General features: G+C 74.7%; 97 protein-coding genes and 2 pseudogenes (1 of these 99 running past the window's edge). 49 read left to right on the plus strand and 50 right to left on the minus strand.

Annotated features, from left to right (window positions below):
* Window positions 1-182 precede the first annotated feature (182 nt).
* Window positions 183-1,094, plus strand: a complete 912-nt coding sequence (locus ACIP82_RS21660) for a LysR family transcriptional regulator (RefSeq protein WP_363611522.1) — start codon at window positions 183-185, stop codon at window positions 1,092-1,094.
* A 266-nt stretch (window positions 1,095-1,360) separates the two neighbouring features.
* On the opposite strand, the gene ACIP82_RS21665 is transcribed toward ACIP82_RS21660, so the two are convergent.
* Complete coding sequence (locus ACIP82_RS21665) at window positions 1,361-1,960, minus strand: TetR/AcrR family transcriptional regulator (protein ID WP_363611573.1); 600 nt, start codon at window positions 1,958-1,960, stop codon at window positions 1,361-1,363.
* 53 nt (window positions 1,961-2,013) lie between these two features.
* Here ACIP82_RS21665 and ACIP82_RS21670 point away from each other — a divergent pair, with 53 nt between their 5' ends.
* The 3 genes from ACIP82_RS21670 (at window position 2,014) to ACIP82_RS21680 (ending at window position 4,952) form a co-directional block, all read left to right on the plus strand.
* Window positions 2,014-2,877 carry an alpha/beta fold hydrolase gene (locus ACIP82_RS21670; protein WP_363611524.1) on the plus strand — a complete coding sequence of 288 codons (864 nt, stop codon included), beginning with the start codon at window positions 2,014-2,016 and terminating at the stop codon, window positions 2,875-2,877.
* Window positions 2,878-3,047: 170 nt separating this feature from the next.
* On the plus strand, window positions 3,048-3,734 hold the full coding sequence (locus tag ACIP82_RS21675) for a ribonuclease H (RefSeq protein ID WP_363611526.1): 687 nt from the start codon (window positions 3,048-3,050) through the stop codon (window positions 3,732-3,734).
* Window positions 3,735-3,995: 261 nt separating this feature from the next.
* The gene (locus ACIP82_RS21680; protein WP_363611528.1) at window positions 3,996-4,952 is read left to right on the plus strand and encodes a rhomboid family intramembrane serine protease; all 957 of its coding nucleotides are present in this window, start codon (window positions 3,996-3,998) and stop codon (window positions 4,950-4,952) included.
* A 188-nt stretch (window positions 4,953-5,140) separates the two neighbouring features.
* Here ACIP82_RS21680 and ACIP82_RS21685 read toward each other — a convergent pair whose 3' ends face one another.
* The 3 genes and pseudogenes from ACIP82_RS21685 to ACIP82_RS21695 all read right to left on the minus strand — a co-directional run.
* Window positions 5,141-6,538 (minus strand): FAD-dependent oxidoreductase, encoded by a 1,398-nt coding sequence (locus tag ACIP82_RS21685; protein WP_363611530.1) that lies wholly within the window; start codon window positions 6,536-6,538, stop codon window positions 5,141-5,143.
* A 96-nt stretch (window positions 6,539-6,634) separates the two neighbouring features.
* A complete protein-coding gene (locus ACIP82_RS21690) occupies window positions 6,635-6,802 on the minus strand; it encodes a PaaX family transcriptional regulator C-terminal domain-containing protein (RefSeq protein ID WP_400655511.1) in 168 nt (55 codons plus the stop codon).
* A gap of 197 nt (window positions 6,803-6,999) precedes the next feature.
* Window positions 7,000-7,143, minus strand: a pseudogene (locus tag ACIP82_RS21695) (PaaX family transcriptional regulator); the annotation flags it as partial.
* Window positions 7,144-7,150: 7 nt separating this feature from the next.
* On the opposite strand from ACIP82_RS21695, the gene ACIP82_RS21700 reads away from it, so the two are divergent.
* Both ACIP82_RS21700 and ACIP82_RS21705 read left to right on the plus strand, forming a co-directional pair.
* Complete coding sequence (locus tag ACIP82_RS21700) at window positions 7,151-7,510, plus strand: amidohydrolase family protein (RefSeq protein ID WP_400655271.1); 360 nt, start codon at window positions 7,151-7,153, stop codon at window positions 7,508-7,510.
* Between the two features lie 22 nt (window positions 7,511-7,532).
* Entirely contained in the window at window positions 7,533-7,874 is a 342-nt protein-coding gene (locus tag ACIP82_RS21705) for an IclR family transcriptional regulator C-terminal domain-containing protein (protein ID WP_400655514.1), read from the plus strand.
* 59 nt (window positions 7,875-7,933) lie between these two features.
* On the opposite strand, the gene ACIP82_RS21710 is transcribed toward ACIP82_RS21705, so the two are convergent.
* Complete coding sequence (locus ACIP82_RS21710; RefSeq protein ID WP_400655273.1) at window positions 7,934-8,704, minus strand: TetR/AcrR family transcriptional regulator; 771 nt, start codon at window positions 8,702-8,704, stop codon at window positions 7,934-7,936.
* Between the two features lie 523 nt (window positions 8,705-9,227).
* Between ACIP82_RS21710 and ACIP82_RS21715 the strand changes: the two genes are divergently transcribed.
* The 4 genes from ACIP82_RS21715 (at window position 9,228) to ACIP82_RS21730 (ending at window position 15,449) form a co-directional block, all read left to right on the plus strand.
* Window positions 9,228-10,676: a carboxylesterase/lipase family protein gene (locus ACIP82_RS21715; RefSeq protein WP_400655275.1), complete on the plus strand. Its 1,449-nt coding sequence runs from the start codon at window positions 9,228-9,230 to the stop codon at window positions 10,674-10,676.
* A 391-nt stretch (window positions 10,677-11,067) separates the two neighbouring features.
* Window positions 11,068-12,651 (plus strand): APC family permease, encoded by a 1,584-nt coding sequence (locus ACIP82_RS21720; protein ID WP_400655277.1) that lies wholly within the window; start codon window positions 11,068-11,070, stop codon window positions 12,649-12,651.
* Between the two features lie 89 nt (window positions 12,652-12,740).
* Complete coding sequence (locus ACIP82_RS21725) at window positions 12,741-14,378, plus strand: amidohydrolase (RefSeq protein ID WP_400655279.1); 1,638 nt, start codon at window positions 12,741-12,743, stop codon at window positions 14,376-14,378.
* A gap of 171 nt (window positions 14,379-14,549) precedes the next feature.
* Complete coding sequence (locus ACIP82_RS21730; protein ID WP_363611577.1) at window positions 14,550-15,449, plus strand: Gfo/Idh/MocA family oxidoreductase; 900 nt, start codon at window positions 14,550-14,552, stop codon at window positions 15,447-15,449.
* Between the two features lie 112 nt (window positions 15,450-15,561).
* Here the strand turns inward: ACIP82_RS21730 and ACIP82_RS21735 are convergent, their stop codons facing one another.
* The 3 genes from ACIP82_RS21735 to ACIP82_RS21745 form a co-directional block, all read right to left on the minus strand.
* On the minus strand, window positions 15,562-15,798 hold the full coding sequence (locus tag ACIP82_RS21735; RefSeq protein ID WP_363611544.1) for a DUF5302 domain-containing protein: 237 nt from the start codon (window positions 15,796-15,798) through the stop codon (window positions 15,562-15,564).
* A gap of 150 nt (window positions 15,799-15,948) precedes the next feature.
* Window positions 15,949-17,244: a lanthionine synthetase LanC family protein gene (locus ACIP82_RS21740; protein ID WP_400655283.1), complete on the minus strand. Its 1,296-nt coding sequence runs from the start codon at window positions 17,242-17,244 to the stop codon at window positions 15,949-15,951.
* Entirely contained in the window at window positions 17,241-20,588 is a 3,348-nt protein-coding gene (locus ACIP82_RS21745; RefSeq protein ID WP_400655285.1) for a lantibiotic dehydratase, read from the minus strand. Before ACIP82_RS21745 ends, ACIP82_RS21740 begins: the two co-directional genes overlap by 4 nt.
* Before the next feature lie 248 nt (window positions 20,589-20,836).
* Here ACIP82_RS21745 and ACIP82_RS21750 point away from each other — a divergent pair, with 248 nt between their 5' ends.
* On the plus strand, window positions 20,837-20,968 hold the full coding sequence (locus ACIP82_RS21750) for a hypothetical protein (protein WP_363611550.1): 132 nt from the start codon (window positions 20,837-20,839) through the stop codon (window positions 20,966-20,968).
* A gap of 152 nt (window positions 20,969-21,120) precedes the next feature.
* On the opposite strand, the gene ACIP82_RS21755 is transcribed toward ACIP82_RS21750, so the two are convergent.
* The 5 genes from ACIP82_RS21755 to ACIP82_RS21775 all read right to left on the minus strand — a co-directional run bounded on the left by ACIP82_RS21755 (window position 21,121) and on the right by ACIP82_RS21775 (window position 26,127).
* Window positions 21,121-22,053 (minus strand): JmjC domain-containing protein, encoded by a 933-nt coding sequence (locus ACIP82_RS21755; protein WP_400655288.1) that lies wholly within the window; start codon window positions 22,051-22,053, stop codon window positions 21,121-21,123.
* A 582-nt stretch (window positions 22,054-22,635) separates the two neighbouring features.
* Window positions 22,636-23,187: a DUF2087 domain-containing protein gene (locus tag ACIP82_RS21760; RefSeq protein WP_363611554.1), complete on the minus strand. Its 552-nt coding sequence runs from the start codon at window positions 23,185-23,187 to the stop codon at window positions 22,636-22,638.
* Window positions 23,188-23,251: 64 nt separating this feature from the next.
* Window positions 23,252-23,584 (minus strand): DUF6204 family protein, encoded by a 333-nt coding sequence (locus ACIP82_RS21765; RefSeq protein WP_400655291.1) that lies wholly within the window; start codon window positions 23,582-23,584, stop codon window positions 23,252-23,254.
* 124 nt (window positions 23,585-23,708) lie between these two features.
* Window positions 23,709-25,382 carry an MFS transporter gene (locus tag ACIP82_RS21770; protein WP_400655294.1) on the minus strand — a complete coding sequence of 558 codons (1,674 nt, stop codon included), beginning with the start codon at window positions 25,380-25,382 and terminating at the stop codon, window positions 23,709-23,711.
* 79 nt (window positions 25,383-25,461) lie between these two features.
* Window positions 25,462-26,127 (minus strand): TetR/AcrR family transcriptional regulator, encoded by a 666-nt coding sequence (locus tag ACIP82_RS21775; RefSeq protein WP_400655296.1) that lies wholly within the window; start codon window positions 26,125-26,127, stop codon window positions 25,462-25,464.
* A gap of 495 nt (window positions 26,128-26,622) precedes the next feature.
* On the opposite strand from ACIP82_RS21775, the gene ACIP82_RS21780 reads away from it, so the two are divergent.
* On the plus strand, window positions 26,623-28,257 hold the full coding sequence (locus ACIP82_RS21780; protein WP_363611562.1) for an ABC-F family ATP-binding cassette domain-containing protein: 1,635 nt from the start codon (window positions 26,623-26,625) through the stop codon (window positions 28,255-28,257).
* 315 nt (window positions 28,258-28,572) lie between these two features.
* Entirely contained in the window at window positions 28,573-29,085 is a 513-nt protein-coding gene (locus ACIP82_RS21785) for an ATP-binding protein (RefSeq protein ID WP_400655299.1), read from the plus strand.
* Here ACIP82_RS21785 and ACIP82_RS21790 read toward each other — a convergent pair.
* The 3 genes from ACIP82_RS21790 to ACIP82_RS21800 form a co-directional block, all read right to left on the minus strand.
* Window positions 29,061-29,555: a hypothetical protein gene (locus ACIP82_RS21790; RefSeq protein ID WP_400655517.1), complete on the minus strand. Its 495-nt coding sequence runs from the start codon at window positions 29,553-29,555 to the stop codon at window positions 29,061-29,063. The two genes, ACIP82_RS21785 and ACIP82_RS21790, sit on opposite strands and share 25 nt — an antisense overlap.
* Before the next feature lie 498 nt (window positions 29,556-30,053).
* Complete coding sequence (locus tag ACIP82_RS21795) at window positions 30,054-30,215, minus strand: hypothetical protein (RefSeq protein WP_400655302.1); 162 nt, start codon at window positions 30,213-30,215, stop codon at window positions 30,054-30,056.
* 27 nt (window positions 30,216-30,242) lie between these two features.
* Window positions 30,243-30,683 carry a hypothetical protein gene (locus ACIP82_RS21800; protein ID WP_400655304.1) on the minus strand — a complete coding sequence of 147 codons (441 nt, stop codon included), beginning with the start codon at window positions 30,681-30,683 and terminating at the stop codon, window positions 30,243-30,245.
* A 62-nt stretch (window positions 30,684-30,745) separates the two neighbouring features.
* Between ACIP82_RS21800 and ACIP82_RS21805 the strand changes: the two genes are divergently transcribed.
* From ACIP82_RS21805 to ACIP82_RS21840, 8 genes are all read left to right on the plus strand, one after another.
* Window positions 30,746-31,195, plus strand: coding sequence for a hypothetical protein (locus ACIP82_RS21805; protein ID WP_400655307.1), 450 nt, complete (start codon window positions 30,746-30,748; stop codon window positions 31,193-31,195).
* Window positions 31,196-32,242: 1,047 nt separating this feature from the next.
* Window positions 32,243-33,892: an acyclic terpene utilization AtuA family protein gene (locus tag ACIP82_RS21810; protein WP_400655519.1), complete on the plus strand. Its 1,650-nt coding sequence runs from the start codon at window positions 32,243-32,245 to the stop codon at window positions 33,890-33,892.
* Complete coding sequence (locus ACIP82_RS21815) at window positions 33,889-35,487, plus strand: acyl-CoA carboxylase subunit beta (RefSeq protein ID WP_400655309.1); 1,599 nt, start codon at window positions 33,889-33,891, stop codon at window positions 35,485-35,487. The genes ACIP82_RS21810 and ACIP82_RS21815 overlap by 4 nt, the downstream gene beginning before the upstream one ends.
* A gap of 14 nt (window positions 35,488-35,501) precedes the next feature.
* Window positions 35,502-37,439 carry a biotin carboxylase N-terminal domain-containing protein gene (locus ACIP82_RS21820; protein ID WP_400655521.1) on the plus strand — a complete coding sequence of 646 codons (1,938 nt, stop codon included), beginning with the start codon at window positions 35,502-35,504 and terminating at the stop codon, window positions 37,437-37,439.
* Window positions 37,440-37,537: 98 nt separating this feature from the next.
* Window positions 37,538-38,725 carry an acyl-CoA dehydrogenase family protein gene (locus tag ACIP82_RS21825; protein WP_400655311.1) on the plus strand — a complete coding sequence of 396 codons (1,188 nt, stop codon included), beginning with the start codon at window positions 37,538-37,540 and terminating at the stop codon, window positions 38,723-38,725.
* A 343-nt stretch (window positions 38,726-39,068) separates the two neighbouring features.
* The gene (locus ACIP82_RS21830) at window positions 39,069-40,652 is read left to right on the plus strand and encodes a 4-coumarate--CoA ligase family protein (protein WP_400655524.1); all 1,584 of its coding nucleotides are present in this window, start codon (window positions 39,069-39,071) and stop codon (window positions 40,650-40,652) included.
* 153 nt (window positions 40,653-40,805) lie between these two features.
* Entirely contained in the window at window positions 40,806-41,456 is a 651-nt protein-coding gene (locus ACIP82_RS21835) for a TetR/AcrR family transcriptional regulator (RefSeq protein WP_363609835.1), read from the plus strand.
* Window positions 41,457-41,608: 152 nt separating this feature from the next.
* Window positions 41,609-44,074 carry a SpoIIE family protein phosphatase gene (locus ACIP82_RS21840; protein WP_363609837.1) on the plus strand — a complete coding sequence of 822 codons (2,466 nt, stop codon included), beginning with the start codon at window positions 41,609-41,611 and terminating at the stop codon, window positions 44,072-44,074.
* A 25-nt stretch (window positions 44,075-44,099) separates the two neighbouring features.
* Here the strand turns inward: ACIP82_RS21840 and ACIP82_RS21845 are convergent, their stop codons facing one another.
* From ACIP82_RS21845 to ACIP82_RS21890, 10 genes are all read right to left on the minus strand, one after another.
* Entirely contained in the window at window positions 44,100-45,689 is a 1,590-nt protein-coding gene (locus ACIP82_RS21845; RefSeq protein WP_363609839.1) for an MFS transporter, read from the minus strand.
* Window positions 45,690-45,727: 38 nt separating this feature from the next.
* Entirely contained in the window at window positions 45,728-46,285 is a 558-nt protein-coding gene (locus tag ACIP82_RS21850) for a TetR/AcrR family transcriptional regulator (protein WP_400655314.1), read from the minus strand.
* A 148-nt stretch (window positions 46,286-46,433) separates the two neighbouring features.
* Complete coding sequence (locus ACIP82_RS21855) at window positions 46,434-46,826, minus strand: cell division protein SepF (RefSeq protein WP_400655316.1); 393 nt, start codon at window positions 46,824-46,826, stop codon at window positions 46,434-46,436.
* 270 nt (window positions 46,827-47,096) lie between these two features.
* Window positions 47,097-47,612 carry a DinB family protein gene (locus ACIP82_RS21860; RefSeq protein WP_363609845.1) on the minus strand — a complete coding sequence of 172 codons (516 nt, stop codon included), beginning with the start codon at window positions 47,610-47,612 and terminating at the stop codon, window positions 47,097-47,099.
* Between the two features lie 114 nt (window positions 47,613-47,726).
* On the minus strand, window positions 47,727-48,440 hold the full coding sequence (locus tag ACIP82_RS21865; protein ID WP_400655320.1) for a VTT domain-containing protein: 714 nt from the start codon (window positions 48,438-48,440) through the stop codon (window positions 47,727-47,729).
* A gap of 54 nt (window positions 48,441-48,494) precedes the next feature.
* The gene (locus ACIP82_RS21870) at window positions 48,495-49,055 is read right to left on the minus strand and encodes an RICIN domain-containing protein (RefSeq protein ID WP_400655322.1); all 561 of its coding nucleotides are present in this window, start codon (window positions 49,053-49,055) and stop codon (window positions 48,495-48,497) included.
* Window positions 49,056-49,119: 64 nt separating this feature from the next.
* The gene (locus ACIP82_RS21875) at window positions 49,120-49,662 is read right to left on the minus strand and encodes an RICIN domain-containing protein (RefSeq protein ID WP_400655324.1); all 543 of its coding nucleotides are present in this window, start codon (window positions 49,660-49,662) and stop codon (window positions 49,120-49,122) included.
* A 49-nt stretch (window positions 49,663-49,711) separates the two neighbouring features.
* Complete coding sequence (locus tag ACIP82_RS21880) at window positions 49,712-50,254, minus strand: RICIN domain-containing protein (protein WP_400655326.1); 543 nt, start codon at window positions 50,252-50,254, stop codon at window positions 49,712-49,714.
* 46 nt (window positions 50,255-50,300) lie between these two features.
* Window positions 50,301-51,086 (minus strand): dienelactone hydrolase family protein, encoded by a 786-nt coding sequence (locus ACIP82_RS21885; protein ID WP_400655329.1) that lies wholly within the window; start codon window positions 51,084-51,086, stop codon window positions 50,301-50,303.
* Between the two features lie 90 nt (window positions 51,087-51,176).
* Entirely contained in the window at window positions 51,177-52,493 is a 1,317-nt protein-coding gene (locus ACIP82_RS21890; RefSeq protein ID WP_400655331.1) for an MFS transporter, read from the minus strand.
* Window positions 52,494-52,652: 159 nt separating this feature from the next.
* On the opposite strand from ACIP82_RS21890, the gene ACIP82_RS21895 reads away from it, so the two are divergent.
* The 6 genes from ACIP82_RS21895 (at window position 52,653) to ACIP82_RS21920 (ending at window position 57,623) form a co-directional block, all read left to right on the plus strand.
* Window positions 52,653-53,915: an ROK family transcriptional regulator gene (locus tag ACIP82_RS21895; protein WP_363609859.1), complete on the plus strand. Its 1,263-nt coding sequence runs from the start codon at window positions 52,653-52,655 to the stop codon at window positions 53,913-53,915.
* 127 nt (window positions 53,916-54,042) lie between these two features.
* A complete protein-coding gene (locus ACIP82_RS21900; protein WP_363609861.1) occupies window positions 54,043-54,459 on the plus strand; it encodes a TOBE domain-containing protein in 417 nt (138 codons plus the stop codon).
* 55 nt (window positions 54,460-54,514) lie between these two features.
* On the plus strand, window positions 54,515-54,955 hold the full coding sequence (locus ACIP82_RS21905; protein ID WP_400655334.1) for a hypothetical protein: 441 nt from the start codon (window positions 54,515-54,517) through the stop codon (window positions 54,953-54,955).
* Window positions 54,952-55,674: a glycerophosphodiester phosphodiesterase gene (locus tag ACIP82_RS21910; RefSeq protein WP_400655337.1), complete on the plus strand. Its 723-nt coding sequence runs from the start codon at window positions 54,952-54,954 to the stop codon at window positions 55,672-55,674. The genes ACIP82_RS21905 and ACIP82_RS21910 overlap by 4 nt, the downstream gene beginning before the upstream one ends.
* Before the next feature lie 225 nt (window positions 55,675-55,899).
* Entirely contained in the window at window positions 55,900-56,331 is a 432-nt protein-coding gene (locus ACIP82_RS21915) for a hypothetical protein (RefSeq protein ID WP_400655340.1), read from the plus strand.
* Window positions 56,332-56,480: 149 nt separating this feature from the next.
* Window positions 56,481-57,623, plus strand: coding sequence for an AI-2E family transporter (locus tag ACIP82_RS21920; protein WP_400655343.1), 1,143 nt, complete (start codon window positions 56,481-56,483; stop codon window positions 57,621-57,623).
* Window positions 57,624-57,684: 61 nt separating this feature from the next.
* Here ACIP82_RS21920 and gap read toward each other — a convergent pair whose 3' ends face one another.
* Together gap and ACIP82_RS21930 are read right to left on the minus strand one after the other, a co-directional pair.
* Window positions 57,685-58,683 carry a type I glyceraldehyde-3-phosphate dehydrogenase gene (gene gap / locus ACIP82_RS21925; RefSeq protein ID WP_400655346.1) on the minus strand — a complete coding sequence of 333 codons (999 nt, stop codon included), beginning with the start codon at window positions 58,681-58,683 and terminating at the stop codon, window positions 57,685-57,687.
* Between the two features lie 106 nt (window positions 58,684-58,789).
* Window positions 58,790-59,746 carry a GlxA family transcriptional regulator gene (locus ACIP82_RS21930; RefSeq protein WP_400655349.1) on the minus strand — a complete coding sequence of 319 codons (957 nt, stop codon included), beginning with the start codon at window positions 59,744-59,746 and terminating at the stop codon, window positions 58,790-58,792.
* Between the two features lie 146 nt (window positions 59,747-59,892).
* On the opposite strand from ACIP82_RS21930, the gene ACIP82_RS21935 reads away from it, so the two are divergent.
* From ACIP82_RS21935 to ACIP82_RS21955, 5 genes are all read left to right on the plus strand, one after another.
* Complete coding sequence (locus ACIP82_RS21935) at window positions 59,893-60,780, plus strand: virginiamycin B lyase (RefSeq protein WP_400655352.1); 888 nt, start codon at window positions 59,893-59,895, stop codon at window positions 60,778-60,780.
* A gap of 172 nt (window positions 60,781-60,952) precedes the next feature.
* Complete coding sequence (locus ACIP82_RS21940) at window positions 60,953-62,038, plus strand: hypothetical protein (RefSeq protein ID WP_400655355.1); 1,086 nt, start codon at window positions 60,953-60,955, stop codon at window positions 62,036-62,038.
* Window positions 62,038-62,700 (plus strand): hypothetical protein, encoded by a 663-nt coding sequence (locus ACIP82_RS21945; protein WP_400655358.1) that lies wholly within the window; start codon window positions 62,038-62,040, stop codon window positions 62,698-62,700. Before ACIP82_RS21940 ends, ACIP82_RS21945 begins: the two co-directional genes overlap by 1 nt.
* Window positions 62,701-62,704: 4 nt before the next feature.
* Window positions 62,705-63,373 (plus strand): RES family NAD+ phosphorylase, encoded by a 669-nt coding sequence (locus tag ACIP82_RS21950; RefSeq protein WP_363609881.1) that lies wholly within the window; start codon window positions 62,705-62,707, stop codon window positions 63,371-63,373.
* A complete protein-coding gene (locus ACIP82_RS21955; protein ID WP_400655361.1) occupies window positions 63,370-67,173 on the plus strand; it encodes a CHAT domain-containing protein in 3,804 nt (1,267 codons plus the stop codon). The genes ACIP82_RS21950 and ACIP82_RS21955 overlap by 4 nt, the downstream gene beginning before the upstream one ends.
* A gap of 64 nt (window positions 67,174-67,237) precedes the next feature.
* On the opposite strand, the gene ACIP82_RS21960 is transcribed toward ACIP82_RS21955, so the two are convergent.
* A complete protein-coding gene (locus tag ACIP82_RS21960) occupies window positions 67,238-69,184 on the minus strand; it encodes a caspase domain-containing protein (protein WP_400655364.1) in 1,947 nt (648 codons plus the stop codon).
* Between the two features lie 213 nt (window positions 69,185-69,397).
* Between ACIP82_RS21960 and ACIP82_RS21965 the strand changes: the two genes are divergently transcribed.
* From ACIP82_RS21965 to ACIP82_RS21985, 5 genes are all read left to right on the plus strand, one after another.
* On the plus strand, window positions 69,398-69,868 hold the full coding sequence (locus ACIP82_RS21965; protein WP_363609887.1) for a hypothetical protein: 471 nt from the start codon (window positions 69,398-69,400) through the stop codon (window positions 69,866-69,868).
* A 175-nt stretch (window positions 69,869-70,043) separates the two neighbouring features.
* Window positions 70,044-71,843, plus strand: coding sequence for a hypothetical protein (locus ACIP82_RS21970; protein WP_400655368.1), 1,800 nt, complete (start codon window positions 70,044-70,046; stop codon window positions 71,841-71,843).
* Complete coding sequence (locus tag ACIP82_RS21975; RefSeq protein WP_363609890.1) at window positions 71,840-72,040, plus strand: hypothetical protein; 201 nt, start codon at window positions 71,840-71,842, stop codon at window positions 72,038-72,040. Before ACIP82_RS21970 ends, ACIP82_RS21975 begins: the two co-directional genes overlap by 4 nt.
* On the plus strand, window positions 72,037-72,642 hold the full coding sequence (locus ACIP82_RS21980) for a hypothetical protein (RefSeq protein ID WP_363609892.1): 606 nt from the start codon (window positions 72,037-72,039) through the stop codon (window positions 72,640-72,642). Before ACIP82_RS21975 ends, ACIP82_RS21980 begins: the two co-directional genes overlap by 4 nt.
* Window positions 72,643-72,649: 7 nt before the next feature.
* The gene (locus tag ACIP82_RS21985; RefSeq protein WP_363609894.1) at window positions 72,650-74,215 is read left to right on the plus strand and encodes an AAA family ATPase; all 1,566 of its coding nucleotides are present in this window, start codon (window positions 72,650-72,652) and stop codon (window positions 74,213-74,215) included.
* Between the two features lie 63 nt (window positions 74,216-74,278).
* Here ACIP82_RS21985 and ACIP82_RS21990 read toward each other — a convergent pair whose 3' ends face one another.
* From ACIP82_RS21990 to ACIP82_RS22000, 3 genes are all read right to left on the minus strand, one after another.
* A complete protein-coding gene (locus ACIP82_RS21990) occupies window positions 74,279-77,239 on the minus strand; it encodes an AAA family ATPase (RefSeq protein ID WP_400655373.1) in 2,961 nt (986 codons plus the stop codon).
* 251 nt (window positions 77,240-77,490) lie between these two features.
* Window positions 77,491-77,682, minus strand: coding sequence for a hypothetical protein (locus ACIP82_RS21995; RefSeq protein WP_400655376.1), 192 nt, complete (start codon window positions 77,680-77,682; stop codon window positions 77,491-77,493).
* A gap of 306 nt (window positions 77,683-77,988) precedes the next feature.
* Window positions 77,989-81,132 carry a type 2 lanthipeptide synthetase LanM family protein gene (locus ACIP82_RS22000; protein ID WP_400655379.1) on the minus strand — a complete coding sequence of 1,048 codons (3,144 nt, stop codon included), beginning with the start codon at window positions 81,130-81,132 and terminating at the stop codon, window positions 77,989-77,991.
* Between the two features lie 546 nt (window positions 81,133-81,678).
* On the opposite strand from ACIP82_RS22000, the gene ACIP82_RS22005 reads away from it, so the two are divergent.
* The 6 genes from ACIP82_RS22005 to ACIP82_RS22030 all read left to right on the plus strand — a co-directional run bounded on the left by ACIP82_RS22005 (window position 81,679) and on the right by ACIP82_RS22030 (window position 87,415).
* Window positions 81,679-82,500 carry a sigma 54 modulation/S30EA ribosomal C-terminal domain-containing protein gene (locus ACIP82_RS22005; RefSeq protein WP_400655382.1) on the plus strand — a complete coding sequence of 274 codons (822 nt, stop codon included), beginning with the start codon at window positions 81,679-81,681 and terminating at the stop codon, window positions 82,498-82,500.
* A 32-nt stretch (window positions 82,501-82,532) separates the two neighbouring features.
* On the plus strand, window positions 82,533-83,015 hold the full coding sequence (locus ACIP82_RS22010) for a pyridoxamine 5'-phosphate oxidase family protein (RefSeq protein WP_400655527.1): 483 nt from the start codon (window positions 82,533-82,535) through the stop codon (window positions 83,013-83,015).
* A 321-nt stretch (window positions 83,016-83,336) separates the two neighbouring features.
* The gene (ctaD, locus tag ACIP82_RS22015) at window positions 83,337-85,079 is read left to right on the plus strand and encodes a cytochrome c oxidase subunit I (protein ID WP_400655529.1); all 1,743 of its coding nucleotides are present in this window, start codon (window positions 83,337-83,339) and stop codon (window positions 85,077-85,079) included.
* A 253-nt stretch (window positions 85,080-85,332) separates the two neighbouring features.
* Entirely contained in the window at window positions 85,333-85,866 is a 534-nt protein-coding gene (locus ACIP82_RS22020) for a hypothetical protein (RefSeq protein WP_400655384.1), read from the plus strand.
* Between the two features lie 141 nt (window positions 85,867-86,007).
* Complete coding sequence (locus tag ACIP82_RS22025) at window positions 86,008-86,739, plus strand: response regulator transcription factor (RefSeq protein WP_363609905.1); 732 nt, start codon at window positions 86,008-86,010, stop codon at window positions 86,737-86,739.
* 247 nt (window positions 86,740-86,986) lie between these two features.
* Window positions 86,987-87,415: a pyridoxamine 5'-phosphate oxidase family protein gene (locus ACIP82_RS22030; RefSeq protein ID WP_400655387.1), complete on the plus strand. Its 429-nt coding sequence runs from the start codon at window positions 86,987-86,989 to the stop codon at window positions 87,413-87,415.
* Between the two features lie 121 nt (window positions 87,416-87,536).
* On the opposite strand, the gene ACIP82_RS22035 is transcribed toward ACIP82_RS22030, so the two are convergent.
* Window positions 87,537-89,234 carry a GAF domain-containing protein gene (locus ACIP82_RS22035; RefSeq protein ID WP_400655390.1) on the minus strand — a complete coding sequence of 566 codons (1,698 nt, stop codon included), beginning with the start codon at window positions 89,232-89,234 and terminating at the stop codon, window positions 87,537-87,539.
* A 486-nt stretch (window positions 89,235-89,720) separates the two neighbouring features.
* On the opposite strand from ACIP82_RS22035, the gene ACIP82_RS22040 reads away from it, so the two are divergent.
* Window positions 89,721-90,617 carry a universal stress protein gene (locus ACIP82_RS22040; protein ID WP_363609911.1) on the plus strand — a complete coding sequence of 299 codons (897 nt, stop codon included), beginning with the start codon at window positions 89,721-89,723 and terminating at the stop codon, window positions 90,615-90,617.
* A gap of 265 nt (window positions 90,618-90,882) precedes the next feature.
* Complete coding sequence (locus ACIP82_RS22045; RefSeq protein WP_363609913.1) at window positions 90,883-91,881, plus strand: Acg family FMN-binding oxidoreductase; 999 nt, start codon at window positions 90,883-90,885, stop codon at window positions 91,879-91,881.
* Window positions 91,882-92,005: 124 nt separating this feature from the next.
* Here the strand turns inward: ACIP82_RS22045 and ACIP82_RS22050 are convergent, their stop codons facing one another.
* The 3 genes from ACIP82_RS22050 to ACIP82_RS22060 all read right to left on the minus strand — a co-directional run bounded on the left by ACIP82_RS22050 (window position 92,006) and on the right by ACIP82_RS22060 (window position 97,436).
* Complete coding sequence (locus ACIP82_RS22050; RefSeq protein WP_363609915.1) at window positions 92,006-92,509, minus strand: copper chaperone PCu(A)C; 504 nt, start codon at window positions 92,507-92,509, stop codon at window positions 92,006-92,008.
* 59 nt (window positions 92,510-92,568) lie between these two features.
* Complete coding sequence (locus ACIP82_RS22055) at window positions 92,569-94,986, minus strand: heavy metal translocating P-type ATPase (RefSeq protein WP_363609917.1); 2,418 nt, start codon at window positions 94,984-94,986, stop codon at window positions 92,569-92,571.
* A gap of 368 nt (window positions 94,987-95,354) precedes the next feature.
* Window positions 95,355-97,436 carry a TerD family protein gene (locus ACIP82_RS22060; RefSeq protein ID WP_400655531.1) on the minus strand — a complete coding sequence of 694 codons (2,082 nt, stop codon included), beginning with the start codon at window positions 97,434-97,436 and terminating at the stop codon, window positions 95,355-95,357.
* A 326-nt stretch (window positions 97,437-97,762) separates the two neighbouring features.
* Here ACIP82_RS22060 and ACIP82_RS22065 point away from each other — a divergent pair, with 326 nt between their 5' ends.
* Window positions 97,763-98,419, plus strand: a complete 657-nt coding sequence (locus ACIP82_RS22065; RefSeq protein ID WP_363609919.1) for a hypothetical protein — start codon at window positions 97,763-97,765, stop codon at window positions 98,417-98,419.
* A gap of 144 nt (window positions 98,420-98,563) precedes the next feature.
* Window positions 98,564-99,430, plus strand: coding sequence for an S-methyl-5'-thioadenosine phosphorylase (locus ACIP82_RS22070; protein ID WP_400655396.1), 867 nt, complete (start codon window positions 98,564-98,566; stop codon window positions 99,428-99,430).
* Here the strand turns inward: ACIP82_RS22070 and ACIP82_RS22075 are convergent.
* Entirely contained in the window at window positions 99,396-99,836 is a 441-nt protein-coding gene (locus ACIP82_RS22075; protein WP_400655399.1) for a hypothetical protein, read from the minus strand. The two genes, ACIP82_RS22070 and ACIP82_RS22075, sit on opposite strands and share 35 nt — an antisense overlap.
* The gene (locus ACIP82_RS22080; RefSeq protein WP_400655533.1) at window positions 99,833-100,966 is read right to left on the minus strand and encodes a molybdopterin-dependent oxidoreductase; all 1,134 of its coding nucleotides are present in this window, start codon (window positions 100,964-100,966) and stop codon (window positions 99,833-99,835) included. Before ACIP82_RS22080 ends, ACIP82_RS22075 begins: the two co-directional genes overlap by 4 nt.
* A 158-nt stretch (window positions 100,967-101,124) precedes the next feature.
* On the opposite strand from ACIP82_RS22080, the gene ACIP82_RS22085 reads away from it, so the two are divergent.
* Complete coding sequence (locus ACIP82_RS22085) at window positions 101,125-102,474, plus strand: hypothetical protein (RefSeq protein ID WP_400655401.1); 1,350 nt, start codon at window positions 101,125-101,127, stop codon at window positions 102,472-102,474.
* 15 nt (window positions 102,475-102,489) lie between these two features.
* On the opposite strand, the gene ACIP82_RS22090 is transcribed toward ACIP82_RS22085, so the two are convergent.
* The 5 genes and pseudogenes from ACIP82_RS22090 to ACIP82_RS22110 all read right to left on the minus strand — a co-directional run bounded on the left by ACIP82_RS22090 (window position 102,490) and on the right by ACIP82_RS22110 (window position 106,532).
* Window positions 102,490-103,152, minus strand: a complete 663-nt coding sequence (locus ACIP82_RS22090) for an SAM-dependent methyltransferase (RefSeq protein WP_400655404.1) — start codon at window positions 103,150-103,152, stop codon at window positions 102,490-102,492.
* Window positions 103,149-103,799 carry a DUF2064 domain-containing protein gene (locus ACIP82_RS22095; protein WP_400655534.1) on the minus strand — a complete coding sequence of 217 codons (651 nt, stop codon included), beginning with the start codon at window positions 103,797-103,799 and terminating at the stop codon, window positions 103,149-103,151. The genes ACIP82_RS22090 and ACIP82_RS22095 overlap by 4 nt, the downstream gene beginning before the upstream one ends.
* Window positions 103,779-104,492, minus strand: a pseudogene (locus tag ACIP82_RS22100) (glycosyltransferase family 2 protein); the annotation flags it as partial. The pseudogene ACIP82_RS22100 and the gene ACIP82_RS22095, both read right to left, overlap by 21 nt.
* 216 nt (window positions 104,493-104,708) lie before the next feature.
* On the minus strand, window positions 104,709-105,764 hold the full coding sequence (locus tag ACIP82_RS22105) for an NAD-dependent epimerase/dehydratase family protein (RefSeq protein WP_400655406.1): 1,056 nt from the start codon (window positions 105,762-105,764) through the stop codon (window positions 104,709-104,711).
* A 297-nt stretch (window positions 105,765-106,061) separates the two neighbouring features.
* Complete coding sequence (locus tag ACIP82_RS22110; RefSeq protein ID WP_400655408.1) at window positions 106,062-106,532, minus strand: hypothetical protein; 471 nt, start codon at window positions 106,530-106,532, stop codon at window positions 106,062-106,064.
* 352 nt (window positions 106,533-106,884) lie between these two features.
* Between ACIP82_RS22110 and ACIP82_RS22115 the strand changes: the two genes are divergently transcribed.
* Entirely contained in the window at window positions 106,885-107,706 is an 822-nt protein-coding gene (locus ACIP82_RS22115) for a lipase family protein (protein ID WP_400655410.1), read from the plus strand.
* Between the two features lie 84 nt (window positions 107,707-107,790).
* On the opposite strand, the gene ACIP82_RS22120 is transcribed toward ACIP82_RS22115, so the two are convergent.
* From ACIP82_RS22120 to ACIP82_RS22150, 7 genes are all read right to left on the minus strand, one after another.
* Window positions 107,791-107,994: a hypothetical protein gene (locus ACIP82_RS22120; protein ID WP_363609931.1), complete on the minus strand. Its 204-nt coding sequence runs from the start codon at window positions 107,992-107,994 to the stop codon at window positions 107,791-107,793.
* Between the two features lie 185 nt (window positions 107,995-108,179).
* Window positions 108,180-109,400, minus strand: coding sequence for a saccharopine dehydrogenase family protein (locus tag ACIP82_RS22125; protein ID WP_400655412.1), 1,221 nt, complete (start codon window positions 109,398-109,400; stop codon window positions 108,180-108,182).
* Between the two features lie 163 nt (window positions 109,401-109,563).
* Window positions 109,564-110,157 (minus strand): DUF6461 domain-containing protein, encoded by a 594-nt coding sequence (locus ACIP82_RS22130; protein ID WP_400655414.1) that lies wholly within the window; start codon window positions 110,155-110,157, stop codon window positions 109,564-109,566.
* Between the two features lie 73 nt (window positions 110,158-110,230).
* Complete coding sequence (locus ACIP82_RS22135) at window positions 110,231-111,862, minus strand: ISL3 family transposase (RefSeq protein WP_400655416.1); 1,632 nt, start codon at window positions 111,860-111,862, stop codon at window positions 110,231-110,233.
* A complete protein-coding gene (locus ACIP82_RS22140) occupies window positions 111,825-112,184 on the minus strand; it encodes a hypothetical protein (protein WP_400655418.1) in 360 nt (119 codons plus the stop codon). Before ACIP82_RS22140 ends, ACIP82_RS22135 begins: the two co-directional genes overlap by 38 nt.
* A gap of 196 nt (window positions 112,185-112,380) precedes the next feature.
* Complete coding sequence (locus tag ACIP82_RS22145) at window positions 112,381-112,893, minus strand: DUF1877 domain-containing protein (protein WP_400655420.1); 513 nt, start codon at window positions 112,891-112,893, stop codon at window positions 112,381-112,383.
* 184 nt (window positions 112,894-113,077) lie between these two features.
* Window positions 113,078-113,333, minus strand: the 3' end of a protein-coding gene (locus ACIP82_RS22150; RefSeq protein ID WP_400655423.1) for a GNAT family N-acetyltransferase. 293 nt of this gene lie beyond the right edge of the window; only the last 256 of its 549 coding nucleotides appear in the window; the start codon falls outside the window, past its right edge — the gene reads right to left on this strand; the stop codon is at window positions 113,078-113,080.

The raw sequence follows: 113,333 nt of genomic DNA on the forward strand, positions 1-113,333 counted from the left end.
CTCGCGCCCGGTCAAGTGCCCGCCCCCGGCGGGCCGGGGGGGGCCCGGGGGGGGCGGGCCCCCCCCCCCCCCCCCCCCCCCCCCCCCCCCCCCCCCCCCCCCCCGCCGCGGGCCCCCCCCCCCCCCCCCCCGCCCCCCCACTCCGGGGAGGGCGGGCCGCGCCGCACTGGCAGAATTGGCCCGTGATCGACGCACGACGGCTGCGGACCCTGCGGGCCGTGGCGGACCACCGCACCGTGACCGCCGCGGCGGCCGCCCTCTACCTCACCCCCTCCGCCGTCTCCCAGCAGCTGACCGCCCTGGAACAGGAGACCGGCCACCACCTGCTCGCCCGCGAGGGACGGGGCGTCCGGCTCACCGCCGCCGGGGAGATCCTGCTCGGTCACGCCGACGCCGTCCTCGCCCAGCTCGAACGCGCCGAGGCCGACCTCGCCGCCTACAGCGCGGGCGTCGCGGGCGAGGTCACCGTCGCCTCCTTCGCCACCGGCATCGCCCTCGTCCTCGCACCCGCCATCGGCACCCTGGTGACCCGTGCGCCCGGCGTCCGCCTCAAGGTGCTGGACGCCGAGGGGGACGCCAGCCTTCCGATGGTCCTCGACGGGCGGGCCGACCTCGCCGTGGCCGTCGAGTACCGGGGCGCGCCGCGCGCCGACGACGCCCGGCTCACCCGCGTGCCGCTGTACGCCGAACCGTTCGAGGCGGTGCTGCCGCTCGCCCACCCGCTGGCGGCCGGCCGGGGCCCGATCGCCGTCGCCGACCTCGCCGCCGAACCCTGGATCGGCCCCTACCCCGGCAACCCCTGCCACGACGTGGTCCTGCTGGCCTGCGAGCACGCGGGTTTCCAGCCACGCCTGGTGCACTCCTCGGACGACTTCCGCGCGGTGGTCGCGCTGGCGTCGGCCGGTGCCGGTGTCGCCCTGGTGCCGCGCTCCGCGCTGCGCGGGGTGGACCTCGGCCAGGTCGCGGTGCGGCCGGTGGACAGCGCCCTCGCGACCCGCCGGGTCTTCGCCGCGGTCCGGGCCGGGGCGGACGGACACCCGCTGATCCGTCCGGTGCTGGACGCCCTGGCCGAGGCGGCGGCGGCCACCGGGTGAACGACGGGACCCTCGCTGACATCGAGGAATGCGCCTACCTCTGGGACGGGTCGGAGCCCGGCCGGGTTCTCCGCCGGGGCGGGATCGTCGACATCCCGACGATCTTCAACCGGATCACCCGCATGGTCCTGCTGATGGAGGACGGCGATGAACGGCGTGCGGTGACGGAGCGGATGCTGGACCACGGCGTTCCGCTGCCGGACGGCATCGGCCGAGGAACAGCCGGAAGGGGCGGGCCCAGTGGGCGGGTGGTCGGCTGTCCCGGCTCAGGGCGATCGGAACAGCTCGTCCAGGTGATGGGTGAGGATCGCCAGCGCGGCGTCGCCGGTGCGCTGGCCGCCGAGCACGCTTGAGCCCAGGCCGTTGACCAGGGCCAGCAGTCCGGCGGCGGTCATCTCGGGGTCCTTGCCGGGGTCGATCTCCCCGGCCTGCCGGGCGGCGCGGATCTGCTTGGCGAGGAAGCCCTCCAGCAGGTCGGGCTGGGCCGTCCCGTGCTTCTCCAGCACTTCGGGATCGCTGAGCACCAGCGTGTAGTACGCGGCGTAGGTCCTGGTGATCCGGCGGCTCTCCGGATCGGTCGGCAGGATGCTCGACAGGACCGCGGTCACCAGGCCGCGCGGTGTGGGCGGGGAGCCCGCCGCGCCGATCCACTGCGCCATCCGGGCCTGGATCTGGGCGCCGAGCCGGTCCAGCGCGTCCAGCAGCAGCCCTTCCTTGGTCGCGAAGTAGTACTGCACCAGCCGCAGGGAGACGCCGGCCTCGGCGGCGACCGCCCGCATGCTGGCCGACTGCAGACCCTGGGTGTCGGCGATGCGCAACAGCGCCTCGGCGATCTGCCGTCTGCGTTCCTCGTGATCGACCCGCACGTTCATGTGCACCTCCCTGGTACACCCGTATCATGTCGTGATACACACGTATCATGCGAATCAGCCAGTTCAGGAACGACCAGGCCAGGGACCGATTTCGGGCCGCCTACGAGCGGACTCTGGCGGACCTGTGGCCCGGGCCCCGGACGGCGCTGGACCTTCCGACCACGTTCGGGACCACCCGCGTCTACCGAACCGGCCCGCAGAGCGGCGAGCCGATCGTGCTGCTGCCCGGCTCGGGCGGAAACGCGCTGATGTGGTACCGGTACATCGACGTGCTGGCTCGGCACCGCCCGGTCATCGCCGTCGACGCGATCGGCGAGCCGGGCGCGAGCGTGCAGACCGCCCCGATCGGCGACGGCCGGGACGGAGCCGACTGGCTGGACGAACTCCTGGCCGCACTGGAGGTGACGGCCGCCCAGGTCGTCGGCTGCTCCTACGGCGGCTGGCTGGCGCTCAACCACCAGATCCACCGCCCCGGCCGGGTCGCCTCCCTCACCCTGCTGGACCCCGCGGGCTTCGCCGGCACCGGCCCCCGGTTCTACGCCTGGCTGGTCGCCGGCGGACTCGCCGCGGCCGCGCCGCGCCCGCTCCGCCCCCGGCTGGCCCGCCTGGTCGGCAACAGCGCCATCCTGGAGAGCGAACTGATGAGCCTGCTGCGGGCGTCGATGGGATTCCGCCGCGCACTCCCGGTGCCCCCGGTCTTCTCCGACGAGGAACTGCGCCGCCTGCGTGTCCCCGCGCTGTTCCTGCTCGGGGCGCGCAGCGCCATGCACGACGCGCGCGAGGTCGCCGACCGCCTCGGCCGGCTCGTCCCCTCCGCCCGGGTGGAGATCGTGCCCGGCGCCGGCCACGCCTTGCCGACCGACCGGCCGGACCTGGTGGCCGACCGCATCCTCCACACCGCCGGACGGTAGTGCCACCGGGCCGGTCCCGGCGGGCCGCCGCCGATGAGCCGCGGCCGGCCGGGAGCCCCCGTCGCGGCAGTGCCGCCCGGATCGGGCTTTCGGCCGCGGTCCTCGGGTGCGCGGGCGGGGTCGGTGGCCCCTGTTTTCGAGGCGGGTGCCGGGCCTGGCATGATCGGTGCATGGTCGAACGAGTCATCGCAGCCTGTGACGGAGCCGCCAAGGGCAACCCCGGCCCGGCGGCCTGGGCCTATGTGGTTGCGGACAGTGCCGGGGCTCCCCAGCGCTGGCAGTCCGGTCCGCTGGGGCACAGCACCAACAACGTCGGTGAGCTGACCGCGCTGGAGCGACTGCTGGCCGCGACGGATCCCGCCGCGCCGCTGGAGGTCCGTCTCGACAGCACGTACACCCGCGACGCGGCGACGAAGTGGCTGGCGGCGTGGAAGCGCAACGGCTGGAAGACCGCGGCCGGCAAGCCGGTGGCCAACCGCGAGCTGATCCAGCGCATCGACGCGCTCCTGGAGGGGCGCGACGTCACCTTCGTCTACGTCCCCGCCCACCAGGTGAACGGCGACCCGCTGAACGCGGTCGCCGACAAGGCCGCCAGCGATGCCGCCCGTACCCAGGAGGGTGCCGGTGGCACCGCTGCCGACCTCCCGGTACCGGATCCCGTTCCGGCCCCGGCGCCGCGGGGCGGGCGCCGCGCCTCCTCGCCCGCGGCGAAGAGGACGTCCTCGGGCGCTCCGAGGACGCTGTCCGCGCGATACCCCGGGACGTGCGCGTGCACCCGCCCCTACGCCAAGGGCGACACGATCACCAAGGTCGGCACCGGCTGGGGACACCCGCAGTGTGCGGGTGCGCAGGCCTGAGCCCCGGCCCGCGGCCGTACCCGGGGCGTCGTCACCGGCATGACGGCAGGTAGGGGGACCTGAGCACCTGAGCCCGTCGTACCCCGGCGGGCCGACGCCGCCCGAGGGCCCGCCGGCGGATCGTGACGGCCCCTGCTCCGCCGTCACCTGCGCGGTTTCGCTATCTTGTTCGCTGCATCGCCGCGAAGCCGTGGCCATCGGGTCGCGGTCGCCACGTCGCGGCCGCGCAACCCGCCGTCAGGATCCCGGAGCCCACTTTCCATGGACGCCGTACCCGTCGCCGAGGGGCCGCAGGCCCCCGAGACGCCGCCCACCACCTGTTTCCGGCATCCCCGCCGGGAGTCGTACATCCGGTGCACCCGGTGCGAGCGCTACATATGCCCCGACTGCATGCGGGACGCGCCGATCGGCCACCAGTGCCCGGAGTGCGTGAGGGAGGGGCAGCGCAGCGTCCGGCAGGCCCGGACGGTCTTCGGCGGACGGCTCGTCAGCACGCCGGTGCTGACGTACCTGCTGATCGGCGTGAACGTCCTGGTGTACCTGCTGGAGCTGGTCCGGCCCTGGGTGGTCGAGCGCTTCGAGAACCTCGGCCAGGGAGTGCTGGGGCCGGACGGCCACCTGTACGTCGTCGAGGGCGGGGTGCTGCCGCCCGGCTTCCACGAGGCCGGGGTCGCGCACGGCGAGTGGTACCGGCTGATCACCTCGGCCTTCATGCACCTGCCCGCCACCGAGGGGCGGTTCGGCATCGCGCACATCCTGCTGAACATGTACTCGCTCTGGCTGTTCGGCCGGGTGATCGAGCATCAGCTCGGCCGCACCCGCTTCCTGGCGCTCTACCTGACCGCCGCTCTCGGCGGCTCCGTCCTCGGGTACGTGGTCGCGCCCGAGCAGGCCTCGCTGGGCGCGTCCGGGGCGATCTTCGGCCTGGTCGGGGCGTACTTCCTGATGACCCGGCGGATGCACCACGATCCGCTCGGCGGCGGACGCCAGCTGGTGGGCTCGCTGCTCTGGCTGGTGCTCTCGGCCGGCTACACCTCCTGGCAGGGCCACCTCGGCGGACTGCTGGCCGGCGGCGCGCTGGGGGCCGCCCTGGTCTTCGCGCCCCGTACCGGCCGGGCGGCGGTGCAGACGGCCGGGGTCCTGGTGGTGCTCGCCGTGCTGGTACTGCTGGTGGTCGGCAAGACCTCCGAGCTGTCCGCCGCCTCCCCCTGGGGCTGACGGGCCGTACGGGCGGTCCGTCAGCGGGCGGGGTCGGCCGGTGGCCGGACCCGAACGCCTCCCGGGCGGGGTCGACAGATCGCGTCGAGAAACCACGATCGGTCGCCCGGCGGGTCGGGAACCGCCGGGCGACGCTCAGGAACGTCCGTGCTGTCAGCTGTCAGCTGTCAGCTGTCAGCTGTCAGCTGTCAGCTGTCGAAGCCGAGGCCGAAGCGGTCGAGGGTGCGCAGCCAGAGGTTGCGCCGGCCGTTGTCGGCGTCGGCGCGGGTGAGCGCCCACTGGGTGATGCCGATGCCGATCGAGCGGGCCGGCTCGGGCGGGAAGGGCACCGGCTTGCGCCGGACCATCTCCAGAGCGGTGCGCTCGGTGCGCTCGCCGGCCAGCAGATCGAGCATCACCTCGGCGCCGAAGCGGGTGGCGCCGACGCCGAGGCCGGTGAAGCCGGCGGCGTAGGCGACCCGGCCGCCGTGCGAGAGGTCGAAGAAGGCGCTGAACCGGGTGCAGGTGTCGATCGCACCGCCCCAGGCGTGGCTGAACCGGACGTCGGCCAGCTGGGGGAAGGTCTGGAAGAAGTGCCCCGCGAGTGTCGCGAAGGTCTCCGGCCGCTGGTCGCGCTCCGCCCGGACCCGGCTGCGGAACTGGTGGACCACGTCGTACCCGCCCCACAGGATGCGGTTGTCGGCGGAGAGCCGGACGTAGTGGAAGTGGTTGGCGCTGTCGGCGAAGCCCTGGCGGTTGCGCCAGCCGACGGAGGCGAGCTGTTCCTCGCTGAGCGGCTCGGTCATCAGCGCGTAGTCGTAGACCGGCACGGTGTAGAGCCGGTGGCGGCGCAGCAGCGAGGGGAAGGCGTTGGTGGCGAGGGCGACGCGCCGGGCGCCGACCCGGCCGTACGGGGTGCGGACGGTGATCCCGCGCGGGGAGTCGGTCAGCGCGGTGGCCCGGGTGTGCTCGTGGATGCGGACGCCCAGGTCCAGGCAGGCCTGCTTGAGGCCCCAGGCGAGGCGGGCGGGGTTGACCATGGCCACGCCCTCGCGGTCCCACAGGGCGCCGAGGAAGGCGGGGGAGTCGATCTCGGCGCGGACGGCCTGGCGGTCGAGGAAGTCGAGTGTGCCGCCGTAGCGGGCGGCGAGTTCGGCGAACTCGTGCAGGCCGTCGACCTGGTAGGGCTCGGTGGCGACGACGAGTGAGCCGGTGCGCTCCCAGTCGCAGTCGATGCCGTACCGCTTGACGGTGTCCTCCATGGCCTGCAGGTTGGCGGCGCCGAGCCGCTCCAGCGTGGCGAGTTCGCCCGGCCAGCGCTGGTGCCCGTTGGCGAGGCCGTGGGTGAGGCTCGCCTCGCAGAACCCGCCGTTGCGCCCGGAGGCGGCCCAGCCGATCTCCTGCCCCTCGATCAGCACCACGTCGAGTGAGGGGTCGCGTTCCTTGGCGATCAGCGCCGTCCACAGCCCGCTGTAGCCGCCGCCGACCACCAGCAGGTCGCACCGGACGTCACCGACCAGGGCGGAGGCGGCCGTGGGACGGCCGGGGTCGTCGAGCCAGAACGGTACGGGCTGGGTGTCCTGGAGGGCGCGGACGGGGTCGGCCATGGCGGTGGCTCCTTCGGTGCATGGAGGGTCAGGGCCTCTGGATACGGTCATCAGACCGCCGGGCCGCTTTCAACGTCAATGGTGTTGACATAAGCCTCACGCCGCCGGGACCTCGATCCGGTCCAGGATCTCGGCGGCGATCGCCTCGGCCCCCGGCTCGTAGCGGTGCGCCGGGTCGCGGAACAGCCGCTCGGCGGCCTCGGCCGGCCAGTCGGCGGGCAGATGCCCGGCCGGCAGGTGCGGATCGCCCCGGACGAGGTCCAGTCAGTCGGTGTGCAGCAGGAGCCGGCGGGCCAGGTCGTCCTCGGCCGGGCGCCGGGCTCGGCGCCGCCCCAGCGGGCCAGGAAGGCGCGGTAGCCGACGGCGGTCGAGGCGAGGTCGAAGGCGGCCGGCAGGCCGGCGGCCTCGGTGGGGGCGGCGGCCCGGCCGTGGAAGATCCGCAGGTGGCCCTCCAGCCCGAGCCCCTCGACCAGGGCGGCCACGTCCACCTCGCCGGGTGCCGTCCACAGGCCACTCTGAAGCGGGGCGAGCCCGCCCCGGACCAGCCGGGAGCGCAGGTCGTGCCGTTCGCGGCGCCAGGCCCCGGGGAGGGAGAAACCGACCACCGTCCAGGTGCCGTCCCACTCCCGGTTGACGGCGCCGGTGCGCCAGATCCGGCCCCTGGTCGAGGAGTTCGGGGTGAAGGGCTTCAAGTTCCACCCCAGTATCCAGGCCTTCCACCCCAATGACCGGCTCTCCTACCCGCTGTACGAGGCCATCGAGGAGGCCGGTGCGATCGCCGTCTTCCACACCGGCCAGACCGGGATCGGCGCGGGCGCGTCCGGGGGCGGCGGCATCCGGCTCGAGTACTCCAACCCGATGGACGTGGACGACGTCGCCGCCGACTTCGCCGCGCCGCCGATCAAGGACGAGGTCCGCCCGAAGATCCTCAAGGAGAACGCGGCCCGGCTGCTCGGCCTCGACGGGAGGTGAGGAGGCCCATGCGCAACCAGGGCTGACCGAATCCGAACGCGCCTCCCGGCTCGGCGACATGACGACCCATCAGTTCACCTCCGCCACCGTGGCCGACCCCGCCGCCCTCGCCGCCACCATCACCTCCGCCGCCCGCGACGGTCGCGCCCTGGTCGACCAGGAACTGGAAGAAGGCCTGCGCTCGCTCGCCGTCCCCGTCCACGACGGCCACGTCGTCGCCGCCGTCAACGTCGCCCTCCACGCGGGCCGTGGCACCCCCGCCGAAACCCGCGCGATCCTCCTCCCGCCGCTGCGCGAAACCGCCGCCGCCATCACCGCCGACCTCGCCACCGTCCGCCGCTGGTCCGGACCGCCGATCCCCTGACTCGCCGTAGGGCGGTCTCCGTGCCGCGGATGGCACGGTCGGCAGCGTCGGCGACGCGATCAGGGTCCTGTTCGGCGGGCCTCCTGGCTGCCGGACGGCCCCGGTGCTTCGAGTCGGCTCCGCCGCGTGCCCGCCGCAGGGAGGCGGGCCGCGGCGGCGTCGAGGAGGAGGTCGAGGGCGTAGGGGTAGCCGCTGCGGCGCATGTCGGTGGCGAGGAGGTGGGCCGTGGCGGCGATGTGGGGGTGGGTGGTGGCGTCGAGGCGGGCGTAGGAGGCCTGCCAGACCTCGAGGTCCGCTGTCTGGGCGGCGACGGGCAGGGCGAGGGCGGCGGCGTCGAGGGCGGCGAAGCCGAGGCTCTGGTCGACGAAGGCGTGGTAGATCCGGACGGCCTCGGGGTCGGGGAAGCCCGCCGCGCGCAGGATTCCGAGGAGGGTTTCGACGGCGGCGATCTCGTGGGTGCGGCCGGTGGTGCGGTGGGCGGCGAGCAGGGCGGCCTGCGGGTGGGCCTGGTAGGCGGAGTGGATGCGCAGGCCGAGGGAGCGCAGATCGGCGCGCCAGTCGCCGGTGGGCTGCCAGCCGGCCCGGGCGCGGCCGATGAGTTCGTCGGCGACGGCGAGCAGCAGGTCGTCGGTGCTGCGGAAGTAGCGGTAGACGGCGCTGGGGTCGGCGCCGAGCGCGGCGCCGAGCCGCCGTACGGTGAGCGCTTCGGCGCCGTGCTGGCCGATCAGCCGGAGCGCGGTGTCGACGATCAGCTGCGCGGAGAGGACGACACCCTGCTTGGTGGGCCGCCTGCGCCGCCGCTGGGGCTCGGGGACTACGCGTTCGCTCATGCCGGGAAGGCTATGTCAACGTCCTTGACGTAGGAAGGGCCGGACGGAGGAGGGCCGGATCTCCAGCAGGGTGGGGACGAGCGCGCCGGTCGGTTCCCGGCTGCCGCTCTCCAGGGCGGCCATCAGCAGCTCGATGCCCTTCTCCGCGACGAGGGCGGGCTGGAGGCTGAGCGTGCTGACCGGGGGGGGTGTCGGCGGCGGAGGCGTCCTCGCTGGCGCGGACCAGCAGCAGGTCGTGCGGGACGGCCCGGCCGGCTCTCCGGCAGCCCAGCGGATCCGACAGCTTCGACATCACGCTCGGCGTCTGCGAGCACCGAGACCGCCCCGGGCGCCGACGCCACCGCCCTGCTGCGGGACGGCCGCATCTCCGTCACCCCCGTCACCGCCGATCGCACCTATGGTGTCCGCACGGTTGACCCCCAGGAGCTCAACCGGCTCCGGCACTACATCGAGCACGAGGCCCCGCGCCCGTGACCCCAACGCGGGGCCCCGAGCCCGTGACCCCCAGCGGAAAGAGCAGAGCATGACCACCGCAGGACCGCAGGACCACCCGGTCGTCCCGACCCGCCAGGGCCCGGTGCGCGGCGAGCGCCGCGCCGGCGGCAGCGTCCGCTTCCTCGGCGTCCCGTACGCCCAGCCGCCCGTCGGCGACCTGCGGTTCGCCGCGCCCGTACCGCCCCGGCCGTGGACCGGGGTGCTGGACGCGACCGCCTACGGGCCGACCGCCCAGCGCCGCCCGTTCGGCGAGGTCACCACCATCCCCGAGCCGACCATCCCCGGCGGGTCCATCCTCAACCTCAACGTCTTCACCCCGGATCCCGCCCCGGCCGCCGGCCTGCCGGTGCTGGTCTGGATCCACGGCGGCGGCTTCGTCGCCGGCTGCTCCGCCAGCCCCTGGTACGACGGCGCGGCCTTCAACCGGGACGGCGTGGTCGTGGTCTCGATCGGCTACCGACTCGGCATCGAGGGCTTCCTGCACCTGCCGGACGCCCCCGACAACCGGGGCGTGCGGGACTGGATCGCCGCGCTGGAGTGGGTCCGCGACAACATCACGTCCTTCGGCGGCGACCCGGCGAAGGTCACCGTCGCCGGGCAGTCGGCGGGCGGCGGCGCCGTCCAGACGCTGCTCGCGACCCCGGCCGCCCGGGGGCTGTTCCGCGCGGCGATCTCGGCCTCCGGCGCGGTGATGCGGCCGCAGGACCGCGCCTGCGCGGAGTCCGCCACCCAGCTGTTCGCCGACCGCACGGGGGTGCCCGCCACGGCGGCCGCCCTGCGGGACGCCACCGACGCGGAGCTGCTGGCCTTCCAGGACGCGCTGGACGCCCCCGGTGAGGGACGGGACGGGCTGCCTGCGCTGCTCCTCGCGCCCTTCGCCGATGGCGAGCTGGTCCCGGTGCCGGTGCAGGAGGCGCTGGCCGACGTGGACGTGCCGCTGCTGCTCGGCTTCACCGCGCACGAGTTCGCGGCCCCGGCGGAGCAGGGCGCTTCCCCGACGGAGGCCGAACTGATCAGCCTGCTCGCCGAGTTGGGACTGGACGACAGCCGTGCCGCGCGCTTCCTCACCGAGCGCCCGGGAGCGGGCGGCGGCGAGGCGATCACCGACTGGCTGTTCCGCGCCCCCGCCCTGGCGGCCGCCGACGCCCGGTCCGAGGGCGAACGCCCCACCTGGCTCTACCAGTTCGACTGGTCGGGCACCGCTCCCGGTCGCACCGGGCAGGCCTACCACTGCATCGACCTGCCCTTCGCCTTCGACCTGCTGGACGCCGAGGGAGCCGAGGCGGCCCTCGGCGCCCACCCGCCGCAGGCGCTGGCCGACGCCGTCCACGGCGCCTGGGTCGCCTTCGTCCGCGACCTCGACCCGGGGGCGGCCTGGCCGTCGTACCGGGACGGGCGCGCCACCATGCGATGGGGTGTCGAACCCCGGGTGGAGCGCGACCCGTTGCGCGCCGTCCGGGAGATCTGGCTCCTCTGACGCGGGGAACCGGGGGAGTCTACGTGCGGCCCGGAGTTCGGGACCTGCCTCCCGCCCGGGCCGCCCGGTCTGCTGCTCGCCCTGATCGCGAGGAGAGGCCGGGGCCGGCACAGTCGACCGCCCCACCTGAGGCAACCGGAGCGGGACGGGCGACCGCGCCCGCCGACACCGTCGGCGGGCGCGGTCGTGTCTTCCCGGCCTCGGTCCACCGGCCCGTCGGCGCCTGCGCGTCGGCTCGGTCTTCTCCGTCGCCGCCGCGGTTCGGGAGTCACCCGCTCGGCCACGGGCGCGCTTATGACAACAGCATTGACCTGTGAAGGGCTTGCGGGTTGCATGGCCTGCCACCGGCCCGTTCGGCCGAACCCCCCCCCACGAAGACGGCGGTGACCCGTTGGCAAACTTGCTCAACGACGCGGGCCCAGACCCGAGAACCCGGACCACCCGGCCCGCACTGCGCAGGTCGCTGGGCGTCGGCGGCGCCGTGGCGCTCGCCGCATCGAGTACGGCGGCCACCAGCAGTATCGGCATCGGACTCGGTCTGATGGCAGGCATCGTCGGTCTGCACCTGCCGGCGATCATGGGACTGGCCTTCCTGCCCGTCCTCGCCATCGCGGGCGGCTACGGACGGCTCAACCGGGTCGACCCCGACGCCGGGAGCAGCTACCGGTGGGTGGGCGCGGCCCTCAACCCCTGGCTGGGCTTCCTGACCGGCTGGGTCAACATCCTCGGCACGGTCGTGTTCATGGCCTACACCACCACGGTGACCGGATCCGCGCTGATCCAGCTGCTCGGTGCGGCCGACGTGCACAGTGTCGCGGGCCTGTCCCTGAGCCCGGACTCCACCCTTCAGTGCACCGCCCTCGGCATGGTCGTGCTGATCGCGTCGGCGCTGGTCGCGGTGCGCGGGCTCGACCTCGCCGCCCGGCTGCAGAAGTACCTGCTGATCTTCGAGTACGTCGTGCTGCTCGGCTTCTGCGGATACGGCCTGTTCGCCGGCGACCAGCCCTTCTCGCTCGACTGGTTCAATCCGCTGGCCATCCCCTCGTTCCACGCCCTCGCCCAGGGCATGGTGCTCGCGGTGTTCTGCTACTGGGGCTTCGAGTCGGTCTTCAGCGTGGGCGAGGAGGTCCGCGACCCGCGCGACGCCTCGCGCGGCGGCTTCATCGCCCTCACCGTGATGATGCTGCTCTTCGTGCTCGCCGGCACCGCCTTTCAGCGCGTTCTCCCCATCGACGAGTTGGTCGGCAACGGGGCGCAGGGCCTGACGTACTTCGGTAACCGGCTCGCCGACCAGCCGCTCGCCGCACTGCCGCTGATCGCCCTGACCTTCTCGGCCATGGCCTCGCTGCAGGCCTCCGTCGTGCCCACCGCGCGCGGAATGTTCGCGATGGGACGCGACGGCACCCTCGGACCCGTCTGGACGCGCCTGCACCCCCGCCACGGGACCCCCGCCGCGGGCACCCTGCTGGTCACGGCGATCGCCACCGCCCTCGCCCTGCTGTCGCTGGTCATTCCCACCGTCAGCTCGCTGATCTCCGCCACGGTCAACGCGATCGGCATCGTCGTCGCCCTCTACTACGCCCTGACCGCCGTCGCCGCCGCCGTCCGCTTCCGGTCCCTGCTGCGCACCTCGCCCGTCGAGGCGCTGCGGGCGGTCGTCGCCCCGCTGCTCGGCGCGGCCACCCTGCTCGGCGTCGGCGGATACCTCGCCTGGAGCTTCTACGACTCGGCCGACCACTTCGAACTCTCCGCGGAAAACGGCTGGTTCGAGCTGCTGATCCCGGTGCTGATGGTCGGCTCCGGCCTGCTGGCCGCCGCCTGGGCCCGCTGGCACCGCCGATCGCCGTACTTCACCGCCGGGTTCGGAGCGGGCAATGCCGACAGCCGGGCCGGTGCCGACAGCCGGGCCGGCGACGACGGCCCGCTCGCCGCCGACATCCCGGCCGGCAGCGGCAGTTCGGCCCGCACCGTCTGACGGACGCTGCGCGGTCCCGTCCGCGCGCTGCGCCGCCCTTTCCCACCGCGGTCCCCCCGAAGACCGCCGACCCCAGTTGGAGCACGTCCATGCACCAGGCAGACCTGGTATTCACCCACGGTCCCGTCCACACCGGGGACTCCGCCCGGACCCGGGCGAGCAGCCTCGCCGTGACCGGGGAGCGGATCACGGCCGTCGGCCACGACGAGGTACGGGAGCTGATCGGCCCGAAGACCGAAGTGATCGACCTGCGAGGCAAGTTGCTGCTCCCGGGCTTCCAGGACTCGCACATCCACGCCGTCTACGGCGGCGTGGAGCTCGCCCAGTGCGACCTCACCGGCACCACCGGTGTCGACGAGTACCTCCGGCGCGTCCGCGAGTTCGCCGATACCCACCCCGAGCGGGCGTGGATCACCGGCGGCGGCTGGTCGATGGAGAGCTTCGACGGCGGCCTGCCGACCCGGCAACTGCTCGACTCCGTGGTCCCCGACCGCCCGGTCTACCTGCTGAACCGCGACCACCACGGCGCCTGGGCCAACACCCGCGCGCTCGAACTCGCCGGTCTCACCCGGCAGAGCCCGGACCCGGCCGACGGCCGGATCGAGCGGGAGCAGGACGGCACGCCCAGCGGCGTCCTCCAGGAGGGCGCCACCGGCCTGGTCGCCCGGCTCGTCCCGCCGACGAGCGCGGCCGAACGGCTGGCCGGGCTGCTGCGGGCCCAGGCGCTGCTGCACTCGCTCGGCATCACCGGCTGGCAGGACGCCCTGCTCGGCGAGTTCAACGGCCAGCCCGACCCCTCGGACGCCTATCTCGCCGCCGCCCGGGACGGCTCCCTCACCGCCCGGGTCACCGGCGCCCTCTGGTGGGACCGCGATCGGGGCGCGGAGCAGATCCCGGAGCTGGTCGCCCGGCGGGCGGCGCTGCGCCACGGCCGCTTCCGGGCGGACTCGGTCAAGATCATGCAGGACGGCATCGCGGAGAACTTCACCGCGGCCCTGGGCAGCCCGTACCTGGACGCCTGCGGCTGCGCCACGGCCAACTCCGGTCTGAGCTTCGTCGATCCGGTGGCCTTGCGGTCCTACGTCACCGAGCTGGACGGGCTCGACTTCCAGGTGCACTTCCACGCGCTGGGCGACCGCGCGGTGCGCGAAGCGCTGGACGCCGTCGAGGCCGCTCGGGCCGCCAACGGCCGCCGCGCGACCCGGCACCACCTCGCCCATCTGCAGGTGGTCCACCCCGACGACGTGCCACGCTTCGCCCGGCTCGGCGCGATCGCCAACATCCAGCCGCTGTGGGCCGCCCATGAGCCGCAGATGGACGAGCTGACCATCCCCTTCCTCGGTCCCGAACGCGCGGCCTGGCAGTACCCGTTCGGTTCCCTGCTGCGGGCCGGTGCCACGCTCGCGGCCGGCAGCGACTGGCCCGTCAGCAGCCCCGACCCGATCGCCGGCCTGCACGTCGCGGTCAACCGGATGGAGCCCGAAGCCACCGACGGCCGGGTCTTCCTTCCCGAGCAGCGCCTCGACCTGGCGAGCGCCATCGCCGCGTACACGGCGGGCTCGGCCCACGTCAACGGCCTGGACGACACCGGGATTCTGCGGGTCGGCCGGCTGGCGGACCTGGTGGTGCTCGACCGCGACGTCTTCGCCGCGCCGGCGGAGGAGATCTGCGAGGCCAGGGTCCTCCGGACCTATACGGGGGGCGCGTTGGTGCACTCGGCCGAGTGAGGTCCGGCGTCCTGGCCGTGGCCCCTCGTCCGCCCCGTCCTCCGCACGTGACACGTGCGGAGGACGGCCCCGGCTGTCGCCGCTGCCCGACGCGTAGGGTGGATCCGCCTGATGACCGTCCGTCCCGTAGCAGGAGCTTCCATGAGTGAGACCGCCGTTCCCGATGCCGTGCTGCCGGTCGGGGTGATCGGCCTCGGCGACATCGCGCAGAAGGCCTACCTGCCGGTCCTCACCGCCCTGCCCGGACTGGACCTGCGGCTGATGACCCGGGACCGGGCCAAGCTCGACCGCCTCGGCGAGACCTACCGGATCGCCGCCGGGCACCGCTTCACCGACCTCGGTGAGCTGATCGGCTCCGGCATCCGGGCCGCCTTCGTGCACGCCGCCACCGACCAGCACGTCCCGATCGTCGAGCAGCTGCTCACCGCGGGCGTGGACGTCTACGTGGACAAGCCGCTCGACTACACCCTGGACGGCGCCCGCCGGCTGGTGGACCTCGCCGAGCGCACCGGCCGCTCGCTCATGGTGGGCTTCAACCGCCGCCACGCCCCGGGCTACCTGCTCGCCAAGGAGCGCCCGCGGGACCTGATCGTCCTGCAGAAGAACCGCGAGGGCCTGCCCGAGGCGGCCCGGTCCCTGGTCTTCGACGACTTCATCCACGTGGTGGACACCCTGCGGTTCCTGGTGCCCGGCGAGATCGAGCACGTGGACGTCCGCTCCCGCACCCGCAACGGTCTGGTGGAGCACGTCGTCCTCACCCTCGCCGGTGAGGGCTTCACGGCGCTGGGCATCATGAACCGCGTCTCCGGTTCGACCGAGGAGATCCTCCAGGTCTCCGGCGCGGATTCCAAGCGCGAGGTGGTCAACCTCGCCGAGGTGATCGACCACCGCGGCCAGCCCACCGTCCGCCGCCGTGGCGACTGGGTCCCGGTGGCCCGCCAACGCGGCATCGAGCAGGTGGTGCAGTCCTTCCTGGAGGCCCTCCGGGCCGGAAAGACCCTCACCGCCCGCGACGCGCTGCGCACCCACGAGCTGTGCGAGCTGATCGTCGAGCGGATCGAGTCCGCCTGACACCGGCGGCGGCCCGGCCCCGCCGGGCCGCGACCCGCGCCGGGCGCCCCGCTACGAGCGAGGGGCGGGCGGTCTCGTCCGAGACCGCCCGCCCTGTTCACCCCGGTGAGGCTCAGCCGCCGCTCTTGCGGCGGAAGTTGCGCTTGCCGCCGGCCGCGCTGTGCGCACCGTGGATCTTGCCGTCGGCGCCCGGGCCGCCGCCCGCGCCGTCCGTGCGGACGCCGTGCTTGCGCTCCAAGGCGGCGAGGAACTTCGCCTTGACGTCGTCCTGGGCGGGCGCGGCGGCCTCGCCGGCCGCGGGTGCCTCGGAAACGTCGGTTGCCGCTATGTCATGCGTATCGCTGCTCATGCAGGACCTCCTGGACGGGGTGGAGCCGGATCACGCGCTCACCGCACACAATGCCACGTCCCGGGGGGTGCGCCGGCCGCGCGGCCACCGGCCGGCCCCTCAGGTCCGTCGACGTGAGGGGCCCGGCCGGTGCGGCGGACCGGCAGATCATCAGCAGATCAGCAGGAAAGCGTCCCATTCCTGGCCGGTGTCGCCGGCACGGGCGTGGGCGTGCAGGGCGAGGGCCGCGCCCGCCGTCCCCTCCAGCAGGCCGGACGGCCCGTCGGCACCGAGCGCGGTGTCGAGCCCGGCCGCGACCGCGGCGGCGAGCGCGGGCAGGTGCGCGGCCAGCTCGGCGGATCCGGACTCCTCGGCCATGCGCTGCGCGATCCGCAGCAGGCCGCCGGTGCCGTGGCAGAGGCCGGGACCGTCGAGATTCCAGCCGGACGGGTCGCGCAGCGTGTCGGCCAGGGCCGCGACGGCGGTGGCCCGCCAGTCGGAGCGGCCCAGGGCGGTGCCCGCCAGGAAGAGCGCGCGGGCCGCACCGGGGGTTCCGTAGCACCAGGCCGCCCGGGTCGGCGGGTCGGCGGGCAGCCGGCCGGCCTCCTCGTCCTCGACGCGCACGGTCATCGGCCAGGAACCGCCGGTGCCGGGGTGGGCGGTGTCGGCGTGGGCGGTACCGGGGCCGCCGGTGCCGGGGCGGGCGGGGACCCGCCGGGCGGCGAGCCAGCCCGCCAGCGCCTCGATCGCCTCGTCCTGGCCGGGCACGCGTGCGCCGTGCAGCCGGGCCAGCGCCAGCAGCGCGAGCGGTCCCGGAACCCCGTGTGCCAGACCGAGGTTGAGATGGCCCCGGGGGTGCTCCGGATCCGCGCCGGGCAGCCCCGGTCCGCCGGCGGTCCACCAGCGCGGCAGCACGCCGTCGCCCGGCCCGGCCAGTTCGACCAGCGCGGTGAGCAGGTCGGCCAGCGCCGGTCCGTGCGGCTCCAGTGCGAGCAGCAGCCGGCCGAGGCCCGCCGAGCCCGAGACGGTGTCGAAGGTGTGCGCGCGCAGGCCCGCGCCGGCGGCCAGGTCGGCGCGGAGCCCCGCGGTGCGGCCGGCGGCGGCCTGCCGGACCCGGGGCACCAGCCCGTCGAGCAGCGTGCGGTACTCGTCGGGGCGCCGGGCCATGGTGCGGGCGGCGAAGGCGATCGCGGCGGCACCGGAGTAGAGCCCGCCGCCCCGCATCGCCCCGGGGGACCGCACGGCGGCGGCGAGGTGCCCGTGTGCGGCGCGGCGCAGCCCGGCGTCGTCCTCGCCCAGGACGGCGAGCGCGAGCGCGGCACCGCTGCGACCGGAGCCGAGCGCGTGCGCCGCGCCCTGCGGCGAGCCGCCGGGCCCGCCGTCGGCGGCCGGGCCGCCCGGCGGCTCGGCCGCGTCGGGCCTGCTGAGCAGCTCGGTCACCGCGCGCACGGTCTCCGTCGCATTCATCGTGCCTCCCTCGGGCTCGACCGGCGGGCCCGGTGGGCCTCGACGGCTCCTCTGGCCAGCGCGTAGGCCCGGCGCTCGGCCTCGCGGTCGATCCCGACCAGCCGGTTGTGGCCCATGTGCAGCAGCGAGGCCAGCACCGGGTCGACCGACGGCGGGTCCAACCGGGCCGCGTACCGCGCGAGTTCGGCCGCCCGCTGCTGCCAGGCCGCGAGCAGCGCGGGATCGGCGGGCAGCAGGCCTCCGGCCGGGGCGGTCGGCCCGTCGGGGCCGATCGCCCGCAACGCGGCCGCGCGCAGGGCCCGGAACGCCTGGTGGTGCTCGTGCGACTTCGGGTACACCGCGGCCAGCCACGCGCCGGCCGACGGTCCGCCGGGTGCGCCTGCCAGGGGCCGGGGTCCGGCTCCGGGACCACGTGACCCGGCGACGGTGTCGGTGTCGGCGGCAGGACGGTCCGCCGGCGGCCCACCGCGGCCGGCCAGGAAGGACTGCGCGGTGCCGGCGATGTTCACGGCGGCCAGCAGCTCCCGGGAGAGCCCGCGTTCGGCCCGGGCCAGCCGCAGCGCGGCGAGCGCGACCAGACTGTCGGCGTGGAAGACCCGTTCGGCGTCCGCGAGCACCTCGGCGCCGCCGTAGCGGTCGGTCTCCGGGGCGTAGCTCTCCAGGCGCAGGTCGGCGGCGAGCCCGGCCCGGCGCAGTTCCAGCGCCCAGTCGTGCAGCGCGGGCAGCAGGTCCCCGGCGAGGGCCTGCGGTGCGCCGTGGAAGCGCAGTCGCAGATGCGGTGCCGGGTCCTGGTAGCGGATGAAGAACCAGCGGTCCACCTCGCCCGGCAGCGTGCCGACCAGCCGGGGCAGGTGGTCGGCCAGGATCTCGTCCTGACGTGCCTCGGTGGCCACCAGCCGGGCGAACAGCCAGGAGCCGCCGGGCAGTTCGACGGTCCGGTGGTGCCGGGCGGGCAGCGGGCGGCGGGGCCGGGCCGCCGCCGGCGGGGTCGCCCTGCGGCGCAGCGGGACCACCAGCTCGGCGGTCCGCGCGCCGTCCGGCCCGCGCAGCCAGCCGCCGTCGCCGACGGGGGCGAGTTCCTCCTGGAGCACGGTGGGCCCGGCGGAGCGCGCCTGGCTGTGCAGCAGCTGCTGGTGCCACGGGAGGTCGAGGTCCAGGCTGATCCGCTGGTCGCCGCTGACCAGCCGGACGGCGGCCGGCACCCCCCAGCGGCGGCGCCAGCGGGCCAGCCCCTCGGCCCACTGCTCGAACGGGGCCGAGGCGGCGGGGACGGGCGCGGTCAGCCGCCAGGCGGCCGGGGCCAGCACCACCCGGCCCCGGCGGACCCGGGGCAGCGCGGGCGTGCTGCTCGCCGCGCCCCAGTCCCAGGGCTGCCAGGGCCGCTGCCCGGTCAGCGTCACCTCCTGAAGGAAGCGGGCCGCGTTGGGCGCGCCGCTGCGCAGGTTGAGCGCGTGATGGGTGGTGGCCCTGACCTCCCGGCCGAGGCGGCGGGAGTACACCGCGAGCCGCTCGGGATCGGCCAGCACGACCAGGTCGTCCAGCGGCAGCACGGCGGGGCCGCCCGGGTCGGCGAAGGCGCTGACCACCACCCGGTGGTCGAGCCAGCGCGGGGTCAGCGCGATGTTGGCGTGGCGCGGACGGTACGGGGTGAACTCCAGGTGCGCTTCGAGCGCGTCGTCGTCGCCGGCCCCGGCGGCCTCGGCCAGCAGCGCCGCACCGGCGAGGGCCGGGTCGTCCGCCGGCGCACCCGCACCCGGCGCACCCGCGACCAGGGTGGCGAAGCGGCCGAAGGTGGCCCCGGCGCGGTCGCTGCCGGCCACCGGGGAGAGCACGAGTCGGAAGTCCCCGGCGTCCAGCGCCTCGACGGAGTCCGCCGCCAGTTCGGCGTACAGCTCCAGGGAGGCGGGAGGGGTGTCGGCGGCGCCGTCCGTCCCGTCGCGCGGCGGCGTCAGCCGGGCCAGCAGGTCGTCGTCCAGGACCACTTCGGGCAGCAGGCCGTCCGGCCCCCGGTCGGCGAGGGCGCCCGCCGCCAGTTCGGCCAGCAGCCGGTCGCGGGCCGCGTCGGCGTCGGTACGGGCGCGGGACGGCTGCGGGTTGGCCGAGCCGCGCCCGCCGGCCGGGCGCCGGTAGCCGGCCGGCGGCCCCAGGCCGGTGTCGGGGTCGAGCAGTTCGGCCAGCGGGACGGGGCTGTCCGTCCCGTACCGCTCGATGAACTCCACGTGGTACGAGCGCAGATGCTCGGGTGCGGTGGTCGGCGGCGACAGCCGCCAGAGGACCGCGGCGGCCTGCTCCAGCTCGGTGCGGACCTGGTTCGGCAGGACCACCTCGGCGTCCAGCGCGAGGTCCGCGTGGAGCGGGCGGTCCGCCGGGGCGAGCCGGGTCATCCGGGCCCGGGCCTCGCGCAGCAGGCCGGTGGCCCGTCCGCGCGGCAGGGCGGCGGCTCGCGTCAGCACGTCCCGGACGGCGGCGAGTTCGGCGTGCACCGGGTGGCCGGCGGGCAGCCGGTCGAGGACATGGCCCAGCAGGTCGGTGCTGTCCGGCGGGGGCGTCAGGTCGGTGAGCAGGAAGCCCTGTCCGACCAGCGAGCGGACCAGCGCCGCGACCGCCTCGGCCGGGGCCGCCGGGAACTCGGCGGCCAGCGCGGCGAGCAGTTCGGCGTGCCGGACCGGTTCTGCGGCGGCCTCGACCGCGGCCCGGACCACGGCGGTGGCCCGGACGGTCCGCTCGGCGACCGGCTGCGCCTCGGCGCCGGCGCGGGGCCGGCCCTCGGGCAGGTAGGGCAGGACCAGCCGGTCACCGCGCAGGCGGGCCTGCTGGTCCACGGCCAGCCGCAGCCCGGGCAGCACCGCCGGGTCGGTCCGCAGCCGGTCCAGCAGGGGGAGCAGCCAGCCGAGGTCGGGCCGGAAGGCGCGGCGGTCCGCCCCGTCCCAGCGGACCTTGGCCGCCGCGTCGAACCGGGCCGGTGCGACGGCGGCCATCAGTCCGAACGGGGTCGGCCGGGTGGCCATCCGCAGCCGGTAGCGGCTGACCGCCTCGGCCGCCCGGCGCAGGGCGGCGGGGCGGGGCGTGGCGCCGGCGGCGGTCTGGTCGAGCAGGTCGGCCAGGGAGGGGCTGGAGACCTCGATGGCCTCCCGCAGGGCCGGGTCGGCGGCGGCCCCGGCGAGAAGGGCCCGCAGCGCGGCGCCGTCGGGCCCCGGCGTCGGCGAGTGTGCCGGGCCGGCCGGGTGCTCGGGGCCGGCCGGGACCGTGCGGCGCTGCGAGCGCGGCAGCGCCGGTGTCCGCAGCAGGACCGGGCCGGTCGCGGTGAAGGGTCCGTCCTGCCGCGTTCCGTGCGTCTCGCCCACCGTGCTCCTCGTGCCGCGTGCCGATGCCGTCACCGCCGTGGTGCGGGCGTGGGTCGCGCCCCTGACGACGGGTCGGGTCGTGTCTATCCCGGAGATCGAAAGCTGTCTACTGTTGATCGAGGGCTGTCAATAGTTGGCTGAATTTGTCTATTCATCTGTGCGCAGTCATTGTCGGACCCATGCACGAGTGCCTAGCGTCCGCATCAGTTCGCCGCGGTCAGTCGCGGCACTGACGAAGGGAGGCCCCCATGGCCACCGACATGCAGGAGCTGTTCGACCTCGACGTGCAGGACCTGGTCTCGGCCGAGATCGGCGAGCAGGAGGAGGCTGTCATCAGCATCTCCTGTGAGGGGTCCTGCACCCGCCCGTACTGCATCTGATCCAGAGGCAGCACCGGTACCGGAGGGCGCGGTTGCCCGGACCGTTCATTCGGTCCGGGCGGCCGCGCCCTTGCGCGTCCAGGCAGGCCAGAGGGCACCGGCGGATCGCCGGTGCCCTCTGCCGTTCCGCTCCGCCGTTCCCGGCCGTCCGCTCAGCCGCCGGCGGCCAGCGGTCCCCGGCCCGACGCGGCCGGACCGTCGTCCGCCACCGGCCCGGGCAGCGGCCCGGGCAGCGGTCCCCGGGCCAGCCGCAGCAGTTCCTCCGGGGTCAGCCCGGCCAGCCGGGCGCGGCCCAGCCGGAGCACCTCGGCGGCCGTGGCCAGCAGCTCCGCCGTGGTCGCCGGGCGCTCCGGCAGTCCGTCCGCCCAGCCGCCGCCGGCCAGCCACTCGCCGACGGCGCCGCGCAGCTGTCCGGTGCCCACCTCCCGGACGGTGAACGAGAGGTGCACCGACAGCCCCTGACGGCCCGTCGCGCTGTGCGGGGCACCTCGCGGCACGTACAGCACCTCACCGGGCCGGAGCACCGTGCTGAGCGCCACCGCCCCGGGCTCCGGGGCCAGCCCCGGGCGCCAGCGCCCGTCGGCGGGGGACTCGTGGACCGTCCACTCCTTCTCCCCGGCGAGCTGCACGACCAGCACGTCCGCGTCGTCCCGGTGCACGTCCAGCCCGCGTTGGCCGGCACCCGTGGCGAAGCAGAACGCCTCGGTCCTGCGGCCCAGTTCGACCGCGATGTCGGCGGCCAGCGCGCGCACGGGCGCGTGCCACTGGTCCAGCTGCGGCAGCAGCAGCGAGGCGCCCTCGGCCAGCAGGGCGGCGATCCGGACCGGATCGGCGAAGCCGTCCTCCCGGCGCCCGGCCACCGTCCGGACCGTGCAGAACTCCGCGGCCGGGACGACCGCGCCGGCCTTGACCATCTCGACGTACGGCACCCGCAGCAGGCCGCCCCACAGCACGGCGTCCAACTCGCTCGGCCGGGGCAGCCCGGGCGGCCACTCGGCGGTGCGGAACACCTCCGGCCGGCGTTCCTCCAGCATCCTGGCGAAGGCCGCCGTGTCCCCCACCAGACCGGCCAGTACTCGTGTCATCGTCCATTCCCTCCATTCGGCGGCCCACCACCTGCTGACCGCTGGATAACCTACGGGTGAACACCGGGAATCGGTTCACCGACCGGTTCGCCGCCCGACCGGGACCGGTCGGCTTCACGCCACATCGGGACGGTCGGCGCGCACCACCCGCCGAACCCGCCCTCAGGACGGATCGCCGCCCCGACCGGGCGGCCGGCGGTCACGCCGTCGACGGCCACCGGCACCCCCGGCCGCCGGCCGGATCCCGGTCCTCGCTGGTCAGCGCGGTCCGGAAGGGCGGACCTGGCCCGCTCCCGGCGCGGGCCCGCACCGGCCGCCGCCCCCGGCGCCACCCCCGACCGGCCGGCCGGCGCCGGCGCCGCCCCGAACGCACGCTCCGGTCGATCCGGGCACGCGTGGGGAACATCACATCCGCGGGGACCGGCCTTGGCGTGGACCGGGTGGTCCACCGGTTGCCGGGAGGAACGGCCGGCCGCGACGGCCCGGCGCGGCCTGAGCGGAGTCGGCGGCGGAGTCGGCGGGAGACTTCGGAGGGGTGACGACGGGTCCTGCGTGCGGGGGGTTCACGCAGGACCCGTTGGCTCATGGCTGGGTACCGTCCACCGGCGTGGCGAGCCGGTAGCGGCCGGCGTCGCGCTGAAGGGCCCCGGCGTCGACGAGGCTGCGCCGCAGGGAGACGGCATCCGGCGCGCCGTCCGCGCACCACGGCTCCAGCCGGTCGGTCACCGTGCGCTCGTCGTACTCCTCCGCGCGCTCGAAGGCCGTCTCCGCCACGTGCCGCAGCACCGCCGGGCGGGCCTCGTCGCCCTCCTCCGGCAGCCTGACCAGGACATCGCCGCGCACGAAGCCGCGCAGGCGCGGGTCGGGCTGCTCGGCGGCGGCCTGCTCCTCCTGCCGGGCCGCCGCGGTCGCGGCCGCCGTGGCGAGGGCGTCGCCGTCCAGGGTGAGCCGGCCGCGCCCCTGGGTGAGCACTCCGGCCCGGACGAGCTGCCCGATGGCCTTGGCGGCCTCCGGAGTGGCGAGCCCCGAGGCGCCGAGGATCTCCGAGGAGGTCTCCGAGCCCAGGGCGACCGCGGCGAACACGCGCCGCAGGGTGGGGTCGGACAGGACAAGGGTGAGTTCTTCAGGTGTCATCAGTCTGTTCGCTTCCTGCTGCCGGGTGCCGGCGGCCTGGACGGCCCGGCACCCGGCGGCCGGATCAGCGTCCCTTCCGCTTGATCTTGATGCTGTCGAGGTCGGTCGACCTCGATTTGAGGTCGCGGAAGCCGGCCCCCAGCCTGCGGACGGCCTCGGCGGTGAGCTTCTCCGCCTTCTCCAGGACGATCTCGGGCTTGTCCTCGGGGGTGGCCGGGACGAGGACGCGGAAGGTGAACGTCAGCAGGGCCCGGTCGTAGGTGACGGTGCCCTCCTCGGTGAACCTGGCCTTCATCAGGTCGTGTTCGTCGGCCTGGGCGAGCAGGGCGGCGCGCTGCTCGTCGTCGAGCGGGGCGAACTTGCCCTGGGTGATGACCTGGTAGGTCTTTCGGCTCATGAGCGCGGATCTCCAGACAGGGATTCGAGCGGCACCCGGCGCCACGGCGGTCGCCGGTGGCGTGAACCAATCGGGCGCTGCCGGGCGGAAGTTGGGGCGGTGGCGGCAGTCGGGCTGCCGTGGATCACGCCTCGGCCGGTCGGTGGGGCCGGTGCGGCAGCAGGAACAGCAGACAGGTGACCACGGCCAGACCGCCGGCCGCCCAGTACAGCGCCTCGCTGTAGGTGGCGACGAAGGTCCTGGCACGGATCTCGTCGAGCGCGCCGCCGATCGCGTCCTGGCTGCCCCGGTCGCTGGTCGCGGCGAGCGCGGTGCAACTGGCCGGAACCGCCGTGAGGTCGTCCTGGCCGAGCGAGTCGGTCGCGCAGGCCCGGATGCCGTCGGCCTGCTGGACGGAGACCGCCTGGACGGTCGGCACGACGCGGTCGGCCTGCGCCCCGACGTTGCCCGCCAGGGCGGAGAAGAAGATCCCGCCGATGACGGCGACACCCAGCGCGGCGCCGAGCTGGCCGGTGGCGTTGATGATGCCGGACGCGGCGCCCGCCTCCTGCGGCTTGACCTCACGGAGGATCAGGCCGGTGAGCGGGGCCATCAGCAGGCCCATGCCCGAGCCGAGCAGCAGCATGGACGGCGCGGCGTTCCAGGAGGTGATGCCCGTGCCCAGATGCTGCGCCACCCAGGCGTACGAGGCGACGCCGGCCGTCATCATCAGCGAGCCGGCCATCAGGCAGTACCGCCCGTACCGGGGGAACAGCGTGCGCACGGCGATGGTGCCGACGATCGGGACGCCGAGCGAGAACGGGATCGCGGTCAGGCCGGTGTGCAGCGCGGACCAGCCGAGGCCGCCCTGCAGATACAGCGTCCAGCTGAGGAAGAACCCCGCCGGTACGCAGCTGAAGAGCAGTTGGGTGCCGATGCCGGCGCCGAACGCGCGGACCTTGAACAGCGAGAGGATGACCAGCGGCGAGCCGTCCTTGCGGGTCTTGTGGCGCTCGTAGCAGACGAACAGCACGATGACCGGAACGGCGGCGACGAGCGAGACGACGCTCCACACGGGCCAGTCGAGCTCGCGCCCGAGCATGAGCGGCAGCATCAGCAGCAGCAGCCCGATGATCGCCAGCACCATGCCGACGGGATCCAGCCGCATCGCGTGCGGTGACTTCGATTCGCGCATCCACGCCCAGGCGCCGGCCAGCGCGGCCAGGCCGACCGGGAGGTTGACCACGAAGATGCTCCGCCAGCCGAGGCCCAGCGGGCTCCAGTCGACCAGGACACCGCCCAGGATCGGGCCGGCGACGATGGCCAGGCCGATCATGCCGGCGTAGAGGCTGACGACCCGGCCGATCTCCTGGGGCGCGAAGGTGACGTGGATGATCGCCAGCACCTGCGGCACCATGATCGCGGCGGCGAACCCCTGCAGGATCCGGGAGCCGACGAGCATCTCCGAGTTCTGGGCGACCGTGCACAGCGCGGACGCCGCGATGAACCCGGCGACGCCGGTCAGGAACATCCGCTTCCGGCCGAAGATGTCACCGAGCCGCCCGCCGGTGATCAGGATGACGGCGAAGCTCAGCGTGTAGCCGGCGGTCATCGCCTGGAGGGCCACGGCGGAGGCGCCGAGGTCCTGCTGGATGCTCGGGATCGCCACGGTGACGATGTTGACGTCGAGCAGGTCCATGAAGGTCGCGACCAGCAGGACGGTGAGCGCGAGCCACCGCCTGGGGTCGGGCGCGGGAGCGTCGGGTGAGACGGGTCGGCCGGTCTGGACCGGGCGCTCCGCTTGCCCTGCCTCGCTCATGGGTCTTCTCCGGTTTCCTGGTCGGTCGGGAGGCGGCCGGGTGCGGCCGGACCTCGGACGGGTGCGTCGGGCGCCCCGGTCACGGTGCCGGGGTGGAGTCCGGGGTGGAGTCCGGGGCGGCGGTCGCGGCGTTCCGGGCGAGGGAGGTCCACGACCGCATCAGGAGGTCCACCACGTCGACGACCGTGTCGGTACCGGTGTCGGCGGGGGAGAGCACGCGCTGGATGGACAGTCCGTCGTCCAGGGAGTGCAGGATGAGGGCCAGGAGTTCGACCGGCGCGGGCGGCGTCACCGAGCGGGCCGCGAAGCCCTGCTCCAGCGCCTGGGCGAACGCCGCGCGGGAGCGCCGCTCCCGGTCCGCCAGCACCGGCAGCAGCTCCGGGTCGCGCAGGCCGTAGAGCCAGAGCTCGGTGCGCAGGGCGAGCCAGCCGGCGAGGTTCCGGTCGCGCTCGCGGTGCCAGGCCCGCAGGTGCTCGATCGTCTCGTCGAAGGAGTCGGCCCGGAGGGTCATGGCCTGGACCTCCTCCAGCTCGTGCTGGGTCCGCTGTTCGAGCAGGGCCAGGACGAGTTCGTGCTTGCCCTCGAAGTTGCCGTAGAACGCGCCGCGGGTGTAGCCGGCGCGCTCGACGATCTGCTCGACCGACGTCCCGCTGACCCCGACCTCGGCGAACAATGCGGTTGCGGCACGCAGGAGCTGCTCGCGGGTGAGTTCCCGGCTCTCCTGCCGGGTGAGTCGTTTGGACATGGTGGGCGCCTCCTCTTACGGCCTGTCAGATACAGAACCGTATCTCAATACAGAGATGTATCTGAAACGCATTTCCCCGGTGGCCGACCACCTCCCGGGCGACCGGCCATACCGGCCATCCGCCCGAACGAGCGTGCCCACGCCCCTCCGCTTCGACTTCCCGCCGTGGTCCGTGCGCTCCCCGGACTGTCAACGAGGACCCGAAGAGGTTGCGCGGAGCGGGCAGTTGTCGATCGACGTCCCGTCATGCGCCTGCCCGTCCGACCTCCCGACGGCACGCTGTGCCTGCTACGCTGGACGTGACCTGCAGTCGTGTGATCGAGGAGTGGCAGACGTGGCGGGTGACGACGACATCTCCGGGTGAGATCCGGATCTGACGGCCACCGCCGGTGCTTCAGGAGCGCCGCCGAGGTGGTCCGTTTCGTCGTACCCCTTTCCCATGTCTGCCCGGGGCAGAAGTTCACGCCTGCCCTCAGTCCCTTCGAGGTCACTTCCATGTCCGACGCTGCCGTCGTCTGCTCGAACGTCTCCTTCGCCTGGCCCGACGACACCCCGGTCTTCCGCGACCTGTCCTTCACCGTGCCCGTCGGCCGGACCGGGCTGGTCGCCCCCAACGGCTCCGGCAAGAGCACCCTGCTCAAGCTGATCGCCGGCGAACTCAAGCCCGCCAGCGGCTCGTTGGCGGTCACCGGCAGGCTCGGTCACCTCCGCCAGAGCCTCCCCCTGACCACGGACCTCACCGTCGCCGAGGTGCTCGACATCGCCGGGATCGTCCGGGCCATCGACGCCGTGGAGTCGGGGGACGTCGACGAGCGGCACTTCACCACCATCGGCGACGACTGGGACATCGAGGAGCGCACCCGGGCCCAGCTCGACCGTCTCGGCCTGGCCGGCCTCGCCCTGGACCGCAGCCTGAGCACGCTCAGCGGCGGCCAGATCGTCTCCCTCGGCCTCGCCGCCCAACTGCTCAAGCGCCCGGACGTGTTGCTGCTCGACGAGCCGACCAACAACCTCGACGCGGAGGCCCGGCACAAGCTCTACGACGCGCTGGCGGACTTCAACGGCTGCCTGCTGCTGGTCAGCCACGACCGCGCGCTGCTCGACCGCATGCACCACATCGCCGAACTCGGCAACGGCGAACTGCGCTTCCACGGAGGAAACTTCACCATGTACGAGGAGGCGGTGCGGGCCGAACAGGAGGTCGCCGAGAAGAACGTCCGCAACGCCGAGCAGGAACTGAGGCGGGAGAAGCGGGAGATGCAGCAGGCCCGCGAACGCGCCGAGCGCCGCGCGAGCAACGCCGCCCGCAACCTCAAGAACGCCGGCCTGCCCCGCATCTTCGCCGGCACCATGAAGCGCGGCGCGCAGGAGTCCGCGGGCCGGGCCGGCCAGATGCACGCCACCCGGGTCGGCGACGCCAGGGCCCGGCTCGACGAGGCCGGGCGTGCCCTGCGCGAGGAGCAGCGCCTCGCCCTGGACCTGCCCGACACCCAGGTGCCCGCCGGGCGCAACCTCTTCCTCGGCGAGGGCCTGCAGGTCCGCCACGCCGGCCGACCCGTGTTCGCCGACGGCGGCGTCGACCTGAGCATCCGCGGGCCCGAGCGCATCGCGCTGACCGGGCCCAACGGCGCCGGGAAGAGCACCCTGCTGCGTCTGGTCACCGGCGACCTCACCCCGGACGGCGGGGAGATCAAGCGCAACGACGGCCGGATCGCCCACCTCTCGCAGCGCCTGGACCTGCTGGACCTCGACCGCACCGTGGCGGAGAACTTCGCCGCGTTCGCCCCCGAGCGGCCCGAGGCGGAGCGGATGAACCTGCTCGCCCGCTTCCTCTTCCGCGGCGCCCGGGCCCACCTGCCGGTCGGGGTGCTCTCCGGCGGCGAACGGCTGCGCGCCACCCTGGCCTGCGTGCTGTGCGCGGAGCCGGCCCCGCACCTGCTGCTGCTCGACGAGCCGACCAACAACCTCGACCTGGTCGGCGCGGGCCAGCTGGAGAGTGCCCTGAACTCCTACCGGGGCGCCTTCCTGGTGGTCAGTCACGACGAGCGGTTCCTCGCCGAGATCGGGGTCAACCGCTGGCTGCGGCTGGCCGACGGGACACTGAAGGAGACGGGAGCCCCCGCGGTGTGAGCCGCCGGCGTGTGACGCGGCCGGCCGGCACGAAGTCGCGGTGGTTCGGCGGTGAAGCCGGTGGACGTGGCACCTCGGGCGGACGCGCGAACTGACGAAATCGGGGACCTCGGGGCCGCCGGGAACGGTGTCGTACGCGGCTTCGCCGGGCCCGCGGCCGCGATCCGGCGGCCGTGCGCGACCTCGGGGCCGACCGACTCCGGACAGGCGCTCACGCACCCGCCCACGCCTTCGGCAAACATGTCCTGACCTGGTGTTTTCCTGGGATTCGCCTAGGCTGGGGGAGTTCTGCCGGACACCGTCGGAGGGGATATCGTGAGTGACGAAGCCATCAGGTACGACGCCAGCCACATCCAGGTGCCGGAGGGGACGGAAGCCGTTCGGAAGCGGCCCGGAATGTACGTCGGCTCGACCGGTGAACGCGGCCTGTGGCATCTGGTGTTCGAGGTCGCCGACCGGGCGGTGAACGAGGTCCTGGCCGGCCGCGCCGGCTGCGTCGACATCACTCTCACACCCGACGGCGGTGTGCGTGTCACCGACGACGGGCCGGGCGTCCCCATCGAGGACGCCCGGGACGTCGGCGACCCCGGCCTCGTAACCCTGCTGACCCGCATGCACGCCGGGGCGAAGCCCGGTGGCCGCCACGACGTGGCGTTCGGCTACGGCATGGGCCCCTTCGTCACCAACGCCCTGTCGAGCAGGCTGACGGCCGAGGTACGGCGCGAGGGGATCCGCTGGGTCCAGGAGCACTCACGCGGCGTCGCGCTCAGCGCTGCCCGGCTATGTGCCCGAGGTGGCCCAGCTCAGAACGGTTCGAAGCTTGGCTGAACGGGCCCGATCCCGTCCTCGGCGGCAAGCCCCTCCAGGTCCTCCGGCTCGAGGAACTCCAGCGCTTCTGGATCGACGCCGTGGTACGGGTCCACCTCGAAGAGCCGCTTCACGAAGGTGAGGGCGAAGCTCGAGAACGAGCCGTCGAAGGTCTCGCAGCCCTCCTCGTGGACCATGGTGACGATCTTCCAGCGGTCTGGGTCCGAGTCGCAAGGCAGGAAGAAGTGCTCGTCGCCGCCGTGGTCGTCCCCCCAAGAGATCAGCCCGCCTGGCTCGGGATGGAAGCCGTAGGGGAAGCGCTGGGAGTCGCCGCGGCCCAGGGCCCTGCGTCGACGTTCGGAGAACGTCTGATGAGTCTTGGTCATGCGCTCCAGAAGCGGGCTCGATCCGCGCGGGTGGAAGACCACGGGTTCGCCGGAGACGACCCCGCTGCCGTAGGCATCCAGGAAGGTCTTGAAGTCGCTGGGCAGAGCGGAGCCTACGTGCTGTTCAACGTCCCCCCCAGATGTCGGTGTCGGATACCTCCTGGGTGGGGGCGCCCAGGAGGGCTTGCAACTCGTCCAACGAGGACATGAACTGTTCCAAGGTCATTGCGATGGGGTCTGAGCTGTCACTTTATGAACACTCCCAGAAGAAGCGACCTTCGCGGTGATCGGGGCTGACGAAGGCGAAGCCGTATCCGTAGCCGAAGTTGAGGAAGTACGGATCGTCCTCGGCCTCACCACCGTCGCTGATCTTGAACAGGAACTGCCAAGGACCCTATGACACACCACTGACGAGCCGTGTCGTAAGGCTGTAACTCAGGTAGCTGGCGGCTTCTGGCCGGTTGTCCCATCCGCAAGATCGACCTCTGCGACCGGAAGTGCTAGTTGGCGGGCGGGTCCGTGGTTCGTGCCGGTGGTTGCACGAGCTGGAAGCGATAGTTGGCGGTCTTCGCGGCTATCGATTACGGAGAGTGAGACGGTCGCTCAGGTGAGGGTTGCGTCGACCTTTTGTGTCAGCTGCTGGGTGTAGTCGTCGAGGATCTTCCGCAGGGTTCCCCAGAAGCGGTTTCCTGCCGGGTTGTGGATATGCTCCAGAGCCGCATGCTGGGGCCATCCGGGGCCGATCAATGGCGGGTTCTTGGTCAACGGCGGCTCGAAGCAAGGAGCGAGGCCTCATTCGCTGCCTGTGATGGTGGTCCAGATGTGGGCGGACGCCGCGAGGTGGACGTCGCGGCCGGGATCGGTTGAGTGGTCGCCGTCGACGGGCGGCAACTGGGTCAGGATGGTGTGCCATTCGTCGGGTGGAAGGTGCCAGAGTGTGAGCCGGAGCCTGCGGTAGGGGCAGTCGACGGGCTCGGTCGTGCGGGCGATGTGCTGGGCGGGCGTTTCCGTCACCGGTTGACCGGTGTCGGGCCCGGCGGGCCCGGCGGTGAGGCGGGGGACGAGAGGGACGTAGGCGACCGTGCCAACGACCTCGGCGAGGGGCTGAGTCACGACGACGGCCGGCGCGACGGCGTAGGCGGCGGACAGCCGGGGCAGGGCGACGAGGGGGTTGCGGGTCGCGCCGGTGCCCTGCCCCTCCGTGGTGCGGCCACCGTTCGTATGCTGGTCCACAGGCGGTGGCGGCCTCCCCGGACCCCGGACGGTGCCGCGCGCCGCGGAAAGGGGACACGGACATGCGGAAGCGGAAGAGGCGCACGGCCTGGTCGCTCACCTACTTCCTGCTGGGCGGTGTGTGCCTGCTGATCGCCGTGGTGATGGCGACGGGCTTGGCGACGAAGAGGGCCGCGCGCGGGGTGGAACACCTGATCCCGGTCCTGATCCTCGGCGTCCCGGGTGCGGTGCTGACGTTCCGCGCGCCGGTGTTCGGCGTCTCCTACGGGCCGGCCGGGGTCAAGTACTCCGGGCTGCTCAGGGCGCGCTCCTACGTGTGGGCGGACATCCGGGAGGTGCGGGTGGCCGTCCTGGAGGGCACGGTCTACTCGTCCGACGTCCCGGAGCTGGTGCTGGCCTCCGGCGGGACGGACCAGCTGCACATGCTGGCGGGCCACGGCTCGGGCGGGACCAACAGGCGGGTCAAGCGGCTGGTGGCCGAGTTGGAGGCGGCGCGCGCGGCCGCGTCCTGACGCCGGTCGCTTCCACCGGCGGCGCGCGGCACCGGCAGGCTCCCGGTACCGGTTTCCCGACGGGCTCCCCGGGGCGCAGGCATCGGGCCATGGTGGGCTCGGAGCGCATGGCACGGCAGCGGTTGCCGGCCAGGCTCGGCGACAGATTTCGACCGGACTCATCCGCATCGGCTGACCTCACCCACCACCAGGAGGCCGCCACCGGAACATCCCGGTGGCGGCCTCCGCCGCGAACTCCGGACAACCGGCCCGCAGCCGTCGGCGTCGCGTCGGCGGACGCAGGGGGCACCGGTCGGGCGGTGAGTGCCTGCGGTCACAGCCCGTGTCCTCCTGTCGTGCTCGTGAGCCGGGACACGACAGCTGGAACCGGAAGGACATCGGGAGCCGGCGTTTCGTGGCCCACGGGACGCGCCTGTCGGCACCAGATGGCCTGGCTCTGCAACCCATCTGCGAGCCGATGGTGGCTGTGTGCTGTATGTGGGGGGCGGGGACATGGATCCCATTCCAGTCCCGAGCTGGATGCCGGGGACCTTCCACACCCGCCCCCATGGCCGCGAGTCCCTCGCGATCTCCGTCCGGCCCGACGCGAGGAGCCGTACAACGCGGGACCGACAAGGCAGCCTGATCGGGTACCAGCGCCCGCTTCGTCTCCTCGGTTGCAATTTGCCTGGCCAGGTTCCACATATCGCGTCCCGGCTCAGCTCGGCCGGCCCCGGAGACGATCGTGGTGAGAGTTCGCGTGCCGATGTGACAGTTATCGGGCTTCGGCACAGGTCACTCAACGTAGCGAGAGCGGGGAGGCGTCAGTTGGCGGTTCCAACCGCCACCTATCGGTTCCGGTCACAGCAACCAAAACCGTCGCAGTGGTGCGTTCCGCCGGAAAACAAGCAGGCGTGATTGCTTTTTCCTCCGGCCGGTGCCACGCTGCTGCCCGACGGCAGCCGTCAAGTCACCGGTAGAGGGGGCTCGTTCGTGCGATCGCGGGCGGTACTGCGGATCGGCAATGCCTCGGGCTTCTACGGCGACCGCTTCGCGGCCGTCCGGGAGATGCTCACCGGCGGGCCGCTGGACGTCCTGACCGGTGACTATCTGGCCGAGCTGACCATGCTCATCCTGGCCCGCGACCGGCTGAAGGATCCGTCGCTCGGCTACGCCAGGACCTTCCTGCGGCAGATGGAGGAGTGCCTCGGCCTGGCGCGCGAGCGCGGGGTCCGGATCGTGGTCAACGCGGGCGGGCTCAATCCGGCCCGACTGGCCTCCGCGCTGCGCGAACTGGCGCAACGTCAGGGAATCGACGTCGCCGTCGCCCATGTCGAGGGGGACGACCTGCTGCCGCGCCGGGCCGAACTCGGGCTCCCGGAGGGCCTGCTGGCCGCCAATGCCTACCTCGGCGGGTTCGGTATCGCCGCCTGCCTGAAGGCCGGTGCCGAGCTGGTGGTCACCGGGCGGGTCACCGACGCGGCGCTGGTCTCCGGCCCGGCGATCGCCCACTTCGGCTGGGAACCGGGCGACTTGGACGCACTCGCCGGGGCCGTCGTCGCCGGACATGTGCTGGAGTGCGGGGCACAGGCGACCGGCGGCAACTACGCGTTCTTCCGGGAGCACGATGTCACCCGGCCCGGCTTTCCGATCGCCGAGCTGCACGCCGACGGCTCCAGCGTCATCACCAAGCACCCGGGCACCGGCGGTGCCGTCACCACCGGCACCGTCACCGCCCAACTCCTCTACGAGACGGCCGGGGCGCGCTACCCCGGCCCGGACGTCACCGCCCGGCTGGACACCGTCCGGCTCCGCCAGGACGGTCCGGACCGGGTCCGGATCGACGGGGTGTGCGGCGAGCCGCCGCCCCCGACGCTCAAGGCGGGACTGAACCGGCTCGGCGGCCACCGCAACGAGGTGGTGTTCGTCCTCACCGGGCTGGACATCGAGGCCAAGGCCGCCCTGGTGCGGCGGCAGTTGGCGGACGCCCTGCCGCCGCAGGACCGCCCGGCCGAACTGCGCTGGACCCTCGCCCGCACCGACCATCCCGACGCCGCCACCGAGGAGACCGCCTCCGCGCTGCTGCGGCTCACCGCCCGGGACCGTGACCCGGCCAAGGTCGGCCGCGAACTCGGCAGGGCCACCGTCGAGTTGGGACTGGCCGGTTACCCCGGCTTCCACCTCACCGCCCCGCCCGGGCCGGGCTCGCCGTACGGGGTGTTCACGGCCGTGCCGGTCGCCGCGACGGCGGTCGAGCACACCGCCGTCCTGGCCGACGGCCGCCGGATCACCATTCCGCCCGCGCCCGTCACCCGCCCGGACGAATCCCCGTCGGACGAATCCCCGCCGGACGACACCCCGTCCGACCCGCCCCCCTGGTACGGCCCGACCAGGCGGGCCCCGCTCGGCCTGGTGGCCGGGGCCCGCAGCGGGGACAAGGGCGGCGACGCCAACGTCGGCGTCTGGGCCCGCGACGAGGCCGGCTGGCGCTGGCTCGCCCACACCCTCACCGTTCGCCGCCTGCGCGAACTCCTCCCCGAGACCGCCGGCCTGCCCGTCACCCGGCATCTGCTGCCCAACCTGCGCGCGCTCAACTTCACCGTCACCGGCCTGCTCGGCGAGGGCGTCGCCGCACAGGCGCGGTTCGACCCGCAGGCCAAGGCCCTGGGGGAGTGGCTGCGCTCCCGCCACCTCGACATCCCGGAGGCGCTGCTGTGACCGTCCTGCCCACCCACGTGGACCTGGCCGGCGCCGAGCACACCGGGCACCGCGCCGCGATGCTCGGCAAACTCGCCGACCTCGCCGCCGAACACGCCAAGGCGCTGGCCGGCGGCGGCCCCCGGTACGTCGAACGGCACCGCGCCCGCGGCAAGCTGCTGCCGCGCGAACGGATCGAGCTGCTGACCGACCGGGACGCGCCGTTCCTGGAACTCTCCCCGCTCGCCGCCTGGGGCAGCGACCACCCGGTGGGCGCCGCACTGGTCACCGGCGTCGGCGTGGTCGAGGGCGTCGAGTGCGTCATCACCGCCAACGACCCGACCGTGCGCGGCGGCGCCAGCAACCCCTGGACCCTGCGCAAGGCCCTGCGCGCCAACGAGATCGCCCTCACCAACCGCCTCCCGCTGGTCAACCTGGTCGAGTCCGGCGGGGCCGACCTGCCCAGCCAGAAGGAGATCTTCATCCCCGGCGGCGCGCTCTTCCGCGACCTCACCCGGCTCTCCGCCGCCGGAATCCCCACCGTCGCCGTCGTGTTCGGCAACTCCACGGCCGGCGGTGCCTATGTGCCGGGGATGTCCGACCACACCGTGCTGGTGAAGGAACGCGCCAAGGTCTTCCTCGGCGGCCCGCCGCTGGTGCGGATGGCCACCGGCGAGGAGTCCGACGACGAGTCGCTCGGCGGCGCCGAGATGCACGCCCGCACCTCCGGCCTCGCCGACCACTTCGCGGTGGACGAGCCGGACGCGCTGCGCCTCGCCCGCCGGATCGTCGCCCGGCTGAACCACCGCAAGCCCGGCCCCGACCCGGACCCGTCCGCCCCGCCGCCGGCGTACGACGAGGACGAACTGCTCGGCATCGTCCCCGGCGACCTCAAGGTGCCCTTCGACCCGCGCGAGGTGATCGCCCGGATCGTCGACGGTTCGGACTTCGACGAGTTCAAGCCGCTCTACGGCACCAGCCTCGCCACCGGCTGGGCCCGGCTGTTCGGCTACCCGGTCGGCATCCTGGCCAACGCGCAGGGCGTGCTGTTCAGTCAGGAGTCGCAGAAGGCCGCGCAGTTCATCCAGCTCGCCAACCAGCGCGACATCCCGCTGCTCTTCCTGCACAACACCACCGGCTACATGGTCGGCAGGGACTACGAGCAGGGCGGCATCATCAAGCACGGCGCGATGATGATCAACGCCGTCGCCAACTCCCGGGTGCCGCACCTCTCCGTGCTGATGGGCGCCTCCTACGGGGCCGGCCACTACGGCATGTGCGGCCGCGCCTACGAGCCGCGCTTCCTGTTCTCCTGGCCGAGCGCCAAGTCCGCGGTGATGGGCCCGCAGCAGCTCGCCGGCGTGCTGTCGATCGTCGCCCGGCAGTCGGCCGCCGCCAAGGGCCGGCCCTACGACGAGGACGCGGACGCCGCGGTCCGGGCGATGGTCGAGCAGCAGATCGAGGCGGAGTCGCTGCCGGTCTTCCTCTCCGGCCGGCTCTACGACGACGGGGTGATCGACCCGCGCGACACCCGGACGGTGCTCGGCCTCTGCCTCTCCGCGATCCACAACGCGCCCGTCGAAGGCGCGCGCGGCTACGGCGTCTTCCGGATGTGAGGGGTTCCACCGTGCTGATCACCCACCTGCTGGTCGCCAACCGGGGCGAGATCGCCCGCCGCGTCCTGCGGACCTGCCGCCACCTCGGGATCGCCACCACCGCGGTGTTCGCCGACCCGGACGCCGACGCCCCGCACACCCGCGAGGCCGACACCGCCGTCCGCCTCCCCGGCGCCGCGCCCGCCGACACCTATCTGCGCGGGGACCTGCTCGTCGCGGCCGCCCTCGCGGCCGGAGCCGACGCCGTGCACCCCGGCTACGGCTTCCTCTCCGAGGACGCGGAGTTCGCCCGGGCCGTCGTCGGCGCCGGCCTCACCTGGGTCGGGCCGCCCCCGGCCGCGATCGCCGCGATGGGCTCCAAGACCGCCGCCAAACGCCTGATGGCCGCCGCCGGGGTGCCCGTCCTCGACGCGCTCGCCGTGCCCACCGAGGCCGACCTCCCGCTGCTGGTCAAGGCTGCGGCCGGCGGCGGCGGACGAGGGATGCGGGTGGTCCGCCGGCTGGACGAGCTGGCGCCGGCGCTCGCCGCCGCCCGCGCCGAGGCGGCGAAGAGCTTCGGCTCCGACGAGGTGTTCTGCGAACGCTATCTGCCCACCGGCCGGCACGTCGAGGTCCAGCTGCTCGCCGACGCCCACGGCACCGTCTGGGCCGTCGGCGAACGCGACTGCTCGCTCCAGCGGCGCCACCAGAAGGTGATCGAGGAGACCCCGGCCCCCGGGCTCGACGACGCGACGCGCGCCGCCCTGCACGGCGCCGCCGTCACCGCCGCCCGGGCCATCGGCTACACCGGGGCCGGCACCGCCGAGTTCCTGCTCGCCCCCGACGGCCGGTTCCACTTCCTGGAGATGAACACCCGCCTCCAGGTCGAGCACCCCGTCACCGAGTGCGTCACCGGACTCGACCTGGTCGCCCTCCAACTGCGCGTCGCCGAGGGCGAACCGCTGCCCGCCCCGCACCCGCCCGCCCCGCGCGGCCACGCCATCGAGGCCCGCCTCTACGCGGAGGACCCGGCCCACGACTGGCAGCCCCGGACCGGCACCCTGCACCTCCTCGACATCCCCGGCGTCACCGCCGAGTTCACCACCGCGCCCGGCGACACCGGCCTGCGCCTGGACTCCGGCGTCGAGCCCGGCAGCAGCATCGGCGTCCACTACGACCCGCTGCTCGCCAAGGTCATCGCCTGGGCGCCCACCCGGGCCGCCGCCGCCCGCCGCCTCGCCGACGCGCTCACCCGTGCCCGGATCCACGGCCCGGCCACCAACCGGGACCTGCTCGGCGCGGCGCTGCGCCACCCCGGCTTCCTGGCCGGCCGGGTGCACACCGCCTTCCTCGCCGAACACACGGTGGCGCTCACCGCCGCCCCCGGGGCCGATCCGACGGCCGTCCTCGCCGCCGCGCTGGCCGACGCCGCCGCCGGCCGGGCCGGCCGCGCGCTGCCCTCCGGGTGGCGCAACCTGCCCTCCCAGCCGCAGAGCAGGCGTTACACCGCCGCCGACGGCACCGAGTACGAGGTGCGCTACCGGTTCGGCCGCACCGGGCTCGACGCCGAGGGGCACCCCGGCACCGTCCTGGTCCGCGCCGACCCCGACCGGGTCGTCCTCGACACCGGCGGCGTCCGGCGCGGCTACCGCGTCGCGCGCTACGGCGACCTGGCCCACGTCGACTCCCCGGCCGGCGCCACCGTGCTCACCGCCGTCGACCGCTTCCCCGACCCGGCCGTCCGGACCGACCCGGGCGCCCTCCTCGCCCCGATGCCCGGCACCGTCGTCCGCACCGCCGCCACCGTCGGCGACACCGTCACCGCCGGCCAGCCGCTGCTCTGGCTGGAGGCGATGAAGATGGAGCACCGGGTGACCGCCCCCGCCGACGGCACCCTCGCCGAGCTCCGCGTCGCCCCGGGCCAGCAGGTGGAACCCGGCACCCTGCTCGCCGTCGTGCGGCCGGCCCGCTGAGACCCGCGCCCGAGCACCCACCCCCGCGCGCCCACCACCCGCGCGCCCCACCCCGTTCGTCAACTCCCCGACGCCGCATCGCCCGGAAGGACCACCCCATGTCCGCACCGCGCACCGCCACCCCCGGCAGCCGACTGATCGAGACCCCCGAACGCGAGGCGCTGCGCCGGGCGGTGGCCGACCTCGGCCGCCGCTACGGCTCGCCGTACTACCTCGGCAAGGCCCGCGCGGGCCAGGCCCCCGACGAGCTCTGGGCGGAGGCCGGCAAAGCGGGCTACCTCGGCGTCAACCTGCCCGTCGAGTACGGCGGCGGGGGCGGCGGCATCACCGACCTGGCCATCGTCCTGGAGGAACTCGGCACCGCCGGATGCCCGTTGCTGCTGCTGATCGTCTCCCCGGCGATCTGCGGCACGGTGATCGCCCGCTACGGCACCGAGCCGCAGAAGCGGCAGTGGCTGCCCGGACTCTCCGACGGTACCCGGAAGATGGCCTTCGGCATCACCGAACCGGACGCCGGCTCCAACTCCCACCGCATCTCCACCGTCGCCCGCCGCGACGGCGAGGACTGGCTGCTCACCGGCCGCAAGGTGTTCGTCTCCGGCATCGACCACTGCGACGCCGTCCTGTTCGTCGCCCGCACCGAGGACGCGCGGACCGGCCGGCTCAGGCCCGCCCTGTTCGTCGTCCCGCGCGACACGCCCGGGTTTGATTACCGTCCGATCCCGATGGAACTCGTCGCTCCGGAAAAGCAGTTCCAGGTCTTCCTGGACGACGTGCGGCTCCCCGCCGAGGCCCTGGTCGGCGACGAGGACGCCGGGCTGTTCCAGCTCTTCGCCGGCCTCAACCCCGAGCGGATCATGACCGCCGCCTTCTCGCTCGGCCTCGCCCGTCAGGCCCTCGGCCGGGCCGTCGAGTACGCCAGGACACGGACCGTCTGGTCCACCCCGATCGGCGCCCACCAGGGCCTCGCCCACCCGCTCGCCCAGTGCGCGGTGGAGATCGAACTCGCCCGGCTGATGACCCAGAAGGCCGGCCGGCTCTACGACGAGGGCGAGGACGAAGCCGCAGGTGAGGCCGCCAACATGGCCAAGTACGCGGCCGGCGAGGCCGCCGCCAGGACGGTCGACCAGGCGGTGCAGACCCTCGGCGGCAACGGCCTCACCCAGGAGTACGGGCTGGGCGCCCTGCTGGCCGCCACCAGGGTCGGCCGGGTCGCCCCGGTCAGCCGGGAGATGGTGCTCAACTACGTCGCCCAGCACACCCTCGGCCTGCCCAAGTCCTACTGACGGCCCGCCTTCGAGCGACGGCGGGGACGACGGCCGGGCGGCGCGGCCGGGAGGGGCCCGCCCCGGCGCCGCCGGACCCCCCTCCTGACCAACCGTCATCTCCCCGCCGCCGAAAGCCGCCGAAAGCCGTCGGAAAGCAGCTGGGAAGCCGCCGAAAACCGGGGCGGCCGGCGGCCCCGGGCAGGCGCGTCACGTGCCGAGGCCCGCGCGGTTCGTCACAATGGCGTAGGGCGCGCGCACGCTCCGTAGGCTTCATGCCGTGCGCCCGGCCGGCCGGCCGCGCACCGGACCACCGGCCGGCCCTCCACCCCTGCGTCAACCATCCACCTGGAGGCACGCCTTGGTGTTCCGCAGTGAGTTCCCGGACGTCGGAATCGTCGATCTGCCCATCCACGACGCGGTACTGGGAGCCGCGGACCGCTTCGGGGAACTGCCGGCCCTGATCGACGGCATCACGGGGGAGACGGTCAGCCACGCCCGGCTCGGCGAGGCCGTGCGCCGGGTCGCCGCCGGGCTGGCCGCCGCGGGCGTCCGCAAGGGCGACGTGGTGGCACTGTTCAGCCCGAACACGATCGGCTACCCGATGGCCTTCTACGGTGCCACCCGGGCCGGAGCCACCGTGACCACCGTCTCCTCCCTCGCCACCCCCACCGAACTGGCCTCCCAACTGCGCGACAGCGGCGCCCGCTGGCTGGTCACCGTCTCGCCCTTCTTGTCCGTCGCCCGGCAGACCGCGCGGATGCTGGCCGCCGACGGCCGCCCGCTCGCCGAGATCATCGTCCTGGACGGCGCCGAGGGTCACCGCTCGCTGGCCGACCTGCTCGCCACCACCGGCCCCGCACCCGAGGTCGCCATCGACCCGGGCACCGACATCGCCGTCCTGCCCTACTCCAGCGGCACCACCGGCCTGCCCAAGGGCGTGATGCTCACCCACCGCTCGATCGCCACCAACCTCGCCCAGACCGACGCCCTCTACCGGCCCGCGGTCGGCGAGCGGACCCTCGCCGTCCTCCCCTTCTTCCACATCTACGGCCTCGCCGCGCTGCTCAACCAGCCGCTGCGCTGCGGCGCCACCGTCGTCGTGCTGCCCCGCTTCGAGCTGGAGCAGTTCTGCCGCACCATCGAGGAACAGCGCGTCCAGGCCCTGATCGTGGCCCCGCCGATCGCGATCGCCCTCGCCAAGCACCCGATGGTCGACCGCTTCGACCTCTCCTCGGTGCGGTACCTGCTCTGCGCGGCCGCCCCGCTGGACAACGAACTCGCCGACGCCTGCGCCAAGCGGCTCGGCCTGCCGCACCTCCTCCAGGGCTACGGCATGACCGAGCTGTCACCGGTCTCCCACATCGTCTCGCCCGACGAACGCGACCCCTCGCCGGGATCGGTCGGCCGGATGGTGCCCTCCACCGAGCTGCGGGTCGCCGCGCTGGACGGCACCGGCGCCGACCTCGGCCCCGGCGAGCCGGGGGAGCTGCTGATCCGCGGCCCGCAGGTGATGAAGGGGTACTTCGGCCGTCCCTCCGACACCGCCGCCACCGTCGACGCCGACGGCTGGCTGCACACCGGCGACATCGGCTACGTGGACGACCGCGGCTACCTCCACGTCGTCGACCGGGTCAAGGAGCTGATCAAGTACAAGGGCTACCAGGTCGCCCCCGCCGAGCTGGAGGCCCTGCTGCTCACCCATCCGCAGATCGCCGACGCCGCCGTGATCGGGGTGCCGGACGCCGACGGCACCGAGTGCCCCAAGGCCTTCGTGGTCCGCGCCCCCGGCAGCACGCTCACCGAGCAGGAGGTCACCGCCTTCGTGGCCGGCCGGGTCGCCCCCTACAAGAAGGTGCGCGTGGTCGAGTTCCTGGACACCGTCCCCAAGTCGGCGGCCGGCAAGATCCTCCGCCGCGAGCTGCGGGCCCGGGAGGCCGCCCGCTGACCGGCCGCGGCGGCCACCGGCCCGTCTGCGAGGATCGACCCCGCCCGCACCGGAGCACCGTGCCACCGGCGCGGGCAGGGGCACGGACCCCCGGGCCCGCCGCGCCACCGCACACCCGGCCCGCACCGCACCACGAGGGGACCGCCACCGCCGATGACCACCCGCCCGGCCGCCCGGCCCGCCGCCGCCCGCACACCCCACGCCCGCACACCCCAGCAGGACCGCAGCCGCGCCACCCGGCAGCGGCTGCTCTCCGCGGCCGTGGACTGCCTCGCCGAACTCGGCTGGCACGGCTCCACCGTCACCGTGGTCGCCGAACGCGCCGGAGTCTCGCGCGGCGCGGCCCAGCACCACTTCCCGACCCGGGAGGACCTCTTCACGGCGGCCGTCGAGCATGTCACCGCCGAGCGGCTGGCCGCCGTCCGCGCCCACGCGGACCGGCTGCCGGCCGCCGGCCCGGCCCGCACCGAGGCCGTCGTCGACATGATCGTCCGCCTCTACACCGGCCCGCTGTTCCGGGCCGCCCTGCACCTGTGGACCGCCGCCGCCACCGAGGAACCGCTGCGTGAGCGGATCATCGCCCTGGAGGGCCACGTCGGCCGCGAGGCCCACCGCGCCGCCGTCGAGTTCCTGGACGCCGACGAGACCGTCCCCGGCGTCCGGGAATCCGTGCAGGCCACCCTCGACCTCGCCCGCGGTCTCGGCCTGGCCAACCTGCTCACCGACGACCGCGCCAGACGATCCGGGGTGATCCGGCAGTGGGCGGGCGTTCTGGAGGGTACGCTGCGCCCGGTACGCCCATGACGCCCGTACACCCCGGCCCGTCCGGCCGGCCCCTGACCAAGGGGTCGCCGGGGGGCCGATGTCCGTGCAGTCTGGAGAAGAACCCCGGTCGGTACGGGACCGCATGGACCGCCCCCGGCCGGGAACGAGCCGAACCGGGGTGCTGCCTCATCATGCACGGACACGAGTGGGACGCGACCAACGCCGCCGGCCCCGCACCGGGCGGTGCCCCCACACGCCTCGACGGCCACCGGCTGGTCCCGCTCGCCACCGCGCTGCTCCAGGACGACGGACTGATCCTGCACTGGAGCGAGGACGCCGAGACCCTGCTCGGCTACACCGCCGAGGAGGCCGTCGGCAGCTACGCCGCCCGGCTGCTGGGCGACGACACCGACCGCCCCGAGATGCTCGCCCTGTTCGACCGGATCATGAGCGGCACCGGCTGGTCCGGCGTCTTCCCGGTCCGCCACCGCGACGGCCGCCTGCTCCAGCTGGAGTTCCGCACCTACCCGATCGCCGGCCCCGGCGGCACCCTGCTGATGCTCGCCACCGCCTCCGACACCCGGGCCCTGCACCAGATCGAGGCCGACCTCGCCGTCCTGGACGGCATCTTCGGGCAGTCCCCGATCGGCATGGCCGTCTACGACACCGAGCTGCGCTACGTCCGCCTCAACGAGGCCCTCGCCCGGATGAACGGCAGGTCCGTCGCCGAGCATCTCGGCCGCCGGATAGGCGCCGTCCTGCCCGGCATCAACAGCGCCGAGATCGAACAGATCATGAGACAGGTGCTCAGCACCGGCAGGCCGGTGGTCGACGCCCGCTCGCACGGCCGCGTCCCCGGCGACCCGCAGCGCGACCGGGCCTGGTCCGCCTCCTACTTCCGGCTGGAGGACTCCACCGGCCGGGTCTTCGGGGTCTGCTCCTCCATCATCGACGTCTCCGAACGCTTCCAGGCCGAGGCCCGCGCCGCCCGCGCGCAGGAACGCCTCGCCACCATCGCCGAGGCCACCGCCCGGATCGGCACCACCCTCGACCTCCAGCGCACCGCCGAGGAACTGATCGAGGCCGTCGTCCCGCGCTTCGCCGACTTCGCCACCGTGGACCTGCTGGAGCCCGTCCTGCGCGGCGCCGAGCCCGCCGCCATCCCGGCCGACCGCTCGGTCCAGCTGCGCGCCGTCGCCGTCGGCGAGTCCTACGAGTCCGGCCTCGCCCACGCCGTCGACACCGTCGGCGAGGTCTCCGAGTACGCCCCCGACCGCAACTACACCCAGTGCCTGCGCAGCGGCCGCCCGCTGCTGCGCGCCCAGGTGGACGAGGAGGTGCTGCGCGGCCTGGTCGCCACCGAGGAACGGGTCGCCCCCGGCATCGAGGCGGGCATCCACTCGTACCTGATGGTGCCGCTCACCGCCCGGGGCATGGTCCTCGGCGGCTCCGAGTTCATCCGCATGCGCAACTCCGAGCCGTTCACCGCCGCCGACGTCGCCCTCGCCGAGGAACTCGTCGCCCGCACCGCCCTCGCCATCGACAACGCCCGGCTCTACCGGCGTGAGCGCGAGACCGCGCTCACCCTCCAGCGCAGCCTGCTGCCGCAGGAGATCCACCGGACCCTCGGCCTGGAGATCGCCTACCGCTACCTGCCGAGCAGCGTGGTCAGCGAGGTCGGCGGCGACTGGTTCGACGTCGTCCCGCTCTCCTGCGGCCGGGTCGCCCTGGTGGTCGGCGACGTGATGGGCCACGGCATCCGGGCCGCCGCCACGATGGGCCAGCTGCGGACCGTCGCCCGTACCCTGGCCACCCTGGACATGCCGCCCGAGCAGGTCCTCACCCGCCTCGACGAGACGGCCTCCGGCATCGGCGAGAGCCAGTTCGCCACCTGTATCTGCGCGGTCTACGACCCGCTGGAACGCACCGTGCAGATCGCCTCGGCCGGCCATCTGCCCCCGGTCCGGGTCGCCCCCGACGGCACCGCCGACACGGTGGACGTCCCGCCCGGGGTCCCGCTCGGCGTCGGCGGCGTGGCCTTCGAGAGCACCGAGTTCACCCTCCCCGAGGGCGGCATGGTCGCCCTCTACACCGACGGCCTGGTCGAACGGCGCGGCCAGGACATCGACAAGGGCATCGACCGGCTCGCCCGCACCCTCTCCGGGCCGGGCCGCACCCTGGAGGAGAGCTGCGACGCCGTCCTCGGCGCCCTGGTCACCGACGGCACCGACGACGACATCGCGATGATCATGGCCCGGGTGCTGCCGCTGCCCGCCGACCGGGTCGCCACCCTCCCGCTCAGCGGCGGCGGCCGGCTGCCCGGCAAGGCCCGCCGGTTCACCCGCGCCACCCTCGCCGCCTGGGGCCTGACCGCGCTCGCCGACTACGCCGAGCTGCTGGTCAGCGAGCTGGTCACGAACGCCCTGCTGCACGCCGACGCCCCGCGCCGGCTGCGCCTCTTCCGCGACCGGGTGCTCACCGTCGAGGTCGCCGACACGGGCGGTCCGGCGCCCCAGCTGCGCCCGTTCGCGGAGCACGACGAGGGCGGGCGCGGCATGTTCCTGGTCAGCGAGCTGGCCCAGCGCTGGGGCACCCGGCTGACCAGGGACGGCAAGGTGGTCTGGGCGGAGCTGGAGCTGCCGTTCGGGACCTCCTAGGGGTTGCCGGACAGGCCCTCGCCGCTCAGCCGCGGGTCTTCGCGTGCGCCGTGCTCCGCGGCCCGGTCTGCTCACTGACCTGCTCACTGACCTGCCCGCCGGCCGTCGGCCGGTCGACCCCGCGCAGCAGCCGCCAGGCCAGCGCCGAGGCGGCCAGCAGCAGGGCGCCGGCCAGCAGCGCGGCGGTGTTCATGCCGTGCACGAAGGAGTCCCGGGCGCTCGCCAGCAGCGGCTCGGCCAGGGTCTGCGGCAGACCGTGCGCGGCTTCCACCGCGCCGCCCAGCGACTCGCCCGCCCGGGCGGCCGCCTCCGGGTCCGTCCCGGCCGGGACGGCCAGCCCGCCCGTGTAGAGCGAGGCGACCACCGAGCCGACCAGGGCGATGCCCAGCGCGGTGCCCAGCTCGTACGCCGTCTCGGAGACCGCCGACGCGGCGCCGGCCTTCTCGGCGGGCGCGGCGCCCAGCACCAGGTCGGCGCCGAGCGTGTAGACCACGCCCTCGGCGGTGCCGACGATCAGGAAGGCGGCGGCCAGCAGCAGGTAGGTGGTGTCCTGCTGTACCCAGCCGAGCAGGCCGATGCCGGTGCCCATCGCCAGCAGACCGAGGGTGAGCGCCGTCCGGGCGCCGGTGCGCCGGGCCAGCCGGGCGGTCAGCAGCCCGCCGACCACCGCGCCGGCGAAGGCCGGAAGCTCGGCCAGGCCCGCCTTCAGCGGCTCGTAGCCGCGCACCAGCTGCAGGTACTGCGAGGTCACGAAGACCACACCGGAGAGCCCGACCAGCGCGGTGAGCGAGGCCAGCACGGCGGCGGTGAAGCGGCGGTCGGCGAAGAGCCGGACGTCCAGCAGCGGGGTGTCCAGGCGCAGCTGGCGGCGGACGAAGACGGTCAGCGCGGCGGCGCCCAGGACGGCGGTGACGGGGACGTCCCAGCGGACCACACCGTGCGCGGCGGCCTCCTTGATCGCGTAGACCACGCCGATCACCCCGGCCAGCGAGAGCGCGACGCTCAGCACGTCCCAGCGGCCCGGCTTCGGGTCCTTCGACTCGGGCAGCAGCCGGCCGCCGAGCACCAGCAGCAGGACGACCACGGGGATGTTCAGCAGGAACACCGAGCCCCACCAGAAGTGCTCCAGCAGCACCCCGCCGACCACCGGGCCGAGCGCGGCGCCGGCGGTGGCGGCCGCACCCCAGATGCCGATGGCGGTGGCCCGCTCGCGGTCGTCGGGGAAGAGGCCGCGGATCAGCGACAGGGTGGAGGGCATGATCGTCGCCCCGGCCACGCCGAGCAGCGCGCGGGCCAGGATCAGCCAGCCGGGGCCGGGCGCGTAGGCGGCCAGCAGCGAGGCGGCGCCGAACGCGGCGGAGCCCGCGAGCAGCAGCTTCTTGCGCCCGATCCGGTCGCTCAGCGAGCCCATGCTGACCAGCAGGCCGGCCAGCACGAAGGAGTAGACGTCGCCGATCCAGAGCAGCTGGGTGCCGCTGGGGCGCAGCGTCTCGCTGATCGACGGGATGGCGAGGGAGAGGACGGTCGCGTCGACGGCGACCAGGGTGACGGCCAGGACGAGGACGGCGAGGCCGGTCCAGCGCTGGCGGGGGTGGGCGTGGACGGTGCTGCTCATGGGGTATCGGTTTCCGGTTTCCGGTCCGAGGTGCGTGGTCAGGAGTCGGTGGGACGGGTTCTCAGCGCGCCGCCGAGGAAGAGCTCGGCGAGCGAGAACGCGCCGTCGCGGGGGGCGAGCCGGCCGTCCTGGACGGCCCAGCCGACGCCGGCCACCAGGTCGAAGAAGGCCTCGCTGAGCCAGCCGGCGGAGAGCTCGACGCGGAACACGCCCTGCTGCTGGCCGCGGAGGAAGAGCGCGTGCAGCCGGGCGATCTGGGACTCCCAGAGTTCGTTGACGCTGTCGTCGTCGTAGAGCTGGTTCTCACCGGTGAGGAAGGCGCAGAGCGCGGCGTCCGGGACGATCGCGTCGACCAGGCGGCGCAGCGCGGCGTGCGCGTCGCCGTCCTCGACGGCGGCGGTGTCCAGCGCGGCGCCGAACTTCCGCAGGCCGAGCAGGCCGACCTCGCGGGTCAGCGCCTCCCGGCCGGGGAACAGCCGGTGCAGGGTGGCGCGGCTGATGCCAGCGGCGCGCGCGATCTCGTCCAGGTGGGCGGTCGGGCGGCGGGAGAGCACGCCGACGGCGGCTTCGAGGACGGTGTCGCGATCGGTGGCCATGGGGCAAGTGTAGGTCAGATGAGACATAGATGTCTCATTCGTTTCTTCTGTGCCTCAGATGAGGCCCCTGGGTCGGGGTGCGGCCTGGGTGAGGGCAGCAAAAAACCGGGGACGGCGATTGCCGTCCCCGGTCGCGGACCCTCGGGCGTCAGCTCTGGTTGTAGAACCCGGTGTCGTCCAGCGGCCGGTCGATCACCATGACCTCGACGTCCGACGGGGTGAGCAGGAACACCCGGCGGGCGATCCGCTCGATCCCGCCGCGGGTGCCGAAGATCAGCCCCGACGCGAAGTCGACCATCCGCTTGGCCTCGGCGTCGTCCATCTCGGTGAGGTCCATCACGACCGGGGTGCAGGCCCGGATGTGCTCCCCGACCGCCCTGGCGGCGTCGAAGCCGGTCGGCCGCAGGGAGACGATCTTCGTGGGGGCGGGGGAGGACGGCACCGTCTCCTGCTCGACCCACTCGTCGTCGTACACCGCGGCCGGGTAGTTCCCGGAGGGCATCAGCCACCCGTTGTGGTGCTCGTCGCGAAGTGCTCCCATGCCGCGCCTCCCTCGTCTCGTCCCGTACGCGTCCCCTCGGGTGCGCGTGCCTTCTGACACGTCATCCACTCGCCGGAACTGTCCGAGTATCGCACTGATCACCGGTCCCGTGCCCGCTCGCGACCCCCGTACGAGTCGTGCCGCGCCGGAAACCCGGGCGAACCCGGGCAACAGAGGGGACGCTGGTGTACGGTGCGCGGTTGCGCGCATAGACCATATCGGTCGGGGGCGCCACCTAATTGACCTTCTGTCAACAATGCGGGAACGATTTCATTCCCCGGTGACACCGTCCACCAGTTCGCGGAGCAGATCGGCGTGTCCGTTGTGCCGGGCGTACTCCTCGATCATGTGGACCAGGATCCAGCGGAGTGTGACCTCCTGGCCGTGGCGCGGGAGCTTGCCGACGGTCTCCAGCGGCAGCCCCTCGCAGGCCTGCCGGGCGGCCGCGATCTCGGCCCGCCAGGTGGCGAAGTCCGCCTCGGCGTCCGCGGTGTCGACGTGGTCGAAGTCGCCGTCCGGGTCCTCCGCCGTCCAGTAGTGGCCGGTGGCGGTATCGGCGCCGAGCAGGGTGCCCTGGAACCAGTGGCGTTCGACCTCGGCCATGTGCCGGACCAGGCCGAGCAGCGAGAGGCCGGACGGCGGGACCGAGCGCAGCCGCAGCTGCTCGCTGGTCAGGCCCTCGCACTTGACGGCGAGAGTGGCGCGGTGGAAGTCGAGCCAGGCGGTCAGCATGGCCGTCTCGTCGGCCGCGAACGGGGGCTCGACCCGTGGGGTGGTGGTCGTCATGGCGCTCATCCTGGCGCAACCGTGCGGCCGAAGCGACCGAATAGCCGGTCGGTAGGCGCCTGTTGTTGACGTCCCGGCCGGCGCCCGGGCGGACCGCCGCGCCGCCGTGGTCCGCTACGCCGCCGCGGACCGCCGGCGGACGGCGGCCCGCCAGAGCGAGACCAGGCTCACCAGGCCGAGTGCCGCGATCGTCCCGGCCGACACCAGGAACGCCGCCGAGCCCGGCTCGCCCGCGCTGGCCGCCGCCGTGACGTACACCGCCGTGGTCGGCACCACGCCGATCGCGGTGGCGGTCAGGAACGGCAGGAACCGCACGCCGGAGAAGGCCGCGCCGAAGTTGCCGGCCTGGAACGGCAGCCCGGGCAGCAGGCGCAGCAGCAGGACGCTGCGGAACCCCTGCTCGGTGAACCGGCGGTCCAGCGCGCCGAGCATCCGCCCGCGCAGGTACGGGCGGAGCGCGTCCCGCCCGAGCAGCCGGCCCAGCGCGAACGCGGCCGCCGCGCCGAGCGCCGTCCCGAGGACGGCCAGCAGCACGCCCTGCTGGATGCCGAGCAGCAGCCCGGCGGCCGCGTTCAGCGCCGGCCGCGGTACGAAGGCCAGCGTCCCCACCGCGTAGACGCCGACGAACACCGGGGCCAGCCAGTACCCGGGCACCCCGGCGGGCAGCCCGCCGGAGAGCAGGGACGTCGGGCTCCACAGCAGCAGGGAGCCGGCCGCCGCGCCGAGGATCACCAGCAGCAGGGCGAACCGCGGCCACGGCGAGCGCGGCGCGGCGACGGGCGGTGGGACGGGTGTCATCGGTGGCACGGGCGGTGCGGGTGCGGGCACCGCCCGAGCGTAACCGGTGCCTCCGGCCGGGTGCGCCGGGGGCACCTGGGCGGTCTATGCCATCCCGAAGATCGGTGTGTACGGGTTGTAGCTCCAGATCTGGTTGGGGGAGGCCGTTTTGCCCTCCCACTGGATCACCGGGGTGCCGTTGGCGGTGCCGCCGCCGTAGACATCCAGATAGAGACCACTGTGGTGATTGACGATCCAGCGGGCCTGGCCGGTGTGTCCGAGCATCGGGTCGGTCCACATCTGGTTGTCGCCGCCGTCGCAGGTCCACTGGTCGACCCGGGTGCCCCAGGCGGTGCTGAAGCCCGGCACGTCCAGGCACTTGCCGCTGTGCAGGTTCACCCAGCCGTGGCCGGTCAGCGTCCATTTCTGGTTGTCGCCGCCGGTGCACTGCCAGATCCGGACCGGGGCGCCGTCGTCGGTTCGCCAGTCGGCGACCTCCAGGCACGTGTTCGTCCCGCTCCCGTAGGCGCCGCTCCTGATCTCGACCGGTTCGTCGTCGGCGGTCCCGGCCGAGGCGGCGGGCGCCGCGAGCGCGAGGCCGGCGATCGCCACGAGGCCGACGGCGGCCGAACCGAGTCGTCGGCCGAGGACGGTTCGTAAGGTCATGGACTCTTCCTGAGGGGTGTGATGGGGTACGGGGCGGGTCGGGAGCCGCGGTCGCGCGGGGAGGTCAGCCGATCGGGTCGGACGGCCACGGGGAGTAGAACCAGGCCTGGTTGAGACCGCCGTTGCGCCCCCACTGGGTGATCGCCGCGCCGTCGGTCCCGTCGAAGCCGTAGAGGTCCAGGACGAGGCCGCTGTAGCCGTTGTTCAGGGTGTGGATCCCGCTGTGGTGCACGAGGGTCTCCGACCAGGACTGGTTCAGCCCGTCGTCGCACGTCCACTGGCCGGCCTGAGCGCCCCACTTGATGCTGTAGGCGGGGATCTCCAGGCACTTGCCGCTGTGGACGTTGACCAGTTCGTGGCGGTCGGTCCGGACCCATTTCTGGTTGTCTCCGCCGGTGCAGCTCCACTGGCGGACCGGGGCGCCGTTGTCCGTGCGCCAGTCGGCGACCTCCAGGCATTTGCCGGTGGCCGCGTTGCCGATCTCGAACGCGATCGATGTCGCGGCCTGCGCCTGGCCCGGCGTCACCACGACCGCCAGGGCCGAGGCGGCGGCGAGGGCGGTGGCGGTGGAGCCCAGACGTCCGATGACGCCGCGGGGTGCGGGCATGGATCCTCCTCGGATGCGCGGTGCGGGGGCGAGGCGTGGTGGCGCACGGTCAGTTGTGCGGGCCGGTGGGCCACGGCGAGTAGAACCAGGTCTGGTTGTCGCCGTGGTTGGGCTCCCACTGGATCACGGGTGTGCCGGGCGCGGTGGAGGCGCCGGCGACGTCCAGCAGGAGGCCGCTGTTGACGTTGGCGATGGTGCGCAGGCCGCTGTGCAGGCGGCCCGCGTCGCTCCAGACCTGGTTCCGCCCGCCGTTGCGGTGCCACTGGCCGGCCTGGGTGCCCGGGGTGGTGCTGTAGGCGGGGATCTCCAGGCACTTGCCGCTGTGGACGTTGACCAGCTCGTCGTTGTCGGTCCAGACCCACTTCTGGTTGTCGCCGCCGGTGCACGGCCACTGGCGGACCGGGGCGCCGTCGTCGGTCCGCCAGTCGGCGACCTCCAGGCACTGCCGGGTGGCGAGGTTCACGATCTCGAACTGGCTGGAGGTCTCGGCCCGGGCCCGGGACGCCGGTGCGGCGACGGCGAGGCCGGCGGCGAGCGCGAGGACGGCGGTGGCGGAGCCGAGCCGCCGCGTCGCGCGGGTGTGGTCGGTCATGCGGGTTCCTCCCCGAGATGTGGTGCGCGGCACTGGTGACCGGGGGTCAGACCGGCCGGGGCCGGCCGGGACCGGCCAGGAAGTCGAGCAGTCGCTGCCAGGCGTCCCTGGCCGCGTCGGAGTGTTCGACAGCGCCGAGTTCGAAAAAGTTGTGCGGAGCCTGCGGGTAATTCATGAAGATGTGCGGGCACCCCGCGGCGGTGAGTGCGGCGTCGAAGGCGGCGACCGTCGCGGGCGGGATCGACTCGTCGGCGCCGCCCCAGAGGGCGAGGATCGGCGCGGTCAGCCCGGCGGCGAGCTGGGTGGGGCCGGGCGAGCCGTTGATGGCGTCCGGGTAGCCGTAGAAGCCGACCGCGCCGGCCAGGCCGAAGCGGGGTGCGGCGGTGCGGAACGCCTGCCGGCCGCCGAAGCAGAAGCCGAGTGCGACCACCTCGGGCGCGCCGGTCGCGCGCAGCCGGTCGATGCCGGCGGTGAGGTCGGCGTCCAGGCCGTCCGGGGTGAGGGCGAGCAGGTGGGGCAGCAGGTTCGGCATTTCACCGAATTCCGGTGCGCGCTTTTCCGGGTCGCCACCTGCGGTGCGGCCGAAATAGTCGAGCGCGAGGGCCGGGTGGCCGTGTTCGGCGAGCCGGGTGGCGGTCTGCCGGTAGAAACCGGAAAGCCCCCGGTTGTCCGGCAGGACGAGCACCCCCGGACCGGTGGAATGTGCCGGAAGGGCCAGGAACGCGGCGAATTCCGTCCCGTCGCCGGAAGTCAGGGTGAGCGGCCCGGCCTGGACCGACTGCCGGTCGGTGGGGGCGGGCACGGGGGGTACAGCATCGGCGTCGTAGCACATGGGGAATTCCTTCGCTGGTCGCGGAACTGCCGGGCACTGGCGTGCCCGGCAGTCGGCGATATTAGCGAGAAATTCCCCGTTGTGGTGCGATCATATCGCCGGGAGATTGTTTTTGGAAGGCTTTTCCGGTGACAGTGCGGTCACGTTTTCGGTGGTCGATTTCGGGGTCGCCGATTTTCCGGTCGCCATGTTTCCGGCGGCCGTGTCTTCGGTGGCCGGGAGTCCGGTGTGCTGCGGCTCCGCCCGGCGCAGCGCGCCCGCGCCGAGCAGCAGGGCGAAGGCGAGCGCCGTGACCACGCCGAAGGAGACGGTGAGCGAGGTGGCCTGGGCGAGCACGCCGATGATGGCCGGGGCCACCAGGCCCGAGGTGTAGGTGACGGTCGCGACGCCCGCGATGGCCTGGCTCGGGTTGGTGCCGATCCGGCCGGCCGCCGCGAAGGCGAGCGGGACGACCACCGCCACCCCGACCCCGATCAGCGCGAAGCCCGGGATCGCCAGCGCCGGGCTGTCGGCGGCCACCACCAGCAGGCCGCCGACGGTGGTGATCGCGCCGCTCAGCCTGGTCGCCCGGACGGCGCCGAGCCGGCGGATCGCCGCGTCCCCGGCCAGCCGGCTGACCGCCATGGTCAGCGAGAACGCGGTGTACGAGGCGGCCGCGACGGTCGCCGAGGCGCCGGTGACGTCCCGCAGGTAGACGCCGCTCCAGTCCATCGAGGCGCCCTCGGCGAACACCGCGCAGAAGGCGACCAGCCCGATCACCAGCGAACTGCGCGGCGGCAGCGCGAACCGCGGCGGGGCCTCGCTCTCCTGGGCCGTCCGCAGGTCGGGCAGGGCCCGGCAGACCGGCTGCGCCAGGGTCAGCAGCACCAGCGCGGTGACGGCCAGCTGGAGCCGGGCGTCCAGGTCCTGGTGGGCGGCGAGGATGCCGAAGCCGGAGGCGACCAGCCCGCCCGCGCTCCACATCCCGTGCAGCCCGGACATGATCGAGCGGCCCAGGAGCTCCTCGGTGTCCACGCCCTGCGCGTTCATCGCGACGTCCGCCATGCCGGCCGTCGCGCCGTACACCAGCAGCGCCAGGCAGAGCGCCGGCAGCGAGGGGGCGAGCGCGGGCAGCGCCAGCGCCAGACACCAGAGCGCGATCAGCCCGCGCAGCGCCGCCCGCCCGCCGTAGCGGTGCACGAACCGCCCGGCCAGCGGCATCGCCAGGGAGGAGCCGATCGCGGGCATCACCAGGGCCAGGCCGAGCTGGCCGGGGGAGAGGTCGAGCCGGTGCTGGATCCAGGGGATGCGGGTGACGAAGCTGCCGCCGACGGCCCCGTGCACGGCGAACACCAGCGCGATGCTGGTTCTGGCCCGGCGCGGGGATTTCAGCGGCTCCTGCGGTTTCCCGGTCAAGGTGTCGGTCATCCGGTGATCCCTCCCGGCCGCGCGGTCGGCGCGGCGGTGCCCTGTGGGTGGTTCCTGTTCTAGGTCTGCCCGCGCGGCGCTGTTCGCGCTCCTGCGGTGCGGTTCGATAAATTATCAGGAAGGGACCCTGATAGAAACACTCTGGAAGGATGCACTTCCATGACCACCGTGCGTACGGCGACGCCGAGCACCGCCCGGGCGATCAACGACCGGCTGGCGCTCAACCTGCTGCTCGAACAGGGACCACTGACCGCGACCGAGCTGCGCGGTCTGACCGGCCTGTCCCGGCCCACCGTCGCGGACCTGCTGGAACGGCTGCAGCGCACCGGCCTGGTCGCCGTGGTCGGCGAGCGCGGCGAGCAGCGGCGCGGCCCCAACGCCCGGCTGTACGCCCTGGTCGCCTCCCGGGCCCACATCGCCGCCATCGACGTCCGCTCGGTCGGCGTCAGCCTGGTCGTCGCCGACCTCGCCGGACGGACCCTGGCCGGCGCCGAGCTCCCGGTCGGGCGGCGCTCCGGCGGCTGCGACGACGACGGCGACCTCGACGGCGGCTCCGACGGCGATCCCGGTGACGGCAGTGACGGCGGTGAGCCGGACCGCGCCGTCGCCGCGCGGATCGTCCGCGCGCTGCTGGACACCGCCCGCAGGGTCGGCGTCGAGCGGCTGCACACCGTCGCCGTCGGCGCCCCCGGCCTGGTCGACCCGGCCACCGGCCGGCTCAACAGCACCGGTTCGCTGCCCGGCTGGCACGCCGAACTGCTCGCCGCCCTGCGCGAGCTGCCCGACACCGACGTGATCCTGGAGAACGAGGTCAACCTGGCCGGGCGCGCCGAGTACCGGGTCGGCGCCGCCCGCGACCGCGACACCTTCGTCCTGCTCTGGCTCGGCCACAGCGTCGGCGCCGCCGTCATCCTCGACGGCCGGCTGCGCCGCGGTGCCTCCGGCGGCACCGGCGAGATCTGCTTCCTGCCGGTGCCCGGCACCGGCGGCCTGCCGACCGCCACCGTCTCCAAGGGCGGCTTCCACAGCCTGGCCGGCAGCGCCGCGATCTGCGACCTCGCCCGCGCCCACGGCCTGCCCGCCGGCCCGGCCCGCGACGCGCCCGCCGCCGAGGCCGCCGTCCGCGCCGCACTCGCCGCGGGGGAGCGCGGCGCGGCGTTCCTGGACGAGCTGGCCGCGCGGATAGCCGTCGGCGCGGCCGCCGTCTGCGTCGTCCTCGACCCGGGCTGTGTGGTCCTCGGCGGCGAGATCGGCCGGGCCGGCGGGGCCGAGCTCGCCGGGCGGGTCGAGCGCCGGCTCGCCGAGCTCTCCCCGCTGCGCACCGAGGTCCGCCCGGGTACGGCGGGCGGCGGCGCGATCCTCAGCGGCGCCGTGCTCACCGCCGGTGACGCCCTCCGCCGGGACCTCTTCGGCGAGCCGTAGCCCCCGGGGCGCTCCGCTTGGCCGGGTGGGCGCCCCGTACGGCAGGATGGCGGCGAGGACCGGCCCGCGCCGCCGTCGCGCACCCGGGCCCCTTCCCCCGATCCCGATCCACCGTCAGGAGTCGCACATGGGCCAGCCCGAGGCGCCGGTCAACCCGTACCGCATCGGCGAGGCCGCGGCGCTGCTCGGCGTGAGCGCCGACACCATGCGGCGCTGGGTGGACGCCGGCCGGGTCGCCGCCGAGCGGGACGAGCACGGCCACCGGATCATCCCCGGCGCCCAGCTCGCCGCGTTCGCCCGGGAGCTCGCCCGCCCCGAGACCGCCGAGGCCGAGGGGCGGCCGTCCTCCGCCCGCAACCGCTTCCCCGGGATCGTCACCGCCGTGGTGCTCGGTGATGTCGCGGCCCAGGTGGAGATCCAGGCCGGACCGTTCCGGGTGGTCTCGCTGATCAGCCGGGAGTCCGCGGAGGAGCTCGAACTGGTGCCCGGCGCCCCCGCGACGGCCGTCATCAAGTCGACCAATGTGATGATCGAACGGCGCTGACCCGTCCGCCCACCGCCCGTCCACCCACCGCCCGTTCAGGAAAGGCCGACCACCGATGTCCCATCCGCCGCTGCCGTCCACCCAGAGCGCCGTGTTCGCGGTCGAGGCGATGGCCGCCCGGCACGGCCGCGAGGTCCGCGCAAGCCACGACATCGGCCGCGACCAGACCTTCGCCGGCCTCGTCGGCGCCGACGGCCCGGAACTCGACGCCGTCCCGCACGAGGCCCTGCTGGAGATAGCGGGCCGCCCCGAGATCACCGTCCGCCTCTTCGTCCACGACGAGGCCGTGGTCACCCTCGACGGCATCGCCTTCGACGTCCCCCGGGACAGCGTGCCCGCCTTCCTCAACTCGGTCTGGACCGGCCTGGTCCACGTCAGGCAGCGGACCTTCCCGCCCTCCTGCACGCTGATCGTCACCGTGCCCGGCGAGCCCGGCTACCGCGAGGCCGTCACCTACCACCACCTGTCCCCCTGGCTCGCGGGGAAGACCCGATGAGCGCCGCCGGGACCCCGGACCCCGCCCGCCCGGTGCTCGCCGTCGCCCACCGCGGCGACCCGTACCGCCACCGCGAGAACACCCTGCCCTCCGTCGGGTCCGCGCTCGCCGCCGGCGCCGACGCCGTCGAGGTCGACGTCCAGCTCACCCGGGACGGCGTGCCCGTCCTGCTGCACGACCCGACGCTCGAACGCCTCTGGGGCGACCCGCGCCCCATCCGCCGGGTCACCCTCGACCAGCTCGACGAACTGCGCGACGGCGCCCTCGCCGTGCCCACCCTCGCCGAGGCGGTCAAGACGGTGGCCGGAACCCCGGCCGCCCGGCTGCTCATCGACCTCGACGACCCGCACCCGGCCGCCGCCACCTGGGAGGCCGTCACCGCCCTCGGTGCCGAGCGGCGGGTCGCCTTCTGCGGCCCGGCCACCGCGATGCTCGCCGTCCGCGCCCTCGCCCCGGACGCCGAGATCGCGCTCACCTGGAAGCAGCCGGGCCTGCCCGCCCGGGCGCTGCTCGACGACCTGCGCCCGCGCTACCTCAACCCGCCGTTCGGCCTGGTCACCCCCGACCTCACGGCCGCCGCCCGGGACGCCGGGCTCGCCGTCTCCACCTGGACCGCCGACCTGCGCCGCACCATGCGCCGGCTGCGCGCCGCCGGCGTCGCCTCCATCACCAGCAACCGGATCGACGTGCTGCGCTCCGTGCTGGACGGCCGCCGGTGAGCGGGCCTCCCACCCCGGGCACCCGCGCGCTGCCGCTCGTCCAGGCCCGGATCGCCGACGCGTAGGGCCCGGGTTCGGGGCTCGTTCGTGCGTTCGGGTGGTCGTGCCCCGATGGAGTGGCGGACCGCGTTTCGTCCGTGCACGGTGGGCTGGGGCCGATTGAATCGACCCGCCCATCGAACGGCGGTGTCCCGTACGGCATCGCCCACACGACTGGAGTTCTCCGTGGCACCCGTACCCAACGGCGTCTACGCCATCGCCAGGCCCGGCGAGCAGTTGCTCACCCTGCAGGGGCCGAAGGACAACGTGATCCTCCTGCCGCCCACCGGCGAGCCCGGTGAGCAGGAATGGCAGGTGGACGGGCTCGACAACGGCAACGTCCACATCCGCAACCTCCGGCAGCAGTCGTACCTGGGCTACGAGGGCCCGCCGAGAGTCAACACGCAGGTCCAGGGGGTGCCCGAGCCCAAGGAGTGGGCGCTCTACCAGTCCTCGGAGCCGTCCACCTTCTTCGTCGTCGTCCCCGGAGGTCCCGTCGAGGGCGTCGAACTGGCCGTGGACCTCAGCCTGCTGAAGATCATCCCGCACCGGATCGCACTGCGGCCGCTGGAGGTCGGCGACCAGGGGCAGGCGTGGAGGTTCGAGTTCCACGAGTGAGCCCCCTGGGCTGAACGCCCGGGCCGGTGAGGGCCGGCCCGGGCGCTGCCGTCGGCGGGGCGCGCCGCGCATCCGACAAAGCGCACATTTGATCAGATCATCTGATGGTATGGGGCGATTCGGACCAATCGACCCACACGGAGGTGGGAATGTCGGGGGAGTCCCCGTCCGGCGACGCGCCGGAGGAACACCGGGCGGACCACCGCAGGCCGTATCTGATGCTGCCGCCGGTGGTGCGGGCGGCGGCCGCCTGGTCGGCGGCGGTCATTCTGCTCCTGGCCGTCGCCGCGTTCGCGGTCTTCGCCGTGGTCGAGCTGCGGGCCGCCACCGTCCCGGTGATCCTGGCGCTGCTCGGCACCTCGCTGCTCCACCCCGTGATGTCCTGGATGGTCCGACGCGGTGTCAGCCGGGGTGTGGCCGCCGGGCTGACCTGCGCCGTGCTGGTGGTCGCCGTCGGCGGCGTGATCGCCCTGCTGGTCAACTCGCTGGCGCACAGCGCCCCGCAGATCGCCGCCGCGCTCCAGCAGGCCGGTGACCGGCTCGCCGAATGGCTCGGGCCCGTCGGCGAGAAGATCCGCCACGCCCTGGACAACGCCAAGGGCGAGACCAACTCTCTGGTCTCCGCCCTCACCAACAGCGTGATCTCCGGCCTCGGCCTCGCCACCCAGATCCTCACCGGCGGCGTCCTCGCGCTCGCCCTGGTCTTCTTCTTCCTCCGCGACGGCCACCGTACCGGCGAGGCCGTCCGCTCCTACCTCCCCGCCCGCACCGCCGAAACCGTCATCGCCTGCGCCGACCGGGCCTTCGAGGCGATGGCCGGCTTCATGCGCGGCACCACGCTGATCGCCCTGATCGACGCCCTCTTCATCACCATCGGGCTGCTCCTGCTCGGCGTCCCGGGTGCGCCCGGGCTCGGCGCCCTGGTCTTCATGGGCGCCTACATCCCGTTCGTCGGCGCCTTCCTCTCCGGGACGGTCGCCGTCCTGGTCGCCCTCGCCGACGGCGGTCTGGGCACGGCCGTCTGGGCGCTCGGCATCGTCCTCGCCGTCCAGGCCATCGAGGGCAACGTCCTCCAACCCCTCATCCAGAGCCGGACCGTGGAGCTCCACCCGGCCACCATCATGGTGGCCGTGGTGGCCGGAGCCGGTATCGCCGGCATCCTCGGGGCCCTGATCGCCGTCCCGCTCTGCGCCGCCGGGGTCGGGATCGTGTCCGTCCTGCGCAAGGCCGCCGGCCCGGGGCCCGGCCCGGCGGTGGAGCCGGGCCCGGAGCCGGACCCGGGCCCGACGTAGCGGCGTGGCCGGGGCCGAAGGGTGCGACGGGGAGCGCCCGGAGGGCCGCCCCGGTCTCCGGTCAGCCGGCGGCGAGGAGTTCGAGCGTATCGATCACGCGGTTCGAGAAGCCCCACTCGTTGTCGTACCAGGCGACCACCTTGATGTGGCGGCCGTCGACGCGGGTGAGCGCCGAGTCGAAGATCGACGAGGCCGGATTGCCCGTGATGTCGGACGACACGAGCGGGTCGTCCGAGTACTCGAGCACGCCGGCGAGCGGTCCCCGCGCCGCGGCGCGGTACGCCGCCAGCACGTCGTCGCGCGTCACGTCGCGGGCGACGGTCGTGTTGAGTTCGACGATCGACCCCACCGGGACCGGCACGCGGATCGAGTCGCCCGACAGCCTGCCGTCGAGCCTCGGCAGCACGAGGCCGATCGCCTTGGCGGCGCCCGTCGTGGTCGGCACGATGTTGACGGCGGCCGCGCGGGCCCGGCGGGCGTCGCGGTGCGGACCGTCCTGGAGGTTCTGCTCCTGCGTGTAGGCGTGCACCGTCGTCATGAAGCCGTGCTCGATGCCGGCGAGATCGTCGAGCACCGCGGCCAGCGGGGCAAGGGCGTTGGTCGTGCAGGAGGCGTTCGAGACGATCGTGTGCGTGGCCGGGTCGTACGCGTCGGTGTTGACCCCGAAGGCGAGCGTGACATCGGCGCCGTCCGCCGGCGCGCTGACGAGCACCCGCTTCGCGCCCGCGTCGATGTGGGCGCGGGCGGCCGTGGCCGATGTGAAACGGCCGGTCGCCTCGAGCACGATGTCGATGCCGAGTCCGGCCCACGGCAGCCGCGCCGGTTCGCGCTCGGCGAGCACGGTGATGCGGCGGCCGTCGACGACGAGGGCGTCCCCGTCGACGGTCACCGGGCGGCCGAGCCGGCCCGCCGTCGTGTCGTAGGCGAGCAGCCGTGCGAGGGCGGCGGGCTCCGTGAGGTCGTTGACGGCGACGACCTCCAGGTCGCTGTCGCGTTCGAGCAGTGCGCGCAGCACATTGCGTCCGATGCGGCCGAATCCGTTGATGGCGATGCGAGTCATGAGTGGCGTCCCTTGTTCGGTTCGCCATCAGGTTCTCGCGCGGCATCCGCCGGTGACAGCGGCGTGATCGCCACGGTCCGAAAGGATCGCGCCACGTGGCGGCGGGCTACTCGCCCTGGGCGAAGGTGCGCCGGTACTCGCTCGGCGTGGTGCCGAGGATGCGCTGGAAGTGCAGCCGCAGATTGGCACCGGTGCCGAGGCCGACGTCGGCGGCGATCTGCTCGATGCTCCGCTGCGAACGTTCGAGCAGCTCACGGGCCACGTCGATGCGGGCGCGCATGACCCACTGCATCGGCGTGTACCCCGTGTCCTCGACGAAGCGGCGCGAGAACGTGCGCGGCGACACCGCCGCGTGCCGGGCCAGCACATCGAGGGTGAGGGGCTCGCCGAGCCGGTGAAGCGCCCACTCCCGGGTGGCGGCGAACCGCTCGCCGAGCCCCTCGGGCACACTGCGCGGCACGTACTGCGCCTGGCCGCCGCTGCGGTAGGGGGCGGCGACCAGGCGCCGCGCCGCGTGGTTCGACGCGGACACCCCCAGGTCGCCGCGGAGGATGTGCAGGCACAGGTCGATGCCCGAGGCGGCGCCGGCCGATGTCAGCACGCTGCCCTCGTCGACGAAGAGAACGTTCTCGTCGACCTGAACGAGCGGACGCTTCGCTTTGAGCGCCCGGGTGTAGTGCCAGTGCGTGGTGGCGCGCTTGCCGTCGAGCAGGCCCGTGGCGGCGAGCGCGAAGGCGCCCGTCGAGATGGCGGCGAGCCGCGCGCCCCGGTGGTGGGCGGCGATCAGCGCGTCGACGACGGCCTGTGGCGGGTCGTCACGGTCCGGGTGCCGGTAGCCGGGGACGAAGACGATGTCGGCCCAGACAAGCGCGTCGAGGCCGTGGGCGACGGAGTACGAGAGACCGTCGCCGCCGGTCACGAGGCCGGGCGCCGCGCCGCACACCCGTACCTCGTACGGCATGCTCGCGCGGGTCGTGAACACCTGCGCGGGAATGCCGACATCGAGAGGCTTCGCGCCTTCGAGCACGAGGACGGCGACGTGATGCGGGGGTGAGGCTGGCACGGGAACGAGGGTACGCGGGGGTGCGGGGGCGCATCGGCCCGGCAGACTTCCGGCCCCGGTCGCCACGGGGTTGCCGCCCGGGGAGCCCGCGTGCGAGGATCGGCCCTAATGCGACAGAAGTCGTGATAGTGAGAGCCGGGGGTCTGATGGAACGGCGTGTGTTCGAGCGGTTCGCGGTCGCGGACGGGGCGGCCGGACCGTACGGGATCACCGCCGGGCCGGACGGGGCGCTCTGGTTCACCCTGGTGCACGCCGGGGAGATCGGGCGGCTGGCCGCCGACGGGGCGGTGCGGCGGTTCGGGCTCGGCGCGCCGGGATGCGGGCCGTCGGTGATCACCCCCGGGCCGGACGGCGCGCTCTGGTTCACCCGGATGCGGGACCACCGGATCGGGCGGATCGACACCGGGGGGCGGGCGTGCTCGTACGAACTGCCGACGGCCGGGGCCGGTCCGTTCGGGATCACCGCCGGGCCGGACGGCGCCCTCTGGTTCACCGAGCTCAACGCCGACCGGATCGGCCGGATCACCGTGGCGGGCGAGGTGACGGAGTACCCGCTGCCGGTCACCGGCGCCTTCCCGTCGATGATCGCGGCCGGGCCGGACGGCGCGCTCTGGTTCACCCTCAACCAGGCCGATGCCATCGGCCGGATCACGCCCGGCGGCGAGACCACCGTGCACCCCCTGCCCACCGCCGGGGCCGCTCCCGTCGGCCTCACCGCCGGTGTGGACGGCGCGCTCTGGTTCGTCGAGATCGGCGCCGGCCGGCTCGGCCGGATCACCGTGGCGGGCGAGGTGACGGAGTACCCGCTGCCCGACCGCGCCGCCCGCCCGCACGCCGTCGCGGCCGATCCGGCGGGCCGCCTCTGGTTCACCGAGTGGGGCGCCGACCGGATCGGCTGCCGCACCCCCGACGGCCGCATCGCCGCCTACGAACTGCCCGTCCCGGGCTCCGAGCCGCACGGCATCACCGTCGGGCCGGACGGCGCCGTCCACGCGGCCCTGGAGACCGGCGAGATCGTCCGACTGGCGCCCTGATCCGACGGCCGGTCAGGACGGCGCGGCCGCACGGGCGGTGGCGGCCGGGCCCCGGCCGGGCCCCGACCGGGCTTCGGCCGGGAAACGACCGGTCGGCGACCGGAGGCACCGGTTCAATGGGACGGGTGGCCGCGACTTGTCGGCCCCGACCGGCGGTGCCATTCTGTCCGGCATGCCGCCGAACGACCTCGATGACCATGCGTCGGTTCTGCGGGAGGTACGGGAGGTGCGGCGACTCGGCCTGGTCCGGCTGCGGGACGCGCGGCTGCCGCTGCTGACCCGCGCCGCGGCCGGGAACGCGCCCCAGCCGGGCCGGCCCGCACCCGCCCTCGTCGAACACCTGCTGCGCGCCGCCACGGCCCGGATCGAGGCCGGCTCGCTGCGCACCGCCGCCGAGTACAGCCTCGGCCTGGCGCAGGGCACCCGGGACTGGCCGCCCGCCGACCGGCGCAAGCGGGCCGCCGGCGTCTACGGGGTGAGCGTCGAGCGGTTCCGCAAGCACCACGAGGTGCTCGTCCTGGGTGAGGTCGCCGAGCAGGTCCTGCGCATCGCGGCGGGCGCCGCGACGGGCCCCGCGGCCGGGGAGCGGCCGTTCGCGGCCCGTCACCGGACGCTCCACGTGCGGGCCGGCGGCACGGCCGGGACGGTCACCCTGCATGTGCACCCGGTCGACCTGCTGCGCGACGTCGACGTGGTGGTCTCGCCCGCCAACACCTATCTGGCGCTGCCGGAGGCGTACAAGTCGTCGGTCGCCGCCGCGCTCCGCCGGGCCGGTGCGCGGCGCGGCCCGGCCGGGGACGTCGTCGAGGACCTCGTCCACGACGAACTGCGGGCCTGGGCCGCCCGGAACGGCGTTTCGGGGCGGGCGGTCCAGCCGGGCACCGTGGCCGCGACCGGTGCCGGGGCACTGGAACGGCAGGGCGTGCGCCGGATCTACCACGCGGCCGTCGCGGTGCCCCGGGCGGGGACCAACGACTACGACGTGCTGCCCGCCGACGTCACCAGGGCCGTCGCCCGGGCGCTGGCCCTGCTCGCCGAGGAGTCCGCAGGCTTCACCCCGCCGCTGCGGTCGGTCTGCCTGCCGCTGCTGGGCTCCGGGCGCGGCGGACTGCCGTACGCGGTCAGCCTCGCCGCGCTCTGGGCGGCCGTCGAGGCGGAGCTGGCGCGCGGCGCCGGCTGGGACATCCACCTGGTGGTGCGCGGCGGCGTGGCGGGCGCGCTGGTGGAACGGTTGATGACGACGGGGGGAGGGCCCTGATGGATCCGCAAGCCGTACTGGCGGCGGCCGCGGCCGACTGGGAGCGGCTGGCCGCACTGATCGGCGCCGAGGGGCTGCGACGGCTCGCCGGGCCGCTCGGCGCGATGAGGGACACCGGGACGAGGGACCCGGCGGACGGCCGCCCGGCCGAGGCCGCGGCCCGGCTGCTGCTCGACCTGCTGCCCGCCGACGAGGCCGGCCGGCTGGACCGGGCCGCCGGGGCCAGGTACACGACCGCGGCCGCCGACGGCACCGCCGCGGACTTCCGCGCGGACGACCTCGCGGTGCTGGTCCTGGACGGGCACCGGATGGTCGGCCCCGTCCTCGGGGAGGTCCGCCGCCGGCTGCTCGCGGCCACCGCGGTGGACCGGGCGGAGCTGGACCGGCTCGGCGGCGACCCGCGGGCCCCCGGACTGCTGCGGCTGGCCGGCCCCGGCGGGCACGAGCGGCTGCCGCGCTTCCAGTTCGACGCCGCCGGCCGGCTCCGGCCCACCGTGCTGGCGGTCAACACCCTGCTCGGCGCCGACCGGGACCCGTGGGGCGTGGCCGACTGGTGGCTGTCGCCCAACGCCTGGCTCGGGGCCGCTCCGGCGGAACTGCTCGGCACCGGCCGGGAGCACGAACTGACCGATGCCGCCGGGTATCTGGCGGAGGGGGAGTAGCACCGTGGTGAACGTCCGACCGCCCCGGGAACTCCCCGGCGCCCCCGCCCGGCTGACCCTGCCCGCCGGTACCCCGCTGTTCCGCCTGCACTCGGCCCGCCGGGCCGCCACGGCCTTCAACCCCGCGCCCGCCGACTGCCTCTACGGCGGCGGCCGGTTCGACGCCACCCGCTGCGACCGGTACGGCTATCTCTACGCCGGGCTCACCGCCGAGTCGGCCGTCTGCGAGTCGCTGCTGCGCTCGGTGCCGTTCGACCCGGCCGGCACGCCCCGTCTGGTGCCGCGGGCCGCCGTGCGCGGGCGGCGGCTCTCCTTCCTGCGGCTGGCCGCCGATCTGGAGGTGCTCTCCCTGCTCACCGGCCGGGACCTGGCGAGCGTCGGCCAGGACTCGTGGCTGGTCCAGGCCGAGGCCGCGGAGTACCCGTTCACCCGGCACTGGGGTCACTGGATCCGTGAGCACTGCGACCCGTGGGCCCAGGCCTTCGTCTGGCCCTCCAAACGGGAACCGGGGGACCGGGTGGTGGTGCTGTTCGGTGACCGCTGCCCCGCCGACGCCCTGGTGCGGGCGGACACCCCGCCCGTCGACCTGGACACCGCCGAGGGCACCCGGTGGCTCGACCTCCTCCTGGAGCCCTACCAGGCCAGGGTCGCCCCGGCGGAGGACGGGCGGTGACCGCCGGGGGCGGCGGGCCGCTGGACCAGGACGGGCCGGCTGAACACGACGGACTGGTGGAGCAGGACGGACTGGTCGGCCTGGTGCTGGAGGCCCGCGCCCTGCGCGCGCGGTACGGCGAGGTCGCGGACGAACCGCCCGGGCGGCGGCGGGAGTTCCTCGACGCGGCGGCGCGCCGGCACGAGGAGGCGCTGCCGCACGCCCGGCCCGGCGGCCCGGAGGCCGCGGAGCTGCACGAGGGTCTCGGGCTGCTGCACTTCGAACGGTACGCCGCCGGCGGCGGGGCGCCCGACGCCGAGCGCTCCGTACGGCACCTCCGGGCGGCGCTCGACGCCGCACCGGAGGACAGCGACCTGCCGCTGCTCCGGTTCGAACTCGCCCGCTCCCTGATGGCGCACGGTCAGGAGGGCGCGGGGCGCGAGCCGTTGGAGGAGGCGCTGGCCCTCCTCGGCCGGGCGGTGGACGACTCCGGCGACGGTCCGGCCGGGCCGCCCCGGTGGCGGCGGGACGCGGTGGCCCGACGGATCGTGATCCGGACGGTGCTGCTCTGGAGCTGGCAGGACGACGGCCAGATCGGGCCCGCGATGGGCGAGTTGGAACCCCTGCTGGCCGAGCCCGGCGCTCTGGACGAGCTGCCCCCGCCCTTCGTCGGCGTCTTCGGCCGGCTGGTCCACGAGCAGGCCGCCCGGCGCGCGGACCCGGCCGGACGGGACCGCGGCATCGGCCTCGTCCAGCTGGCCGTGGAGCGCTGGCGGCCGCAGTGGCACGGACCGGTCGCGGGGGAGGCCGTCCTGCTGGCGATGCTCCAGAAGACCCGCTACGACGAGGACCGCGACCCCGGCCGGCTGACCGCCGTGCTCGACGGCACCACACGGGCGCTCGCCGCCGAGCACCTGGACCCGGCCCTGCGGCCGGTGATCAGGGCCCTGGACGGCTGGACCCGCCAGGAGCTCGCCGAGCGCGTCCCCGGCTCGGTGGAACCGCCGGCCGCACTGGACCAGGACCTGGGCGAGGCCTTCCGGGAACTGCTCGGCATCGTGGAGGCGGGGGAGACCTTCGTCGGCTTCACCGACGCCGGTGCCAACGCCACCCTGCGGGGGATCGGCGGGCGGGACCGGCTGCGCGCCGAGTTCGAGCGGCTCTTCGCGCAGTGGCGGACCATGGACCCGGCCGATGCGCGGTACGCCCCGTTCGCCCGGCAGCTGCTCGAACTGATCCCCGTCTTCCAGCCGTTGGGCGTCGACGTCCCGCCCGAGCGGGCCGTCGCGCTGTTCCGGGCCGCGGCCGCGGCGGAGCGGGACCCGGCCGCCCTCGGTGTGCTGCACCTCCGCTACGGCCACGTCCGCCTGCTCGCCGGCCTGGCGGGCGACACCGCGGCCCTGGCCGACGCCGTCGAACACCTCGACACCGCGGCCGGCCTGATCCCCGAGACGGACAGCGGGCATTGGGAGGCCCTCGCCACCCTGCGCGCCATGGCCCTGGCCCAGCGCGGACAGGTGACCTCCGGGGTCGACGACCTGGAGGCCGCGATGGCGGCCCTGGCCCGGCAGCGTGAACTCCCGGACACCACGCCGTATCTGCGCCGGCTCCTGGACGCGCAGCTCGCCGGGCTGGAGACGCTCCAGGCCGCCCGGCGCGAGGACCTGCCGACCGCGGAGCGGGCCGTCGCCCGGCTGGCCGAACTGTACGCGGCGCTGGAGGAGGGGGATCCCGCCCGCGGCGAGGTCTGGACCCAGCTGGAAGGCGCCCGGGTGGCGCGGGACCACGTCGCCCGCGCCCTCGGCGTCCCCCCGCGCGCCGAACCGGGGCTCGGCCCTCCCACCCTGGCGGAGCTGCGCGGGCTGGCGGCCCGGCTGCCGCGCGGGCAGCAGGCCTGGGTGCTCGGCGACGGTGGCCTCACCCGGGTGCGGCACGCGCGGGACTACGACCCGAAGCTCCTCGACGAGGCGGCCGAACTGCTCCGGGAGGCCATCGGCCTGACCGACGAGGGCACGGACGACTGGCTGCGCTACACCGGCGCGCTGGGCAGCACCCTCTGCACCCGGGCGGCGGGGCGGGGCGACCGGGCCGGGCTGGACGAGGGCATCGCGCTGCTGGAACGGGCGGCCGAGCTGGCGGGCGGGCCGGAGCACCGGCTCTGGCCGGTCGTCGGCTCGACGCTGGGCCGCGCCTACCGCACCCGCGCCGACCCGGCCGCGGACGACCGCCGGCGCGGGCGGCGGTGCGGGCTGGACGCGGTGCGCGGCTACTCCTGGCTGGCGCTGCTCCAGTCCGGCACCCGGCAGGCCGCCGAGGCCACCGGGCTCGCCACCGACATCGCGCTGGAGGTGGCCGCCTGGTGCCTCGCGGACGACGCGCCCGAGGACGCGGTGGCGGCCCTGGACTCCTGCCGGGGGCTGGTCCTGCACGCCGCGACCACGTCCAGGTCCGTCCCCGAACTGCTGGATGCCGCAGGCCTGCCGGACCTCGCCGGGGAGTGGCTGGCCGCCGCGGGCGGGCCCGGTGGGGCGGCCGACGGCGTGCCGAGCGAACTGCGCCGCCGGGTCCTCACCGGTCTGACCGGTGCCGACCACGGGCGGACGCCCGCGCGGCTGCTCGCCACGCCCACCCCGGCGGAGATCGGCGCCGCCCTGGTCACGCTCCGCGCGGACGCCCTGGTCTACCTGGTGCCCGCCTCCGACGACCACCCGGGGGCCGCCGTGCTGGTCACCGCGGACGGTGCGGCGCACTGGCTGCCGTTGCCGCTGCTGCGCGAGGACGCGGCGGCGCTGCGGGCCTATCGCCCGGCCGGCCCGGCGGCCCGTGACCTCGGGCCCGCGCCGTCGGCCGGCGCCCCGTCCGGCCCGCCGCCGTTGCGCCGGCGGCTCGACCGGCTCTGCTCCTGGGCCTGGTACGCGGCGCTGCGGCCGCTGCTGGACCTGCTGGTACCGCCCGCCGGGCGCAGCCGTCCGCCGTCGCTGGTCCTGGTGCCGATGGGCGGGCTCGACGTGGTGCCCTGGCACGCCGCCTGGTCGGAGCCGGAGACGGCGGGCCGGCGCCGGTACGCCCTGGAACGGGCCGAGATCTCCTACGCGGCCTCGGCCCGCCTGTTCTGCGACGTCGCCGCCCGCCCGGCCGTCCCGCACGACGGCAGCGCGCTCATCGTCGGTGACCCGACCGGGGACCTGTGGTACGCGGGCGAGGAGGCCGCCGCCGTCCAGCGGGTCTTCTACCCGCGCGGCGCCTTCCACGGCCGCCGGGCCGGGGCGGGTACGGCCGGGGTGGACGGCCCGGGCACCCCGGCGGAGGTGCTCGGCTGGCTGCGCTCGGGGGCGGGCGCGGGCGGCGTCCTCCATCTGGCCTGCCATGCGACGGTGGCGGCCAACCAGCACCACAGCTCGTATCTTCTGCTGAGCGGCGGGGAGCTGGCGGCCGAGGAGCTCACCGGGGCGGCCGGGCGGCCGGCAGGCGGGCTCGAACTCGTCGTGCTCGCGGCCTGCCGCAGCCATGTCTCGGGGCGCGGCCGCAATGAGGCGTACAGCCTGGCGACGGCGTTCCTGGTGGCCGGCGCCCGTTCGGTGGTCGGCTCGCTGTGGCCGGTGCCCGACGAGGCGACCTCGGTGCTGATGTTCATGACGCACCACTTCCTCCGGGTGGAGGCCGAGCCGCCGGGACGGGCGCTGCGGCGGGCCCAGCTCTGGATGCTGGACCCGCACCGCAGACCGCCGCCGGGCATGCCGGCGGAGCTGGCCGCGCGGTCCGCGGCGGTGGAGCCGGACGACCTGTCGGCCTGGGCCGGGTTCACCCATCTCGGCCGGTGAACCACGGCCGGCCCGGCACGGCCTCGGCCCGGTCCCGGCCCGGGACGCCTCAGCCCGGGACGCCTCAGCCCGGGACGACGGTGCGCAGCGCGAGGGTCAGCGCCGCCCACCGGCCGGCGGCCGGGGGTCGCGCCGGGCCCAGGTCGCGGGTGCCGGCCGGCGGGGCGGGGCGGAACACGCCGTCGGCCCCGTCGGCCCCGTCGGCCGTGCCCCGGTCGGCCGGCCCGTCCTGTTCCCAGGCTCCGAACTGGAAGGGCAGGGTGTTCAGTTCGCCCTCCGCGACGATGAGCTTGAGCCAGTCCCTGGCCTGGGCGCCGGGCCGCGGCGGCCGGCCGGGCGGCAGTCGCAGGTGCACCGGCTCGCCGTCCAGCGCGTGGCCGGTGCCGCCGGGCGCGACGAAGTGGCCGGGGAACAGGGCCGGGGAGCTGGCGTAGCTGTCGGTGAGGTTGAGCAGAACGCACCAGAGCGGACGGCGGCGCGAGCGGTTGCGGATCCGGACCGAGACCCGTGGTTCGCGCGGTCCGTCCGGGCCGTCGCCGTAGTGGCAGAGGATCTCCCCGGAGCCGTCGGGTGTGACGGCCGCGGCGCCGTCCCAGGGCACGACCTCGATCCGGGCGAGCGAGCCGAAGGACGGGTCCGGATTGGCGAGGTCCCGCAGTTGGTGCCAGCGGGCCAGGTGGACCAGGCAGCGGGCGATCCGCCGGGCGTCGTCGGCTCCGGCCAGCGGGAGCGGCGGGACGGCGGGCGAGCCGTCGCGCAGCAGGATCCGGGCCCGGCCCTCGTGGACCGTCACCCGCAGCAGGGTCCCGCTCGCGGCCGCGGCCCGCGGGACGGTCCGCAGCAGCGGCGAGGGCCGGCCGCCCGGGCCCGCCGAGGCGAGCGCCGCGGCCAGCCGGGCCACCGCCCCGGACCGGGCGGCGGGAGCCTCCAGCAGGACCGAGACGGGCGGCAGGGCGAGCGCGGAGAGCGTCACCGGGTGGGCGACGGCGGGGTCGGGGCCCGGCCCGGACGGGTCGGCCGGCTCGACCAGGGTGCGCTCGGCGTGGACCTCCCGGGTGGCCAGGACGCACGGCGGCGTGCCGTCGGAGGGCAGGGTGGTCCACTCGGTGGCCAGGCCGGCGCTGCCGGTGGGCAGTCCGTGGCCCGCGCCGCAGTCCACCTGCCAGCCGGAGCCGCCGAGGCTCAGCAGGTACGGGCCGGGTCGGTGCGGGGCGCCGCCGAGCAGCGGGCGGTCGGCGGGGCCGCCGGCGTCGGTCGGCCAGAGCACGGGGTGCTGGCGGTCGCCGGAGCGCTGCACCCGGGCGTGGGCGGCCGCGAGGAGCCGTCGGCAGCTGAGCGCCGGGCCGCCGTGTTCGCCGAGCGCGCCGAGCAGGGCATGGGTGAAGACCCCGTGCCGCCGTCCGTCGAACCAGTCCTCGTAGGCGGGCTGGTTCAGCCGGGCGGCCGCCAGCAGGACGTGGCCGGGGCCGGGGCCGGCCGTCGGGCCACCGCCTGCCGCGCGGACGGGGGCCGCGACGGGCGCCGACGCGTGCCAGGACGGGTCCGGGGGCAGATACCGGGGCGTACCCGCCGCGTCCCGGGTGGCGCCGCCGGCGAAGCAGCAGTCCAGCACCGCGGTGACCTGCGCGCCACCGGCCGCGACCCCGTCCAGCAGGGGCCGTAGCAGTTTGTCCGGCAGCGGGCCGTCGGCGCAGACCAGGGCCTGGCAGCGGCCGGTCGGCTCGATCCGCTGCTCCTCGGCCGTGGCGGCGAACTCGGTGCCGTGGCCGGAGAACCAGAACAGCGCGGTGTCCCCGGGACCGGCCTGCCCCAGGTGTTCGCGGATGCCCGCCACGACGGACCCGAGGGTGGCCGCCCCGTCCAGCAGCGAGCGGGCGCGGACCTCGACGCCGCGCTGCCGGCGCAGCCAGGTCCCGGCGGCCGCCACGTCGTTGACGCAGCCGCCGAGAGCGGGCCAGTCGGCCGACGGGTACGTGTTGATGCCCATCAGGAGTGCGTAGACGGTCGTCATGGGCAGAGTCTGGCAGGCGCGTTGGGTGCGCCGGGGCGCGGACCGGGGTGTGCACCGGGCGGAACGCGGTTGTCTCCTGGTCGTCTCCCGGTCGTCTCCCGGGCAAACGGTGCCCCTCACCAGGCGGGCTTCGCAATGATGGGGGCGATCACTATTCTTCTCCACCGCGCCGTCCGACCGGACGCGCGGTCGCAGGACCAACTCGGGGGATCCATGGCCAGTTTCGAACAACCCCGGCGGGTCGTCCGCCCGGTGCCCACGGAGCAGGACGGGACCGGCCTGCGGCCGCCGGTGCGGACGAGCCCGCCCCGGCCCGTCGCGGCGGGCGAACGGCTGAGCCGCCGGACGGACGAACTGCTGGACGCCGTCGCCCGGTTGGACGCCGGGCTGGAGCCGGGCGCGGCGCGGGACCTGGCGCGGTGGCTGGCGGACCGGTACGGCAGTGCCCACGGCGGTGTGCCGCTGGGCTTCCTCGCCACCTGCCGGCTCGGAGCGCCCTACGTCGACCACCAGTTGACGCTCGATCACGCGGTGCTGCGGCACTTCGCGCCCGGTGACCCGGTGCCGGAGCCGTTCCGGGCCGCGCGGATGCTGGTGCGCACCGGGGCGTACGCCTATGTCGAGGTGTACAGCGACGGCCTGCTCCTGCCGGTGTTCGCCGACGGCGGGGTGGTCCGCCCGTGAGCCCGTGCCGCACCCGCGGGTTCCTCGTCCGCCCGCGCCACGTCCGCCGGGACTTTGTCCGCCCGGGCTCCGAACGCCCGGGCTCCGAACGCCCGGGCTCCGAACGCCCGCGCTCCGAACGCCCGGGCCCCGAACGCCCGCGCCACGCACCGGAGCGCCGTCGAGGGGGAGCCGTATGAACGAGATCGACTTCGTCCTGCGCCGCCAGCTCGCGGACGTCGACCGGCAGGTCAGATACGTCCAGGAACAGGTCGGCGGGCTGGTCGGGAAGGTCGACGCGGTCGGCGCCGCCCAGCACCGGGCGCACGGCGAACTGCGGCAGCTGCGCGACGACTTCCTCGCCTTCGTCCGGCAGTTCGAGCTCTCCTCCAACGTGCAGCGGGCCGAGACCAGGATCGGCGTCATCCAGGACGAGATGGACCACCGGTTCGGCCACCACCGGACCGTCCGGCGCACGGCCGTGGGCATGCTCCAGGCCTTCGACCTCGGGGTGGTCTCCGAGGAGACCGTCCGCGCGGTCAGCGAGCAGCTCATGATCCAGACGCCGCGCTACTGGCTCGCCCCCGCCCTGGTCGCCCTCGCGAGCTGGGCCGCCGACGACCCGGGGCTCTGCGACCGGGCCGTCGAGGAGGCGTTCCGGCGCTCCCCGGGCCGCACCTCGCTCTTCTTCGCCCTGGTGCTGCGCCGGCAGGGCCGCCTGGACCCGGCCGCCCGCTGGCTGCGGCACTACCTGCTCGCCCAGGACCCGGCGGCGCTGGGCCGCGAGTTCACCGTCATCCTGGAATCCGTGGCGCAGGGGGCGTTCGGTCCGGCCAGCCGCGCCGTCCTGGCGGACACCATGACGGTCTGGCACGAGCGGCTCGAAGCCGACCCGGGGGCCAGGACCGCCCAGGTCCGCCGCTGGCGGGCCGCGCTGGACGCCCTGCCGACGCCCGCCGGCGTCGGCGAGTTCCCCCGGCTGGCCGCGGTCTCCCCGCAGTGGCCGCAGCTGGGCGCCGCGCTGGGCGCCGCACGGGCGCAGCGGACCGTCCTCGACACCTACCGCGCCGTCATGACCGGGGAGCCGACGTCCCACCCCCGGCTGCTGGACGCGATCGACGACATCCTGGACCGCCTGGTCGGCGAGTACGACGCCGAGGAGCTGCCGCTGCGGCGCGACCTCGCGCTGCAACGGGCCGTCGTGGAGCACGACGGGGACGTGGACGCCGCCCGGCAGGCCGTCGCCGTGAACGCGGCGGGTCTGGAGCCGGCCATGGACCTCCTCAGCCTGCAGTCGACCGCCGCCCTCACCCCGGCCGCGATCGGCGCCTCGCCCGCCACCCGGCGGCTGGCCGTCGCGGCCTGCCGGGAGTGGTTCACCGAGGCGCACGCCGGCTTCGGCCGCGACTACCGGATGGCCCAGCCGTCCGACGTCCAGGTCGTCCTGGGCACCGCCCCCGGGCCCGCCCCGGCGGGGCCGCGGATCCCCCCGTGGACCGGCTCGCTCAACACCCCGCAGGCCGAACTGGAACAGTCGCTCGGCCGGCACTGGGACGAGCACACCCGGCCCCTCGTCCAGTCGCTCGTCTTCCCGCTCCGCCACCACCTGCTGCTGCTCGGCGGCGTCCTGCTGGCGATCGTCCTGCTGCTCGGCCGCGCGGACGCCGCCCGCGCCGCCGGTCTCGCGACCGTGGTCGGCGGGATCTGGGGCGTCCTGCTGTACGTGCGCCACCGGCGGTCCGCCACCGCGCTGGCCGCCGCCCGCAAGGCGCTCGCCCACAGCCGGGAGGAGGCGTTCCGGGACCTGCGCGCGGCGGCGGCCGAACTGACCGACTGGCAGAGCGCCTTCCGGGCGGCCGACGCCGTCGAGGCCGAGGTCAGGGCGATGCTGGCCGACCTGGCCACGGCCGGCTACGCCCGGAACCCCTACGACGGGCGCTCCGTCCGGCCGGACGCCTCCGGATCGTCCCACCCGCCGCGAGGAGGCACCCGGTGACCGACCACCAGCCGAACGTCCCGCCGCCGCCGCGCCGGCCGCCGACCACCCCGTGGGCGGCCGCGCCCCGGGCCGGTGGTCCCGAGCCCGCCGCGCCCGCCACCGGCCGGCTGCGCCGGATCGTCGACCGGCTGCCGGACTGGGAACCGCTGCCGCCCGGCGAGGCCCTGGTCCGCCGGCCCGGCAGCGCGTCATGAGGTTCCGCCGGACCGCCCGGCAGCCGCGGCAGGCGCCGCCCGGCGGCGAGTACCAGCGCTGGGCGGACTACCTGGAACGCTGGTCCGAGGGCGCGCCGGAGGACCCGGACGGCCTGCCGGCGCTCGACCCGGCGCGCTACCCGGCCGACACCCTGGCGCGGCTGGCCGGGCGGATCTCCGAGGCGCTGGGCGCGCGGTTGCAGGGCTGGTCCGACGCCCTGGTGTCCGCGCTCAACGCGACCGGCGACGAGTTCGCGTTCGGCCGGGCGCTCACCCAGGCACGTACCGGGCTGCACCGGATCCGCGCCCTGGCGGCCCACCCCGGTCTGCCCGAGGACCTGCGCACCCGGCTGACCGCCACCGTGGACGAGCAGGTCCGGCGTGTCCAGGAGGACCTGGAGCGGGGCCTCGACCGCCGCAGCGCCGCGGGCCGGGACCCGGGGTGGGTCGAACAGCGCCGTCGCACGCTGCGCGACAACCCGCTCACCGCCGTCCTCGCCCAGCGGCCCCCGGCCGACCCGGCCGGCTGGGCCTACGACCACGCGGCGGCCCCGGGCCGCCGCGTCGTCCCGGGCACCCCGCCCCGCCCACCGAAGGACTGACGCCACCATGCCGAACTACGCCGAGAGCCTCGCGGACCTCGACAGCTACCTCACCGCGCGGGTGCCGGTCATCGGCCTGCGCAGCATCGAACAGCAGCGCGCGCTGCGGCTGGTGACGGAGATCGCCACCCGGCCGCGCCGCAGCGGCCAGCAGTTCTGGATCTACACCAGGGCGACCGGCCTGCGCGATCTGCGGACCAACAGCACCGTCCAGGACGACCGCTCGCTGACCGGGGCGATGGAGTTCGCCGCGGCCCAGTTCACCAGCCGGGCGCAGGCCACGCTGATCCTGGTGGATCCGGACGGCCTGGAGAACGACACCCCGTTCACCCGCCATGTCGCCGAGCTCGCCCGGCTCGCCGACGCCAACGCGGGCTGCATCGTGCTGATCACCGACAGCCCGATCTGGAGCGGCCTGCAACGGCTCGGGATGAGCCTGCAGCTGGACCTCCCCGACGCCGACGAGATGTACCGCACCGTCACCGGCTTCCTGGACGACCACCGCGGCGTGGTGCCGATCGACTGGAGCGAGGACGACGCCCGGCGGGCGGCCGAGTTCCTGATCGGCGTCACCGAGGCGGAGGCGGTCAACCTGATGGCGACCGTGGTCGCCCGCGGGGCCGTCCGGCGGGAGGACGTGATGGTGCTGGCCAGTGCCAAGGACCGGATCTTCAGCGATCTGGCCGGGCTGGAACGGGTCCAGCTCAAGGACGCCGACTACGCGGTCGGCGGGCTCGCCAGCCTGCGGGCCTGGCTGGACCGCAAGCACCGGCTGATGCACGCCGACCTGCGCGGCAGCGGGCTGCGGCCGCCGCGCGGCGTCCTGCTGGTCGGTGTGCCGGGGTGCGGCAAGTCGCTCTCGGCGAAGGCGATCGCGTCCCAGTGGCGGCTGCCGCTCTACCGGCTGGACATGGCGAGCATCCACGGCAAGTACCTCGGCGAGTCCGAGGGCCGGATGCGGGAGGCGCTGGACACCGCCGACCGGGTGTCGCCGTGCGTGCTGTGGATCGACGAGATCGAGAAGGGGCTGGCGGGCCGCAACGACGGGACGGGCGTGCCGCAGCGCGTCATCGGGCACTTCCTGTTCTGGCTCCAGGAGTCGCGGTCCCGGGCGTTCGTCGTCGCCACCGCCAACGACGTCCGGGGGCTCCCCCCGGAGCTGCTGCGCAAGGGGCGCTTCGACGAGCTGTTCTTCGTCGACCTGCCCGACCCGCAGGACCGCCGGGAGATCATCGAGCTGTACTACCGGCGCTACCTCAAGGCCGAGCCGGCCGGCGACCAGGTGGACCTGCTGGTGGACCTCTCCGAGGGCTTCGCCGGGTCGGACATCGAGGCGGCCCTGCACGAGGTCGGCGCCGAGGTGTTCCTCAACGGCGGCGCCGAGCGGCTGAAGCCCTCCTTCGTGCTGGACACCTTCGCCAACACCACACCGTTCAGCCGGACCAACCCGGAGCGGATCGAGGAGATCCGCGCCTGGGGCCGTGACCGGGCCGTCCCGGCGGGGCGTTCGACGGTCGCCGGGCCGGCCGGGCCGGCCACCGGCGGCCGGCGGGTGGTGTTCATGGGGGACTGACCGGGCCGCCCCCGTCCGGCTGCCCGGGCGGGCCTGCCGGATCCGGTGCGCGCCGCCCGGCCGCTACCCGCGGGTGTCGAGTTCGGCCGCGAGTTCGCAGAGCGCCGCGCGGTCCGGGCGGCCGGTCTTGCCGAGCAGGTTCGCCATGTGCTTCTCCACGGTGCGCGGCGAGATGGACAGGTTCCGTGCGATCTGCTGGTTGCCGGGCCGGTCCGCGAGCATGACGAACACCTCGTACTCGCGCAGCGTCACCCCGCAGGCCCGCAGCCGGGCCGGGATCTGGTCCCGGCCGCCGCGGTGCTGGGCGACGCTGGCCCCGGCCCGGCGCAGCAGTGCCCGGCAGGCCCCGGCCACCGGCTGGATCTCGGTGTCGTGGAAGTACTCCTCGGCGGTGCGCAGCCAGGACACCGGGTCGCCCCAGCCGTCGGCGAGCGCGGCCTCCGCGGTGAGCCGCAGCGCCAGGTGGTGGGCGAGCGGGAACGGCCCGGCCGCCGCGCGGGCCTCCTCGACCGCGCGGGCGGCGTCGTCCCGGCGGCCCTCGCGGCCGAGCAGGACGGCGTCGGCGAACCCCAGGAACTGGCGGTTCCAGGCGAGTTCGGCGGCCGGGGCGGCGGCGGCCTTCTCGAAGTCGGCGCGTTCCCAGGCGCCGTCCGTGACCTCCAGCAGCGGGTGCAGTCCATGCCGTCCGGCCAGGTAGAAGACGCTCGGGTGCTCCTCCTCCCAGGCGAGGCCGGCGGCCAGTTCGGCCCGGGCCCCGGCGCGGTCCTCGGCCAGCAGCGCGCCGACGGCCCGGCAGAGGCCGTACCGCAGCGGCATCAGGAGCGACTCCTCGCCGCCGGCCTGCCGGAACCGGGCCAGCTCGCGCTCCATCTCGCGGCCGCGGCCCAGGTGGGCGGCGAGGGTGGCGGAGGTGAGCAGCAGATAGCGGTGCGCGGAGAGGTTGCGCAGCCGGGCGGTGGCGTCCAGGCAGCGGTCGATGATCTCCCGGCCGGTGCGCCACTCGCCGCGCAGGACGGCGTTCATGGCGAGCAGCCCGTCCACGGTCTGGGTGAGGACGATCGCGCCGAGCCCGGCGGCGGCCTCCCTGGCCCGTTCGAGCCGGGCGCCGTCGCCGGTGCGCATGAAGGCGTTGGCGCCCAGGCGCAGCAGCGCCTCCACCCGCCAGACCGGCAGGGCGTGGCCCTCGGCGACGGCCAGCATGCGCTCCAGGCAGGCGTCGGCCGCGTCGAAGCCGCGTTCGCGGGCCAGCAGGGCGAGCAACTGCCAGGCCTGGCAGGCGACCACCGGAAGGCCGGCCCGCTCGGCCACCTCGGCGGCCCGGCGGGCGCGCCGCTCGGTCTCGACGAGCCGGCCGCGCCCGTCCGTCCCGCCCTGGCTCTGGTCGGGGAACAGCGCCAGATGGCCCTCCACCACGGCGAGGGCGGCGTCCTGTTCGGGGCGCGGGCGGGTGCCCGAGAGGGCCCGGGCGGCGGCGATCTGCGGGACGGCCTCGGTGATCCGTTCGACCATCACGGCCACCCAGGCGAGCCGGGTGTGCAGGTGGATCCGCCGGTCGACGGCGTCGGAGCGGCCGGCCGCCGGGTCGGCGTGGACCGGCGGAAGGGTGCGGACCAGCTCGAACGCCCGGTCCAGCTGCCCGGATTCGGCCAGGGCCAGCAGCAACCGCTCGGTGACGGCGGCGCGTTCGGCGTCCCCGGCGAGCTCGTGCGCGCGTTCCAGCAGGACCACGGCGGACCCGGCGGCGCCCGCCTCCAGCACCCGCCGTCCGGCCTCGGCGAAGTGCACGGCGGCGCCGGCCCGGTCGCCGCTCGCCAGCAGCAGGGAGGCGACCAACTGTCGCCTTTCGTCCATGAGTTCGGGATCGGCCCGGATGATCGCCCGGGCCGCCCGGCGGGCCACGGCGGCCCGTTCGGCGGGTGCCAGGGCGGCGGTGACGGCGTCGGCGGTGAGCGTGTGCCGGAAGGCGTAGCGGTCGGGAGCGGCGCCGTCCGGCACGATGACATTGGCCTCGGAGGCGGACCGCAGGTTGCTGAAGAGCGTCCGGTCGTCGTACCCGGTGATCAGCTGGACGGTGGCCACCGAGAACCGGCTGCCCAGGGTGGCGGCGGTCAGCAGCAGTTCGCGCACCTGCGGGTCGAGCTGGTCGATCCGCCGGCCCCAGCTGCGGACGATGGTGCTGGGCACCCCGGTGCCGAGACCGCCGATCACCTGCCACCGTCCGTCCTCGCGCCGCAGCGCCTCCGAGGCGAGCATGTCGGCGAGCAACTCCTCGACGAGGTAGGGGGATCCGTCGGCGCGCTCGACCAGCTGGTCCAGTACGGCCGCGGGCACCTCGGCGGTCTCGGCCTCCAGGACGGCGGCGGCCATCGCCCGGACGTCGGCGGGCGGCAGAGGCCGCAGCTCCGCGACGGCGGCCGCCCGCCGCCGCTCGGCGGCCCGGACCAGGTCCAGCGCCGGGCCCGGCTCCGCCCGCAGGGTGCCGACCAGCAGCACCGGCAGGCCCGCCAGGTTGTCGATCAGGTACTCCAGGACGGCGACCGTCTCCGCGTCGGTGTCGTGCAGGTCCTCCAGCAGCAGGACGCAGCCGTGCTCCCGGCCGAGCACCGCCAGCAGCCGCAGCAGCGCCTCGGCGAGCTCGACCACCGTCTCCGGGTACGCGCCCGCCCCGGCGGCCGCGGCGGCCTCACCGCGCCACTCCGGCACCAGCCGGGCGAGCGCGGGACGGTACGGGTCCAGCTCCGGGTCGGAGGGCGTCCCGGAGGCCCGGAAGCGCGAGGAGAGCGCCTCGATCAGCGGCCGGAACGGTGTCACCGTCCCGGTCGAACTGCCCCGGCCGCGCAGCACCGGCAGGCCGAGCCCGTACGCCTGGAACGCGCACTCCCCGGCCAGCCGGGACTTGCCGATACCGGCCTCGCCGAGCAGGAAGACCGCCCGTCCGGACCGCTGCCGGGAGGCGGCCAGCGCGCTGCTCAGCAGGCTGGTCTCGGCTGCCCGGCCGACGGTGATCGACGAAGTGGTCCGCATGGCCGCAGGCTACTTGACGGCCCATCCGTTCTGTAGGGTATTGAACCGGCCACTGCGCGGGCACACGGTCGTCACAGGTCGATTACCGTGCGCCCGCATCAGGGGCGCCCCGGTCCGCTCCGCCACCGGGGCGCTGCCCGGTCCCCGGTGGCGGACGGCCGGCCGCGTCGTCGCGGGCGGACCGCCCGGTGGGCGTCGCGGGGAGTCCCCGCGGTGCCGGCGACGTCGTCGGGTGCCCTCGTCGGCGCAGGTCAGATCGGTACGGTCATGGTCGGGAACTCGAAGACCGGCGGCACCGCGCCCCCGCCTCCGGCCAGCAGCTGGGAGCGCAGGCCCAGCCCGCCGCCCGCCCGCAGCCGGATGTCACCCGCGGGGTGGTCGACGGCCTCGTCCGGCCGGCCCTCCGGCCGCTTCCAGCTCAGCACCAAGTCGCTGTCGTTCATGCGTTCCTCTACTCCCATTCGTCGTTGAAGTGAGTGGTTTCCAGGGGGTGGTACCGGAGCAGGCCCCGGTACCCGGGCGAGGGTGCTCGCCCGCCGCGCCGGCCCGCTCGTACGGACTCGTGCTCGGCGGCACCCGGCCGTACCGAGTCCTGCCGAGTGCCGCTGGGTCGTACCGAGCCGTACCGAACGGTGAACGGTGGAGCGGTCAGTGCGGCCCGCGGGCCGGTGTCGGTCGAGTGGCAGGGGTGGTCATGAGGGCCGGTGACCGGGGCGGCCGCGGGGCCGGGGTGCCGGGGCGGCGGGCGGTCACGGGGCCGGGCGGGCCGGTGCGGGCGCCCGGGGGCGGAGCAGCAGGGCCGGCGGCACCCGCTCGGGGAAGCCGAGCCGCAGCAGTCCGTGCCCGATGCCGGCCAGCCCGGTGAGCAGCCCCGGATGCGGGACGAACTCCGGGGTGCCGCACCGCGGCCCGTCCTGGTCCACCCCGGCCAGCAGCGCGCCCGCCCGCCGTACCCAGGGCGTCCGCCCGGACGGCGGCCCGCCGCGGCCGAGCAGCTCCAGCACGCCCAACTCGCCGTGGCAGAGGCTGTGGTCGGGCAGCGGCGCGGCGCGCGCGGTGTTCCGGACGGCGCGCTGCGCCCAGTCGGCGAGCCCCTGGTCGGCCAGGGCGGCCGGGCTGTCGGTGACGGCGAGCGCGGTGCCGGGCCGGCCGCGGCACCAGGAACCCTCCCGGGACCGGAGGGCGGTGGCGGCGCGCAGGGCGGCCAGGCCCGCGTGGTGGTACGGCCCGCCGGCGGGCTCCGCAGCGGCCTCGGCGAACCGCAGCAGCGCCCAGCCGACGCCCGCCGAGCCGTGGGCGAAGCCGGTGGCGGCGGGTGCCGGTGCGGCGGTGAGCCGCTCCGCGCACAGGGCGGCGGCCCGGAGCGCCTCGGACCGGCCGGTGGCGGAGTGGACGGCGAGCATCGCCGCCAGCCCGCCGGCCGTGCCGCTGTGCACGCCGGTGTCGGTCTCGCGCTCGGCGGCGGCCGCGGTGAGCGCCACCGCGGGGCCGGTCCACTGCCGGATCAGCGGGTCGTCCAGGGTGCGGGCGATCTCGGTGAGCGCGTAGGCGATGCCGCCCAGCCCGGCGAACGCGCCCGAGCCGACGGCGGCCGGCCCGTCGGGGTGCCCGCCGAGGGTCTCCAGCAGGGCGGGGAGGGGGGCCAGCGCCCGGCGGGCCACCTCGGCGTAGCGGTCGGAGCCGGTGAGCTCGGCGAGTTGGGCCAGGAACAGCGCCGTGCCGGTGTACCCGCCGGCCAGGTCGGCGCCGAGCGGCCGGACCCGCCAGTACCGCTCGGCGAGCAGCTCCAGGCCGAGCCAGTTGGTGCGGGACCGGCCCCGGTAGGCGAGGGCGACCAGCTGGTCGCCCACCCCCCGTGCGGCCGTGAGGAGTTGCTCGGACTCGGGCGCGGTGGCCCAGACGTTCTCGGGCACCGGCCGCCCGGGCCGGTGCGCGGGGGTGCCGGCGGCGCCCGCCATGGCCGCGCGGATGATCCACTCCTGGTCCTTGCGGTCCACGCCGCCCAGCGCGGCGAGTTTCGCCTCGGCGCGCGCCAGCCCGGGCTCGCCCAGCTCGCCGGGGAGCCGGAGCCCGGTGGCGGTCCACAGGTCGCGGCTGCCGGGACGGGTGGTGAACAGCGGGACGTCACCGGCCCACAGGTCGGTGAGCTCGTGGTCGGCCAGCCCGGGGCAGCCCGGGTCGCCCACCGCGTCCGTCCGCAGCAGTTCCAGGACGGCGCTCCGGGCGGCGGCGTCGCGCAGGACGTCCGGGTGGGTGGACTCGTCCAGCAGCCGCGCGTAGACCCGGGTGGCCCGCGGCACGACCCGCACCTCGTCCCCCGCGAAGGCGTTCAGCAGGCCCTCCGGCCCGACGAGTTGGTCGCGGCCGGCGGCGAGCGCCGCGTAGCCGGCCCGGAAGCCGGCCACCAGCTCCTCGGTGTACCCGGCCGGATCGACGGGCGCGCCGCCCAGCCGCGGCCGGTTGCGGGCCTCGCCGAACGGGCGGGCGCGCCGCACCAGCCGCATCTCGTCGGTGCCCGCGCCCGCCCAGTCCACACCCTCCACCGGGGACGAGGCCGGCCGGCCGCCGCTGCCGCCGCCGATCCCGGAGACGTCCACCGCGCCGTCGTCGCCCAGCAGCAACTGCGGTAGCAGCCCCACCCGGTGGACGGAGCCCTGGAGCGCCCGGGCCGCCGGATCCTCCCCGGGGCCGGCCGGGGCCGACGGGTGGAACAGCGTCTCCACGTCCACCAGCACCGGCTGGTCCCCGCAGGCGACCAGGTTCTCGAAGTGCAGGTCGGTGCCGTCCAGGACGTGCAGCAGGGCCAGCAGCGCGCCCTGCCGCCGGTAGAACCGCTCGACCTCGTACCCGGTGTGGCAGGGCCGCGCCTCGGCGTACTCCGTCCAGCCGTAGCCGACCCGGTCGAGCACGGCGAGCGCGCGCAGCCGGGGCACCCCCGGCTGCGCGTTGTACCAGCCGAGCAGGCCGTTGAAGTGCCGGTGCGCGGCCGGGGGCCGGGGGCGGTGGACGACGGCGGTGCCGTTGGCGAAGTGCAGCACCGCGACCGTACGGCCGCGCCGGTGGCGGTCGCCTGCCTCGGACTCCAGGGCCACCAACGGCCCGGGGTCGGTGCCGCGCAGGAGTCCGGAGACCAGCAGCGGCCGGTCGGCGGCGAAGTGGAGGAGCAGTTCGGCGTGCGCGTCGGCGGTGTCCAGGCAGGTCTGGGCGAGCAGCCGGGCCAGTACCGGGTACTCGCGCAGCAGGGCGGCGAGCCCCTCGCGGCGGGCGGTGAGCGCCAGGAAGGAGCGGAACCGCTCCTGCGGGGTGCCGCCGCTGAGCCGGCCGCTCACCCGGGCCACGTTCAGCTCCAGCACCAGCGTGCGGGCGGCGATCCGGCTGAGCCGCCCGGTGAGCCGGGCGGTGAAACCCGCGCGGAGGGCGGGCAGGTCGAGGTGGTCCCCGGCCCGGACGTCGCGGGGGAGCGCGGCGAGCAGCCGGACCAGGGCGCGCTCGGCGAAGGGCGCGAGGACGAGGGCGAAGCCGCTGAGGCCCGGGTACCCGACCCTCGGCACGATGGGCCGCACGGGTGCGGCGGCGACGGCGGCCTCGGTGAACGCGGCCCAGTCGGGACGGGTCCCGGGGACCGGCTGAGCAGGCGTCAGCCCGCGCTGCCACCAGGGCGACCGGGTGGCGCGGCCGGTCCGGCGCCGAACCGGCAGCGCGCGGGCCGGGAGCTCACGCGCGGGGAGTTCGCGCACCGGGAGGTGGGGTGCCTGGAGGCCGCGCGTCTGGAGGCCGTGGACCGGGGGCTCGCCGGGCATCGGAGTGTGCGGGGTCGGAACGGCTGCGGTGGCCACCGGTGCGACCGGGCCCTGAACCGGTACGCCGCCCCCGTCGAGGCGCGCTCTGCGCACGGCGTTCACCTCAGCCACCACCGCACCTCCGATGCCGGGAGGGGGCGCGCTGCCGTCGAAGACGCTGCCCCCCGGTGCTGATCCTTGCCCCGGCGTGGCCACCGGGGCATGGGGGACCGGCCCCCATCTTTGTGACGTTCGGCCCGCATGATCCGGGGCCGGACGCCCGGGTCGGGCGGGATGGCCCGGCTGCGGCCGGTCGGTGGCGGGCCGGTGGCGGCTCGGTGGTGGGTCGGGGACGGGTCGTGGCAGGGGCATGGACGGCGGGCGGCGGGGCGGCGACGGGATGACGACAGGGCGGTGACGGGACGGTTCAACGGCCCTGATGGGGCCGTTCGGCCCTTGTGGGCACCGCGCGGTGGCGGGAGGGTGATCGCCGCGTGGGTATGCGGGCCGGCCGGGGGCCGCCGTGACCGGCGGGGCCGTACCCGGTACGGGGAGCGCCCCGTGCGGAACGGGCCCGGTGGTGCGCGAAACGGATTCGGCAGTACGTGGAACGGGCGTGGCAGTACGTGGAACGGCGTGGCGGAACGGGAGAGGCCTGACATGGGCGAACTGGTCACGGTGCAGGTGTGCGAGGGAATTTCGCGGAACTTCGCGATCGACGCCAAGGCCCGGGTCGCGGCCGTGGTGTGCGGCGCGGACGCCCTCGTCGAGGCACTGCGGGTACGGGTCGGACTGGTCGGCGCGGCGACCGTGCTGGCGCAGGTCAACGCCGAGGTCGACGGCCGGCGGATCCGCGTCCAGGAGGCCGCCGCCGACCTCGGCGAGGCCCTGGACCGGCTGGCCGACGGGCTGCGCGGCCGGATCGCCGCCGTGACCTCGGGCTGGACGCCCAGGCCCTGGCCCCGCCGGGTGCGCGGAAGGGGGCTGCTGGCCACCGTCCCCGCGCAGGGCGCCGCACCGCGCGCCGAACGGCTGCTCGTACCCGTTTCGGCGGGCGGACCGGGCGACCACCCGCGCGCCGAAATCCCCTACGCCGCCAGGGTGCAGGACATCGTCCGGCGCAAGCAGGCGGGCCTGGTGTGGTGTTCACCCGACGCGGCGGCCCGGACCATGGACGCGATGGACTTCGACATCCACCTGTTCACCGATCCGGCCACCGAGACCGATGCCGTCGTCTACCGGGTCGGGCCCACCGGCTACCGGCTCGCCCGCACCGCGGCCGCCGGGCCGCCCAGCCGGCCGAGCGTCCCGCTCACCCTCAGCCCCTGCGGCGCACCCGAGTTGACCGAGCCGGAGGCCGTCGACCGGCTCGCCGCGGCCGATCTGCCCTTCCTGTTCTTCGCCCAGCCGGGCACCCGGCGCGGCCGCGTCCTGTACCGGCGCTTCGACGGCCGGCTGGGCCTGATCGCGGCCGCCTCGTGAACGACGAGGTCGTCCGCCGCCGGCTCCGGGCGCTGCGCCGCTCCGGCGGCCGGCCACCCGCCCGGTCGTTCCCGCCGGTCGGCGAGGCCCCGCCGCGCCACCTCGTGCCCCTCGAACGGGCGGAGGCGATGCGGCTGTTGGGGAGTGTGCCGCTGGGCCGGATCGTGTTCACCGCGCGTGCCCTGCCGGCCATCCGCCCGGTCAACCACCTGCTCGTGGACGACACGATCGTCATCCGCACCCACGACGGTGCGGCGCTCACCACGGCGACGCTCGGCGCGGAGGCGGCCGGTGTCGTGGTGGCGTACGAGGCCGACGCCATCGACCCGGTGACCCACCTCGGGTGGAGCGTGGTCGTCACCGGCTTCGCCCGCGTGGTCACCGATCCCGGTCAACTCGCCCGCTACCGCGCGCTGCTGCGGCCATGGGTGAATGCCTCCATGGACCACACCGTGGCCATCCAGCCCGACCTGGTGACCGGCTACCGGCTCACCGCGGGCGCCGCCGCCTCGTAGCGCGCGGCGGGAGCCCGGTAGGGCTTTGACCGGTTCCGGAGCGCACCGGTCCGCACCCGGGGGAGAGCCCGACTCCCCGGTGCGCACCGGTGCTTCGGCATGTCCGGAGCCGGCCGCGGCCGCCCGGCGGAGGCTCCGGCGCGCGGCCTGACGGAGGGCCCTGGTCGGGGTCCCGAACGCAGGCCCACCGGCCCCGGTCGGCTGGGCCCAACGGCCCTAGGGCGCAAGGCCGTCGAGTTCTGATCATGGATCGCCATCCATCCGCAGAAGTTTCGAAGGAGTGCGTCCTTGAGCGCCATCGAGGCAAAGGGCGACAGCGCGCTGCCGCCGTCCGCCGCCAGGCCGGGGGGAGTCCGGGTCAGAAGGCCCGGCTCGTCCGTGGTCAGGCTGCTGACGACCACCGACCACAAGACGATCGGCTCCATGTACCTGGTGTCGTCGTTCGGGTTCTTTCTGATCGGCGGCATTCTCGCGCTGGTCATGCGCGCCGAGCTCGCCCGGCCGGGGACGCAGATCCTCTCCAACGAGCAGTTCAACCAGGCCTTCACCATGCACGGTTCGGTGATGCTGCTGCTGTTCGCCATGCCGCTGTTCACGGGCTTCGCCAACTGGATCATGCCGCTGCAGATCGGCGCCCCGGACGTCGCCTTCCCGCGGCTGAACATGCTGGCCTACTGGCTCTTCATGTTCGGCTCGCTGATCGCCGCGGCCGGCTTCGCGACCCCGCAGGGCGCCGCCGACTTCGGCTGGTTCCTCTACGCGCCGCTCTCCGACGCCATCCACTCGCCGGGCGTCGGCGCCGACATGTGGATCATGGGCGTCACGCTCTCCGGCTTCGGCAGCATCCTCGGCGCGGTCAACTTCATCACCACGATCATCTGCATGCGCGCCCCGGGCCTGACCATGTTCCGGATGTCCATCTTCTGCTGGAACGTGCTGCTGACCTCCGTCCTGGTGCTCATGGTCTTCCCGGTGCTGGCGGCGGCGCTGCTCGCGCTGGAGTGCGACCGCAAGTTCGGCTCGCACGTCTTCGACCCGGCCAACGGCGGGGCGATGCTCTGGCAGCACCTGTTCTGGTTCTTCGGCCATCCGGAGGTCTACATCCTGGCGCTGCCGTTCTTCGGGATCGTCTCCGAGGTCATCCCGGTCTTCTCCCGCAAGCCGATGTTCGGCTACGCCGGCCTGATCGCCGCCACCGTCGCCATCGCCGGCCTCTCGGTGACGGTCTGGGCGCACCACATGTACGTCACCGGGCAGGTGTTGCTGCCCTTCTTCTCCTTCATGACCTTCCTGATCGCGGTGCCCACCGGGGTGAAGTTCTTCAACTGGGTCGGCACCATGTGGAAGGGCTCACTCAGTTTCGAGACCCCGATGCTCTGGACGGTCGGCTTCCTGGTCACCTTCCTCTTCGGCGGTCTGACGGGCGTTCTGCTGGCGGCCCCGCCGATCGACTTCCACGTCTCGGACTCGTACTTCGTCGTCGCCCACTTCCACTACACGCTGTTCGGCACCGTGGTGTACGCGATGTTCGCCGGCTTCCACTTCTGGTGGCCGAAGATGACCGGCAAGATGCTGGACGAGCGCCTCGGCAAGATCACCTTCTGGACGCTGACCATCGGCTTCCACTCCACCTTCCTGGTGCAGCACTGGCTGGGCGCCGAGGGCATGCCGCGCCGTTACGCCGACTACCTCGCGGCGGACGGGTTCACCGTGCTCAACACGGTGTCCACCATCGGCTCGTTCCTGCTCGGCCTGTCGATCCTGCCGTTCCTCTACAACGTCTGGAAGACCGCCAAGTACGGCGAGAAGGTCACCGCGGACGACCCGTGGGGTTACGGCCGCTCGCTGGAGTGGGCCACCTCCTGCCCGCCGCCGCGGCACAACTTCGTCACCCTTCCGCGGATCCGCTCCGAGTCCCCGGCCTTCGACCTGCACCACCCGGAGATCGCCGCCCGCGACTTCCTGGACAACAACGGCGAGCCGGCCAAGCACCTGGTCGGCGTGACCCCGGCCGACTACGACAACCCGGAGCTGCGCCGGGCGCCGAAGAAGCTGGACGGCTGACAGCCAACGGATGACGGATGACGGATAACAGATTTCAACGTCTGTCATCTGTTATCTGTTGTCCATCACCGCGCCGGCCGACCCGGCACGGCGGCCCCGCGCCGCCCCCTGACGCCGTCCCCGCCCGTTTCGATGCCCCCGGGCGGGCGGGGACGGCTCCTCCTCGACCTGGCGGACACCCCGGCCCAGGTCCCCCATCACCGGCCCGCCCCGAGCAGGCGGCGCCGAACCCCTCGGCTGAGGAGCGAAAGGCATGTCCCACACCGTCCTGGCCATCGGCACGGCCGCGATCACGGCGTCCGGCTGCGTCTGGTACCTGCCCGCCATCTCCGACCTCCAGGCGGGCGACGACCGCCCCCGGTCGGCCCGCACCGCCGCCGCGGCCTGCATCGTCTGGTGGGCGGGCATGGCGCTCGCCGGCGGACTGCTGCTGGTCGTCCCCGACTGGCAGCCCGCCGCGCAGGTCGCCCTCGCCGGCCTCGTCGCCGGCGTCATCCTGCGCGTCCGGGCCCTCTGGTACCGCCGGGTCGAGCGGCACGAGGACGGACTGCGCTGGGCGATGCTCGACGCCGGGCCCGCGCCGAAGTCCCCGCGCCCGGCCGCCCTGACCTTGCTGGGCTGGCTGCTCGTCGGCCTGGCGATCTCCTCGCTCGGCGCGGTCTCCATCCTGATGGCCGGGGGTGGCTCGTTCGCCCCCCGTGTCGCCGCCGCGGCCGGCAGCGCGGTGGCGGCCTCCACCGCCTTCCTCCTGATCGGCCTCGGCAACGTGCGCCGGCACCGGCACTGACCCCGGCCGCGGCCGCAGCCGGAACCAGGTCCGAGGCCCCGGCGAATGGGGCCGTTGGGCCCTGGGCCGCCGCGCGTCGATCGGCGATGATGCCGTAGTCCCGAAGCAGTGTGCCGGGCGCGAGGAAGGTGGAGCCGCGACATGGCGAGCGAGACGACCGGTACCGAGACGCCGGCACCGGTCAGGGTGTTCCTGCTGGACGACCACGAGGTGGTACGCCGGGGAGTCCACGACCTGCTGGACTGCGAGCCGGACCTCGAGGTGGTCGGCGAGGCCGCCACCGCCGAGCAGGCCCTCGTCCGCGTCCCCGCGCTCCGCCCGGACGTGGCCGTCCTCGACGTCCGCCTCGGCGGCGACAGCGACGGTGTGGCCGTCTGCCGTGAACTGCGCTCCCGGATGCCCGATCTGGCCTGTCTGATGCTGACCTCCTTCGACGACGAGGAGGCGCTGCTCGACGCCGTGATGGCGGGCGCCGCCGGGTACGTCCTGAAGCAGATCAGCGGCACCGACCTGGTCGCCGCCGTGCGTACCGTCGCCTCCGGCCGCTCGATGCTCGACCCCGGCGCGGCGACCCGCCTGCTCAACCGCCTGCGCAGTGACGCCGAACCGGAGCAGGCGACCACCGGCGGGCCGGAGCTGACCGTGCGCGAGCAGGAGGTGCTGGCGCTGATCGGCGAGGGCCTGACCAACCGGCAGATCGGCGAGCGGCTCTACCTCGCCGAGAAGACGGTGAAGAACCACGTCTCCCGCCTGCTGGCCAAGCTCGGCGTGGAGCGGCGGGTCCAGGCGGCGCTGATCGCCACCGAACTGCGCCAGCCGGCCGCCGCCCCGCAGCCGGCGCACCAGCGCTCCTACGGGGGCCTCCGGGGCTGACCCGGGGGAGCGCGCCGCCCCGTCGGCCGTGCACGCGGACCGGGGTCCGCGGCGGGCAGGTCCTCACCGGTGAATCCGCCGGTGAGGACCTGCCCGTTTCCGTGTCCCCATCGGCCCCGCCGCCGTGTCGGGGACGGTGGCGGGGCCGACCGGGGGCGGGCGTCCCGGCGGATCGGGGCCGGTCGGGACGGTTCACAGGACCATCGGCCCTCCCCCCGGCCCGGCCCGGCGAGTGACCATCGCTGGCATGAACCCCGATCTCGCAGCGTCGTCCCCGCAGGTGGAACCGGACGTGCAGCCGTGGCCGCTCGGCGTCCGGGACCTCGACGAGGCTCGGGCGATGGAACTGCTGGCCGGTACGGAGGTGGGCCGGGTCGTCTACACCGTCGGCGCCCTCCCGGCCGTGCTGCCGGTGCGCTTCCGGCTGGACGCGCGCGGAGGTGTGCTGCTGTCGGCGCGGGCCGGCTCGGAACTGGTCCGCGCGGTGGACGGCGCGGTGATCGCGTTCGAGGCCGACGAGGTGGACGGCGTGGACGGCACCGGCTGGTGCGTCACCGTCCTCGGCCGGGCCCAGGTGGAGCCGGCCGGGGCGGCCCGCCGTGCGGACGCGCATCGGGTGCAGATCCGCATCGGGGCGGAGCTGGTCGTCGGGCGGCGGCTGACAGCTGACAGATAACAACTAACAACTAACGGATAACAGATTTCGAATTCTGTCAGTCCACTCTTGTCCGCCCCGGCCCCCCGCGTCCACCGGACCGTCGCGAACCGCGCGCACCCGCGGCTCGCACCCGCCCGCCTCAGGCCCCCAGCGGTGCCTCCCACACCACCCGGGTACCGCCGCCCTCCGCCGCCTGGAGCTCGAAGCTGCCGCCCGCGCGCTCCGCCCGCTCGGCGAGGTTCCGCAGGCCGCTGCGCCGCCCGCCCTCCGGCACGCCCACGCCGTCGTCCGTGACCGTGAGCGTCACCCGGCCGCCGAGCGCCCGCAGCGCGACCTCCACCCGGCTCGCCCGCGCATGCCGCGCCGCGTTGCTGAGGGCCTCGCCGAGGACGGCCATCAGGTGTTCGGCGAGTTCCTGCGGCACGTCCGTGTCGAGCAGGCCCTCCATGCTGAGCCGGGGAGCGAACCCCAGCGTCGCCTGCGCCTCGCCCACGGCCCGGGTGGCGCGGGCCCGCAGCCCCCGGTCGGGCTCGTTGTGGGCGCGCAGCCCGAAGATCGTCGAGCGGATGATCTTGATCGTCTCGTCCAGGTCCGCGACCGCCCGGCTGACCCGGTCGGCCGCGGTCGGGCTCTCGATCAGCCGGCCCGCGCTCTGCAGCGTCATGCCGGTCGCGAAGAGCCGCTGGATGGCCAGGTCGTGCAGGTCCCGGGCGATCCGGTCGCGGTCCTCCAGCAGCGTCAACTGCTCGGCGTCGCGCCGCCGTTCGGCGAGCTCCAGGGCGAGCGCCGCCTGGTCGGCGAAGCCCAGCAGTGGGCCGGTCTCCTCCGCGCTGAACGGCGGCCGCCCGGCCTCCCGGGCCAGCAGCAGCACGCCCCGCCCGTAGCCCGTCCCGGTGCCCAGCGGCACCGCGACCGCCGGGCCCAGCCCGTCGAACCGCCCGGGCGGCCCGGCCGTGAACCGCGCGTCGCACTCCAGCTCGCCACTGGTCACCGGCGAGCCGGACACGTACGCCGCGCCGGAGAGCGTGCCGTCCACCGGCACCGTCACCCCGAGCCGGGCGGTCGGCTCGCCGCCCAGCGCCACCTCGACGGTCAGCTCGCTCGCCCGCTCGTCCGGGCCCGCCAGCGCCACCGAGACGTCCGCCAGCTCCGCGCCCGCGATCTCCCGCGCCCGGCGCGCGATCAGCTCCACGACCTCCAGCCGGTGCGCGCCCGACAGCAGACTGCGGGTGATCTCGGCGCTCGCCCGCAGCCAGCGCTGCTGGCGCTGCGCCTCCTCGTACAGCCGGGCGTTGTCGATGGCCACCCCGGCCGCGACCGCCAGGGTCGCGATGACCGCCTCGTCGTCGGCGTCGAAGTCCAGGCCGCCGCGCTTGTCGGTGAGGTACAGGTTGCCGAACACCTCGCCGCGCACCCGCACCGGCACCCCGAGGAAGGTGTGCATCGGCGGGTGGCGCGCCGGGAAGCCGACCGAGGCGGGGTGCTCGGACAGCACCGGGCAGCGCAGCGGCTGCGGATGGCGGATCAGCTCGCCCAGGATGCCCTGCCCGGACGGCAGCGGCCCGATCGCGTCGGTCTCCTCCTTGGTCAGACCGACCGTCAGGAACTGCGAGAGGGTGTGCCCGTCGGCGCCGATCACGCCGAGTGCCGCGTACCGGGCGTCCACCAGGTCGGCGGCGGCCTCGACGATCCGGTGCAGGGCCTGCGAGAGGTCCAGCTCGCGCCCGACCGCCAGCACCGCCTCCAGCAGGCTGTGCACCCGGTCCCGGGTGCCGCGCGCCGCGTCGATCCGCCACTGGAGCTCCTCCAGCAGCTCGTCCAGGCGCAGCTGTGGCATCCGCGCCGAACCGCCCCCGGGGGGCGCACCGTGGCCGGGCGCACCCCCAGCGGGCGCGGCACCGCCGGGCCCGCTGTCGGTGGGGGTGCCGCCTCCCGCGGACGCGCCGTCCATGGCGGCTGCCCCGCCGACGTCCGTTCGCGTCCCGTCCGCGCCGCCCACCGGCGTCCTCCTCGTCGCTCTGTACCGGTACGTCCGGTTCGGTCCCCGGTCGCCCGACCAGGAAGATTGTCGGATTCACGTTAGTGCCCGCCCACAGCGGCACGGAACGCCGGGTCCGTCATGTACGCACCCGACGGCCGCCGCGGACCCTTCCCGGCTCCCTCCCCGGACGGGACCTCCGACCCTGCCCCGAGGGCCCAGCGGCCTCTGCCGCGCACCCCGCCGGGCCGTCAGGGTGGTGGTACCGGACGACACGTCAGGGTGCCCCGCCCGGTACCGCCGCCGCGCCACCCCGCGCCGCCCCGCCCAGTGAGAGGAACCCTCATGACGCCACCCGTCCTGGCCGGAGTCGACGGCTCGCCGGAGAGCACCGCCGCCGCCCAGTGGGCCGCCGGCGAAGCACTGCGCCGGGACGCCCCGCTGCGTCTGGTGCACGCCTGGCCCTGGCTGACCGACGGCCGGGCCGCCTTCGCCGACGCCGACGACCTGCCCGCCGTCGCCCAGCGGATGCTCGCCGCCACCGCCGACGAGGTGCGCCGCAGCCACCCCGGCCTCCCCGTCCAGACCGACGTGGTGCTCGACGCCGCCGTGGACGGGCTGGTGTCCGCCGCCGAGGACGCCGGTCTGCTGGTCCTCGGCTCGCGCGGCCTGGGCGGCTTCACCGGCCTGCTGGTCGGCTCGGTGAGCATGGCGGCCGCCGCCCGCTGCGCCGCGCCCGTGGTGGTGGTCCGGCCCGCCCCGGCGACCGGCGCCCGCACCGGGGAGGAGGCCGGGACCGGCGAGCAGGCCGGCACCGCCCCCGAGGTGGTCGTCGGCGTCGACGCCCACGCCCCGAGCGAGGACGTGCTCGCCTTCGCCTTCCGGGAGGCCGCCCTGCGGGGTGCCCGGCTGCGCGTGGTGCACGGCTGGGAGATGCCGCCGGTGTTCGCGTACGCGGGCTGGATCCCGCCGCAGACCGAGATGGCCAACCTCCAGGCGCTGGAGGCGAAGACGCTCAGCCTGGCGCTGGACGAGTGGCGTGACCGGTACCCCGACACGGTCCTGGTCGAGCAGGTCCGGCTCGGCGCGGCCCGCTCGCTGGTCGAGGCCTCGGAGGCGGCCGACCTCGTGGTGGTCGGACGGCGCCGGCGCCCGCACGACATCGGCCTGCGGCTCGGCCGGGTGGCGCACGCCGTCCTCCAGCACGCCCACGCCCCGATCGCCGTCGTGCCGCACGCCTGACGGGCCACGCCTGCCGGGCCTGCGCCCGTCGGACCCGCCGCCTGACGGCAGGCGCGGGCCCGACAGGCCCGACGGGCCCGGCAGCGCCGCCACACCGCCGAGCACGGCCGCCCGGCCCGGACCGCCCGGCCCGGACCGCCCGGGCCGAAAGCGGGCCGTTGGACCCTGTCGCCCGCCCATCGGCCGGGAGCACCCTCGGGAGTACCAGCCACTGCGGCGTGACTCCCGATGGCGGCCGTGCCCCCGAGGCAAGGAGAGGATCACCATGACCGAGCCAACCCTCACCGCGGCCGACCTGCGGCTGCTCGCCGCCGCCGGTGGTGCGGCGCCGTCGCTGCACAACAGCCAGCCCTGGCGGTTCCGTCCCACCCCGGACGGGCAGGGCCTGGAGGTGCGCGCGGACCCCGGTCGCGCCGTCCCGCTCGCCGATCCCAACGGCGCCGCGCTGCACATCTCCGTCGGCGCCGCCCTGTTCAACCTGCGGGTGGCCGCCGGCCGGCTCGGCCGCGAGCCGGCCGTCCGACTGCTCCCGGACGAGGACGATCCGCAGCTGCTCGCCGTCCTCGACCTCGCCGGACCAGCACGCGCCGAGCGGCTGTTCGGCCGGGACCTCTACCCCGCCATCGCCGAACGCCACTCCAGCCGCCAGCCGTTCGCCAACCGGGACGTGCCGGAGGCCGTGCTCGGCGAACTCGTCGCCGCCGCGCACGACGAGGGCGTCGCACTGGCCCCGCTGGAGGAGGCCGGGGTCCGGCGGGTGCTGGCGCTCACGGCGGAGGCCGAGGACCGGATCGCCCACGACCCCGCCCGGCAGGCCGAGACCCACGCCTGGCTCAGGCGGGACGCCGCCACCGACGGCATCCCGCTCACCGCCCTCGGCCCGCTGGACCACGACGCCCGCGTCCCGATGCGCGAGTTCGCCGGCCGCCCGCCGCACCGGGGTGACGCGCCCACCCAGCCGTCCCAGCGCTTCGAGGCGCTGCCGCAGCTCTGCACCCTGACCACCCCGGGCGACGGCCCGGCCGACTGGCTCCGCACCGGTCAGGCGCTGGAGCGGGTCTGGCTGCTGGCGACCGTGCACGGGCTCCGGCTGACGGTCTGGCACCAGGCCGTCGAGTGGGACGACACCCGGTGGGGCCTGCGCGACCCGGCCGAGGGCCCCGGCTACGTCCAGCTGGTGCTGCGCACCGGGTACGGCCCGCCCGGCCCGGCGACGCCCCGCCGCCCGGTCGAGTCCATTCTCGACCAGCCGGTCCGCCCCTGAGCCCGGAGGCCCGGCCGCTCCGACGTCCCTCGCGACGCCTCCGCACCGCGAGGGACTCCGTACCACGACGCCCCTGAACGCCGGTCCGCCCTCCCGCGGACCCGCGTTCAGGGGCGTCGCCGGTTCAGCCGGCGGGCCGTCCGCCCGGAGGTACGACCTCGGCCCTGACCCGCAGCTCCGGGCTGCTGCGGAAGCTGAGCGTGAACTCCACCCACTGCCCGGCCCGCAGCGCCGGCGGGTTGGTGATCATCAGATCGGAGTCCTCCGGCGACATCACCAGCTCGCCCCGCTCCGGTACGGACAGCGCGGTGACCGGCTCCCACCGGCCCGACGCGCCCTGGTGCTGATGCCGCTTCAGCGTGATCCTTCCGCCGAACTCCCAGCTGGCGCCTACGAGTTCATCGGGGACGTCGCCGGGGTTGCGCACCGTGAAGAAGGCGGCCGTGGCGGTGGCCCCGCCGGCCGTCGGCAGCAGCAGCCAGCCCGGCCCGGCCTCCACCGGACGCTGCCGACCGGCCCCGCCGACCGCCGTCCACCCGGACAGCAGCGCCAGTGCCACCGCCGCCGCGGCCACCGGCGGCCCGACCACCCGCAGCCGTTCGCCCGTCCGCAGCCGTCCGGCTCCCACCGACCCCACCGTCCTCGCCGCCTTTGCCGTCCCCACCGTCCCCACCGTCCTCACCGTCCTCACCACGCCGCACCCGCCGAACCCCGCCGCCCCGCCGCCGAAGAACGGCGCCGCCCGCCCGGCCCCCGGCCGCTCCCCGCCGAACCATCGCCGTCGCCGTGCCCGCCCGAGGCGCCGCGCCCCGGCTGCCAGGTCCGCAGCCGCAGACTGTTCCCCACCACCAGCAGTGAACTCAGCGACATCGCCACCGCCGCCAGCATCGGGTTCAGCAGCCCGACGGCCGCCAGCGGAATCAGCACCACGTTGTAACCGAAGGCCCAGAGCAGGTTGGCCCGGATGGTGGCCAGCGTCCGCCGGGCCAGCCGGACGGCGTCCACCACCGCCTCGATGTCGCCCCGCACCAGCGTCAGCCCGGCCGCCCCGATCGCGGCGTCACTGCCCGAGGCGAGCGCCACCCCGAGGTCGGCCGAGGCCAGTGCCACCGCGTCGTTGACGCCGTCGCCGACCACCGCCGTGGTCCGCCCGGCCGCCCGCAGCTCCGCGACCACCTCGGCCTTGCGTTCCGGCGAGGCCGAGGAATGCACCCGCTCGATGCCGAGCTCGTCCGCGACGGCCCGGGCCGCGCCCGCGCCGTCGCCGGTCAGCAGGACGGTCTCCAGACCCATCCCGCGCAGCCGGTGGAGGGCCCGCCAGCTGCCGGACCGCAGGGTGTCCCCGATCGCGAGGACCGCCACCGCCCGACCGTCCAGCTCGACGACCACCGGCGTCCGGCCGGCCTCACCGGCCTGTGCCAGCGCCGCGTCCAGCTCGGGCGGCAGCGGGCCGCCGGCGTCATCGGGCCGGACGACCCGTACCTGCCGGCCCTCGACCGTCCCGGACACCCCGACCCCGGCGGTGGCCGCGAAGGCGGTCACCGCCGGCAGGCCGTCGGCCCCGCACAGTTCCCGGGCCGCCCCCACGACGGCCCGGCCGATCGGATGCTCCGACCGGTGCTCCACTGCCCCGGCCAGCCGCAGCACCAGGTCCGCGTCCACCGCGCCGGACGCGCCCGCGCCCGTACCGGTACCCGCACCAACGGCCGCGCCCGTACCGGCGCCCTCGGCGACCACCACCGACGCGAGCTCCATCCGCCCGGTCGTCAGCGTCCCCGTCTTGTCCAGCACCACGGTGTCGATCCGCCGCAGGCTCTCCAGCACCTCCGGCCCGCGCACCAGCACGCCCAGCTCGGCGCCCCGGCCGGTGGCGGCCAGCAGCGCCGTCGGCGTGGCCAGCCCCAGCGCGCACGGGCAGGCCACCACCAGCACCGCGACCGCCGCCGTCACCGCCGCCTGCGGATCGGCGCCCGCACCCAGCCAGAAGCCCAGCACACAGACCGCCACCGCCAGCACACACGGCACGAAGACCCCGGCCACCGCGTCCGCCAGCCGCTGCGCCCGCGCCTTGCCGGCCTGGGCGTCCGCCACCAGGGCGGTGATCCGGGCCAGCTGGGTGTCCGCGCCGACCGCCGTCGCCCGCACCACCAGGGCGCCGCCGACGTTGACCGTCGCGCCCGCCACCCGGTCCCCGGGGGCCGCCTCGACCGGCACGCTCTCGCCGGTCAGCAGGCTCAGGTCGAGGGCCGAACTGCCGTCCACCACCACGCCGTCGGTCGCCACCCGCTCGCCCGGCCGCACCACGAACTCCTGCCCGGGCAGGAGCTGTTCGATCGGCAGCAGCCGTTCCTGCCCGGTCTCCGGATCCCGGACGCACACCTCCTTCGCGCCCAGCTCGGCCAGCGCCCGCAGGGCCGAGCCGCTGCGCCGCCGCACCCGGCCCTCCAGCAGCCGCCCGGCCAGCACGAACAGCGGCACCCCGACGGCCGCCTCCAGATAGACGTGCGCCGCGCCGCCACCGTCCGCGGTCAGCGAGAACGGCATCCGCATGCCGATCTCCCCGGCCCCGCCGAACACCAGCGCATACGCGGACCACCCGAACGACGCCACCACCCCGAGGCTGACCAGGGTGTCCATGGTGGCGGCGGCATGCCGCAGGCCCTGCCAGGCCCGCCGGTGGAACCCGGCCGAACCCCAGCTCACCACCGGTACCGCCAGGGCGAAGCAGACCCACTGCCAGGCGGGGAACTGCAGTGCCGGCACCATGGAGAGCACCACCACCGGCACCGCCAGCAGCGCCGTCACCAGCAGCCGCCACCGGTCCCCGGCGCCCTCCGCCTCCCCGCCGTCCCCGACCTGTCCGGCCGAGGCCAACTCGGCGGTGTAACCGGCCCGTTCGACCGCGGCGACCAGTTCCTCGACGGCCACGCCGACGGGGTGCACCACCCGGGCCCGTCCGGTGGCGAGGTTGACCCCGGCCGTCACCCCGTCGATCCGCGCCAGCCGCTTCTCGACCCGGCCCACACAGGCCGCACACGTCATCCCGCCGACCGCCAGATCCGTACTGACCAGCGCCCCGGCGTCCGCACCCGCGACGGAACTCAATTCCCCGCCCCCATGTCGTGCCCGCTCATCCCGGGTTTCCCGCCGCCGCCCCCGGGCGTCAGCCCCGGGGACACCGGTCCGGCCCCCCGCCCCACGGCGAAGGCCGCCACGAACACCACCACCAGCAGCAGGGCGAACCCCGCCAGCACACTCAACGGCCGGACACCCGGCGACTTCGCACTCACCCCCCACCAGTCGGCCCGCGACCCCCTTTGGTTCCCCTACGTTCCGAATTGCCCCACCCGATCCCCCGCCGCCCCTCCTGTCCCGCCCTGCCCTGTCCCTCCCCGCCCTTCCCGCCCTTCCCGCCCGAACGCCGACAGGGCCGGGGCCCGTCCTGCGGCCCCGGCCCTGCTGACGGTTCGCCCCTACACCCGACGGCCCGCCCGGTGGTCGAGGTGGGCGACCACACCCGAGTGGAACCGCTCGACGGCGGCGTCGACACCCCGGATGAAGCCGGTCTCGGCGTTGCCCCGGGTGCTTCCCACCGACTTCGCGAGGGAGAGCCGGAACCCGGTGATCTTCGACGAGTCCTTCGGCAGCAGATTGCCCGGCTCGGGCCGCAGCTTCTCCAGGGTGCCGCGAGGCCCGGCGGCGGCACCGTCCGTCAGGGTCTCGACGTGCAGGTCTGCCGGTGCCTCGGCGAGCTGGCGGACCAGTCGCTTGACCCAGCTCAGCGGGTAGCCCTGCTCCGGAGCCGGGATCTCGATCGAGGTGCGCAGCTTGCCGAGACGCAGGTCCGCCGTGATGGTGACGGTGCCGACGGTGTCCTCGATCCTGATCTCGGCGTTGAGGCGGCCGTCCGCGCAGAGCCGGTCGGCGAGCGCGGCGCGCCGGTCCCGGGGGTCCTCGCCGCGGCGGGTTCGCTGGACGGGCTGGACCTTGACGCCGAGTTCGCCGCCGAGCTGGAGGCAGACCTGGCGGATGAGCCGCTCCCAGCTCTCGACGACCTGGACGGCGCGCTCGTCCCCCTGGGTGAGCGTCTCGTCGTCGATGCCGTTGCGCACCGGCACCCACGCCGGGCCCATGTTCTGGAAGCCGTGGCAGCCCGAGTTCTCGTGCTGGAGGTAGTGCAGCAGCTCCTCCAGGAGCCACCCGTGCGCCGGATTGGTGAGGCCCTCGTGACGGATCAGCATCTTCGCCTGGAAGGCGACCTCGGCCCAGGACAGGTGGCAGAGCATCACCTTGTGCTTGCGGCGCCCGTCGATCTTGACGGAGACGAGCGGGCTGCCTTCCAGCGCGACATCGTTGGAGAGGGTGATGACCGCTTCGTAGCCGCGCCGGGCGGCGATGTCCATGTAGTCCTGGACCTGCTCGGCCTTCAGCGGGTTGCCGTTGGTCTTGCTCTCCAGCAGGGCCGTCCAGAGCCGCCCGGCGCGATCGACCCGGATGACGCCGTCGGGGCGCTTGGGGGAGTCGCCGTGGGGGAGCGAGACCTCGGCGAAGGTCTCCATCCGGCCGGCCGGCGCCCCGAACGCCGCGGTCAGCCGGCGGCCGAACTCCGGCACCTGTGCCATCACCGACAGCAGGACGGAGGTGGCCCGGACCTCGCGCTCCCGGTCGCTCTTGAGGCTGGTCGCGGGGAAGAGACGGGCACTGCGCCAGGAGTCGTTCTCGGCCAGCGACGGCCTGGCGCTCCTGGGCCGGGTCACCTTCTTCCTCGCGGTGCGCAGCCGCTTGGGCGCGGCCGGTGCGGAGGGCGCCCCCTCGGCGGCCGGCGGCTGGGCCTGGGCCGGTACCAGCACCTTGGCGGCCGGACCCGCGCCGTCCGGAGCGGCGGGCGCCTCGCCGACGGCGGACGGCTGCGGCGCCCCGGGGGCCGTCGCCTCGTCACCCGTGCGCTCGCCGACCCCGTCGTCAGTCCCTTCCTCGGTCCCTTCCTCGATCCCCTCGCCGACCCCGTCATCGGTCTCGTCGTCGTCGATCTCGATGCCGAAGTCGGTGGCGAGCCCGGCCAGTCCCGAGTCGTATCCCTGCCCGACGGCGCGGAACTTCCACTCCTGGTTGCGCCGGTAGATCTCGCCGAAGACGAACGCGCTCTCGGAGTCCGCGTCCGCGATGGGGAAGGTGAGCAACTGCTCCCCGGCGCTGTCGGCCAGCCCCAGCCGGAGGTTGTCCAACTGGCCGAACGCCGCGCGCTGGTGACGGCTGGCCGCGATCACCAGCCGTTCGACGCCTGCGGGCACGGCGGTCAGGTCGAGCTGGATGCGGTCCTCGGTGCCGACCTCCGTCGGGGTCTGCCCGAGCAGCTGGACGCTTCCGTCCTCGGCCGCCGGGTTGTTGTAGAAGAAGAAGTCCGCGTTGCTCCGCACCTTGCCGTCCGCGGCCAGAAGCAGCACCGAGACGTCGGCGTCCCCGTCGCCGCCGGGGCTGCTCCAGCCAAGGCTCACTATGACGGAGTCGGTGCTGTCGCTCAGCGCCGCCAGCCCGACGTTGGAGCCCTTGACCATGTCCTGCACGAATGTCCCCCAGGGAAACCGGGCCGCGCCGCCGGAGTCGGTGCGGTTGTCGACCGTTGTCACCGCTCGGCTGGTGCCAGGGCGGCCAGCAGGGAGCCTAGTGCCTCCGGTGCGCACGCTGGTGGGGGTTTGAGCGGGTTGTGTGCATGCAACCGGAACGTTATCCGCCGGAAACGGAGGTGCGCTGCCGTCCCGGGCAGGGGGCGGGCGGGCACTCGAACGGGTCAGCAGCTTTCGCCGCGGCGGCGGTTGTTGCCAAGCATGGGGAGGTAAGGGCCCAAGCGCCGCCGGTCACCGAACAAGAAGAGGGATCCTCGGTGCGTGAACTCCATACCCTCCCGAGCCGTCCTGGTACGAGCGTCCGCCGGCGGTGGACGGCACACCGCAGGGGGGCGCTGCTGGCCATGCTCGGAGGCGCGGCCGTGCTGGCCGCGTGCAGCAGCTCGTCGACCAATCCGTCGATCGGCGCCTCAGGCCCGGAGACACCCTCCACGCTGAGCACCGCACCCAACCCGTCCGCGTTCTCGGGTGAGCCGCCGTCCGCGCTGGCCTCGACGGTCGAGTCGGCCCTCGCCTCCGCTTCGGCGGCGAGGGCGTCCTCCTCCGCGGCGGCGGCCTCCTTCGAAGCCTCGGTCGCGGCGCAGGGCGCGCAGGCGAACGCCAAGGCGGCCTCGGTGCTGAGCGGGGTGGAGGACGGGGGCAACGCGCTGGGCGCGGTCACCCTCACCGGGCTGCCGCGCGCCAGCACCGGTGGCCTGCACGCCGTCGTGGTCACCATCGCCAACACCGGCACCTCCGCCGCGTCGTTCGCCGTGCAGGTGGACTTCACCGACACCAGCGGAAAGACGGTGGACAGCGCGATCGTCGGCGCCGACGACGTCCCCGCCGGGGGCAAGGCCTCGCCGGTCGCGTTCAGCACCCAGCCGGCCGACGTCACCCTGCTCCCCGTGGTGGTCAAGGCCGTGCGGTACTGACCGCACTGACGCCACGCCGGCGGTGCCGCGCGTGCGGCATACCGCCGTTCGTGGAACGTAGGGCCGGTGCAGGGCGATCCTGTCGTGCGGGACTCCTAGGGTGACAGTGAGGTATCCCAGAACTCCCCAGGACAGGTGGCGAAGATGACGGATATTCAGTCTCCGGCCGGAGCGGCTCCGCGCGCGGAGCTGGGGGTGATCGGCGGCTCCGGCCTGTACGCGCTCCTCGACGATGTCACCGAACTGAGCGTCGACACCCCGTACGGCCCGCCCAGCGACTCGCTCTTCCTCGGCCGGGTCGCCGGGCGCAGTGTCGCGTTCCTGCCCCGGCACGGCCGCGGCCACCGGCTGCCGCCGCACCCGATCAACTACCGCGCCAACCTCTGGGCGCTGCACTCGCTCGGCGTGCGCCAGGTGCTCGGCCCGTGCGCCGTCGGCGGGCTGCGCCCCGCGTACGGGCCGGGCACCCTGCTCGTCCCGGACCAGTTCGTCGACCGGACCTCCGGCCGGGTCCAGACGTACTACGACGGCCTGCCGCTGCCCGGCGGCGCCGTCCCGGAGGTCGTGCACGTCTCGATGGCCGACCCGTACTGCCCTGCCGGGCGCCGGGCCGCCCTCGACGCGGCGCGGGACGCCGCCTGGGAACCGGTGGACGGCGGCACCCTGGTGGTGATCGAGGGCCCGCGCTTCTCCACCCGGGCGGAGTCGCGCTGGTTCACCGCCAACGGCTGGTCGGTGGTCGGCATGACCGGCCACCCGGAGGCCGTCCTCGCCCGTGAACTCGGCCTCTGCTACACCTCGCTGAGCCTGGTCACCGATCTCGACGCCGGTGTGGAGAGCGGCCAGGGCGTCACCCACACCGAGGTGCTGGCGGTCTTCGCCCGCAACGTCGAGCGGCTGCGCACCGTCCTGTTCAAGGCGCTGGAGAGCCTGCCGGTCGTGCGTGACTGTCCCTGCGGGCACGCGCTGGACGGCCTCACGACCGGTCTTCCGGGCGTGCCCGGGGACTGACTCCGCTCCCGCCCCGACCGGCCCGCCACCGCCGGGCCCGCGCGACGACCAGCGCGAGCACGGCGGTGGCCGCCAGCAGCAGGAGCCAGTTGCGCAGGTACGGCAGCGGCAGCAACGACGGATTGCCGTGGTCGTCCCCGGAGCGCAGGACGGCCGGAAACCCGACGGCGGTGAGCGCCGCGGCGACGACGAGCCAGCCGCGCAGCACTGGCCCGTGCGCGGCGCAGGCGCCCACCAGGCAGAGCAGCGGCACCCAGAGCCCGTCGTGCAGCACCAGCGCCCCCACCGCCCAGACCAGGACGCTCAGCGGATCGGTGATGTACGGGTCACCGAGCATCCCGTACAGTCCGTACCCGATCAGGGCGAGGCCGCCCGCCAGCGCGGTGCCGCGCAGCCACCCGCTCATCGGAGCACCTCCAGCCGGGCGACCCACTTGGTCTGGAGCACGCCGGGCCGGTTCGGCGCGATGATCCGGGCCGGGTAGCCGTGGTCGGCGTCCAGGACCTCGCCGTTGACCCGCAGGGCCAGCAGGGTCAGCGGATCGTCGACGTACTGGGCCGGCATCTCCATGACCCGGTACGGCCCCTCGGCCTCCAGCGAGGTGACCCGGACGCCGGAGCCGGCGGGCGCGCCCGAGCGCGCGACCAGATCGGCCACCCGGACGCCGGACCAGCGTGCCAGCGCACTCCAGCCCTCCACGCAGGAGACTGGCAACTCGGCCTCGTACTGAGGAAGTTCCGCCAGCTCGGCGAGGGTCAGCTCGTACGGGCGCGGGCCGTCCACCCACAGCCGCCAGTCGGGTGGGGTGGTGACGGTGCCGGCCTGCGCGGCGGTGCGGTTGACCGGCAGCCCCTGTGAGCCGATGTCCGGGCGGCGCGGCGCGAGCAGGACCAGCCGGCGCAGCCAGGGCACGGTCTGCCCGGCCGTGGTGAGGGTGACGGCGGCGACGGCGAGGGTCACCGCGCCGAGCAGGGCCCGGCGCTCCGCCAGACCGGTCGCGGGCCGCAGCCAGTGCCGGGCGATCAGCGGTGCCTTCACCGCGATGTGCACCAGCAGCCCGCCGGCGGCCAGCCAGCCCAGCCAGAAGTGGGTCTGCCGGAACGGGAAGGGCCACGGGTACCACTGCAGACTGTTCAGCAGTCCGGTGAACAGCTCCAGCAGTGTCGCCGCCACCAGCACGGCGATGCCGAGCCGCTCCAGCCCGTGCAGGACGCTGCGGGCCGGCGGCCACTCGAACAGCCGTGGGTAGACCGTCCAGAGCTTCGCCCCGGCCAGCGGGATCGCCGCCAGGCCGGCGATCACATGCAGGCCCTGGGTGACCCGGTAGCCGTTCACCGGGCGCGCCGGCAGGTGGCCGGCCAGCCAGGAGGGCGGGTTCTGGAGCAGATGGCTGGCCAGGCCGGTCAGGAAGCAGACCAGCACGGCCGCGCCCAGCCACCGCCCGAGGACGACGGTGGTGCGGGGCTCGTGCAGCCGCGAGCCGAACGCGCCGTCACGGAACGGACCGCGGCGCAGGAAACCCGGCGGGGCGGGCAGCGGCGGGTCGTAGCGGCGCCGGGCGCCGGAGGAGTTCGATCGCACCGCTTCATCGAAGCGCGCCCGGTCCGCCCGGGCGCGCTTCGACGTGCTGACGGAATCCGAATGGCGGCCTGCCGCTCCGGTTGGGCGCCGCCGTCCGGTGGGAGGGTGGGCGGGTGCCCACCCGAACCCTTCTGCCCTGCGCCGCCGCCCTGGCCGCCCTGGTGGCCGCCCTCTGCGGTACCGTCACCGGCGGTGGCACACTCGCCGACCGCGCCCCGCTCTACGGCTGGTACGCCGTCGACGCCGCGCTGTTCGCCCTCGCCGTCCTCCTGCTGCGGCGGGTGCGGGGCCGGTACGTCGCGCCGCTCGTCCTGGCGGGCAGCGTCGCCGTCGCCGCGACCGGCCTGCTCGCGCCGCCGCGCACCAGCGACGACGCCTACCGCTACGTCTGGGACGGCAGGGTCCAGGCGGCCGGTGTCTCGCCGTACGCACACGCGCCGGACGACCCGGCGCTGGCCCGGCTGCGCGACCCGGGGCTGTTCCCGCCCGGCGGGCCGTGTACGAGCTGGGACGAGCGGCGTACGGCGGACGGCGACTGCACCCGCATCAACCGGCCCGCCGTGCACACCATCTACCCGCCGGTGGCCGAGGTGTGGTTCACCGCCGTGCACCCCTTCGGCGGCGGGGTGCGCGGCGTCCAGGCAGGCGGCGCCCTGCTGGCGGTGACGACCACCGGTGTCCTGGTGCTCGTCGGACGCGGCGACCGGCGGGCGGCGCTGTGGGGCTGGTGCCCGGGCGTCGCGGTGTGGTCGGTGAACGACGCGCACGTCGACACGCTCGGCGCGCTGCTGATGGTCGCGGGCCTCGGCTGCGCCGCGCGGCGGCGGGCCGCGGCCGGGGGTGCGCTGCTCGGCGCGGCCGTCGCCACCAAGCTGCTGCCGGGGCTGGCCCTGCCCGGTGCCCTGTCCGGCGTCCTGTCCCGCCGGCCGACCGGGCGTGACCTGGCCCTCGCCGGCTCCGCGTTCGCTGCGTTCGCCGCCGCCTACCTGCCGTATGTCGCCGCCTCCGGTGCCGGGGTGCTGGGATACCTGCCCGGCTACCTGCGGGAGGAGGGCTACGACCAGAGCCGGATCGACCGTTTCGGCCTGCTGCGGCTGGTGCTGCCGGACCGGCTCGCGCCCTGGGCGGCCGGCCTGGTCCTGGCGGCCGTGGTGCTGTGGGTGCTGCGGTACGGCGACCCGGCCCGCCCCTGGGGCGGTGCGCTGCTGGTCACCGGTTCGGCGCTGCTGGTGGTCGCGCCGGGCTACCCCTGGTACGGGCTGCTGGTGGTGGCGCTGGTCGCACTCGACGGACGCTGGGAGTGGCTGGCGGTCCCCGCCGCCGGTCAGCTCCTCTACCTGGAGGGCGGTCCCGACGTCCAGCAGGCCGCCTACGGTGCGGCCCTGGTCTGCGTGCTCGCGGGCGGGCTGCTGCGCCGGCGGCCGGCCCCCGCACGCGCCACCGTGCCGCCGGTGCCCGGCTGAGCGGGACGCGGCGGCTCACCCGGTGGGGCCGCCTTCCGCAGGGCGAGGAAGCGACGGCCGTGGGACGTCCAGCACTCGGTTTCGACGAGCCCCACCGCCCGGGCGCGCCGCGCGGTGGCGGCCGCGCCGAGGCGGGCCCAGGCGAATGCCGGGCCGAGGCGTCCACCGGGGCCCTCGACCCGCGCGGTGCAGCGCTCGTCGATCTCCTCTGCCTCGACCTCGACCAGCAACAGGCCGACCGGGGCGATGTTCGGCGCAGCGCCGGAGCAGGGTGTCCGGGTCGCCGCCGATGCCGAGGTTGCCGTCGGCCAGTAGCGCGGCACCCCAGCGGCCTTCGGCGGGCAGCCGGTCGAACACCGAGCGGCAGAGCGCGGCACCGCCGATCCCCACGGTGCGGTCGACGGCCGCGCCGGTCACGTCGACGCCGAGCGCGGGCACGCCGAGGGCCGACAGGGCGGCCACCAGCCGCCCGGGCCCGCAGCCGAGGTCCAGCACCGGCGCGGACGTGTGCAGGCAGCGCAGCAGGAGGCCGTGGTCCGCGCCGCCGGCGGGCGCGCACCAGCGTTCGATGTCGAGGCTGATCCGCCCGCCGTCGCCGAGGCGCAGCCAGAGCGGTCCGCGTCCGGTGCGGACGGCCTCGGCGAAGGGGTCGTCGACCCAGGCGGTGGCGAGGCTCAACCGGTCACCTCGGGGGTGAGGCGGATCGATCGCAGGTGTGTGGCGAACCGACTGTGCGGTGCGGCCGCCGCCACCGCGCGGGCGTCGCGGGCGGTGTCCACGTCGGTGAGTTCGGGCAGCCGGGCTGCCACGAGGCCTGCGCCATGGAGCCGTTCGAGCAGGGCCGCGCCGGTGCCGGGGGTGGACATCGGCACGCCCAGCAGCAGACGCCGGGCCAGCTGCTCCGTGGGCCGGGCCAGGCCGAGGGCCCAGAAGCCGCCGTCGGCCGCCGGGCCGTACCAGGCGTCCACCCCGGCCCGGCGGACCGCCGAGAGCGGCTCGGCCAGCATCGGCGCGGTGAGCTGTGGGGTATCCATCCCGACCAGCAGCGCGGGTGCCGCGGGGGCGAGCCGGGCGGCGTGTGCGAAGGCCGCCGCGAGCCGCTCGTCGAGCCCGCCACCACGCTGCGGCACCACTCGCCACCCGGGTGGCAGCCAGGCGCCGGGCTCGCCGTCCAGGACCAGCAGGCGCGGCCCGGCCGGGACGGTGGACAGCGTGTGCAGGGTGTCGGTGAGCGCCGCCTCGGCGAGGCCGGCCGCCTGCTCCGGCGTGCAGGGCGGGGTCAACCGGGTCTTCACCCGGCCAGGCACCGGGGCCTTGGCGATCACCAGCAGGGTCGGCGGGGGAGCGGCGAGTACGGCGCTCATGTCGCGTACCGCCTGCCGGGTGCCGCGCAGTGTGCCGGTGACCTTGGACCGGCCGGAGCGCGGAAGGTAGTCGACGGTGGTCTCGGCGATCCGCATTCCGGCCGCCGAGGCGGCGAGCACCATCTCCAGCGGGTAGCCCGAGCGCCGGTCGCCCAGGCCCAGGGCCAGCAGCCGCTCGCGGCGGGCGGCCCGCATCGGGCCGAGGTCGTGCAGCGGCGCTCCGGTGCGGGCCCGCAGCCGGTGGGCCAGGACGGTGTTGGCCAGGCGCGCGTGCAGCGGCCAGGCCCCGCAGGTGGCGGGACGGCGGCGGCCGAGCACGAGGTCCGCCGTTCCGGCCGCCACGGGCCCGGTGACCAGGGGGAGTTGGGCGGGGTCGAGCGAGCCGTCGCAGTCGAGGAAGCAGACCAGTTCGGCGGTGGCCGCCGACAGCCCGGCGTGGCAGGCGGCGCCGAAGCCGCGCCGGGGCTCCTCGACGACGGTCGCGCCCAGGGAGCGGGCCAGTTCGGGCGAGCCGTCCCGGGAGCCGTTGTCCACCACGACGGCCCGCCAGCCCGGGGGAATCCGCCCGAGTACCCAGGGCAGGGCCGCGGCCTCGTCGAGACACGGCAGCACGACATCGACGGAGAGTGAGTGGGGAGAGGTCACGCCGGCCACGCTAACGGCGGTGGGGTCCGTCCCGGCCGCACCCGCTCCTGACGGAGGTCCAACGTGGCGCCGACCGGGGTCGTCCGTTGAACCGTTCGGCGGATCGCGCGGATCTGACGGAGCCCGAACGGGGCCTGCCGCCGTGGCCGCCGGTGACGGGACCACCACCCCGCCGGGGGCCGCCGCTCCGCGATCGCCCTCCCGGTACCCCGGCCGCCGGACCGCTCAGACCCGCAAAGGTGCTGCGGCGAACTCCGCCATGCCCTCGTGGAACGGGACGCGCGGCCGCCAGCCGAGCTCGGCGCGCAGCCGCGTGGAGTCCGCGGTGATGTGCCGGACGTCGCCGAGCCGGTACTCGCCGGTCACCACCGGCGCCGGGCCGCCGTACGCGGCCGCCAGCCCGACGGCCATCTCGCCCACCGTGTGCACGCCGCCGCTGCCCACGTTGTACGCCCGGACGGTGCCCGGGGGCCGGGTGCCGACGGCCTCCAGCGCGGTCAGGTTGGCCGCCGCCACGTCGGCCACGTGGACGAAGTCCCGGCGCTGCCGTCCGTCCTCGAACACCCGGGGCGCCTCACCCCGGGCCAGCGCGGAACGGAACAGCGAGGCGACCCCGGCGTACGGGGTGTCACGCGGCATCCCCGGTCCGTAGACATTGTGGTAGCGGAGCGTCAGCACCGACCCCCGGGTGGCGCGGGCCCAGGACGCGGCGAGATGCTCCTGGGCGAGCTTGGTCGCGGCGTACACGTTGCGGGGGTCGCCGGGAGCCTCCTCGTTGACCAGGCCGGGCAGCAGCGCGGCGCCGCACCGCGGACAGGGCGGCTCGAACCGCCCCGCGTCCAGGTCCACCGGGCGGCGTGGGCCGGGCGCCACGTCACCGTGGTCCGGGCAGCGGTACCGGCCCTCCCCGTACACCACCATGGAGCCGGCCAGCACCAGCCGGCGCGTCCCGGCCCGGGCCATCGCCGCGAGCAGCACGGACGTCCCCAGGCCGTTGCAGCCCACGTACTCCGGCGCGTCGTCGAGATCCAGCCCCAGGCCGACCATCGCGGCCTGGTGGCAGACCGCGTCCACCCCCGCCAGCGCCTGCTCCACCGAGGAAGCGTCCCGTACGTCCCCGCGATGGAAGGCCACCCCGTCCGGCAGGTCCGGCGGCCGCCCCTCGGGGTGAACGGCGGGCAGCAGCGCGTCCAGCACCCGAACCGTGTGCCCGGCCGCGACCAGCCCGCGCACGACCGCCGCCCCGATGAAACCGGCACCGCCGGTGACCAGAATCTCCATGCCCGCGACGCTAGCGCCGGCCCGCCTGCGGCCCGCGCCCGACGGACGGACGCCGGCCTGCGGTACGCCGGACGGCCGCGCCGTACGCTCCGGGGCACCCCGTCGGGCCGGCCGGGGTCGTCCACTGCGCTGCCACTGCTCGGTGATCTGCGCGCCAGGACGGTCCCCGCAGGACGACCGGCACGGGCCGCTCGCGGTCCTCTCCTGGAACGGCGACGCCGACTCGCGCTTCCCCCCCCCCCGGGGGGATCACCCGGGCCGGCCGCCGTCGGGCCGGCCCGGGTGGCGGGCGTGCCGTCAGCAGGTGACCGGGACGGTCACGGTGGCGGTGGACGGCGCCCAGCCCCACTCGGTGACCTTGAACTCGCCGGTGACGCTGGAGCCGCACGGGGCGGTGCCGGTCACGTCGCCGACGCGGGTGCCGCCGCGCGGGACCAGGACGCTGGTGTTGAGGGTGCCGAGCGAGGCGCCGCCCACCACGGAGCCGGAGAGGCTGAACGCCACCTGACGGGCCGACCAGCGGGGGTCGGTGTCGGCGAAGCCGTAGAACTTCACCTGGTTGTCGGTGACGTCGGCGCAGATCGTGGTCGCCAGGACTCCGGCGAAGCCGGCGGCGCACGTGGTCGTGGGGGTCGAGGTGGTGAGGGGGGCGGCCGAGGCCGTTGCGGTGCCCAGGGTGGTGAGTGCGGCGGCGCCGACGAGGGCGGCGGCGAGGGTGCGCTTCATCAGGTCCTCTTCCAGGAGTATTAGTGGAATGTGAAATTTCACGCCTCACATGGCACTAAGGATGGCATGTCTTCGAACGCCCCAGTCGCCTTTGGGGATTGATTGGTGCTCAGAAGAGGGTTTCGGCCTTCGATTGACCGGAAGTCAACCCCCGCTGCTCGCTGACGACAACCGGAACCGCCGGTGCCGTCCCGGTGGCGCGGCGGGTGGGCAGACGGACGACCGGTGGGCCGGGTCTCTCCGGCAGACGGTCGGCCGCCTGTGGCCTTTCGGGTGATGCGCGGGGCGCGGTGGCCGAGGCCGACGGGCTCGGGCCGGTACGACAGGGGGCGACACCCGTGCCGTCGGCCTGCTCGGAGCGGTGCCGACCGGAGTTTCGAGAAGGAGCCGCACCATGCCGGTGCCCACCGCCGTCGACCACCACGCCGAGGGCTACAGCCTCTCCCAGGCCTACTGGCTGGCCAGGGCCGCCGACCTCGCCTACAAGGACGAGGACACCATCGAGGAGCAGGCCCGCGCCTGGGGCTTCACCACGGTGCGCCACCACCGGACCGGCTTCACGCCGCCCTTCCCGCTCGAGGACACCCAGGCCTACACGATGGCCGGCGACTACATGATCGTCACCGCGTTCCGGGGCACCGAACCGCGGGAGATCCGGGACTGGCTCTCCGACGCCACCACCCCGCCCTGGCCCGGCCCCGCCCGGACCGGCTACGTCCACTACGGCTTCGCCGAGGCCCTCGAATCCGTCTTCCCCGACGTCCGGAAGACGCTCGCCGAACTGCGCACGGACGGTCAGAGTGTCTGGTTCACCGGCCACAGCCTCGGCGGCGCGCTGGCGATGCTCGTCGGAGCGCGCATGTACCTGGAGGAGCCGCGCCTGCGGGCGGACGGTGTCTACACCTTCGGCCAGCCCCGCACCTGCGACCGCACCCTGGCCGCCGCCTGCAACCAGGGCTTCAAGGACCGGATGTACCGCTTCGTCAACAACAACGACATCGTTCCGCAGCTGCCGCCCGAGCCCGCCTTCACCCATGTCGACACGCTCAAGTACATCGACTCCGCGGGCAGGATGCACGACTCGATGAGCCTGGCCGGCGGTCTCGCCGACCGGGCGAAAGGCCTGACCGCCGACGCGTTCGCCCCGGCCGGCGACGGTGTGCGCGACCACTTCATGCGCAACTACCTCGCGGCCCTGGAGAAGAACCTCGCCTGATCCGCGCGGGACGAGGTCGTCGGAGTCGGCGTCCGCCCGCGCGAAGCGCGGGCGGCCCGGTTCGGGGCGTGCCGAAGGACGTTCCTAGTCACCGCCGTCGCCGTCGCCGGAGCTCCGGTTCAGGCTCCGGCGCCGGTTCTTCCCGGAGCGGCGCAGCAGCGAGCCCGCGGCGAGCGTCACGGCCGCCACGGCGCGGACCCAGCGGGGCCCGCCGCGTTCCGCCCACACCACACATGCGCACCCTCCGATGACGAGCGCCAGGACGCCGAGCAGCACCAGACCGGTCATGTTCCCCACTCCTGCGGTCGTTCGTACGGTCCTGGTGATCGTCTCAGCTCGGGAAGGCGCGTCCCAGCGGGCTGTCCGGCCGGAACCCGCGCCGCCGCACCGCGGCGGACGGCCCGTCCGGCCAGGTCGACGCCGGTGGTGGGGGCGTGGCGACTTCTCCCGGTTCGGGACTCGTGTCTCCTGCTTCACCCGATCGGGGTCACGTCGATGGCCACGCCGTCGAGCGGGCCGGCGCCACCGGGAAGGGCGGGCACGTGGCGCGCCAGATCGAGAAAGAAGCGTTCGGCGTCGATGGCGGTCTCCGGCGGGTGGACGCCGGGGCGGCGGGCGGTGCCGTCCAGCAGTTGCGCGAGCCCCAGCGCCAGCGGGATCCCGGTCGCCTCCGCCATGTCGTCGATCAGCGCCGAGGCGCCGGGTGTATCGGCGAGCCGGGCCAGAACGGTGACCGGGCGGCCGTGGCGGGAGCCCGTCGCGGCGGCGAAGAACGGCGGCAGCGACCCGGGCCCCTTGCGGGCCACGGCACCCGCCGTGGCCCGCAGTGTGCGAAGCGGTGAGGGTTTGGCCAGGTCGGCCGCGGCGGTCTCGTTGGTGAGTCTTCCGGCGTCGATGTCGCGGCGCAGGACGTCGAGGTAGGCCACCGTGCCCGGGGTGACGACCATGAGACTGGCGGCCTCGCCGGCCGGACGGAAACTGCGGTGCAGGGTGACCGGCTCGGGATGTCCGACGGTGTAGGCCGTGCCGGAGCGTCCGGTGGGGACGGCGAGGGTGACCGGCAGCAGCGGCCGTCGGTGGACGAGCCGCCCGCCGCTGACCACCGCCACGTCCCCGCTGATCTGCTCCATCCAGTGCACGGCGGCCGCGCCGGGGCGCCCATCGGGGTCGCTCAGCTGTTCGTCGTCCCCGCTGCCGGAGACGTCGACGGGCCAGGCGGTGTACAGGTCCTGGAGGTGGTCCAGCCGCCGGACGGCGCGGGCGGCCAGCAGGTTGCTGACCCCGGGGCTGGCGCCCATGCCCACCACGGCGCAGACCCCGGCGGCCCGGGCCTCCCCGTCCAGGTCGAGCATCCGCAGGGTCGGCTCCCAGTCGTCGCAGATGTCCAGGTAGTGGGTTCCGGTCGCGATCGCGGCCCGCAGCACGGTCATGCCGAAGCGGTAGTACGGACCGACGGTGTTGAGGACGACGTCCGCACCGTCGAGCGCGGCCCGCAGCGCGGCGTCGTCGGTCACGTCCACCGTGAGCGCCCGCATCGGCGTGCCTCCGGTGCCGGCGAGCCGACGGACCAGTGCCCGGGCCGCGTCGAGGTTTCTGTCGGCCACCACGATCTCGGTGACGCCGGGGAGCCCGGCCGCCACGCGGACCGCTACGGCCCCCATCGCTCCGGGGCCGCCGAGAGCCAGGATCCTCATCGTGCACTCCGTCCGCCGCTGTCCGCCGCTTTGAAAGTGATCGTAACCCATACGATCGTATTGATGGCGAGCTATTATTGGCGGAGGGGAATCAGGCTCTGGCGAAGATCTTGTGATCAGAGTCGTGCAGAACCTCGATGTTGTGGGCAAGGCCCTGCTGGAATCAGCGGATCTTGACAGACCCGCAGGTGAATGTGGTTGTCTCAAGGAACCCCGGCGTCAGACGAACTTCGGTCATCGCGTCCGCGAGGGCGAAGGCCGCGGCCACCGACTGGTCGATCTCCGGCTCGTCGGCGCCGAAGTGGAAGCCGACGCGGTGCATCCTCTCCAGTTGGTCATCGGGGGTGTTGCCCCAACGGGAGTCGGGGAACATCGGCTCGAAGGCCAAGCGCATCGCGGCATCCTCGGCCCAGAGGAACGAGTCCAAGCCGTTGACGTTGCAGAAGTGCGAGATCCAGGTGGTTCCAGCAGAGGCCGGCAAAGCCCATTCCTCGCTGACACCGAGATAGCCGTTCGGCTCGATCATCAAGGTCCACGAGCCGAGGCCGGCCATCGCGACCAGCTGCTGCGTATCGCCCAGGTCGTAGGCGGCCTCGACGACTGCTGTCACTCCGGACAGCGCGGGGTGTTCTTGCCCCTTGAGGCGTTGCAGCAGTTCGGAGGGCGCAAGGTCGTTCACGAGCGTGAAGCAGTACGCCTCGGCCAGGTCTGGGAATCTGTCCTCGAACCACAGGTAGTCAGCAGCAGTCACCGTCATGACGCAGATCTTCGCCCATGCGTCCGACAGCCCGGCACGACGGGAGCGATCTTGCGATCTGGAGCGGACTGGGTCAGGGTGCGAGGAGTATGCGCCGACGGAGCAGGTCGAGGTTGGCACGGCCGTAGCCCTTGCGCTTGAGGAGCTTGATTCGCGTGACATGGCCTTCGACCTGGCCCGAACTCCAGGTGCTGGACAGTCCCGCGGCGACGGCGTCCTGGTCGCGGCGGAGGCCAGTGACCAGGGAGTGGAGAGCTGGAAGGTCGTCGGCGAGAACTCGGGTCATCCACTCGGGCAGCAGGTCGCCGCGTCGGTCATGGAGCATGGCGGCGAAGTCTCGGACGTGCCCGGCCGTGGCATCGAGGTGAGGGTAGTCGGCCCGGATCTCCTTGAGCTCCTGAGCGTCGTCGGCGGTGAGGCGGGCTGGGTCGGTCATGATCCAGCGGACCACTCGGCGGGGCCTCGGGACGGGCCGAGATACCGATGGGAGGCCGTGTTGCTTGGCTTCCCGGAGGTGGCGGCGGACGGTCTGGACGCCTCCGGGGAACCCGAGTTCCCGGAGTTCACGGTGAAGCAGGGGAATGTCGTGACAGCCCTCATTCCAGCGTTGGTGCAGGTAGGACTTGTACTTGTCGAGGATGGACTGCCGGTTGACCGCCTTGACGAGCAGCTCGTCGATTTCGCCAGCGCGGGCGAAGCGGCGCACGGTGGAATGGTCCAGCCGGAGCTCCCGGCCGATCGCGGCCAGCGACTTGCCGTCGGCCAGTCGTTCCTGCACCGCCGCATAGCGTTCCCTGGTGCGGGCGACCAGGCGCCTCGGGAGACCGAGGACATCGCGTATCCCATCTGGAGGGTTGAAGGGCCGGGCGGCAGCATCCGACAGGCCCGGCTCTTCGGGCCGACTCGCGGCGAACGCGGAACGGATGCAGGAGTGGTGTGAGCCGACGGTCTTCTCGACCGCCTCCGCCAGGTTTCGCCAGAGGTGCCAGCCGTCGGCTACCTGGACGGCCTGCGGTGCGCCGGTTCTGGCACCGTCCGCGTAGGCGCCGGCCCGGTCCCTGCAAATGATCTCGACCTCCGGGTGCTCGGCCAGCCAGGTGGCCAGGGGTCCGGCCTCCCGGCCCGGCAGCACGTCGATCGGTCGACGCGCTTCCAGGTCCACCAACACGGTGGCATACGAGTCGCCTCTACGTAGCGCGAAGTCATCAGCCCCTAGTACTCGCACTGGAGTTGCTGGTGGCTCGGGCATTGAGCGAAGCAGCTGAAGCAGGGTGTCTTTCGCAACGCGGATACCCAGCAGTGCGGCAAAGCGTGCACCGGAACGGCCAGCGAGCGTGCAGGCGACGGGCGTCAGGATCGACCGAAGTAGCGGGGTCTTGCGGGCGTGCGGGGAGGTCAGCCCCTCGATCTGTTCTGCGAACGTCACCGCAGCGCAAGCGGTGTTCAGGCAGCGGAAGCGGCGGACCAGCAGCTCGACGACCACCGACTGGCCCCCGATCGCCGCATCCGCCAGACGACGGACAGAGCGACCGTGCACGCGCCGCGACGATCTTCGGCACTGCGGGCACACGCCACCAGCCGCACGCGCATGGGCATGAAGGACGATCTCGGCGGCCGACTGCTGTACGCACTCGACTACAACAGCAGACAAATGAGGAAGAACAGCCTCAATACTTCGCGAACCACACCAGTGACAACCCGTCATGCCACCTGGCAGACACGGGTCCGATCACAAGATCTTCGACAGAGCCGAATCGCGTGACCGTCCACAAGACGACGTTCGCACCGCGACGGCTCGGCCGCGATGTCAACTCCCTTACACAGAAGGCGATATGCGCGCGGTTCGCGGTGACTGGGTCGACAGTCTCCCGCTCGCACATCAGCAGGTACTCGGCCATTCCGCGGGCGTAGGCGTCGATCGTGCGGGGCGCATGCCCGAGATCGGTCCAGATCTCCAACCAGGCCGCTGCCTGCTCATGTCGGCCCAGCACCGGCCACTTCTCCGTCAGCACCATCGTGCCGCTCAAGCCATCTCCCAAGTCCGTGGTTACACCGAGGAGACATGATCATCCCCGGCAGATTCCACGTAACTTTTAAGCTGATCAAGCGCAAGGACTACGGCCGCGCCAACCTCGACCTTCTCCGCCGACGGATACTCCTCGGGGACTGATTCACCCACTCCTTCGGGCAAGTCAGCGAGCGGTCACCAGTCGACCCGGGAGATCAGTCCCACCACAAGACGACGGCAAGGCCCCGCTTCGAGGCTTCCGCATAGAACTCGCGAAGCGCGTCGAAATGGACCGTCAGATACGTTCTGAGCCCTCGAAAGCCATCTTCAGCGGCGATCAGCGCCCCTGCCGCATGATCGTCGGACGGCAGCGCCGCCAGAGCGGCCTGGAAGTCGATCCCTGTGACCAGGTCGGAGACTCGCTCGACTTCGAAAGGCGCGAGGGCTGCCGGCGCGGGCCCGAAGGGCCCGATGTGCGGGTCAGCGAGGAAGCCGACATCCAGCACCGCGCCGCCGTCGGTGGCCCGCCTGAGCCCAGCGAGGCGGGAGTCGTCAACTCCCGCGATCTCGCACACGCGGGCAAGCATTGACGGGGCCCAGTCCAGGTCGAGGCTGTCAGCCGCTGGCGGGTCCCACTGATGATCGCCATCGGACGACTCCTCGGCGCGCGTTCGACAGGCTTCGAGATACTCCACCGAGACTCGGGCAAGCTGCTGGGTGACGGCCATGACAAGCAGTATCCCTGGGGCGTCTACTCCATTTGTCGAGCACCCCGAGCATCACAAGATCTTCGACAGAGCCGGGAATCATGACCGGCCCGCGCGGCACGGATCGGGGCCGGACCGGTGGCCGTGGACCTCGAAGAGCCGCGCGGCGGACGGCCCGCCGCCCGGTCCACTACCTGACGGAGGGTCAACTGTCGCCAGGCGCTGGGAGGATGTACAGCACCTGCGGCTCGCCGTACTCGGTGAGCCGCTCGGCGGGGCGGAGGCCGAGGTGTTCCAGCAGTGACCGGGAGCGGGTGTTGGCGGCCTGGGTCACGGCGACCACCGGCCACCCTGCCGGGGCGGTCGCGACGGCCCAGCGGACGGCTTCGGCCACCGCCTCGCGGGCCTGGCCGCGGCCCTGGTGGCGGGGGAGGAACTGGTAGCTCAGCTCGGTGCGTCCG

This window comes from Kitasatospora sp. NPDC088548, from assembly GCF_044753005.1.
GTDB lineage: Bacteria > Actinomycetota > Actinomycetes > Streptomycetales > Streptomycetaceae > Kitasatospora.

Coding starts and splice junctions, on each gene's coding strand:
- ACIP82_RS21670 (WP_363611524.1), top strand. CDS start 2,014: ATGCGAATCAGCCAGTTCAGGAACGACCAGGCCAGGGACCGATTTCGG.
- ACIP82_RS21675 (WP_363611526.1), top strand. CDS start 3,048: ATGGTCGAACGAGTCATCGCAGCCTGTGACGGAGCCGCCAAGGGCAAC.
- ACIP82_RS21680 (WP_363611528.1), top strand. CDS start 3,996: ATGGACGCCGTACCCGTCGCCGAGGGGCCGCAGGCCCCCGAGACGCCG.
- ACIP82_RS21685 (WP_363611530.1), bottom strand. CDS start 6,538: ATGGCCGACCCCGTCCGCGCCCTCCAGGACACCCAGCCCGTACCGTTC.
- ACIP82_RS21710 (WP_400655273.1), bottom strand. CDS start 8,704: ATGAGCGAACGCGTAGTCCCCGAGCCCCAGCGGCGGCGCAGGCGGCCC.
- ACIP82_RS21715 (WP_400655275.1), top strand. CDS start 9,228: ATGACCACCGCAGGACCGCAGGACCACCCGGTCGTCCCGACCCGCCAG.
- ACIP82_RS21725 (WP_400655279.1), top strand. CDS start 12,741: ATGCACCAGGCAGACCTGGTATTCACCCACGGTCCCGTCCACACCGGG.
- ACIP82_RS21735 (WP_363611544.1), bottom strand. CDS start 15,798: ATGAGCAGCGATACGCATGACATAGCGGCAACCGACGTTTCCGAGGCA.
- ACIP82_RS21740 (WP_400655283.1), bottom strand. CDS start 17,244: ATGAATGCGACGGAGACCGTGCGCGCGGTGACCGAGCTGCTCAGCAGG.
- ACIP82_RS21750 (WP_363611550.1), top strand. CDS start 20,837: ATGGCCACCGACATGCAGGAGCTGTTCGACCTCGACGTGCAGGACCTG.
- ACIP82_RS21755 (WP_400655288.1), bottom strand. CDS start 22,053: ATGACACGAGTACTGGCCGGTCTGGTGGGGGACACGGCGGCCTTCGCC.
- ACIP82_RS21760 (WP_363611554.1), bottom strand. CDS start 23,187: ATGACACCTGAAGAACTCACCCTTGTCCTGTCCGACCCCACCCTGCGG.
- ACIP82_RS21765 (WP_400655291.1), bottom strand. CDS start 23,584: ATGAGCCGAAAGACCTACCAGGTCATCACCCAGGGCAAGTTCGCCCCG.
- ACIP82_RS21770 (WP_400655294.1), bottom strand. CDS start 25,382: ATGAGCGAGGCAGGGCAAGCGGAGCGCCCGGTCCAGACCGGCCGACCC.
- ACIP82_RS21775 (WP_400655296.1), bottom strand. CDS start 26,127: ATGTCCAAACGACTCACCCGGCAGGAGAGCCGGGAACTCACCCGCGAG.
- ACIP82_RS21780 (WP_363611562.1), top strand. CDS start 26,623: ATGTCCGACGCTGCCGTCGTCTGCTCGAACGTCTCCTTCGCCTGGCCC.
- ACIP82_RS21805 (WP_400655307.1), top strand. CDS start 30,746: ATGCGGAAGCGGAAGAGGCGCACGGCCTGGTCGCTCACCTACTTCCTG.
- ACIP82_RS21810 (WP_400655519.1), top strand. CDS start 32,243: ATGCTCACCGGCGGGCCGCTGGACGTCCTGACCGGTGACTATCTGGCC.
- ACIP82_RS21825 (WP_400655311.1), top strand. CDS start 37,538: ATGTCCGCACCGCGCACCGCCACCCCCGGCAGCCGACTGATCGAGACC.
- ACIP82_RS21835 (WP_363609835.1), top strand. CDS start 40,806: ATGACCACCCGCCCGGCCGCCCGGCCCGCCGCCGCCCGCACACCCCAC.
- ACIP82_RS21840 (WP_363609837.1), top strand. CDS start 41,609: ATGCACGGACACGAGTGGGACGCGACCAACGCCGCCGGCCCCGCACCG.
- ACIP82_RS21845 (WP_363609839.1), bottom strand. CDS start 45,689: ATGAGCAGCACCGTCCACGCCCACCCCCGCCAGCGCTGGACCGGCCTC.
- ACIP82_RS21850 (WP_400655314.1), bottom strand. CDS start 46,285: ATGGCCACCGATCGCGACACCGTCCTCGAAGCCGCCGTCGGCGTGCTC.
- ACIP82_RS21855 (WP_400655316.1), bottom strand. CDS start 46,826: ATGGGAGCACTTCGCGACGAGCACCACAACGGGTGGCTGATGCCCTCC.
- ACIP82_RS21860 (WP_363609845.1), bottom strand. CDS start 47,612: ATGACGACCACCACCCCACGGGTCGAGCCCCCGTTCGCGGCCGACGAG.
- ACIP82_RS21870 (WP_400655322.1), bottom strand. CDS start 49,055: ATGACCTTACGAACCGTCCTCGGCCGACGACTCGGTTCGGCCGCCGTC.
- ACIP82_RS21875 (WP_400655324.1), bottom strand. CDS start 49,662: ATGCCCGCACCCCGCGGCGTCATCGGACGTCTGGGCTCCACCGCCACC.
- ACIP82_RS21880 (WP_400655326.1), bottom strand. CDS start 50,254: ATGACCGACCACACCCGCGCGACGCGGCGGCTCGGCTCCGCCACCGCC.
- ACIP82_RS21885 (WP_400655329.1), bottom strand. CDS start 51,086: ATGTGCTACGACGCCGATGCTGTACCCCCCGTGCCCGCCCCCACCGAC.
- ACIP82_RS21890 (WP_400655331.1), bottom strand. CDS start 52,493: ATGACCGACACCTTGACCGGGAAACCGCAGGAGCCGCTGAAATCCCCG.
- ACIP82_RS21895 (WP_363609859.1), top strand. CDS start 52,653: ATGACCACCGTGCGTACGGCGACGCCGAGCACCGCCCGGGCGATCAAC.
- ACIP82_RS21900 (WP_363609861.1), top strand. CDS start 54,043: ATGGGCCAGCCCGAGGCGCCGGTCAACCCGTACCGCATCGGCGAGGCC.
- ACIP82_RS21905 (WP_400655334.1), top strand. CDS start 54,515: ATGTCCCATCCGCCGCTGCCGTCCACCCAGAGCGCCGTGTTCGCGGTC.
- ACIP82_RS21910 (WP_400655337.1), top strand. CDS start 54,952: ATGAGCGCCGCCGGGACCCCGGACCCCGCCCGCCCGGTGCTCGCCGTC.
- ACIP82_RS21920 (WP_400655343.1), top strand. CDS start 56,481: ATGTCGGGGGAGTCCCCGTCCGGCGACGCGCCGGAGGAACACCGGGCG.
- gap (WP_400655346.1), bottom strand. CDS start 58,683: ATGACTCGCATCGCCATCAACGGATTCGGCCGCATCGGACGCAATGTG.
- ACIP82_RS21935 (WP_400655352.1), top strand. CDS start 59,893: ATGGAACGGCGTGTGTTCGAGCGGTTCGCGGTCGCGGACGGGGCGGCC.
- ACIP82_RS21940 (WP_400655355.1), top strand. CDS start 60,953: ATGCCGCCGAACGACCTCGATGACCATGCGTCGGTTCTGCGGGAGGTA.
- ACIP82_RS21945 (WP_400655358.1), top strand. CDS start 62,038: ATGGATCCGCAAGCCGTACTGGCGGCGGCCGCGGCCGACTGGGAGCGG.
- ACIP82_RS21960 (WP_400655364.1), bottom strand. CDS start 69,184: ATGACGACCGTCTACGCACTCCTGATGGGCATCAACACGTACCCGTCG.
- ACIP82_RS21965 (WP_363609887.1), top strand. CDS start 69,398: ATGGCCAGTTTCGAACAACCCCGGCGGGTCGTCCGCCCGGTGCCCACG.
- ACIP82_RS21970 (WP_400655368.1), top strand. CDS start 70,044: ATGAACGAGATCGACTTCGTCCTGCGCCGCCAGCTCGCGGACGTCGAC.
- ACIP82_RS21980 (WP_363609892.1), top strand. CDS start 72,037: ATGAGGTTCCGCCGGACCGCCCGGCAGCCGCGGCAGGCGCCGCCCGGC.
- ACIP82_RS21985 (WP_363609894.1), top strand. CDS start 72,650: ATGCCGAACTACGCCGAGAGCCTCGCGGACCTCGACAGCTACCTCACC.
- ACIP82_RS21990 (WP_400655373.1), bottom strand. CDS start 77,239: ATGCGGACCACTTCGTCGATCACCGTCGGCCGGGCAGCCGAGACCAGC.
- ACIP82_RS21995 (WP_400655376.1), bottom strand. CDS start 77,682: ATGAACGACAGCGACTTGGTGCTGAGCTGGAAGCGGCCGGAGGGCCGG.
- ACIP82_RS22005 (WP_400655382.1), top strand. CDS start 81,679: ATGGGCGAACTGGTCACGGTGCAGGTGTGCGAGGGAATTTCGCGGAAC.
- ACIP82_RS22020 (WP_400655384.1), top strand. CDS start 85,333: ATGTCCCACACCGTCCTGGCCATCGGCACGGCCGCGATCACGGCGTCC.
- ACIP82_RS22025 (WP_363609905.1), top strand. CDS start 86,008: ATGGCGAGCGAGACGACCGGTACCGAGACGCCGGCACCGGTCAGGGTG.
- ACIP82_RS22030 (WP_400655387.1), top strand. CDS start 86,987: ATGAACCCCGATCTCGCAGCGTCGTCCCCGCAGGTGGAACCGGACGTG.
- ACIP82_RS22035 (WP_400655390.1), bottom strand. CDS start 89,234: ATGCCACAGCTGCGCCTGGACGAGCTGCTGGAGGAGCTCCAGTGGCGG.
- ACIP82_RS22040 (WP_363609911.1), top strand. CDS start 89,721: ATGACGCCACCCGTCCTGGCCGGAGTCGACGGCTCGCCGGAGAGCACC.
- ACIP82_RS22045 (WP_363609913.1), top strand. CDS start 90,883: ATGACCGAGCCAACCCTCACCGCGGCCGACCTGCGGCTGCTCGCCGCC.
- ACIP82_RS22060 (WP_400655531.1), bottom strand. CDS start 97,436: ATGGTCAAGGGCTCCAACGTCGGGCTGGCGGCGCTGAGCGACAGCACC.
- ACIP82_RS22070 (WP_400655396.1), top strand. CDS start 98,564: ATGACGGATATTCAGTCTCCGGCCGGAGCGGCTCCGCGCGCGGAGCTG.
- ACIP82_RS22075 (WP_400655399.1), bottom strand. CDS start 99,836: ATGAGCGGGTGGCTGCGCGGCACCGCGCTGGCGGGCGGCCTCGCCCTG.
- ACIP82_RS22105 (WP_400655406.1), bottom strand. CDS start 105,764: ATGGAGATTCTGGTCACCGGCGGTGCCGGTTTCATCGGGGCGGCGGTC.
- ACIP82_RS22115 (WP_400655410.1), top strand. CDS start 106,885: ATGCCGGTGCCCACCGCCGTCGACCACCACGCCGAGGGCTACAGCCTC.
- ACIP82_RS22120 (WP_363609931.1), bottom strand. CDS start 107,994: ATGACCGGTCTGGTGCTGCTCGGCGTCCTGGCGCTCGTCATCGGAGGG.
- ACIP82_RS22125 (WP_400655412.1), bottom strand. CDS start 109,400: ATGAGGATCCTGGCTCTCGGCGGCCCCGGAGCGATGGGGGCCGTAGCG.
- ACIP82_RS22130 (WP_400655414.1), bottom strand. CDS start 110,157: ATGACGGTGACTGCTGCTGACTACCTGTGGTTCGAGGACAGATTCCCA.
- ACIP82_RS22135 (WP_400655416.1), bottom strand. CDS start 111,862: ATGACGGGTTGTCACTGGTGTGGTTCGCGAAGTATTGAGGCTGTTCTT.
- ACIP82_RS22145 (WP_400655420.1), bottom strand. CDS start 112,893: ATGGCCGTCACCCAGCAGCTTGCCCGAGTCTCGGTGGAGTATCTCGAA.